The sequence below is a fragment of the Variovorax sp. 278MFTsu5.1 genome (assembly GCF_048305045.1).
Classification (GTDB): Bacteria; Pseudomonadota; Gammaproteobacteria; order Burkholderiales; family Burkholderiaceae_C; genus Variovorax; species Variovorax guangxiensis.
Genome location: NZ_CP157623.1, coordinates 335,003 through 450,345 on the forward strand (window position 1 = coordinate 335,003; position 115,343 = coordinate 450,345).

Genomic DNA, 115,343 nt, shown 5'->3' on the forward strand with positions numbered 1-115,343 from the left:
AGACGTCGGCTTCGTAGCCCGGCAGCGTTTCCGCGATCGCCGGGATGTCCTTGTAGACCGGACTGCGGCGGGTGGATGTCACGCCGATGGCCCGCATCTTGCCCCCCTCCACCAGCTTGGCCACTCCGCCGGCTGTCCCGAACAGCATGTCGACCTGCCCACCGATCAGGTCGGTGTATGCCGGTCCGGCGCCCCGGTAGGGCACATGGACGATGTCGACCCCTGCCGTGGTCTTGAAGAGCTCGCCGGCCAGGTGTACGGCCGAACCATTGCCGGAAGAGGCGTAGCTCAACTTGCCCGGCGCGGCTTTCGCGGCGGCGACGACGTCGGCCACGGATTTCAGCGGGCTGTTCGGCCTGACCACGAGCACATTGGGCCCGCTGCAAATCAAGCCGACTTCGGTGAGATCGTTGCGCGTGCTGTATGGAAGCTTCTTGACCAGGGAGTCGTTGATCGCGACGGCAGAAGTCGTCAGCAGAAGGGTGTAGCCATCCGGCGGCGCTTTCGCCACGATGTCGGTGCCGATCACCGTGCCCGCACCGGGCTTGTTGTCGATGATGAGCGACTGCCCCAGCAGGCTCTGCATGCCCACGATTAGGGCGCGCCCCACCACATCGGTGCCGCCGCCCGGCGTGAAGGGCACCACGACGCGGATAGTTCGCGAGGGAAACGCAGGCTCGGCGCGAACTTTCAGCGGCCCAAAAAATGATGCAAGGGGAACGGATGCACTTGCACCCAGGAGCCGACGACGGCGTGCCGAATAGACGGGCATCATCTTCAGGCTCCTCTCAGAAGTCGATCCGGATGCCCGCATCCTTGACGGCCTTGCCAATCTTGGCGAGGTCGTCCGCGATCAGCTGCTTGAACTGTGCGGGGTTGGACTTCACGGGTACAAATGACAGCTCGGCGAACTTGGCCTTGAGCGAGGGCGCTTCGACGGCCTTGGCAATCTCGCTGTTGAGCCGGTTCGCGATGTCCGCGGGAAGGTCCGCGGGGCCCCAGATGCCGTACCACGACAGCAGCTCGAAACCGGGCATGCCCGCCTCCGACAACGTCGGCACATCCGGCATGGACGGAACACGCACCTTGCTGGTCACCGCGAGCGGACGCAGGCGCCCGCCCTGCACGAAGGGCGCGACGCCGGGCATCGGCGAGATCGCAGCCGAGACGTGGCCTCCGATCACGTCGGTCAGCTGCGGCACGGCGCCCTTGTAGGCGACGATCTCCATCTGCAGGCCCAGCGCGCGGTTGACCATCTCCTCGCTCAGGTGGCTGGTGGTCCCCAGGCCCGAGGTCGCCCACGTGTACTTGTTCGGATTGGCCTTGGCCAGCCGCACGAACTCGCCCATGGTCTTGGCTGGCACGTCGTTGTTCACGGCGACGATCAGCGGCACGTAGCCGATCTGCCCCACCGGCGTGAAGTCGCGCTGCGCGTCGTAGGTCTTCTTCGCGACGACCAGCGGCAGGTAGGCCTGGCTCGACGCGTTGAAGAGCAGCGTGTAGCCGTCGGGCTTGGCCTTCTTGACGTGCATTGCGCCCACGAAGCCGGATGCGCCCGGCGCGTTGTCGATCACGATGGGCTGCCCGAGCTGGCGCTGCAGCTGGTCGGCCACGAGGCGTCCCACCGTGTCGATCGAGCCGCCCGGCGTGTAGGGAATGACCATGCGTATCGGCTTGTTCGGATAGCCCTGCGCATGAGCGAAGGCGCCCACGAGCAGCGCCGCGCCGGCGAACGCCAGCTTCAGAATGGAAATGCTGTACTTCTTGACCATGTTGTCTCCTGGTGTGTTCATGTGATTCGAGCGCCGCCATGCGAGGTGGTGGCCTGATCCGTGCGCCGGGAACCGGCGCCGCATGCCGGTTCGTTGCGCTATGCGCCAGTGCGCGAGCCGTAGACGCGACGCGCAAACGCTGCGATCGCATCGGCCATCGCTCGAGGCTGTTCCGGTGCCATCGCGTGGCCCGCGTCGCGAATCACCTGCACCGTGACCCGGTCGCCCAGGTAGGGCTTCATGACGCCGGGAATCACCACCGCGTCGTGCTCGGCCTGCAGATCGAGGATGGGCACGTGCCGGCCCGCGGAGAAGTAGTCGTCGACCGGCGTCACGCGCCGGGCATGGCTTTGCGCCTCGTGCGTCTCGATGCTCCAGCCGTCCAGCCAGACGCGCGGATCATGGCCCGGGGCGAAGAACGCGCGCCGCAGGCAGTCGATGCGCTCGTCTTCCGAGAGGCCGGGATCGCTGGCGCCGTCGATCGCGTCGCGCAGGCGGCTGTAGGGTTGCTCCTGCGATCCCGGTGGCAGCTTGCCCGCCGACGCGGCCGCCATCACCACGCCGCACACGAGGTCCGGACGATCCGCGGCCAGCGTGCGTGCAGGCTGGCTGCCCCACGCATGGCCCACCACCACGAGCGGGCCGGTACGCTCGTGGTCCAGCACGGCGGCCACGTCGGCGGCGAAATCGTGCATGTCCAGCGACTGCATCGGCCCTTGGCTGCGGCCGATGCCGCGCGGCTCCGGGCGCAGCACGCGAAAGCCCTCATGCGCCAGCATGGCCGCGACCTCGTCGTAGTCGCGCCCGGAACGCGCGAGCGACGGAAGAATGCAGATCGCGGGGCCCTCGCCTTCGTCGGCGTACTCGATGTGGATCGGCGTGCCGTCGCGCGCCGAAGAATAGGTGATCAGCTTGCACGATACGGGGGCGTGCGTCGCGGCCTGTGCGATTGAATCTTTTGTCTCCATGCCCGCAGTCTTTCAGGCAAGCCGGTCAAGGGTAAGCACATGGCTCCTATAGCAGATATGTTTTTCGGCTATCGGCCTGCACGATACGGGGAAGCACCGCGCAAGCACGGAACCGCGGCGGCATGGCCGGCTTCGAAAGGTCCTTGCCGTGCCTTGCCTCGCGGCGCGCTCAGCGCCCCGAGATCGTCGTGGTGGTCAGCTTCGGGTCTGCCTGGATGTCCGACTCCAGGAACCGCCAGTCGATGATCTCGCCGCGCCCGTAGGCCCGCATCTGGTCGGAATAGTGAGGAGACGCCGGATCCGACGACGTGCCGTAGATCAACGTGCCACGGCTGCGTATCGAGGGGCCGAACTCCACGAAATAGACTAGGCCGGTCGCGCCCAGCGCGTTGTATCCGCCTTCGCGCAGCGGCGAGATGGTCATGTAGTTGAAGACGCCGTCGTTGGAGTCGCCGCCTGGCACGGCGATGCGCTCAGTCCCGCGGCTGGTGGTCTGGATGCTGCCCAGCGGGGCATCGAGGGCCACTTTCGCGCGGCCGATGCGGACCACCGCACGCGCCAGCGCACGCAGGACTTCGGGATTGGCGGTATCCAGACGCCGAGGCGTGCTCAGAGGCTGTGCGGGCGCCACTGCATCCGCGAACTTGAGTCCCCCTTCGCGGATGAATTCCCGGAAGATGTGGCCGCCGCGGCTGTCCACCCGGTAACTCCGGTCCCAGCGGGCGAGCACGGCGCAGGCCGGTGCCAGGTCGACGCGCGCGCCATCCCCCGAATCGACCGAGGGTGTGCTGCGGCACGCAGCGAGCAGGTCGTCCAGGACCAGTTCCGCCGCATGCACGCGCGTCCCCATGAACATCGTCTGGATGTTGTCGAGCGTGAATTCGCGCGCGCCGAGTCCGTCCCGTCCACCGTGGCGCTCGTCGATGAGCTGCAGGCCCAGCCGCGCGCGCAGGCTCAGCGCAACGCCGGGCTTGCCGAACACGTCTTCCAGGCTCTCGAGCGGATGATCGGGATTGGCATAGCGCGGCGGGTTGTTGCTGTTGGCCACGTAGGCCTTGCGGTGCACGACCGCCCCCCTGGAGGGGCCGAAGATGCCGGGCCGCGCAGAGTCCGCATCGGTGCCCAGCTCGCATTCGGAACGCGATCCATCGAGCTGCCGCGCCGTACCGCAGCGCGCCAGCAACGCGTTGTCCAGATGCGGGATGTTGCCGACGTCTGCGAAGAGCGTGTTGCCGCGGCGGTCGATCGCGATCGTGTTGGTGTCCTGCACCTGGTAGCGCGACAGCGTGGCGAGTATCTCGTCTGTGGACTTCGCGCGATCCAGCGCAAGCTTGTGCTCTTCGACCTTGAGCCACTCGCGCGCGGTCATCACCGAGCGCAGCGCATACGCCGTCGTGCGGGTCCATGCACGCGCGGCGCTCTGGATGACGGGGCCGAAGTGGGTCCAGTAGACCGATCGGGTCTGCGCCACGATGCGCCCGTCGGCTTGCCGCACGCGCACCGTCACGTCGTAGCGCTGCATCTGGCGCGGCTGGCCATCGTAGAGATAGCGCGTCGGGTCGGCCGGGTCGAGCTTGAGCTGATAGACCACGTCGCGTGGAACGGCCGAAACGGTGTGCGTGCGGGCGACATCCTCGCTGTGTCCGATCTGCTGCACCACGCTGCCCATGCGCGACACACCGATGTGATTGAAGACACCGGGGATCGTCATGTGCGTGAGCATCACGCGCTGCGGCCAGAAGCCGGGCTTGTTGAGGCCCTCCCAAGGCCAGTGCGGGCTGGCGAGCAGCATCGTCGAGCCCGCCTGCGTACGGCTCGGGCCCAGAGCCCAGCCGTTGCTGCCGTCGAGTGCGAGTTCCGCATCGTCGATGGGGCTGTCGAGCGCAGCCGGCGTGTTCCGGACGGCGAACTGCCGCTCGTCCAACGACGACAGCTTGGCGCCGGGAGGCGCCGCGCCCACGATCTCGGACACGTGGTCCAGCGGGCCGCGCCGTCCCGCCGTGCGGCTCATGTAGTAATCGAGTTCCGTGATCGGGCGAACCCAGGGCTGGCCGCGGCAGGCCTCGGGAAGCTGCTGTGGCGGGGTCTCGCGCACGTACTTGTTATAGCCGGCGACGAAGCCGGCAACCATCTCCTTGTAGTCGGCGTCCAGCGCCAGCGTCGGATCGGCCAGCAGGGCCTTCGTCACGCCACTGTCGATGAGCCGCTGCCGGTAGACGTCGCTCTCCAGGTTGCCCTTGTCCGCCCCCCAGAACAACGAGCGCTCCGCCCGCGCGGTGACGTAGACCTCCGCGAGATCGCAGATGCGGTCCTGCGCATGCGCGAAGCCGACGCCATAGCCCAGGTTTCGCCAGTTCGAGGCGAGGACATGTGGAACGCCGAACTCCGTGCGGCGAATCTGGGCGCGCATCTCGCCGGTGTCATCGGCGCGCATTCCACCGCCTGCGCATCCGGCGGCCGCGAAAGCGGCCATCGACAGCGCGAGCACCAGACGGCGCCGCAGAAGGAACGAGCCGGCTGCAGAAGCATCGACGTCGTGGACAGGGGAAGCAATCACGGAGGTCTCCTTGTAGTTTGTTCGATGGCGCGTGCGGGCCGCGCCCGTGCAGGCGCGGCAGGTCGGTGCGCTGCGTACCTGCAGGCGCCGGCCAGGAAAGCGAATGGCGACGAAGCGGTGATCGACGGCTGGCGAGCGCTCAGGCCGCCAGCCCCTGCAGCCCATCGGCCCTGTCGAGCGACCAGATGTTGCGCAGCAGGGCCTGCGCACGCTCGGCGCCGATCACCGGCGCAGCGAGCTCCAGGAATTTGTCGTTGAGCTCCGCGTCCGACAGCGGCAGCTCGGGGTCGCCCTTTCGGTCGGGCTGCAGCCAGGCGTGGCGCTGGCCGTCGTTCGTCTCGATCTCGACGCGGGCCGATCGCCGGCCCGGGAAGACGGCGTCGATCTCCGGGTCGACCACGGCGGTGATGCGCTCCATCATCGCGCGCGTGTCGGCATCCACGAGCCGCTTGGGCGTGTAGGCCGCGAGGCGCACGCTGCCGTGTACCAGCGCGGTCGCCACCACGAAGCGCATGCTGAAGCGGGCCTCGTTCTCGGTGCGCGGATCCTCGTAGCAGGCGATATCCAACGCCGGACCGTAGGTGGCCACGTGGACGCGGCGGATGTCCGCGGCCCGCAGGCCGTGACGGCGCGCCAGCTCCAGGGCCCCGTCTATGGCCGCGAAGGTGTGGCCGCATCCGATGTGGTTCTTGAAAGTCAGCCGCTTGATGTGGAAGTCGCGCCCGAGCGTGTCGCCCACCGCCGACCAGTCGGGGCCGTCGCTCATGGCGCGGCCGAAGCCTGCCTCGCCGTCGAGCACGTCCAGCGAACCCGTCACGCCTTGCGCAGCCAACTGCGCAGCGAGCACCCCGCCTTCGGCCGCGCGCCCTGCATGCAGCGGCTTGGACATCGAATCCATGCGAAAGGCCTGCTGCAGCCCCGCCGCGAAGGTCGCGGCCGTGGCGAGCGCATGGGCGAAGGGCGCGCCGTGCAGCCCCGACAGGCCGGCGGCGGAAGCGGCGGCGCCGAAGGTGCCCACGGTGCCGGTGTTATGCCAGTGGCGATAGTGGGCCCGCCCCATCGCCACGCCGATGCGCGTGGAGACCTCGTAGCCGAGCACCACGCCGCGCAGGAAGTCCAGCCCGCTGGCGCCGCGCTCCTGAGCGATGGCGAGCGCCGCCGCCACGGTGGCCGCGCCCGGATGGTACATGGCGTCGCGGAAGCTGTCGTCCACCTCGGCCGCATGGGCCGCGGTGCCGTTGAGCAGCGCGGCCGCGCGCGCGGGTGCGGGGCGCCCGTCGGGCAGGCGTGCACGGCCACGGCCGATGTCGTCGGCGAGCAGCGCGCGAAGCTGCGGCATGGGCGCGACGTCGAGCCCCGGGAACAGCGCGGCGTGCCAGTCGATCACCGCGCGCTTGGCGTGGTGAAGCACCTCCTCGTCGAGCCGGGCCTGGCGGAATTCGGTGGCGTGGCGGGCGAATACTTCGGTCGCGTGCATGAGGGTGTCCGATCGATGATGAGAAAGCAGCAAGGTGAGGGAAGCCGGGTTGCGAACTACTCGGCGATGATGCCGTTGGCCTTGATCAGCTGGCGCCACTTCGCTTCTTCGGCGCGCTGGATGCGCAGCGCCTCGGCGGCGCCGTCGAGCGTGAGCACCAGGCCTTCGGCCTCGGCCCTGCGCTGGAAGCCTTCTGTGCGGCTGGCCCCGCGCACGGCGGCACCCAGCCTCTCGATGGCCGAGGCGGGCGTGCCGCCGGTCACGAACACGCCGTACAGCACGTCGGCCGAGTAGCCCGCCGCGCCCGACTCGGCGAAGGTGGGCACGTCGGGGAACAGCGGCGAGCGCTTCGCGCCGGTCACGCCGAGGGCGCGGACCTTGCCGCTCTTGATGAAGGGCGCCACGCTCGGCAGGGTGCCGAACATGAGGTCGACCTGCCCCGCGAGCAGATCGGTGATCGCCGGGGTCGCGCCGCGATACGGCACGTGCGTCATCGACAGGCCCGTGCTGCTCTTGAGCAGCTCGGCCGCAAGGTGCGTGGTGGTGCCGTTGCCGGCGGAGGCATAGCTCAGGCGCCCGGGCTCCGCGCGCAGCCGCTTCAGCAGGTCGCTGGCGGAGCGCAGCGGGCTTGCCGCGCGCACCACCGCCACGTTGGGCGCCACGCCCAGCAGCAGCACCGGGACCAGCGCGGTCTCGGCTGCGTAGGGCAGCTTGGGGTAGAGGCTCGGCACGATCGCGATGGCGCTCGTGGTCAGCAGCAGCGTGTGGCCGTCCGGCGCGCTCTTGGCGACCGCGTCGTTGCCGATCACCGTGCCTGCGCCCGCCTTGTTGTCGACGATCACCGGCTGGCCGAGCTCGCGCGACAGGCCTTCGCCGAGGGCCCGCGCGAGCACGTCGGTGCCGCCGCCCGCGGGGAAGGGCACCACGAGCCTGAGCGGCCGGTTCGGAAAGCCCTGCTGGGCGCGCGCCTCGGTGAAAAGGCCCGAGGCCATCAGGCCGGCTGCGGCCGTCCAACGGCCCAGAAGTCTTCGTTGCATCGCGTATCTCCTCGTTCGCCAGGCCCGCAGCGGGCCGCTTCGTCGTTCAGGCGGCCTTCGCCGTCGCGGTGTCCAGGAACATGCGCAGCGCGCGGTTGAAGCGTTCGGGCTGCTCTATGCAGGTCATGTGCGCCGCATCGGCGATCACCGACAGCGTCGAGTCGGGCAGGTGCCGGTGCAGCTCGAGCGCGGCCGCCAGCGGCGTGCCGACGTCGTGCTCGCCCACGATCACCAGCGCCGGGCACTCGATGCGGTGAAGATCGTTCGTGGTGTGCACCGCGGCGATCGCCGCGCAGCAGCCCGCCCATCCGTCGACGCTGGTGGAGGCAATGACGCGGGCAACGCCTTCGACGACGGCGGGCTGCTTCTCCCTGAAGCTCGCCGTGAACCAGCGCCCGATGGCCGGCTGCACCAGCGGCTGCACGCCCTGCTCGCGGGCCACGCGGATGCGTTCGTCCCACACCGACTGCGGCGTGGCGCCGTGCTCGCTGGTGGTGTCGGCCAGCACGAGCGCCTGCACACGCTGCGGGTACTTCAGCGCGAAGGTCTGGCCGATCATCCCGCCCATGGAGAAGCCGATCCATGTGGCCCGCGCGATGCCCAGGTGGTCCATCAGTCCGGCGGCGTCGTCGGCCAGGGTCTCCAGGGTGAAGGGCCCGTCGCCGGCGCCGCTGCGGCCGTGGCCGCGCGTGTCGTACCGCAGCACGCGGTATCCGTCGGCAAGCGCCGGCATCTGCGCGTCCCACATCGAGATGTCGCAGCCCAGCGAGTGCGAAAGCACCAGCCAGGGGCCCTGCGTGCCGTCGACGGCGTAGCGGATGGGGCCGCCCCCGGTGCTTTCGAGCAGGTTCATGGCGTCCCTCACAACGGCGCCATCCCGGCGGCCTTGGCGATGCGCCGGTACTTGGCCACCTCGGCCTCGATCAGCCTGCCGAACTCGGCGGAAGTGCTCGCCGACACGTTCACCCCCATGGCCTCGAGCTGCTTCTTCACCTGGGGCAGGCGGAGGATGCCGGTGATGTCCTTGTTGAGCTGCGCCACGACCGCAGCCGGCGTCTTCGCAGAAGCCAGCAGGCCGTACCAGAAGCTCCATTCGTAGCCGGGAACGCCGGCCTCTGCCGCGGTGGGCACGTCGAGCATCTCGGCGATGCGCCGCGGGCTCGTCACCGCGAGCGCGCGCACCCTGCCCTCCTTGACCATGCCCATCGCCGAGACGTACGGCGCGACGTGGAACTGCACGCGCCCGGCGATGGTCTCGGTCATGGCCTCGCCCACGCTCTTGTACGGGATGTTCACGCCCTCGACCCCGGCCTGCTGGCACAGCAGCGCGGCCGCGAAGTGCGAGCTGCTGCCGACGCCGGCCGAGGAGTAGCTCAGCGAACCGGGGCGAGACCTGGCCTGCGCGAGCATTTCGGCGAGGTTCGCGGCCGGCAGGTTCCTGGGCGCGACGACGAGCGCCGGCCCGTCGCCGATCATGGTGACGGGCGCGAAGTCGCGCAGCGTGTCGTAGCCGGGGTTGGCGAAGACGGCGGGCGCCGTGGCGTGGGCCGGCGACACGCTCAGCAGCGTGCTGCCGTCGGCCGGCGCCGCCAGCACCGCCTTGGCCGCGAGCGTTCCGCCCACGCCGGTCTTGTTCTCCACCATGGCCGGCAGCTTCCAGCGCTCCGACATCGTGGCGGCGATCAGGCGCGCGGCCGCATCGGGCACGCCGCCCGCGCCGAAGCCGACGATGAAGCGATAGCTGGACAGGGCCGGCGCCGGCAGTTCTCCGCCTGCAGCCTGGTTCTGCGCCCAGGACGGAACGGCCGCGCAAGCCGCGCCCGCGGGCAGCCAGCGCAGCAGCGCGCGGCGTGAAGGATCGTGCCTGGAAGGCATATGCATGGATGTCTCCTTTTGTGTTCGCTGCCTCGGGGCAGTCTGGGTTCGGAGGCGGGCTGTCGTCCGCTCCGGTTCGAGGCGACCGGCAGGACGAGCGCCCCGCCGGCTGCACCGCTGCAGCCGCTCAGGCCAGCACGACCACGCCGTCGGCGGCGCGCACGCCCTGCCCCTGCGGCAGCACGAAGACGGGGTTGATCTCGGCCTCGACCAGACGCTCGCCGAGCCGAGCGGCCATCCCCGAGAACGCGACGATCGCGTCGACCAGCGCCCCGACATCGGCCTTCGGCCGGCCGCGGAAGCCGTCGAGCAGCGGCCAGGTCTTGAGATCCTGCGCCATCGACAGCGCCTCGGCGCGGCTCAGCGGCTTCAGGCCCTGTGCATCCTGCGCGAGCAGCCGCATGGTGGTGTCCTTGAAGAGCTCCGCCGTCACGCCGCCCATGCCCAGCAGGATGGCCGTGCCCAGTGCGTCGCGGTGCATCCCCAGGATCAGCTCCGTGCCGCCCGCCACCATCTCCTGCACCAGGAAGCGCTGCACATCCGTGCCGGTGCGGCTCTTCACCTCGCTCGCCATGCGGCCGATGCGCTCGCCGATGGTGTCGGCACCCAGCCCGACCGCGACGCCGCCCACGTCGCTCTTGTGCGTGATCTGCGACGACAGGATCTTGAGTACCACTCGCCCGCCAAGCTCGCGCGCGGCGGCTTCGGCCTCGGCGGGCGACGCGACCACGCGTTCCGCGGCGCAGGGCACGCCGAAACGCGAGAACAGCTGCTTGGCCTGCGCCTCGTCGAGCGAGCCGGATGGCAGGTCGCCGGCCTCGACCAGCGGCGGTGCCGCCTCGTCTTGCGCAGGCGCCACGAAGCGCTGCACGCGCAGCATGCCGGCGAGCGCAGCCGTGCAGCTCTCGGCCGCGGTGAAGGCCGGCACGCCGCGCCGCGTGAGCAGCGCGCCCACTTCAGGCGCATGCGGGCTCACATAGGCCATCACCGGCTTGTCGGAGTTGGGCAGGCATTCCTGGATGGCACCGGCCAGCAGCTCGGGCATTGCGAGGCTGGAGGAGCCGACGATGATCACCAGCGCGTCGTAGCTCGGGCTCGCCAGCAGCGCATTGATGGCACCGCGCAGCAGGTCGGGGCGCAGGCCCGCGAGCGTCACGTCGATGGGGTTTCGGTCGAGCACGGCCTCGCTGCCGGTCTGCAGCGCGCGCAGCGCATCGGCGGTGGCCGCGTCGGGCGCGGGCGTGTCGAAGCCTGCCACGCCCAGGTCGTCGGACACCAGCGTGCCGGCGCCGCCGGTGGAGGTGAGGATCGCGACGCGCGCGCCGCGCAGCTTGCGGCCGGTGCACAGCGCTGCCGGAATGTCGAGCAGGTCGGAGAAGCTCTGCGCGCGGATCACGCCAACCTGCCTGAACAGCGCGTCGTACATGCTGTCGGCGCCGGCCATCGCGCCGGTGTGCGACACGGCGGCCTTCGCGCCGGCCTCGGAGCGGCCGATCTTGAAGGCCACCACCGGCTTGCCCATGCGCGCGGCCTTCAGGCAGGCGGCACGGAAGCTGGCGGGGTTGCGCACGGTCTCGACGTACAGCGCGATCACCTTGGTGGCCGGGTCTTCGGCGAGATGATCGATGAAGTCGGCCAGCTCCAGGTCGACCTCGTTGCTGGTGGAGATCAGCTTCGACAGGCCGATGCCGCGTGCCGCGGCGCGCGACAGCAGCGAGCCCAGGATGCCCCCGCTCTGCGAGACCACGCCGATGCCGCCGGCCTGGAACTCGTCCATCTCCAGCGCACCGGACGGCGACAGCACGATGTTGTCGGTGAGGTTGACGAGCCCGATGGTGTTCGGCCCCAGGATGCGCATCGCACCGGCAGCCTCCACCAGCTGCTGCTGGCGACGCGCGCCCTCCTCGCCGGTCTCGGTGTAGCCGCTGGCCAGCACGATGGCGGCGGCGCAGCCGCGCTGCGAGAGCTCCTTCACGGCCAGGTGGGCGCGCTCGGCGCCCAGCAGCACGACTGCGACGTCGGGCACCTCGGGCAGCGAAGCGATGTCGGGGTAGCACGGCAGCTCGCCGATGCGCTCGACCTTCGGGTTCACCGGCATGATGCGCCCCGCGAAGCCGTGTTTCTGCAGGTAGGCCACCGGCCGGCCCGTGGTCTTCTTCGGATCGGCCGAGGCGCCGATGACGGCGACGCTGCGCGGGGAGAGCAGTTTGGCGATGGCTTCGTTCATGGCCTCACTCCTTCGAAGCCGTCTTGGCCAGGAAGGCCTCCACCGACGCGCGGTGCTCGCTGCTGGTGTAGCAGATGCCCTGGGCCTGGCTGCCCTGCGAGAACACGTCGTGCGAGGAGAGCTCGAAGCTCTGGTTCAGGATGGTCTTCGTCAGCGCCAGCGCGGTGGAAGACGCGGACGACAGCTCGCGCGCCCATGCCTGCGCGTCGGCCAGGAGCGTTTCGGCACTCGCCTTGCGATCGACGATGCCCAGGTCAAGGGCTTCGTCCACCTTGACCTGGCGGCCGGTGAAGATCAGCTCCTTGGCCTTGGGCAGGCCCACGCGGCGCGGCAGGAAGTACATGCCGCCGCCATCGGGAATGATGCCGCGCAACACATAGCTCCAGGTGAAGCTGGCCCACTCGCTGGCGATAACGAAGTCGCACGCCATCGCGGTGTCGGCACCCAGCCCCGAGGCCGCGCCGTTGACGGCCGCGATCACCGGCTTGGGCATGGTGTGCAGCAGGGCCTGCACGTGGTGCACGCGCTGCTGGCGGTGCCAGCCGTTGAAGCCGACCTCCCCCGCCGGCGCGTTCATGCGCTTTTGCATGCCGCTGATGTCGCCGCCCGCGCAGAAGCCCTTGCCCGCCCCGGTCAGCACCATCGCCCGGACGCCCTTGTCGGCGGTCACGCGCTCCAGCACGTCGATGAACTCGGTGCGCATGTCGTCGCTCATGGCGTTGCGCTTGTCCGGGCGGTTGAATGTCACGGTCGCGATGGCGTCCGTCACCTGATAGTCGATGAGGGTGTAGGTCATGTTCTTCTTCCTGGGGGCTGGCCGGTGGCTGCCGTTCAATCGGCCTTGATGCCGTTTTCCTTGATCACGCGCGCCCAGCGTTCTTCCTCGGCCCGCACGTAGGTGTCGAGCTCCGCCGGCGGGCCGGCATTGATGACGAGGCCTTCGTGCTCGATCTTTCGCACGAAGTCGGGCGCGCGCGCCGCCTTGCGGGCCGCGGCGTTGAGCCGGTCGATGACTGCCGCCGGCGTGCCGGCGGGCACGTACAGGCCGTACCAGCTCTCCACCACATAGCCCGGCACGCTGGCGGCGATGGCCGGCACGCCCTTGAACGCGGGTGAAGGCTGCGCCGTGGTCACGCCGAGCGCGCGCAGCTTGCCGCTGTCGACGAAGGTGGACACCGCCGCGGCGGTGGCGAACATCATGTCGACCTGGCCGCCGAGCAGGTCGGTGAGCGCCGGACCGGCGCCGCGGTAGGGAATATGCGAGAGCTTGACCTTCGCGAGGTTGGCGAACATCTCGCCGGCCAGGTGGGCGGAGGTGCCCGCGCCCTGCGACGCGAAGGTCAGCTTGGCCGGATTGGCCTTGGCCGCGGCGACCAGGTCGGCCACCGACTTGTAGGGGCTGTCGGGCCGCACCACCAGCACGTTGGGGCCGCGCCCGATGAGGATGACCGGCGCGAAGGCCTTGTTGCTGCCGTACGGAAGCTTGGGCTGCAGCGCCGGGTTGACGGCATGGGCGAACGAGGCGACCACGACGCTGTAGCCGTCGGGCGCGCTTTTGGCCACGTTGTCGGTGCCGATCAGCGTTCCCGCGCCCGGCTTGTTGTCGACGATCACGGGCTGCCCCAGATCCTTGGACATTTCGACGCCCAGGGTGCGGGCGATGATGTCGGTGCCTCCGCCCGGAGCGAACGGCACGACGAAGCGGATGGGCTTGGCGGGGTAGGCGGCGAATGCCGTGCCGAAGGCGAAGAAAGCAGTGAAGCCGAGGAAGAGAAGGAAGAGCGCGCGCAACCGGCGCAAGCCATGAGCAGCCATGATCTGTTTGTCTCCAGAACCAAGTAGTGAATCCCCGCGATCGCGAACGTTCTTGGCGACGTCGCATGGGGGTGCACTGACTTTAGGAGAAAGTGACCGAACAAGGGGATGCCAATTCCAGTGATTGGAATTTCCCTATGATGATTCGCTACCTGCAAGACCTCCACCCCTGCCATGACCGATCCAGCTCGCTTTTTCCTCGATCACAAACCCGGTCGATCCCCCGCCAACCGTTCGCTGGAACGGGGGATAGAGATCCTTCGCGCGTTTCGTCCCGGTTCTGAGTTGCTGGGCAACGGTGAACTGGCCGAGCGCACGGGCCTGTCCAAGGCCACGGTGAGCAGGCTCACGCAAACCCTGGTCGGCAGTGGCATGCTGCAACTCGACAAGGCCGAGCGCGCCTACCGGTTGGCTCCCGGGGTCCTAAGTCTTTCCCATGCGATGCGAACCGCATCGCGCGTCTTGCAGGCCGCGGCTCCGCACATGCTCGAGCTGGCGCGGCGGCGACATGTCAACGTGGGACTGGCGGCGCCCGACCGCGACGAGATGGTCTACCTCGAATCCATCCGCTACGCAAAGCGCGCTGCGCTTCGCCACGTGGTTTCCGGCCAGCGCGTGCCGATGGAGCTCACCTCGCTCGGACGCGCCTACCTCGCGGCGCTCGCACCGCTGCACCGGTCGCAGCTCATGCAGCTTCTTTCACGGCGTCGCGTGCACTGGAAGAGCATTGAAGCAGAGATCAAACAGGCATGCGCAGATGTGCGCGAAACGGGATTTTGCGCGGCCGCTTGGCAGCCTGAAGTAGTCGCGCTGGCCGCTCCGCTGAAGGTGGCGGGCACTATCTATGCGTTGAACGTCAGCCTTTCGACACAGGAGTCGATCGCCGCCATCGCGTACGAGCTCGGGCCTTCGCTGCTCGACCTGACGCGGGCCGTGGCCTATGACCTGAAGCTGCAAACGGCGAGATCCGATTGAGCCTGGACAACGACCCTGCTCACATGTCGAAGCGAACGAGGAGCTGAGCGTGCGACGTACAAGCTCCTTTCCACTGCTCCGCAGGAGCAAACGGGGTCTAGTGCTACGACGGCCATCCTAAAAAGACGGCCCAGACTCTTCACCTCGTGGGCTTTAAAGCCGTGCATTACTACAGCTGAACTTGGCACAGGTAGCTCGGGTGCAAATAGCCATCAAGGCCATGGACCAAACCTCACGCCGTAGCCGGCTTGTTCTTCTCGAAGGCGCTGCAATCTCATTTGCGAGCAGCCTGGCCATCCGCGGTGCTCAAATCCATGGGGTGTCCAAGTGATCAGTGTGATCGGCTTAAGGATGCCGGGACATCTTCGCGGGTCGCTCGCCCGCGCGTCGATATCTGAGCCAAAACTAAAGACTGCTTTGCGAGCAATCAATCCGGCTCTCACCCAGACAAGGAGACAGCAGTAATGTGACGATCTTCGGCGAGTCGGAGGGCAGTTCGAACGCCGCGGCCCATCGCCTCCGAAGGTTCCGCGGGCCTCTCACAAGGCCATCATTCAAAGCGGTAGTTAGCCATACGCTGGCCAGTCGTCCTAGATGTTTTCGATGGCGCGCAGTAACGCTTCATTAGATTGTTCGCGCGTCTGCGCGCGATCAGCGTCTGGGATCGTTTCGCGAGTGCTGCGAAGCAGGTTCATGGCTCGGCATCCTTCGGGTCTTGTTCCCAGCCATCCAGCCTCAAGGGTTTGCTCAAACTTTGCGGTTCAGCAGGTCAAGATCGCGTCGGCATTCACATGGGACACCTACTTCTCGAAGACGAGTCGCGGCCGCATCTTCCGTCCAATCTTTCGGATATCGCGGCGCATGGCGGCACTCAGGCCGCGAACCACCGGCGACACGATCATCCGGCTGGGCCAATCGATTTTGTTGCGAGTCACAAGCCAGGACTCCGCATCCGTTGCCTGGCGATCGAGCATGAGCCCGGCAAGAGTCCGTCCATTCCTGGCGCCTAGCGGCATGCCGTGACCCCAACATCCATTTGCGTACCCGATCCGATCATCGGCAAACAAGCCCACGTGCGGAATGAAGTCCCGCGTTGTCGAGATCGGCCCCCCCCAACTCTGAACGGTCCTGAGATCAGAGAGAGTGGGAAAAAAGGATGCAAGATGGCGAGGCCCCTCCCTGAGGAAGTCACTGCTGATGTCAGGCGACATTTCATTGCCATGCGGAACCCTCGCGTAATAGCCACCAACGTAGAGCAGCCGGCCATCGCGGGTTGGCGCAAAAGAATAGAACAGCTTCGACATGAGGTTGACGCCCGCTCTGCGCGGCCAGTTCAGGGCCCTCCAGTGCGACTCTGACAGGGGTTCGGTCACGTTGGCGTAGACAAACACCGGTGACTGGGATCGCCGCATTCCCAGATCTTCAAGCCCCGGAAGAAGGTGGGAATATGCATTCGTTGCGACGACCAGCTTCTGGCAGCGCAAGGTGCCGCTTCCGGTATGCAGGCGGATGCAGCTTGCTTCGCGCTCGATGCACACCACAGGACTGTTCTCGTGAACCTGAACTCCCGACCTCTGCGCCACAAGCTTCAGAGCTCGAAGGTACTTCAGCGGATTGAACTGGCCACCGCGCCGATCGAAGACGGCTCGGCCAAAGTATGGACTTTGAAAGGAGCGCGCAACCTCCGCCTCCGGGATCGGCTCGAGGAATGAGTCCTGGCCGACCTTCCGGCAAAACGCGAGGTACTCGTCAAGCGTTCTATTGCCGTCGGCTCTGAGCCCCATCTCGAAGTAGCCAGTCTGCTCATGGTCGCAGTCGATGTCATGCTCCTCGATCAGAGCTTCGATCGTCGAGATGCCTTCCTGGATGTAGGTATACGCCTCCCGCAATTTCGCTGTGCCATAGCGTTTCATCTGAGCCTTGAAGTCGCTCTCGCCGAACGCAACGATCAGCTGCCCCGCATTGCGGCCGCTCGCACCGAACCCCACCACCTCGCTCTCGAGCAAAGCCACCGAGACATGCCGGTCCAGATTCTTCAGGTGATACGCGGTCGAGAGGCCAGTAACACCGCCACCCACCACGCAAACATCCACGTCGAGAACACCCTCCAAGGGTGCACTGGGCGCGTAGGGCTCTGCGGAATGGAACCAATGGGATCGGCTTCGATGTAGCAAGTGCGTCCTCGGTGGAGTCGGGGCGGGTGGTTTCATCCGGATGGCGATCAGAGCGCAGCCCCAGCAAAGATGTGGAGGACTATTCCAGGCCGAGTGCCCGGAGCAAGGCGTCGGGTGACATATGCCGATCACCACCCTTTTCAGCGGCGTGGATCAGTTCGCATATCGCCCTGTTCGTTTCCGCCGCTCTCCCGTGCCGTGCCGCGAGCCGAACCACTTCGCCATTCAAATGGTCGATTTCAGTCGGCCTACCTGCTTCCAGGTCCTCCCACATCGACGACCTCGCCTGGGGATCCATGGCAGAGATCGCCGGGACCAGGGACAGATACTCCTGATCTTCCAGGCGGAGCAGGGCTGGAATCTTGTCGCATGGAAGTCCGCCGACGGTCGCTGGCTTGATCGAAGCAGCATCAAGTGCCATCAATGCCTCCTCGACGAGTGCGGCCAACACGCGTCGGTAGCCACGGATCGAGAGCTGCACGCGCAGCGGCTCGCCCGACAAGGCATTGATCGGGTTATTGAGGTTGAGGAGGAGCTTTCCCCATTGCACCTCCACAAAATCGGTTCTGAGCGTCAAAGGGAGCCGCGCATCCGAGAACAGCGAAAGCCAGGGATGCCATGCCTCGTGGCCTTCCGCCATCAGTTCGCCAAGTGTCGCGCGATGAAAGCGGCCGTCAGGAAGCTGCACGACATTGAAGGGAATCATTGCTCCCAGCACGATGTGGTTCGGCAGCGCGCTTCGAAGCTTCTGAACATTGTCGACTCCGTTCTGGAAGCTCGCCACGATCGAACCCGGCTTCGCGAGACGCCGGATGTCCGGCAGCACGCCTTCCGTGTCGGCGCTCTTCACCGCGACGATCAAGAGATCGCTCGGCGGGATGCCGTCGACGCGATCCGAGAATCGGACGGCGTCGGCAGAAATGGAAGCGTCCCAGCCGTGGAGATCGGAGACATGCAAGCCATGCTTCGAGATCCGTTGCCCCATGGCGCTGCGACCGATGAGACGAACGTCGGCGCCGGCGCTCAGCAATGCTCCGCCGACAAAGGCGCCGATCGAGCCCGCGCCAAGAACGGTGACAGTCGATGCCAAGGTCGCACTCCTTCAGGCAGAGTAGCCTGGATCAAGCCGGTCGAGCTTGCGCAGGAGCGATGGCCAAACGAACTCCCCCGCCTTCCCTCCGGTTTGCACCTTGGTTGCGTGAGCCACTCCCGCGAGGATCTTGGGGTCCACGTGGACGAGTTCACTTCCTCCCGATTGAGCCGCGATCTGGATCTGGCAGGTCGTCTCGAGCGTGTACATCGCGAGGAAGGCATCGGCGATGGTCCTTCCACAGGTCAAAAGACCGTGGTTGCGCAACACGAGAAAGTTCGCGTTCCCCAAGTCCGCCTGCAGACGTGGCTTCTCGTCGTCGTGAATCGCGACGCCTTCGTAGTCGTGATAGGCCAGGGACGAGAGTACGAAGGTCGCCTGCTGGCTGATGGGCAAGATGCCGTTCTTTTGCGCACTGACAGCAATGCCCGAGCGCGTATGTGTGTGAAGGACGCACTGGATGTCCTCACGCACGGCGTGCACCGCGCTGTGAATCACGAAGCCAGCGGGATTCACCGGATACGGCGAGTCGATGATCTTCTTGCAGTTCTGGTCCACCTTGATCAGGTTCGACGCCGTGATCTCCTCGAACATCAGTCCGTAGGGGTTGATCAGGAAATGATGCTCCGGTCCTGGAATGCGTACGCTGATGTGGGTAAAGACCAGATCGCTCCAGCCGTGCAGAGCGACCAGACGATAGCAAGCCGCGAGATCGACTCGGAGTTGCCACTCCTCGGCGGAAACGAGACGTTGCACGTCAGATTGAACAGGCTCGTTCATGGATCATCCTTTATCTTGAGTCACTGATGTGCGTTTGGAGCGGTAGGCAATCCCCGGGGAAGCCGGAGGAGGTCCCGGATCGAGGGCGACGGTCAGGCGAACAAGCGCGGGATACCCCGGTTTTTGGTTGGGGGAATCCGTCAACCCATGTCCAAGAGGCATCACACGTCTGCGGATGCCTTCCGAAGCAGTGCACGAATGGCTTCGAGAGATTCGGGTTCGTCGAGAAGCGGCGGGTGGCCGCGCCCCTTCACTGTCGTGAGCACCGTGTCGGGGTGGCTTTTGATCATGCGCTCGACCGTGTCGGCCGTCAGAAAGTCGGAATGCTCGCCGCGCAGCAGTGCGATGGGCACCCCGCGCGTCGCGAGATACGCGCCCCATGCATCTGGACTCTCCCGACCCATCCGAGCAGCGTCTGCGAGAACGAGCAGATCGAAGTCACGGGCGTACCTCCCGGGAGTCATCTCGCGATAGGCTCGAAGCATCAGCTTGACCCATTGTTCTTCTTCCAGAGCCGGGTACTGGGCACTGAAGTGGTCCTTCACCCGTGCCAATGCGACATCGAAGCTGTAGTCTGCATCTTCCGCGTGTCCGGCAGATCTTTTCACGGATGCCGGACCGATCTCCGCGCCGATGTCATTGAGGACTAGCCCGCGCACTCGCGCAGGAGCCTCTCCCGCCATGTTCAGTCCTATGAGCCCCCCCAATGCAGTGCCGAGAACCGCGACACGGTGGACGCCGAGGTGATCAAGGAGACTCCAGACGTCCTGCACGAGAAGGTCAAAGTGGTACTCCTTGACGTCTGCGTAGCGCGTGGAAAACCCCCTGCCCCGCAGGTCCGGAGCGATCACTCGCACGCCCGATTCAGCAAGCGCGGGCCCCAACTCCACGAAATCGCGTGAGTTGCGCATGAAACCGTGCAGGCACAAGAGCGGAACGGCCCCAGCGCAAGTGCGAGGCACGAAGTCCCTGTAGAAGATGCTCGCCCCAGAGGGCGAGGCAAACCGATCCTCGGCGAGCCGGATCTCATTCTTGGCCATCAGAGAACTCCTGTGAGTGAAAAGTAGGGCGCGCCCGGCGCCACCATCGAAGTGATCCTCGAACGGCGTCACTGTAGCATTTATTCGATGTTAATCAAGTTTGAGTTAGACTGATGTTGCGCGCGGGCGCGCTTCACATTCACCAAGCAAGCAAAGACATGAGCGACACGAACATCGTCATTGGCGCCGGCATCACGGGTCTGACTGCAGCCATCACTCTTCAGAATGCAGGCAAGAAGGTCATCGTCGTCGAAGCGTCAGAACGGCCAGGCGGCAGGCTGGTGAGAATCGAACGAAACGGCGACGCAGCGGAGGCAGGCGGCCAAGGAATTCATTCGAACTACCGGGACATGCTCGGGCTCATCCGCGCCGAAGGCCTCAGTGGTGACCTCATGCCGCAGTTGAACCATCAAGCCGGCCATTTGAATCGACAAGGTGCTCTTTGCTATCCCAAAGGGAATTTGGGCCTGGCCAAATTGATGGGTCCACGAGGCACGCGAGACCTGGCGTGGTTCGTCACACGATATCTCGTGTTGTCGAAGAAGTTCGACCTGTTCGAATCGTCGGTCGATATTCCGGCCTATGACAATGCGACCGCTGCCGAAGCATTCAGTTGGGCGGGCGACGAATTTCGAGACTATGTTTTGCGCCCTTCGGCACATGCCATGTCAAACACGACACCAGAATTCACGAATTTCTATTTTTTGCTGAATTTGATGAAGCTGGTCGCCACCACGAAGGTAATGACGCTGCGCCACGGCAACGTCTCCATTGCAGAGCATCTGGCAAAAAAACTCGATGTTCGATATGGCATTGGCGCAAAGAAAATCCTGACAAACAAGGGCAAGACGGAAGGGGTACTTCTGGAAGATGGGAAAGCGCTAACTGCACGCCATGTCATTTTGACTGCCCCCATGAATCGCGCAGCAGAAATAATTCCCGATGACCTGGCCGCGGAACAAAGATTTTTCTCTGAATTCCCGAACTCCCCTTTTGTTCTGGTCTATTTCTTTCTTGACCGCCCCCTCCCGACCGAGGCATTCGTCTACGTCGGACATGCATTTCGCGATGTTGCCTTCAACATGGCACTCAACCATACGGTGAAGACCCCTCACTTGGTGAGGAGCGGCAAGGCGATCATCTCTGCATGGTCCAGCTTCCCCAAGTCGGGGGAACTGATCGGTAAGCCTGACAGTGAAGTTATCCTGCAGGCATTGAACGAGATCGAAGTCTTCTTTCCAGGGATTTCCCGATGGGTAGAGGAGGCTCGCGTCCAGCGGCACCATTGGGGAATAGCGCGCCTCTCTCCCGGCCAGCACGGTAAGATCCTCGAATTCAAGAGAAACGTCGAAGCACTGAGCGGGATTTCGTTCGCAGGCAACGATTACGACGGCGTTCATATGGAATCCGGCGTACGAGGAGGCTTACGTGCAGCGCAACGTGCTCTGAAGCACAATTAGCCCTCCGCCTAGCGCGTCGACCTCCCGTTATCTCTTCGTGTCACGCGAAAAATAGGATTCCAACGAAATGACCGACGAAATTCCGGACACAAGCACGATGCCATCTGTGCGCCCGAAGGCGTCCCACCGCAAAGGTCGTACCCCCGAAACCAGCAGAACGCCTCGCGTTCCAACGCAGGAGCGGAGCAAGGCGCGCTACCTGGCGATCATCAAGGCTGCAGAGGAGTTGCTGGAAAGATCCAATATCGAGGATCTCAGTCTCTACGATATCGCGAAGCAATCCGGCATCGCACCAGCGTCCGTGCACTATCTTTTCAGCACGATCACGGCAGTGCATCTCGAGTTGCATCGACTGCATAACGACAAGCTCACGGAGCGGGTGATCGAGAGCTCGGCCCCTTTAATTGCTCAAAGGAATCCCAGCTGGCAGGAATGGATATACACGAGCATGAAGGAGGCTCGCGATGCGCTGAACAGCAGCCGGCCCATGTCGGAAGTCATGCTCGGGCCGACCATGCACAGGCAAACCCGTTTGACGAACCTTAAAACCAACTTCTCGCTGGGGCAAAAGGCCGTCGAATACATGCACGCTGTTTTCATAATGCCCGACATCCCGCATCTTGATCGCTACTACGGCTATGCAGCCGAGTTCAGCGATGCATTGTGGTCGGGTGCCTACTCGGCGCACGGGCGAATCGACGATGAGACATTCGCCGAGTCGGTCAGGGCAACAGTTGCATACCTCCGGTGCTTCCTACCCGAGACTTTGCACCTTCGAACATCGAAACCGTAGTCCTCGTTCGAGGCTTGATAAGCCGAAAAACTCGATGTAAGACAAATATCTGAAGCTCTGTGCCGAGGTAATACAAGCCTCCCCTGGGTCTGGCTTTCGGGCACATCTACTTCGCGTCTCCCACGACACCACGCTTCGAAAGCAGGATCCATCGCCGCTCATCGGTGGCCAAAGCCGCAGTCAGCGAGTCACCCGACGGGCGGACAGCGACCGAGAACGTCCGTCCACCGTCGCGGCTCTGAGCTTGCAAGCCATCGAGGCCAACAACCAGGACGTCGTCGCCATGGACCGATATGGCCGTCACCGAGCTTTTGCTTTGAAGATCGATCGACTGCCACTGTTGCGTGGTTTCATTGCGGCGCAGCAAGGTGCCGCGCTGGCCTCCCACGAGCAATGTGCCGTCAGACAGCACAGCGCCTGCCCAAAGCGACCCTTTGTAGCCGGTATCAAGGTAAGTCCACGTATGCCCCTGGTCCATCGACCGCAGAACTTGGCCCCGCTCCGCAGTTGCATAGGTGGCCCCCCGCTTGTCCGCAAACAGGCCCAGTAGATTCAGATCGGCTTTCTTGCCTCCCGGGGGCGGCGCGATGTTCTGGGGCGCCCACGTCTCGCCCCCGTCGTCCGTCGTCAGCACGAGAGACCACAAGCCGACAGCAACGCCATGCGCGGAATCAAAGAAGTGGACGGCGAAAAGGGGCCGATCTTCGTCGGTCGAGAGCCTCTGGATCTTCCAGTTCTCGCCGCCGTCGCCGGTGGAGAGCACAACGCCCCAGTGACCCACAGCCCAACCGTGAGTCGCGTCTGCAAAGCTCACGCTCGTGAGCGTCGAGCTGACCGGTACCTGGTGCGCCTGGCGAAAGGTTGATCCCTGATCATCGGACAGGAGCACAACGCCGTTGGCACCGACCGACACGGCACGCTTTCCGCTCCAGGCGGCCCCCAGCATCATCGCCTGGGTGGCGATCGGCGTCCGCACCGCCGCCACAGGGCGGAGTGCGGGAGCCTCGGTCGCTTGCACGACCACAACGCTGGTTGCAAGGCTGATTGCTGCTGTGGCACGAAAAATACATTTCATATCTGACTCTTTGCTCAATGTGCCAGCGCTCCAACCGCACGCACGGGCCTGCGTCGGGGAAATATCCGCTCCAGCCAGACTGCAAACGCCGGCAGCACCGTGATCGCCATCACCATGTTGACGATGAACATGAAAGCCAGCAGCTTGCCCATGTCGGCCTGGAACTTCAGAGAAGAGAACGACCACGTCACGACACCGGCAGCCAAGGTGATCGCGGTGAAGATCGTGGCAGTACCGACCTCCAGAATTGCGTGTTCGAACGCCTCGACGATTCCGAGTCCGTTCGCAAGGTGCAACTGCAGGCGGTTGTAGATGTAGAACGCGTAATCCACGCCTATACCGACGGCCAGCACCATCACGGGGAGGGTCGCGACGGTCAATCCGATATCGAGCTCCTTCATGAACCAGTAGCCGATAAAGGTGCCGATCGTCAGAGGAAGGCAGCACGCAAGTACCGCACGAAGATCCCGATAGGCAACGAACACGAGCAACACGATCGTCGCGTAGACATACAGCATCATCGGCAGTTCGCTGTGCTCGATCTCGTCATTGATCGCCGCCAACACCCCAGCATTGCCGGACGCGAGACGGATCTTTACGCCATCCATCGGGTATTTCGCGCGGAAATCCTTTACCGCTGCGATGACTCCATTGATAGTGGTCGCCTTGTGGTCGGCCAAGTAGATGTGAGCCGCGGTCATGCTGCAGTCCTTGCGCATGGTTCCGGGAATCCGGCTTATCTCTACGGCGAGTGCAGAGTAGTTCCCTGAATCGATCGGCACCACTGACATCTTCGGGTTCCCTTCGTTGTATCCCTCGTTGTATTGCCGCAGAAGGGAAGAAAACGAAACGACAGAGAGGACACCCGGCACCGGCTGCATCCACCAGGCAAACCGTTCCTGGTAAGCCCCGATCGCGACGTTGTCGCAAGAATCCGGCGGGGCTTCGAAAGCGACGCTGAGCCAGTCCAGCCCGACGTCGTAGCTCGCGCCGATCGATTGCGCATCACGATTGAAGCGCGCGTCCGGCCGCAGTTCCGGAGCTCCCGCTTGCAGCGTTCCTATGACGCGGTCCCTGCTCTCCCAGGCTGAAGCCACCAGAACGACCGCGGCCGAGAGCAGAACCACCAAGGCAACCCGGGGTTCGGCCACGCGGGTGACAAACCGAAGCCAGCGGGCCCGCTCCGCGCCCTTGCGTTCAGCTCCAGCGGCATACGCCTGGTCCACCTGAACCAGGGAGGCGGCGATGGGCAGCATCACCAAGTTCGTGATGATCTTGTAGGCGACGCCAAGCGATGCCGTCACCGCGAGTTCGCGCACCATCGGAATGGGGACCAGTAGCAGCGTGATGAACGACACGAATGCCGTCACCAGGGCGAGCGTCCCCGGTACGAGCAAGCCTCGAAAACTCGACCTCGCCGCCTGTTCGGTTGTCTTGCCTTGCGATATCTCGCGAACGATGAAGTTGATCTGCTGAACACCGTGCGATACGCCGATCGCAAACACGAGGAACGGCACCAGGACGCCAAGCGGGTCAAGGCCATAGCCCAGAAGATGCAGCGTCGCAAACTGCCAGACCAGAGACGTCAGTGAACATGCGATCGGCAGCAGCGTGAGCTTCATCGAGCGGCAGTACCAGTACACTGCGGCCGCGGTCAGAAGGAGAGCCAACCCGCAAAACTCGAGGACAGATGACGCCCCCTCTGCGATGTCACCGATCTGCTTGGCGAAGCCGATGATTTGGATCTCGTAGTTCCGATCTTCGAACTTGGAGCGAAGCTCGGATTCAAGCAGACGGCCGAATGAAACATAGTCGATCCGCTGGCCTTGGGCATCGAACTCGTTGAGGTCGGCGGTGATCATCGCGCTGGTCTGGTCGCGCGACACGAGGCTGCCGATGTAGCCGCCCTGGGCGGTCGACCGTTTGATCGCCTCGACGGCACTGGCATCAAGACGGTCCGGCGTGACGGTCCCTGGAATGATGGGGTCGGCCCGGAACCCGTCCTCGGTGATCTCGTTGACGAACGAATTCGGCGTCCACAGCGATTGCACGCTGCTACGAGAGATGTACGGCAAGAACGTGAGAGCCTGGGTGACGTCGCTGAGCTTCTTTAGCCCTTCGGGCGTCCAGATGGATCCCGCTCTTGCCTTGACCACGATGGTGAGGCGGTTCGCTCCCAGGAAGTCGTTGCGGTAGGCGTTGAAGGTTTGGACATATTCATGTCCCACCGGCAACTGCTTCTCAAAGCCCGCATCCATCCTCAACTTGAGGGCGAAGAAGCCCATGAACACTGTAAAGACGGCCAGCCCGATCAGGACGGCGCGCCGGCGAGCGAACAGGATGGCTTCGATCCTTGCAAGGAACCGCTGCGACGCGGTGGCTCCGCCGGGAGCCATTGCACTTTTCTCTTTCACATCGGACCTAGAAGTTGCGGGACACAACGATGCCGAAGAAATCACGATCGCGTACGGGGTTGTCGAGCAATGTGCGTCCACCCATGAAGCGCGTGTAGTTGGCGCTGACCTGCCAGGTCGCGGGATTCTGAATGAAGTTCACGTAGTAGTTCACCGCTGTGACACCCTTCATGAACTGGGAAGAAATCCCGGGGGTTCGACCGAACAGGCCTCTCCGAATGTAGATACCCGGATTGACCTGCCAGCCCTTGATCAGGGAGCCGTCGTACACCCAGTTGAAATCCACGTTGATCCCGCCCGAATACTTGGTACCTACCGCCGATCCGGGGGTGAACAGAGCGCCGGTCTGGACCACATCATTCAGTTCATTTCCCCACAGCAACCCTCCCGAAGCAATCGGAGAGCCTGCGTAGCTGGACTTGAGATTCGGATAGCCAATGACAACCGTCTCGGTCGTCAGCGTCGCGGTGTCCGCCTTGAGAAGGCTGAGAATCGGACCAGCGTTGCCAGGCTGAAGTGCGAGAAGCGATGTCAGGTGCCACTGATAGCGCTCAGTATCCGCCCAACATTTCCCCCCTTGGGCCACGCACCCGCTTGCGGGATTCAGAGGCACCGCGTCTTTCGGCCGGTACGACAGTTCGGTGCCGATGGCCCAGTCTCCCACCGGAAAGTTCGCACTCAGGCCGAACATGCGGCGACTCTCCGGGTAGCGATAGATGGTCGCGCCTTCAGGACTCAGAGACGTCTGGGGCAGCTTGTCGTGATAGTTCATCACGTAAGCGCCGAGGTTCAGGTCGGTCCCTTTTGGCTGGTAGCGCAGCGCGAGTCCCCATTGACCGGAATCTTTTGCCCGGGTGGTCGTCACGCCGTAGGCGTTGCTTCCGACGCCGACGACGGAGGTCGAAAAGTAGCTGCCCACAGGCGGCAAGTAGCTCTTGTTCCAGCCCACCTGCACATAGCCCTCAACATTCACCCCCCCGCCCAGGCCAGCAGCGACGCTCACCATGGGGGCTGGCAGCACGAACTCTTTGACCTGCGCCCCTGGCTGAGCGGCCCGGTTGACGTCGATTGAGTTGGTGGCGTTGATGCCACCGATCTCATAGAGACTCTCGCCCCAACTGATGACCTGGTTGCCTGCACGAACACGCACCTGCTGCCCCGCCACGTCGAAGGTCTTGCTGACCCAGAAGTCAAGGAGGCGCGCCTTGAACCGCAGGTCTCTGCGCGCATCTGCGGACAGACCACCCTGGATGTTGGGCGGCACAGCAGACACAAAGTCCTGACCGCTCACCGCGCCCGTCGTGTGGGTCGCGGAGAAGTCTCGGGCCCATGCGGCACGCGCCATGAAAGACAAGCCCTCCGAAGGCATCTTGAGCAAAAGCTCATGGGTGCCCTTGAGGTACGTTGTGAACGGCCTGCCCTCCTTGTAGTTGATGTTCCCCTGGTCGCTCAGGCCGCTGAATTGCCCCATGATGCCTCCGCCCGTGCGCGCGAGGGTCGTGCTGTCATACGTAGGAGAGACCAGAGAGTTGCTCGGGGATTCGGTCCGGATCCCGGTTCCGATCGAGACGGTCGAATCGAAGCTGCCCTGGATCGATCCGTCGGCGTTTTTGAAGGTTGCCGCCTGCGCGGCACCCGTTGCCAGGGCAATCGCTGCCAGCTGATAGCGAACGACTCGCGTCGAGCGGCTCGAGGAGCGAAGGATGATGTTGTTCATTGCTTTTACTCCGCTCGAATCAACGCTCACTGCGCGCGCGCAGGCTTTCGGCAGAGTAGTAGTCAGGCTTCATCCGGGGGTTGCCCGTGCCGTCGACGACCCATTTCATGTCGGTGCCGTTGGCGAGGGCGGCCCCATCGATGAGGTAGCGGCCTTCCGCCAAGTTGTGCTGGACGAAAGCAACCGAGTCGCAAGACCCGGTTTCGTAGACAGGGATGACGAATCCCTCTCGAACCTTCCAGGCCTTGCCTTGAGCGTCGTAGTCGACCGCACCCACAAAGGTCCAGCTGTCCTCGTCGATATAGAACTCCCGCTTAGGCGACGAGTGGCGCAATCCTGGTTTGACGGTGGCCTCCACAACCCAGACGCGATGCATCTCATACCGGCGATGCGTGGGGGAGATGAACTCCGGTTTCAAGACATCGTCGGCCTTGGCCTTGAAGTCGTATGGACCGAAGGCGTTGTAAGGAATCACCATTTCCTTCTTTCCAACGAGCTTCCAGTCGAAGCGGTCTAGTGCGCCGTTGAACACATAGGCTTCATCGATGTTGTACTGATTCTCGTAGCCGATTTGAGGGGCGTCGTAGGCATAGGCCGGCATCCGACGCGTGCGCCGCTGGCCAGGAAAATAGTAGAAAGTTTCCGAAGCTTTGTTGGACGGCGCCACGAACACGGCGCCCTGCCCCGCCAACGCCGTCGGCGACTGATAGCTCATGGTGTAGTACGACTCGATCTGCTCGGCCTTGGCGAAGGTCGTACTGTTCTTGTCCGCCCATGGCATGTAGGTGAAGCTGTCGGCTGTCACCTTGATCCACTCGCTGCTGCCCTTGCGAGGAGACACATACACGATCTGGTTCACCATCTCGATGCCCGCGCCGCGGTAGTGCATCTTCGCGTTGATCATCACCTCCGCCCCGCTCTTGGGCATCGGAAATGGAATGCCGGGAACGAATGCATCCGAGAGACTCAGGCCATCCGGATTCAACTTCGCGAAGCCGACGTTCTTCTTTGTATTTTCTGCCACGACACCCGGCGCCCCGCATGTGCGGCGGCTGGGGTAGACATCCATGCTGTAGCCCTTCGTGGACTTGATCAGGGCCACCTGGCCTGCGTTCAGCTTGTCCGCATACTTGTCGACATTGGTGGCATCGATGGTGTAGAGAGGCTTGTCCGACTTGTATTTGAAGAAGTCGGAGCGCAGCGCGCCGAAGGTCCAACCTTGACCCACCGCACCGGGCGGCGTCCATTCAGGGATTCCGCTGGCGGTGCTCGCCTTTTCCGCTCCCATGGGCGTGAGCTCCGTGCCGAGCTTGCCTGCGTCACCGCTCTGGGCAACCGCCATGGTCGCCACACCCGTGAAGGCAAGAGTCAACATCATGGTGCTTGATAGCTTGGCGAACCCCGTGGCGCGAGGAGGAAGAATGCATTTGGACCTCATGAGATATCTCCAGTTGGAAAGTTGACCTCGCCTGCGGCAAGCACTGACCGCTGCTCGCCGGGATCGCTTCAGCAGGCAAATAAACTGACTAATAGCGACTTTTAAGCCAGACAATCGCGGTAAGCAGAAGTCGTGCCCAACGCAGCTCGCGACAAATATCTGACTAAAGTCGATTTTTATCTTCTGGCGGGGCCGAAACAATAGGGTTAACCTCACTGAAACCTGATGCGGCACTCCTAAGTACGAGCGATGCACTTTGGTTGTGCATGGCTGCACCATGTGGGCCTCAGCGGCGGCAGCATTTGTGCAACATCGAATACCAAACGGCCTGAGCCTTTAGGCATGGCTCGCGACGAACGCTTGTAAGTTGCTTAAGATCTATTCATAAACGAGAGTGGCCGAACGAATCGATAGACCTAGCAGCTCAGCCGCAAGCTCGACAGCACGATTGCTCGCCCGTGCAAATCTACCGGCACCTGGCGCGAAAGCGCAGATGTACGCCCTATCAGCCAGCTATCGTGTGAAGGATCGCAAGTTCCTCTGGAGCGAAGCGCATCGACCGGCTCACCCTCGAGATCGCGGTGCTCACTCAACGCACCGTCACTCAGATTGACTTCCACCGAGCCGGCGAGCAGCCTTCAGCATTCGACGATGTTCACGGCCAGACCGCCGCGCGCGGTCTCCTTGTATTTGGTCAGCATGTCGGCCCCCGTCTCTCGCATGGTCTTGATGACCTTGTCCAGGCTCACATGGTGAGCGCCGTCGCCATGCATAGCCATGCGTGCTGCGTTGATCGCCTTGACTGACGCGATAGCGTTTCTCTCGATACAGGGTATCTGCACGAGTCCCCCCACGGGGTCGCAGGTCAAGCCCAAGTGATGCTCCATTCCGATCTCGGCGGCGTTTTCCACCTGCATCGGACTGCCGCCCATGGCAGCGCAAAGCCCTGCGGCCGCCATGGAGCAGGCGACCCCCACTTCGCCTTGGCACCCGACCTCCGCACCGGATATTGAAGCGTTCTCCTTGTAAAGGAGACCGATTGCCGCGGCAGTCAACAGGAAATCAACGACACCTTCGTCAGTCGCGTCCACGACGTGACGCGAGTAGTAGTGCAGAACAGCCGGGATGATGCCCGCCGCGCCGTTTGTTGGGGCCGTGACTACGCGCCCGCCGGCGGCGTTTTCTTCGTTGACTGCGAGAGCGTAGAGGTTGACCCAGTCCATCACCTGAAGCGCGTCGGGTGGTCCCGCGTTGGGCGCGCTCAGGCTCCTGAAAAGTGCTGCCGCTCTCCGTCGGACCTTGAAACCGCCCGGCAGCACGCCTTCCGTACGACATCCCCGCTCGACGCACAGCTGCATCACCCGCCAGATCTCCAGTATTCCGGCTCGCGTCTCGGCGTCGCTGCGCCAGTGGCGCTCATTGCACCTCATGACTTCCGCAATGCTGCATCTGTTTTGTGCAGTAAGCCTTAGAAGGTCTGCGCCACTGTGAAATGGCAGCGGCAGGACGGAGGTGTCCGGTGCGATGGCCTTTTGCTTCGAGCGATCATGAGCCAACTCTTCGGTAACGACGAACCCGCCCCCTACCGAGTAATATTTCTTCTCCGACACGAGCTCGCCACCAGCACCGTAGGCCCTGAACCGCATGCCATTGGCATGAAACGGCAGCGCCTCGCTCCGGTAGAAAAGCAGATCCGACTTTTCGGTGAACGCGATCGCTCGCATGCCGTTCAAAGTGATCACGCGCTGCTTTCGGACGTCGTTCAGCAGCTCCTCTATCTTCTCTACATCGATGGTGTCGGGTGCGTGGCCGAGGAGGCCAAGCACTACCGCCTTGTCGGTCCCGTGGCCTTTTCCAGTCGCGCCAAGGGAACCGTACATTTCTGAGCAGATCCTAGCGACAGAATTAAGCTTCCCCGCATCGACAAGCGAATGCACGAACATCCGGGCCGCACGCATGGGCCCGACCGTATGAGAACTCGAAGGACCGATGCCGACTTTGAACAAGTCGAAAACGCTGACTGCCAAGATTGATTTTCCCTCGTGCCAGGTTATTCACAGCGTGCGCGGCGCAGCCTATCAAGATTGACACTCGACGACTGAAGTCGCCCGTAGCGCCCAAGCCCGCCTTCTGGAGCGATGTCAGGCCCGCTTAGCAAGCGGGGGCGTGCGCCCATACTGCGCCGTTGAACGAGAAGCGGCAAACACTGTGAGGATAGCCAACACAAGGAGGCCAGCTGCCACCCAACCCACCGGACGCACGCCACCGAATCCGAACACAACACTGGCAAGCGCCGGGCCTATCGCCAAGCCGAAATTCGTGACGGACCCCGCCAAAGCGGCGCTTTCTCCTGTTTCGTCCAGCTCAGCAAGAACGCTCAGGAGGTAGGGATTGGCAATGACCACACCCGCATTGATCAGGCCCAGAGCAACAAAGAAGCCCCAGCGGCTCCAGCCCTCGTACATTCCCAGGGCGGTGCCGATGAGGATCGCAAGCCCCCAATAGATCGGCTTGAATGCCCCCGCGCGATTACCCATCCAGTTAGTGAGAACAGCGGCAGGAATCTGAATCAACGCGGCGATCGTGAAGGTCAGGCCGAGCTTCTCATCGTCGATCATCAAAGAATGGCTCGACGGCCCTGCAAAACTGATGGTGACGGACTGGGAAATGAACAGGGCAAACACTGCGATCAACATCCAAACGATGCCGATGCTTCGCGTCGTGGGCTTCTGACTCATGCTCGTTGTCCAAGACAGGCTGGCCACGGGCATCTTCGGCGAGAGAACAAGCCCCAATGCCATCATCGCAAGTTGCACGATCTCCGCGCCGGTGGGGCCGTACCTTCCGATGAGAAGAGGCGCGATATACATGGCAATACCGTAAACCACGGCGATCACGATCGCAGCTTGTGCGAACCATTTCTCCGGATGCTCGTAGTACGAGGCGAGGCCGTAGACACACGCCACGAGAACGCCGGCAGCAACGCCGAAAACGATCTTCAGTGCCGCGTAGATATACAGGTCATGAGCAAAGATCATGGCTGCCGTGGCCCCAAAGCCCAAGAAACAGGCACCCATCGACCAGGTTCTTTTGCTTAGCCGAGAGATCCGCCTGCTCATCAACAGCGCTGTGAGCGACAAGACCAGCAGCTGGGCGGAAGCAAGCCAGCCGACGTGATCTTCGGTCAGGCTGAAACGCTTCATCGCCGTCATCACATCGTAGGGAAGCAGGTAGTTGGGCAACCAGCCGAGGGTCGCGAGATACAGCACTGCGCATTTCTCAAGGCCGACGAGCTTGCTTTTCATGGTGGAGTCCTTGGCAAGGAGATGTGAACGAAGGGAAGTGAGTGCTACGCCGGCCGACCTTTCCCGCTCCTCCGCTCACCACCTCGGCGCACAAGCGAGTCTCGGGAGATGGGTCTCAGTCCATGAAACTGGGGTCCAGCTTCACAAGCTTGCGCACTAGGCCATCCCATGGATCACTCGTGCCATCGCCGTTGACCACGCGCTGCAGTTCGGCCTTGAACATCTCCAGCAACGGTGGTCCGAACTGAATGAGCTCGCCACCCTTGGTCGACGTCGCCATCATCTGGATCCTGCAAGCCTTGCGGATGTTGTAGTGCCGAAGGAAGGCGTGTTTTGCAAAGTAGCCGATCGTGATCAGTCCATGGTTCCGCAACAGCAAGGCGTTGTTGTGGAGCCCCAGGCTGGCCTGCAGGCCAGCAGCGCATTCCGGATGAGTCTCCACCCCTTCATAGGCGTGGTAGCCGATCCCGTCGGCGAGCGCGAAGGCGGCGGACTGGGAGATGGGAAGAAGCCCCTGGGAATTGCAAGCCACCGCGGCGATGATGTCATCGTGCGTGTGGATCACGAAGTTGGCATCGGCCCGAGCTTCGTGAACCGCGCGCATGGGATACCAAGAACAAGGGACAACGCCAAATGGCGTTTCGGAAACCACCCGCTCATCGACTGTGATCTTCACCAGGCTCGACGCCGTAACCTCTTCGAACAATAGACCGTTGGGGCCGACGAGATAGTGCTCACCCACCCGCGCAGAGATCAACTGCATCGAAAGATCATCCCATCCCATCAACGGAATGAGACGGAAGAGCGCTGCGGTGTGGACTCTGATTTCCCATTCTTCGTCCGAGACCTTTCCCTTCAATGACGGGTAGGCGGTATCACCAATTTTCAATTCCATCTCTGCTCCAAAGTAAGTTGCTGAATCCGATGAGTCGCGCAGAGTCCGCCTCAGAATTCGAAGTACGCGGGCCCTGAGCGGTCCCAGGCCGCACTGGCAGCTTTCATCTGGGCGAAGCCGTCTTCCACAGCCGGTGAGGATTGGATCAACTCGATGACGCTGCCTCCATCCAGCTCCGCCTCGAAGAATCTCGTTTCGACACCGATTACTGAAACCCAGCGACTGATCGGTTTCAAACCGCGTTCGACAAATGCAGCCGCATCTGCGTCGATGTCTTTCGACAGGATGCCGAGGTGGTGCGATCCAAAGCCGTGCACCGACTTGAACTCCGTGAGCGAGGACGGCGCATCGTTGTGCTGCTGCATGAGTTCGATCTGGAGATCTCCGGCGTATGCGAACGCAGCACTGATGTCGGCGGAGATGTCTTCGCCGCGATGCGTTTGCACCGCGTACTTCAGATGCCGGCCGACAAAGAAGGGCCCTACGCCCATGGCGGTCCAGCGCGTCACGGCCTTGTCGATGTCCTCCACCAGGTAAGCGACCTGCATGATCGCGCCGACTCCACCGCTCGCCATAAGCAATTCTCCAAAGTAATGCACCGGTTCCGTCACAGCGCCGCTACCGCGCCAGAAAGCCGTTGTTAATCTAATATTAGTTGCTTTCCTGAGGTGATGCAACGGGCCATCAACAGGAAAATCCTCATATTTCCCCGATTACAGTCGCCTCGCGTGCCGCCGCCGATCCAGTTTCAGAGTTTTAATAGTAGACTAACAACAGCTTTTAGCGGCTCTGCTGTGCAATCAGGGGCAGCTACGCGCGGGGCACGCGCCGATGCCTCGAAGGAACTTGAGCGGCTGCTCCGGGCATGCTGCGCCTTCTGCACGGCAACAGCTCTACCGAATGGTTTCGAATCGGAAAGAGTCATGAATCAAACGTTCGACTTCGTCATCGTGGGTGCCGGCTCCGCCGGCTGTGTGCTTGCAAATCGACTGTCTCGAGACCCCAGCGTGCGTGTCCTGCTTCTAGAGGCCGGCGGATGGGATAAGGACCCGATGATCGGCCTTCCCGTCGGCATCAAACCGATGACCGCCAAGAAGCAGTACCGATGGGTGGACACCTCAGACCCCGACGAAGGCCTGAATGGTCGCATCAATGAGGTGCTCCACGGCAAGGTGATCGGGGGAGGCTCATCGATCAACTACATGGCGCATACACGCGGCCATCCCCGCGACTACGAACGCTGGGTCGCCGCTGGCGCTGATGGCTGGGGATTCGAGGATGTTGCCCCCTTCTTCAAGGAATGCGAGGCTTGGGAGCACGGGGAGAACGCCACCCGGGGCGGCGTCGGAGAGATCGGCGCTCAACTGGGACGACTTGATGATCCCGTCTTCGCTGCATGGTTCGATGCGCTTTGTGCCCTTGGCTACGATGGGACTGACGACTACAACGCATCTCACCCCGAAGGCTTTTGTGCGGTGCAGTACTCCATCAGAAACGGGCGCCGCTCTTCGGCCGCGCGGGAGTTTCTTCACCCTGTTCTCCAGCGCCCCAACCTGACCGTCCAAGTCGAATCGATGGCGACAAAGATCCTCTTCGACAAAACGAGGGCCGTCGGTGCCGAATACGTTACCAGGGGCCAAAAACAAGCGGCGCGCGCCGGGCGGGTTGTGCTGAGTCTGGGAGCCATCAATACGCCGCATCTTCTGATGCTCTCGGGCATCGGGCCTGCGGCGCACCTGCGCTCGATGGGCATTTCACCCTTGGTAAACCTTCCTGTGGGGCAAGGCCTGGAAGACCATCTGGGTGTCGAAGTCATGTGGGAGCGGAAGCAGCCGGGGACGTTTCATCAATCGCTCAGATTGGACCGAGCGGTCTTCAGCATGTTTCGGGGGCTGGCGTTTCGCAGCGGCCCGGCTTCGCGTCTGCCAGGCGTCATACTCGGTTTCGCAAAATCAAACTCGGCTTTGCCGCAGCCTGACTTGCAGTACTACCTGCAGACACCTCCGCCCTATGCCGACGTCTGGTTCCCGGGGCTGAAGCGCCCCTATCAAGACACGCTCAGCGTGAAGATGAATTTGCTGAGCCAGCAAAGCAGAGGTGAAATCCTGCTTCGTTCCACAGATCCGACCGAGCGGCCGCGCATTGTCTACAACTCGCTGTCCGAGCCGAGAGACATTGAAACCTTGCGGGAAGGCGTGATGCGCGCTCAAGCCATGCTCGAGTCAGCGGAACTCTCTCCGTTCCGAGGCAACCCTCTCATGCCCGATCGTCCTTTCCGGAACAACGCCGAGGTCGACGCATACATCCGGTCTCATGCGTTCCAACAATATCATCCTGCGTGCACCTGCAAGATGGGCAAGGACGAAACGGACTCTGTTCTGAACCCGGACCTGAGTGTCCGGGGCCTCGATGGACTGAGCGTGGCGGATGCATCGGTCATGCCAAACCTCGTCTCCGCCAACCCCAACATTCCCGTCGTGATGCTCGCTGCCAAGGCGGCAGCGATGTGGTTGGGTTGAGAGTGAGCGCATTGCTCGACTCCACCTTCGCCATCACCACTTTGCGGATGATGGGTTCTAGCAAGTCGCCACGACAAATAGGCCTTCCTCTTCAGGACCTGGAGCCGTTCGAGCAATCATGAAATTCAATGACAAGCAGCGCGATTCTGAATTGGTCGAAAACATTCGAACGCGCAAACCAGTGTTCTGGACGAACCCTGCCCGGGCAGAAAACGGACGCATGGGAAGTACTTGGGGTGGCCGGCCAATTGGCCGTGAAGACGTACGCGCAGCAGAAGACCGGTTTCGAAGATTCAGTCGCGTTCTAACGGACATGTTTCCGGAGTTGCGGGACACGCGCGGTGCAATTGAGTCCGCCGTCCTTCCGGTTCCGGCTCTTCAAAGCCACTTGGGCATCCCCGTGGAATCGGGACGCGTACTCATCAAGGCGGACCATGCGCTGCCGGTCGCGGGCTCCATCAAGGCCCGAGGCGGCATTCACGAGGTGCTGGAATTCGCTGAGAAGCAGTTGCTAAAAAGTTCAGCAGGTACGCTCGACGGCATTGGCGACCTTTCGTTCGAGACGATTCGCGAGAGGCTCGGCAAGTATCGGGTTGCAGTTGGTTCCACGGGCAACCTCGGCCTCAGCATTGGTGTGATCGCATCGGCCTTGGGCCTGGGGGCCACTGTTCACATGTCTGCGGATGCAAAGCGCTGGAAGAAGGATCGACTGCGCAAGCGAGGTGTTCAAGTCGTAGAGCACGAAGGCGACTATGGCGCCGCTGTAGAGGCCGGCCGTACGGCGGCCGCAGCCGATCCCAATTGCCATTTTGTCGATGACGAGGGATCGCTTTCCTTGTTCATGGGCTATAGCACCGCCGCGAGTGAGCTCCGGACTCAATTGAGCGGCCTTGGGATTCGCGTCGACGCGGACCGTCCACTTTTTGTCTATCTTCCCTGTGGCGTCGGGGGAGCACCGGGGGGGATTGCGTTCGGTCTTTCCCATGTATTCGGCCCGCACGTGCATTGCTTCTTTGCAGAGCCAACGGCCTCGCCCTGCTTTCTTCTCTCGCTGCTCGACGAAAGCGGCTCGAACCCGAGCGTCTACGACATCGGCCTGGACAACGCCACGGAAGCTGACGGTCTCGCGGTGCCGCGCGCGTCAGCACGCGCAGTCGAAGTGATGAGATCAGGAATTGGGGGCGTCTTCACGGTGCAAGACGACGCGCTCTTCAAGAACTTGCACGCTGCGGCGATCACGGAGGGGATCCGTGTCGAGCCTTCGGCAACAGCTGCTTTTGAAGGCCCGCGATGGCTGACTTCATCCGGTCCTGGAAACGAGTACCTCGCACGTCACGGACTCACTGGAAGTCTTCCGAAGGCGACACACCTGATCTGGACAACGGGCGGCCTTTTCGTGCCGGATAACGAATACCAGGCGTTCTTCGAGCGCGGCGCCTAGACATTTCGCAGGCAGCGAGCCACATCCCGATCTCGTCGCGCACCAGCCTTTCGACGCTGGAGTCGATCAACACCATCATGCAGGATCTCGGGCCCTCTGAGCTGCTCGGTTTAATCGAAACAGTTTTTCCTAGAAGATGGTGGGTTGCAGTTCTTTGCGGAGTTCGAGTTTGAACTTCGCCGGGGTCAAGTATTGCAGGCTGCTGTGGGGACGTACTTTGTTGTAGTGACTGCGCCAGGCTTCGATCAGGACAGCGGCTTCGCGGCGCGAGCGGAACCACTCGATGGAGAGACACTCGTCGCGGAACTTGCCGTTGAACCTCTCGTCGGTGCCGTTCTGCCAAGGCTTGTCAGGCTCGCTGAGCACGGTGGCGATGCCGGCGTGCGCGATCCACTCCAGGATGGCTTGGCTGACGAACTCGGGCCCGTTGTCCGAGCGCATGAACAGCGGGACCCCGTGCAGGCTCGCCAGGCGCGACAGCACCTCGATCACCCGTTTTGACCGAATGGCCCCGGCCACATCGATGGCCAGGCACTCGCGGGTGTATTCGTCCACCACGGTCAGGCATTTGATCTGCTGACCACTGGCCGTGGTGTCGAAAACGAGGTCATAGGCCCAGACCATGTTGGCCTTGAACGGCGTGTAGATGCGCGGGCGCACCGAGGCGATGCGCTTGCGTGGCACCAGCAGGCCTGCCTGGCGCCATAGGCAATGTGTGCGTGACCAGCGCGGCTTGAAGCCGCTGCGCTGCCCGATGGTCTGCAGGTGTCTCGCACGGCGCTTCACGAATTGGGGGACGAAGAACTGCTTTGTCGAGTACGACCTGTACACCATGCACTTCGGTCCGATCGTCAACGACGACGTGGAGAAATACCTCTTTGGCGTCATCGACGATCAGGGAGCGAAAGCAGTCCAAGCTTTCGTGCTCGGCAATCACGCTGACGTGCATGAGTCGTTTCAGGACTTCTTCGAGCACATGGCAACGCAGAAGCTGTGCACGCCCAAAGGCCTGGACTGGATCCGCTCGTGCTACGGCGCTGGGCCAAGTCGACTTGATGATTGAGATGCAGGCTCTGCGCTCGATGCATTGCGCCATGTGGGGCGAGGGCGTGCGAGAGATCGTCTCGGCGCAAGACTCCGATGCGAAGTTCCCGGTGACGGTCTACAACGCGGCGGCGGATCCGAAGTCCACGCAGTGCGCCTACCCTCAGGGTCCGCCTGTAGCGGCCATGGGCTCTCAGACAGTCTTCGCGCTGGACGCCAATTGCGCATTCTGTGCTTCGAAGTGCGGCCTGTGTCATTGCCCTTCAGCTTGAAGCTGGGCTTCTGGGCGCGCTAGCGCTTTGCGCGCCTCGACCTGCGCACCATCCAGAGCTTGTTCGCAGTGGTGCGCAGCATCGGCGGGATATTGTGATCCCATGCTGAGTATCGAACCACCAAAAACGCGGAAACAGCGGCGCAGTCTGCCGCGGATCCACACATCCAAATAAAAAGGAGAACACCAAGCACTTATCCCATTGTGAAGCCTTGGATCTCACCAAATGGGGTCGGTATTCGGTGGAAATGCAGGGTCAGAGATCGGGGGAATTCAGCACTCCGATGGATGCTCAGCCACCATCTAGTCGTCGTGTAGCTTCGTGCCTGTCGGCTTACCTTGGTCGAGCAATTTCGTCTCGCCCCAGAGCCGTGATGCGAATGATGAGCGCCTGCCTGGGAACATCCGGATAGTCTTCGGAGATCGGGCTGATTGACGCGTCGATCAAACCCGCCGCCTTGAGTACCAAGATGCTCCTGATCGAGGCTCCGCCTTCGATGCGAAGAGGGAAAGGAGAGTCCGCGATGAGGCACAGATATTCAAGCGGCGAGAGGAAGTTGCCCACTGTCCTTCGCGTTGACCTTAGAAGATCACGACTCGTATCGGCCAGCTCCTCCAAACCGTTCTCAGTAATCCTGCGGACTGTTGCGGCCGTGGTTTCTCCGTAGCAGGGTTTTCGGTTTCCCGACGTGTACACCTCGGCCTCAATCAGCCCTGTCGCTTTGAGCAAGGAAACCAGCTTCAACTCGTGCCGGTCTACGACATACGCAGGCAGGCGCATTTGAAGCAGTTCAAGCAGGTAGGCATAGGGTGTGTTGGCCCTTAGTCCCTCGGCCATATTTCCGGATCGGATTTCCGCGTTCATCGCCCCTCCATGGGAAATATTCACATTTGCATGAAGCGAAGGGCGGATATGTAGGACAAAAGATACGAAATATGGAAAGCAACGCCGCGGCGTTTTCCGCTGTCAGGAAAAGCAGATTCCCTAGCATGTAGCGGGCGAATGGATGGCTTCTATCGGGAATGCAAATTTCTCGGTAGCCTCGCCATCCATCAGGGCCGCTAGGACTCGCGGGTTAGCGTCGCAATTGCTTCTACCTTGTTCGTATACGACACTGCTTAATGTGCGCTAGTGTGCTTCTCACTTTTCGACAAACTGACGCAACCTAGGCCGGCACGCAATTACGTGCGCACGCCGTCTCCGGCGACCGCCGTTCCCGCACAGGCAGGCTGTCGATGGTGACGGAAACGCAAGGATGAAACCCGAACTGTGAACTCCCATCCATGAGGCGAAAAACACTTACCGCACGCCAGTTGCGCGCGGCCAGTTACCTCGAGCAGCTCGAGATGCTGTCGCGGCTGCAACTGCCAGCCGTGTGCTCCAAGCGCGAGGAGATCGACTGCATCCTCGCGCTGCGCAGTGCCTCGCTGCTGGAGGCGCTCACCGAGCCGCCGGTGGTTCTGCGCACCGGCGAGCGATTCATTCCACGTGCGATCGTCACCAGCATCACGCCCGAGGGGCGCATGGCGCTGTTGCGCGGGCGTCGCGCCATGCCGCGCGAGATCCCGTTCAATCCCCCTCGCTGAGCGGGCGTCCCGATCGCGAGCCGCCCCGGTGCCAGGCGCATTAGGCGCGCGGAGGAGGCGTGTCCGGGCGTGTCCGCGCTCGCCGGCGCGGTGGCGTTGCCCGGGGCCGCAGTCACACCATCGGTGGATCGGTTTCGCGCTCGAGGTGCCGGTGCATGCCCGCGGCGGCGATGAATGCCCGGCTCGCATCGGCGGCATCCTTCGCCTCGGCGAGGATCAGGCCCGGATCGGGCGAGCCATCGGGCAAGGTCATCGGAATGCTCGCCTCCGCCAGCAGCGCCTGCGAGGCGCCGAAGGCCAGGATGGTCTTGCAGTGCCGGTACTGCTCCTTCACGAACTCCATCGTGTGGCCATCCTGCGTCAGCGACTCCAGGGCCGCGAGGCCGTCCGGCAGCACCAGCGCATCGAAGAGGACATTGGGGCTGTTCTCCATGCTGGCGTCCGCCTCGAAGGCCGTACCGTCCGCCGCCGTGCAGCGGCCCAGGCGCGATCCCACCAGCCGCGGCACGGCCCCCGCGTCCACCAGCGCCGACACCAGCACGGCGATCGGTGCGCCCTCGATCCCGTCGGCGACCAAGATCGCGATCTTGCGCGTGCGGATGCCTCCGTCGCCCGGCCGTGTCAGCAGCGAAAGCGCGGGCGAGCGGTCGACCTCGGGCGCGGTCGGCACGTCCAGCACGCGCGGCAGCGGCGCGGGCAATTCCATGCCGAGCCCTTGCGGGACCTGCTGTGCCCCGACATGAGGCGAGATTTCGCGCGCGGCGGCGGCGCTTCGCGGTAGGACGTCGCGCTCAGCGCAGGCGCGTATGGCCGCACCCGGAAAAAAAGAAGCCCGGCAAGACGCCGGGCCGCAAGCCGATGCAGTTACGCATCAAGCACCCGCTCAGGGAGGAAAAGCGGGGATGGATCGCTCCACCGGGACGAATGGTGAATGCGGGGGCGCAAGCCGCGAACGGGAAGCGCCCCCTCTTCGCTCGTAGGACCCGCCGCACAGCCGTTGCGCCCGCGCCTCAGTCGGACTCGCGCTGGTATTTCTTGAGCTCCTTGTGGCGATCGCAGTGCTCGAAGATCGCGAGAAACACTGGCGCTCTCGGAAGCGGCGTGTGTCACTGCTGAACCTTGCCACTTCCGTTCACGATCGAAAGCTCGACGAACTTCGAGCCGTTGCGCTCGCCGCCGCCGAAGCCGATGAGGTAGTCCCCGAGGTCGTAGTCGCTCATCGCGTTCAGCGTGGCGATCGTTCCCTCGCGCGTGGGCGTGCGGCCTTGGCGCTGCACGGCCTCCACGATCACGCGACCGGCGATGTAGCCCTCCATCATCAAGTAGCTCTTCGGTTCCTTGGGCTTGTGCTGGCTGGCGGCCTCGGTGAACTCGCGCTGCAGCCGACTGGTGCTCTTGTAGGGGTTCGGCGTGACCTGGGAGATCACCACGCCCTTGAGGTGGTCCTCGCCCAGGCGCTGTGACAGCTGCTCGATGTCCGCACCCGAATACGCGAAGAGCTGCGCCGTGCCGCCGCTGACCCGGTAGGCCTCGATGAAGGCCGCGGTCGGTGCGCCATTGGCCACCAGGATGATGGCTTGCGGCGTGGCCTTGGTGAACACCCGCACCGCTTCTGAGATGGACGTGTTCGCGCCCCGGCTGCTGCCGGTGTAGGAAGCACGCGTCACGAAGCGGACCTTGGCCTGCGCCGCTGCCTGGTCGGCCGCCGCGACGATGGCGTCGCTTCCGGGGCCGGCTTCGTAGAGCAGGCCCAGCTTGCTGATGCCCACCGTCGACAGCTGCGAGGTGAGCTTGGCCAGCTCGCTCGGGATGTCGGCGCGCACGTTGAAGAGCTGCGCGTGCGCGGGCGCGATATCGGTGGTGCGGTAGCCCACCAGCGCGACGCGCTGCTGTTCCAGCAGCCGCGTGGCCAGCAGCTCGCGCAGATTCTGGCTGCCGAAGTAGCCGGCCAGTACCAGCGGCCGCTTCTCGATGAGCAGCTTGCGGGTCTGCTCGACGGTGGATTCGGGCCGGCTGCCGTCGTCCTCCGTCGCCAGCGCGAAGGTGTGGCCGTTCACGCCGCCCTTGCGGTTCGCCGCGTCGAAAGCCAGGCGCATGCCGGCCGCATAGCCCTGGCCCTGCTTGGCCTCCAGGCCGCGCATCGGGGCTACCTGAACGACCATCACCTCGATGGCAAAGGCATGGCTCGTTGCCGATGCCGTGATCGCCATGGCTGCCAGCCAACGCGCGAGCTTGCTTCGATTCATGGCCGGCTCCATCTCTTGTCTTAAGGAGTGCTGAGTATGTGCAGCACATTGACACATGATCGGGGGCATTCCCGGATCGCCGCAAGGGGCTGAGGTCGACGGTGTGACATCGTCACGGCGGTTCCTAAATCCAGATCTTGGCCGTCACATAGGTAAGCACGACGCCGACGCCGATCGCCGCAGCACTCAACATGAAGAGGACGGGAGAGAGCTTCAGCAAGTAGATCGCACAGCCAGCGGTGACCGCAAACGCCGCCGCATGGCCCGCGAACTCCGAAGTGAATGTGCTGATGGTGTTGATGTCCTCGTTGAGGATCGCCTGCAGCCGGTGGCTCTTCATGCGCTCGATCGAGGCGACAGGCGCGTGCAGGATTCGGAGCGAGACATCCTTGCGCAGCGCTGCGACGACCCTTTGCCCTGTGAAGCTGTTGACGATGCCCGCCAATGCGTGCCCACCGACCGAGAACAGCCCCAACGCAGCCAATCCCACCGCAGCGGAGCGCTCGATGGCCGCGTTGCCATGCATGGCACTGTTGATCTGCTCCAGCAGCAACGCGGTGGCCATGCCACTCACGCATCCCAACAGCGTCGCCAGGACGATCGCGTAGGCGAAGGGCCTGAGCAAGCGCCGAGTTTCAGCAGAGAAGGTCGAATGTGTGTTCAAAAGCGATGCATTCAGAGATGGCGGCGTCCAGTGCACGATCGCGGACGGCACAGGCTCGCTGCGACTGGAATGGGTGTCGGTGGGAGGCTGAGAGGTTGTGTTCAGCGAGTGCCTGATGTTGTGGTGCTTGGCGTGGATCCCCTCCTCATTCTTTCGTTGTCGCATGAAGGATCGCTCAACGAATTGCCAAGATTTGATCAAGATCCGCGCCGTGCCGAATGGTCGTTGCGCGATGCGGATTCCCATGACAAGAAGGCGGTGTTTAGGAGGCCGAAATCGAACGAAGGCGCCGCATAATGCGCACCCGCCGCGGGCACCCTGTTCCGCCCAGGTCGGGGCGCCATTGCCCTTCAGCGGCGGCGCACATTGAATCCCTTATGGCCGACGAACGTATCCTGATTGTTGAAGACGACCCGCAGATTGCCGAGGTGCTTTCTGCCTACCTGCAGCGTGAAGGGTTCCAAACGGCGCACAGCCGTGACGGTGAGGAGGCGCTGCGGATGTTCGGGCAGTGGCAGCCGGCGCTGGTGCTGTTGGACTACATGTTGCCGCGACTGAGTGGCAGTGAGGTCCTGGCCGCCATGCGCCGCGCGAGCGATGTCCCGGTCATCATGGTGACGGCCATCAATGACGAAGCCGAAAAGCTCGGCGCGCTGCGCTACGGTGCGGACGACTATGTGGTCAAGCCCTTCAACCCGAAGGAGGTCGTCGCACGCGTGCAGGTGGTTCTTCGGCGTTCGCGGGCTTCGTCGTTCGCTGCGAAGTCCCGGCTTTCTCATGGGGCGCTCGAACTCGATCTCGATGCCGTGACGGTGCACGTCGACGGTGATGCCAATCCGCTTGAATTGACCATCACCGAATTCAAGCTGCTGTCGACCATGATGCGGCATCCGCGCAAGGCCTTCACTCGGTTCGAACTGCTGCAAGCCTGCCTGCCCGAAAGCGACGCGCTCGAGCGGGTGGTCGACACGCACGTGCACAACCTGCGGCGCAAGCTGGAGGAGCGCGGTGTCACGGGCATCCCTCTCGCCGTGCGAGGCGTCGGCTATCGCCTGGGCGGTTCGTAGCGATGCGCTCGCGTCGATCACTTTGGGCGTGGCTCACTTGGCGGATGGTCGTCTTGGCCATTGCCGCGACCGCAGCGGTGCAGGCCGGGATGTGGGGGCGCTACAACTACCTGGAAGCAAAGGCTGAGTCCAAACTGCCGCCCGCGGTGGCCGCAGAGATGCGGCGTCTTGAGATTGAGCCGGAAAAGAACGCAAAGCGGTTGCAGGAAATCTATGCCATGTACGGTGAGATTTTCGCGCCGCCGTCCGATACCGAGGATCTGATCGTGCAGGCGCTGTTGAGCCTGGCCATCGTTCCCTTCGTGGTGGCGTTCGGCCTGATTCTGGCGCGCCGCATCGTTCGGCCGGTCTCGCACGTGGTCGCCGCTGCAGAGTCGGTGGCGACGGGACGCTTCTCGGCGCGGGCACCGGTGCTCGAAGCGGCGCCTGCTGAACTCCAGCGCCTCGCGATGCACTTCAACAAGATGGCGCAGCGCTTGGAGGCGTACGACAGGGAGCTCCACGATTCGAGTGCGGCCATCGCGCATGAACTTCGCACGCCTTTGACTGCGGCGATGGGACGACTGCAGGGCATTCTGGATCGGGTGTTCCCGTACGAAGAGGGCCAGATCGCCACGGTCCTGGATCAGTTGGAGCAGATCCAGCGCATCATCGGTGACCTGCAGGTTCTTTCGCTCGCGCAGGGTGGCCGACTGCATCTGGAGATCAGCGAGTTCGCCGCGCGGCAATTCGTCGATGAAAGAATCCATTGGGCCAGCCCCGCCTTGCAGGCGCGCAGCGTGCGGGCCGTCAACCATGTCGAGGCCAGGCAGACGCTGCGCGCGGACAGGACGCGGCTCGGTCAGGCTCTGTCGGCCCTCATCGACAACGCGGTGCGCTACGCAGGTGACGGGGGCATCGTGGAGATTGACCTTGTGGAGCGAGACCTGGGCGTTGAATTGATCGTTCGCGACCGGGGCACAGGTGTTTCATCCGATGACAAGGACTTCTCGCGCTTCTTCGAGCGCTTCTGGCGCAGCGAGCAGTCTCGCTCGCGGCACGCCGGCGGAACCGGCCTGGGCCTGTCGGTCGTGCAGGCGATCTGCAGGGCCCATGGCGGCCACGCGAGCGCTTCAGCACGCGCCGGTGGCGGCGCAGAAGTGCGCATCTGTTTGCCGTACACGGGAGCGGCGATGGATTCAGGCACGTTGGTGGCCTAACGATGCGGTCGGAGGTGTGAACAGAAGGCGCGTGATTTCTTGCAGCACCGCATCCAGCGCAATCTCGCGTGCCGGGGGGACTCCGCCCGCCCGTGCTCAAGACCTCGGCTCGGTGTGCGATTTGCACCGTGCGCTGAGCGGTGAAAGCGATTCGGCATAGCCGCGGTCGAAGGTGAGGGTTTCCTTGCGAGCCGAATTCTTCGGCGGCGAGTTGAAAAGGTTTTTCGTGACGACGGCAGCGGGTTTGCTTTTTCCTGCGGCGACGCGAGGATCTCAATGGGCACTTGCAGTTGGGGAGTGCGACTGTCCCAGATCGCGCGCGTCACCGGTTCCATTTACATCGTGACTGGCAGGCTGCTCGACCCGGACCACGTGTCGCGGATCCTGGGCAAGCGACCGCCCAAGATCTCCATCATCGCGACTGCCAGCGCGCGCAGGGAGGCGAGTGTGATCAAGCGCGGCTTCCCTGATGTGCGCGTCGCACAGCGATTGCGATGCCAAGGTGGTGCTTGTCGAGCCCGACACGGTCTGGGTCTCGAGCGCGCACTGCGGCAGGTCCGCGATGATCGAGTCCACCGTCGGTCCGCATTCGACCCAGCGTTCTCAACAGGGCCCTGGAATCCTTTTTCTGCAAGCTCTGGTCCCAGTCGCGCTCGAGATCCAGTGACCTTGTTCCGACGTCCGCCCTCCCCACTGACAGCCAGATCCCCTGAAACGTTCTTCCTTTCCGGAGGCAGCGCCCTGTCGAGGCGAGGGCGCTGCGGATCGTCCTGCGGCCGTCGCGGGCCACCTGACGGGTGGCGATGCGTGAGCCTCGCGTGTGTCCTAGGACTCGAGCGTTTCCAGCGGGCCGAAGAACTCGTAGCGCAACTGCTGCTTCGGTATGCCAAGCGCCAGCCCGTCGGCATAGACGGCCTTCATGAAGGGCTTGGGTCCGAGAAAATACAGGTCCACGTCGCGGTCGGATGGCAGCAGCTGGGCCAGAAGTTCTCGGTTCACGAAGCCGATTGCATGTGGCCGGTCGGCGGCGCGCGGCGTGTCGTAGACGTACAGCGGCTTCACGTTCGCATGCGTCGCAGCCAGAGCATCCACGCGTGCGCGGAAGGCGTGGGCGCCGCCGTGACGGGCCGCATGCACGAAATGCACCGGCCGACCCGTGTGCGCCATGGATTCCAGCATGCTCATCGCCGGCGTGATGCCCACGCCCCCGGTGACCAGCACCAGCGGACGGGTTTGTTCTCCTGCGGGGTGCAGCACGAAGTCGCCGCACGGCGCTTGGACCTGCAGTCGCGCGCCGACGGTCGCAGTGCTGTGCAGCCAGTTCGAAGCCCGGCCCCCCTCCTCCTTCTTGACGCTGATGCGGTACCACGGCTTGCCTGGCGCGTCGGACAGCGAATAGTTGCGTCGCACCGGCTGGCCGTCGATGTCCAGCACGAGCGTGATGTACTGGCCAGGCGAGAACGCGAGCAGCGCGCCGCCGTCGGTGGGCTCCAGGTAGAACGACGTGATGACATCGCTTTCATCCTCGCGACGCGCGACGCGGAACTCGCGCGTTCCGCGCCAGCCTCCGGGTTGTGCTGCGTTGGTGCTGTAGACCTTTTCCTCGGCGGCAATCAGCAGGTCGGCCAGTGCGCCGTAGGCCTCGCCCCAGGCGGCAATGACTTCATCGGTGGCGGCGGCGCCCAGCACATCCTTGATGGCACGCAGCAGGTAGCTGCCGACGATGGGGTAGTGCTCGGGCAGCACGCCGAGTGCCGCATGCTTCTGGATGATGCGCGGCAGCGCATCGCCAATGGCTTCCAGACGGTCGATGTGTGCTCCATAGGCGACGACCGCACCTGCCAGCGCCCGAGCCTGGCTGCCGGCCGCTTGGTGGGCTTCGTTGAAGAATGCCTTCAGCTGAGGATGCCCCTCGAGCATGAGGCGGTAGAAGTGGCGGGTAATGGCCTCGCCGTGCGCCTGAAGCGCAGGCACGGTGGACTTGACGATGGCGATGGTTTGCGGGTTCATGGCTTTTCCGAATTGATGTTGGCGGTGTCGACATCTCACGATCTGTGCCAGCGACAACCATGAGCCAAGTCCCTGTCGCCATTGGTGATTTTTTTGCAATGGTCAAATTGACAACATCAAGCAGTTGTATTTATGACCACAAATGATGTCAGTTTGACCCATGACCTTCCGCCTTCGGCGGCTGAAGCGAGCAGATACCGATCGCTTCTGGCCGCGGCGCGCGGACTCGTTCAATGCGATGCGGCTGCTCTCTTGCAACTCGAAGGCGATGTTCTCCGGCCGATGGCCGTGGACGGCTTGAGCGACGAGACACTCGGACGCCAGTTCCCGGTGGCTGCCCACCCGCGTTTTGCGCGTCTGCTCGACAGTCCGCGAGGCCTGCGGTTCGCCCATGACTGCGGCTTGCCGGACCCTTACGATGGCCTGATCGTGGGGCAGCCTGGCATCCTGCCGGTGCATGACTGCATGGGCGCACCGCTGCGTCTGCGTGGCATCCCATGGGGCTTGCTCACGCTCGACGCCCTCGAGCCGCACACGTTCAACGCGGTGAGCCCGGCCCAGGTCGAGGCGCTCGTGGCACTCGTGGAAGCGGGCGTGGAGGCCGTCCAGACGATCCGCGAGATGGAAGCTCGCGCCGCGCGCGAGCAGGCCGTGGCTCACGCCCTGCGCGCTGGGCGCGGCGCACCGCGCGAATTGCTGGGCAGCAGCGCGGCCATGAAGCAGCTTTACAGCGAGATCGAGACGGTCGCCGTGTCTGACCTGACGGTGCTGCTGCTGGGCGAGACGGGCGTGGGCAAGGACCTGGTGGCGCAACGCCTGCACGCGCGCTCGCGTCGCAGCGAGCAGCCGCTCGTGCAGGTCAACTGTGCAGCACTGCCCGAGGCGCTGGCGGACAGCGAGCTCTTCGGCCACAAGCGCGGCGCGTTCACGGGCGCCATGCACGACCGCGATGGCAAGTTCGAGATCGCGGACGGTGGCACGCTCTTTCTGGACGAGGTCGGAGAATTGCCGCTGAGCGTGCAAGCCAAGCTGCTGCGCGTGCTGCAAAGCGGTGAAGTGCAGCGCCCGGGGAGCGATCGCACATTGAAGGTCGACGTCCGCGTGATTGCGGCCACCAACCGTGACTTGCCCGCGGCGATCGCGCAGGGACGGTTTCGCGCGGATCTCTACCACCGGCTTTCGGTCTATCCGCTGGTCGTCGCGCCGCTGCGCGAACGGGGACGCGATGTGCTCGCGCTCGCCGGCGGCTTCCTCGAGGAAAACCAGCATCGCTTGGGCGCGCGCAATCTACGGCTCTCGCCGGCGTCGAAGTCTGCCTTGTTGGCGCACGTCTGGCCAGGCAACGTGCGCGAGCTTGAGCATGTGATCAGCCGCGCATCACTGCGGGCCGTCAGGGAGCAGCCCCGCGGGGCACGCTGGACGGCCATCGAACCACGCCACCTGGCGTTGGAGAGCTCCGCAGTTGGCGCTCCGGCTGACCTGAGGAGGAAGGCCGTGTCCTTACCGGCAGAGGGCCAGGTCCCTGCGGTTGCGGTGCGCAGCACATTGCGTGAAGCCACGCTGGCGTTCCAGCGAGCCTGGCTCGATGAGATGTTGACGCGGCATCAGGGTCACCTGGCCAACGCCGCGCGTGAAGCTGGGATGGACCGCAGCAACTTCCACCGGACACTGCGCAAACTCGGCCTGCTGCAAGCCAATGATGCGGACGCCCGCAATCAGTCCGGCGCGAACCTGTGAAGGCCCCGCGCGCCTGCGTTCAGCAAGCAGGGCCTTGCAAAAAGGGCCGGGTGCCGATTCCAGCTGCGCATCCCGAGCTTTGCCTGTCTGTTTCTTCCTCCCAAGCACGCACCGTGGAGAGGGCTAGAGTCCATCCCGCATGCTTGGAAAGAAGTCCCGAATATCCGCGTATTGCGTGTCAGCCTGCGCCATCAGTGCAAAGGCCTTGAGCTTTGTGGCGTCGGCATAGGGAACCTGGGAGCTCCCTCCGCCCGAATGCCGGCACAGCAGATCGTCGTCATCCAGGTTGAGCAAGGTGCGGCATGCCACCGGGCGAGCCTCGTAGACGGTGCAACGGTCTGCACGAAGAAACGGGCAAGGCGTCAGCGGACCCGTTTGCAACTGCCGTTCCATCTCGGACAGGTTTTCGGCCTGCGCGTGGTCTGCGACGCGCAGGCTGCGTCTTGGCACGCTCGGCGCCCTGCCGCTGGCGCGACCCAGCAGACGGGCCTCGATCAGAGAGATCGTCACCGGGATCTGGCAGCAATGACTGCACCCTGCTCGGCAAGCTGAGAGTGCCTCCATCGGTCGAGCCCAGGCCGATGCAGCTCGCTGCAGCTAGATCACCCGCTGTGCCACCGTCTTTGCTTTTTGGGAGGCCTTCAGCAAAGGTGTGGCCTCCCCGGAGGGCGCAAGACAGGCAAGCTTCTCCTGTGCACGCTGCATGGCCAATGGCAGGCGGTCGCGCTGCCGCTGGGCCAAGTCCGCTGCTGCAGCCCCCGCCGCCAAACTCATGAATTCGATCCGACGCAAGTTGTTGATCGACTAGCCTACCACCTGCGTCGGGGTTGCTTGCCCCCCGTTCAGCGCTGAAAGCCTCAGAAGTCCCGTCGCTGAGCACTGGCAGGCGCAGTCGCTGGATTCCTGCCGTGACCGAGGCAACGGGCCGATCTTCCAATCGGTCCTCCAGCATTCAAGTCTGGGTGCTTTGTCGACCGCGCTGAAGCCAAGACGACATACCTCTGCACCGTCCATGCGGCGGGCGTTTTCTCGGCGCATCGCTCGGGACGCATGAGCGGCCGCAGGCGCGAGACGAAGCGGCCGAAGAGCCTGGGTCGACGGCCCGTCCTTGCATCTGGAGGCCGCCGGCGCGTATGAGGCCTTCAACCGTGCAGAAGACATGCTGCCCTAGAGGCGCTCGGCGTCCAGCTCTTGCGGGAGGACCGCGAGGAAGAAACCTGATTTACGACGATCCTGCCGCGGACAAGGTTTTCCGTAGCCCAATAAATAGACTAACGGCAAACAGTTTCCCGCCAGAGGAACACACAAAACCTCCGCCTCCCAGTCATAATCCGTGCCGTTAGTATGTTTTCTCTGCCGATGGCATCCGATTCGACATTGCCCCTTTTCGATGAGTCGCCCGATTCAGGCCATGTGAGCGCTTTCCGCGAAGCCTTCGAAGCTTGGCTTGGCGACCAGCGCGGCTCGGGGTTGTTGCGTCGCGAGGGCTCGGTATCGGTCTACGAAGACATGTGGGAGGCGTTCGCGATGTGGTGTCTCGGGCAATCGCCTGCGGTGACTTTGTCGACCCTTGACCTGGCTGACCTGCAGGCCTTCCAAGCGGCCCGGTTCGGACGCAAGACCTCCGATTTGTCCTTGACGCCGCGCTACGCGTTGCGGCTGATGCGGCTGATCGACCGGGTGCTGCGCCACCATGCATCCCGAGCGGACACCATGGCCAACTCGGCGGCGGCGGACTGGATTGCGGCCAATCCTGAGATTCGCTATGCCGACGCTGCACATGCCGATCCCCTGCCTGACTACCTCTCAGTGAGCGAGGCCCGGCAGCTCATTGCGTTTCTCTCGACCGCACGGCCGCGGCCCGGAAAATCCCGCAATGCCCAAATGCCGCTGACCTGGCAGGAAGTGCGCAATCGCGCCTCGGTGGCTTTGCAGCTCGGCGCCGGCCTCACGCCCGGCGATGTCCGTGCCCTGACGCTGGACTCGCCCGTCTCACAAGGCGGTCGCGTGCGGGAACGGCCGTGGAAGCTCCAGGTACCCGGAAATGGCAATTCGCCACCACGCGAAACGCCCGTGGCGCCATGGGCCGCGGAGTTGCTGCAGCACTGGCTGAGCGTGCGCGCCGAAACTGGCATCGCAGGGGCCTTTCTGTTCCCTTCCACGCGCACCGGTAAACAATGGCAAAAGCCCTCACAGTACGAGTGCGCGAAGCGAGTGCTCGAGGAAGCCGGGGCCGACTCACGCGAAGGAGGGTCCTTCCGCTTGCGACACACGTTCGCTCTTCGGCAGTTGCGACGAGGGACGGCGCCAGAGCAGATTGCGGGATGGCTCGGCATCGAGCCCGCGAAGATGAAGCGCTACGAACGCGTGCTGCCGGGCGTGATCGACGTCGTGTGATTGGCAAGCAACTGTACCGAGGGGCTCATCCTCGGTGCCTCGCGCAGCGAAGTTGCCAACTCCTCTGAACCAAGCCTGCGCCACGGGGCCCCCCCCCGCCTGGGTGCGCTACTTCCGCGCACTTCACTTCGACGCTGCTGCATGGTTCAAGGCAGTGCCGACACCGCACGGCAGTGAGCAAATGGAGGCACGGCTTCGCGCATGCCGGACCTGCCTCGTCGCCACGTGCGATGCCGTCTCGACACGTTCTCCATGAAGACCCCAAGGATTCTGAACAGGTCCGCGCAACATTCACCTCTCGTCGGTGATCTGCGCGGAGCAAGGATTCGATCGGTTTCAAAAGGGGATGAATGAGGTTGGTGTTTCGACGATATGCGCTGCTCGGCCTGCTCCTCGCAGCGGCGGTCACGGGAATCTGGATAGGCGTTGCGGAGCCGAACTCGGGCCCCGAGCTGGCCACGGCGAGCGTGACCGTCGGTGATTTGGAGCAGACGGTACTGGCCGTAGGCCGATTGCACCCCAAGGAACTGGTCGCCGTCGGCGCTCAGGTTTCCGGGCAGGTCAAGCGACTGCATGTGGCGCTGGGACAGCCGGTGAAGACCGGCGATCTCATCGCAGAGGTTGACGACCAGCCGCAGCGGATCTCGATGCGCAACGCGCAGGCCGCAGCGACCTCGCTGCAGGCGCAGCTGGCCGCAAGGCGCGCGGCCCTGGCGCAGGCTGAACTCGCCTTCGAGCGCCAGGAGGCCTTGCTCGCGGCAGAAGCCACGGCCAGGTCCGACCAGGAGGCCGCCAAGGCAGCATTGGAAGCCGCACGCGCCGAGGCCCGCTCGCTGGAGGCCCAGATCGAACAGGCGCACACCCAGATCGAGACCGCACGCATCAACCTTGGATACACCCGCATCTTGGCCCCGATGGATGGCGTCGTCGTGGCCATCGTCACCAAGCAGGGCCAGACGCTCAATTCCTTTCAGACAACGCCCACGATCGTCATGCTCGCCAAGCTGGACGTCATGACGGTGCGCGCCGAAATCGCAGAAGCCGACGTACAGAAGGTCGAGCGTGGCCAGCAGGTAACCTTCACCACCCTGGGTGACAAGCGGGACAAGTACGTCGCGCAGATCGAGCGGGTCGAGATCGCACCCACGTCCATCGTGAACGAGGTGGGCGGCGCAGGTTCAGCCGGCGCAGGGGGCTCATCGGGCACGCCGACCTCCTCGCGCGCGATCTACTACAACGCCGTCTTCGACGTCCCCAATCCGAAGGGCCAGCTGCGCCCCTCCATGACCGCGCAGGTCTCCGTGCTGATCTCCCATCTCAGGCAGACGCTGCTGGTTCCCACCGCCGCGCTGGGCGAGCGCGATGCACATGACGCGTACACGGTGCGCGTGGTCGACCCGCGGGGACGGGTCTCGGTGCGCCAGGTGCGCATTGGCGTGCGGACCAACGCGACTGCACAGGTCCTGTCCGGCCTCCAATCCGGCGACGCCGTGCTGATCGGCGAGACGGTGCCCACCACGGCGCCGGGTGGCGCAGGGCTGCTGGGGTTCTGAGCATGGGCCAGCCGCTGTTGGAGTTGCGCGCGCTGCGCCGGGAATTTCCTTCCGGGGACGGCACCGTGGTGATCCTGAAGGACATCGACCTGAAGATCGACGCGGGAGAGATGGTGGCCATCGTCGGCGCGTCCGGGTCGGGCAAATCGACCCTGATGAACATCCTCGGCTGCCTCGATCGACCCACGGCAGGCAGCTACAGGGTCGCCGGCACGGAAACAGGGGAGCTAGGCCCCGACGAGCTGGCCGCCCTTCGGCGCGAGCACTTCGGCTTCATCTTCCAGCGCTATCAGCTGCTCACGGATCTCTGCGCCGCAGCGAACGTCGAGCTGCCGGCGATCTACACCGGGCTGGCCGCCTCGGCGCGTCAGGCACGCGCGCAGTCGCTGCTCACGCGCCTCGGCCTGCAGGAGCGCATGAACCACCGCCCAAGCCAGCTCTCGGGCGGCCAGCAGCAGCGCGTTTCCATTGCACGCGCGCTGATGAACGGGGGCGCAGTCATCCTGGCCGATGAACCGACGGGCGCACTCGACAGCGCCAGTGGCGAAGAGGTCATGCGCATCCTGCAGGAATTGCACGCCGATGGCCACACGATCATCCTTGTCACCCACGACATGTCGGTCGCATCTCATGCCGCACGGGTGATAGAGATCAGCGATGGTGTCATCGTCGCCGACCGGCAAACCGCAGCCCGCACCGCATCGAAGCCCCCGGGGCTGGCTTCGCCCTCGCCCGCCGCCGCCTTGATGCGAGCGGGCGCGGATCGTTTCGCTCAGGCGTTCCGTATGGCCCTTCGGGCAATGAACGCGCACCGGCTGCGCACCTTCCTCACCATGCTCAGCATCATCATCGGCATCGCGGCGGTCGTCTCCGTGGTGGCGCTCGGCAGGGGCGCGCAGGCACAGGTGATGGCGCAGGTGCGCGAACTGGGGACCAACACGCTCGATGTCTTCCCCGGCAAGGATTTTGGCGACACCCATGCCGCGGCGATCGAGACGTTGGTCGCCGCCGATGCAGAGGCACTTGCCGATCAGCCCTACGTGGACAGTGCCACGCCGAACCTCTCGATCAACGTCACCGCGCTTTATCGCGAGCTCGCGGTCGCCGGCCAGGTCACTGGCGTGGGTGCCGGGCATTTCCGCGTGCGTGGGCTGAAGCTTGCATCGGGCCGCTTCTTCGATGCCCTCGACATCGAACGTCACGGCCAGGTCGCCGTGATCGATCCGAAAGCGGCCACGACCCTGTTCAAGTCCGCGACCCGGGCCATCGGCGAGATCGTGCTGCTGGGCAACATGCCGGTCGAAATCATCGGAGTGCTCCAGCCTGTGCAAAGCAGCTCCAACACTTCCACCCCGACCTTCTACGTACCCTATGCGGCGGTGGCAACGCGCCTGTCCGGACAATCCCATCTCGACAGCATCAGCCTGCGCGTGCGCGACGCCGTCTCCAGCCAGGCCGTGCAGCAGGCAGTGACCGCGATGCTGAGCGAGCGACACGGCCGAAAGGACTTCTTCATCTTCAGCTCCGACCAGATCCGACAGGCCGTCACCCGCACCAGCACCACGCTCACCGTGTTGATCTCAGGCATCGCCATGATCGCGTTGCTTGTCGGTGGCATCGGCGTGATGAACATCATGCTGGTGTCCGTGACCGAGCGCACTCAGGAAATCGGCGTGCGCATGGCGATCGGTGCCCGTCAATCCGACATCCTTCAGCAGTTTCTGATCGAGGCGATGCTGGTATGCCTCATCGGCGGCGTCCTGGGCGTGCTGATTGCGTTGGGCCTGGGCCTGGCGGCCGACTTGATGGGACTCGGCCTCCAGATGTCCTTCTCCATCGCTTCCATCGTGCTGGCTGTCGCCTGCTCCTCCCTGATCGGGATCACCTTTGGTTTCCTGCCGGCGCGCAATGCGGCCCGGCTGGATCCGGTCCAAGCGCTGGCGAGGGACTGATGCGTTTTCCCATCCCATGCCGCGCCAAGAGGAGCATGACTGCCGCGGCGGCGGTGAGCGTCTTGCTGGTCCTTGCAGGTTGCGCGGCCCTCGCCCGCACGCCCTACCAGGAACCGGCCGTGCCCCTGCCGGCGCACTTCGAACACTCGGATATCGCCGCCGGTGTCCCGCGCAATGAGGCATGGTGGCGCTCATTCGACGACCCGCAACTCAACGGATGGATCGATCTGGCGCTCCAGCACAATCCCGACCTGGCAATCGCAGGCGTCCGGGCGCGCCGCGCCTCGCTGGAAGCGCAACTGGCCGGCAATGCCCTGCGGCCGGTGTGGGAAGGTGCCCTTTCGAGCAGCGCAAACCGCGCTTTGTCGGGAGAGAACCGACGCACCAACGAGACCGTCAATGCCCAGATCGGCGTGCGCTGGGAGATCGATCTGTTCGATCGCCTCGGTGCGCAGCGGGATGCGGCCAGCTTCGAGGCACGGGCCAGCGCGCAGGATCGCGAGGCGATCGCCCTGTCCCTCGTCGCGGCAGTCGCGAACCTGTACTGGCAAATCGGATTTGCCAACGAGCGCATCGCGTCCGCAAGGCAGAGCCTGGCGTACAGCCATCGCACACGCGAGCTGATCGACGCGCAGTACCGGGCAGGCTCGGTCTCCCGCCTCGAACTGCGCGAAGCCGAGCAATCGGTGGCTGAGCAGCAAGCCCTGCTGAGCCAGCTCGTACAGACAAGCAACGAACTGCGTCAGGCGCTGATGGTCTTGTTCGACGGGTCGCTGCCGCCCGGTCCGGAACCCCTGCATTTGCCAGACGCAATGCCCGCGCCTGTCGGTGCAGGCCTCCCCGCAGAGTTGCTCGGACGGCGCCCCGACCTGCGCGCAGCCGAGCTCCGCCTGCGCGCCTCGCTGGCCAGCCGCGATGCCACAGCCGCGCGCTTTTATCCGACGTTCTCGCTCACGGGCAGCCTGGGAACGTCCAGCGCGTCGCTGCTGGAAGTGCTGCGCAATCCGGTCGCCACCTTGGGTTCCGAGATGGCGCTGCCCTTCCTCAACGTGCGCGGGATGCAACTGAGCAATGCCGTCGCCCGGACACGCCACGAGGAAGCGATCCTGAGTTTCAGGAAATCGCTCTACGCGGCGCTCGCAGAAGTCGAGCGGGCGCTTTCAGCGCGCACGCAGCTGTCACTGCAGGCGCTCGCGCGCCGGCGCGCCCGCGACGAAGCAACCGAGAGCGAGATGCTCTACGAAGTTCGATATCGCAAGGGGCAGGTTGCCCTGCGCGCCTGGCTCGATGCGCAGGAGCGCAGGCGCGTGGCAGAAGTGGCTCATGCGTCGATTCGCCTGGCCTTGCTGCAGAACCATATGACGCTGAATCAGGTGCTGGGCGGCGCCGTTCCTCCCATGGACAAGATCGGGGAAATGCCGAGTGACGGGGGCCTGAATCGCGTGACGCGATCGCCCTGAAGAACCTCTCGCTTGCAACCTCGGCCCTCCCCGCGCCCCCCTCGGAGCCTGAGCCCAATTCCGTGCGACTGCTCCACCCTACCCGAAGTCTTCGCATGCACGTGTTCATGGCCCGAACCAGAAGACAAGCCACAGGGCAACCGCCCCGAGCGTGGCGAGCAGCAGGAGCGTTTCGGCTTTTCGGCGCAGCCAGCCAGAGCATTTCGCCTTCCAACGCCCGATCGCGGTCTTGCCTCGCGCGAAGACCCCCGACGGACCGAGCCGACGCGCTATGCCGTTCTCACGGCGGGTTCTACGCGGCGGCGCGAAATGGCCCATGGCGGCAAGCGGCACCGTCGGTCAAGGGCAAGGCGGCTCGTGAAGCGCGGCGCGACAATGACGCAGCAATGCGCTTCGAGCGGGTAGCTGTCGCCATCCTGGAGATGCCTTCAATCATCGGCACTCAAGGCATTCGCTCGGCCAGCGTTGCGCCAAGGCCTGACATCGGCGCGACGCGGACACCCACAGTCCGCAGCAAGTCGGGCAAGCCAGGATCAGCCCACACCATGAATTCGACGCCGCGTCCGTGGCGAATGAGGTCACCCATTCTTGGCGTGCCCGGATGACACATCAGAAGGTCACCGTTTCGGGCGTGCCTGAGCCAATGCCGCAGCAACGAACCGTATCCACTCTCGGTGGCCTTGAAGTCGTAGACGCCAAGCAGGCGGCGATTCGCGAGAAAGCCGAGCGAGCGCGCACGGCGGCGGAAATCCTCCGCCCCCACCAGGCGATCGATAAGCCACGCCTTGCGGCCGTCGGGACGCCGCACCGAATCCATCAGGGACGAGGTCGGCGCGGCACTCACACGCACCCACGGCAGGGAACTTCCGTAGCGTCGCATCAGTACATCGAGCACGATGTCGCGTATTTCCGGCAAGTGGTGCACGTGCTCGTGACTGTCGAGGTGGGCCGGTGCGCGGAACATTTCCTCCTCGAAGGCATCGAGCTGATCCAGCAAGGCTTCGCGTATGCGCCGCAGAGGCAGCAGCCGCAGATGGGCGGCCGCGATGAGCGTTCGCACCGACCCCAGCGCTGGCGCGCCATTGAACGGCAGGGTCAAATTGAAATGCAGGCCGATGTCGACGTGGTGGACGTCGAGGTAGCGCGCACGCGCGGCGCCCTCCTCCCAGTCCGGCGCCTGCGTCATGGCGCTCAAGGCGCTCACGCGCCGCATCTCGGCCAACTGCAATGCCGCCGCGTTGACACCTTGGTTCAGGCCGAAGTCGTCCACGCAAACAGCAATGCTTCGTTGCTCGGGGCGGGACAGCCCATCGTCGACGGAGGGCGGCCTTGCAGCGGCATGCCCGGACAGGCCACTGGATGCCGACGGACCGTTGCGTGCAGCTTGGTGGCTCATCCGGCAACCTTTCTGATCAAGACCTGTTGCCGACCCTGCGGCGGCAGTGAGGCAGGTCGAGCGCCTGGCCTCTGCTGGGCGCGGGTGACGTACTGGCGCACCGAGGTCGCCCCGGGTCCAGGGATGCAGAGCCGGCTCGGCTTCAGCACGGGCATCCTCATGGCTGGCGCTCCCTCGAGGCGGCTTCACGGGATCGCTTGACGAGATAGAGAGGCCGTCCCTTCACTTCATCGAACACCCGCGCCAGGTACTCGCCGATCACACCGAGCGAGATCAGTTGCACGCCGGCCAGCAGCAGCATGGCAACAACGATCGTGGTCCAGCCCGATACTTCGTTGCCCCAGAGCATGTACGACACGGCCAATCCAACGCCGTAGCCGAACGAGACAAGTGCAAGCGCGCCTCCCACCACGCTCGCGGCACGCAACGGCCAGCTGGTGAACATGGTGATGCCGGTCAAGGACAGGCTGCACAGTGCACGCAAGCTGTAGTGGCTGCGCCCATGAGGTCGGGGCGGCGGAACATAGACGATCTGTTCCACGCGGAAGCCGACCCAGGCGAACAGACCCTTCATGAACCGACTGCGCTCGGGAAGCGCACGCAAGGCTTCAACCACCTGGCGGTCCAGCAGACGAAAGTCGCCCGCGCCCGCCGGAACCCGATAGCGCCGGTCCCGGTCGATGAGGCCATAGAACAGGCGGGTGCCAAAGCGCTTCATCCAGCTTTCGGTCTTCCGGTCGGTGCGCACCATGCAGACCATGTCGGCCCCCTGAGCCCAGCGCGCGACCATGTCGGGAATCAACTCGGGCGGATGCTGGCCGTCACCGTCCATCAGGACAACGAGATCTCCCCGCGCCACGTCCAGCCCGGCGCTCAGTGCAGCTTCCTTGCCGAAGTTGCGGGAGAGTTCCAGCGACCGAACGCCATGGTCCCGCCAGCGCAGCGCCACCTCAGCGGTGGCATCCGTGCTTCCGTCGTCGACGACGACGATCTCCCACTCGCGAGCGAGGCTCGAGAGCACGACCACGAGTTGCGGCAAGAGCAACGCAAGATTCCTCGCTTCGTTGCGGCAGGGAATGACGCAACTGAGAAAGGCCACGCGTGCTCTGGAAGTCCGCTCGGCAAGCGAGTCCTGCGCAAGGTTGCCGGCGCACGCGCGCGGCATGAGGGTCGGGGACATGGTGTCGGAGGCTTCCGTGTCGCGCTTTCTCGGGCGCACCGCGCGTGAATCAATGGGTGACATTGGGCTGTCCAGTGCACCGTGCCGAGATGGAAGCCGGCGCGATCACGCGCCAGTGCAAGCCCGGAAAGTTGTCCCCCACCGGGCGATAGCCGACGTCCGGAACTGCAGCCCTGCTGAGTTCCAGAACGCCGCATTCATCGGCCAATTTCTTGTCCACCCATGGACTGATGTCGAAGCGACCGTGGATCAGGACCAAGGGTTGCTCGGGAAGTCGCAATGCCAGCGCACCGGCTTCGGCCGGCGGCCCCGCCACCACGTGGATCGGACCTCCGAGTTCGATGCGAGCCGCTGGCGCTACCGCGTCAGCCAGCCCCTGCGCGTCGAAGTTGCGCCAATGATGCCGCTGCCATCGCACCTCGCCATTGGCGGAGATCATTTGCCCCCAGAGCAGCAGCAGCAACTGAACCAGGCCAAAGGCCTTGAGGGCGGACCTCAGCGAGATGGCGGACCACAACCGCCTCCAGCGGCCCAGTTCCATGGCCGCCGGGACGGCCAGCAGAAGGAACGGCGCGCCCCAATGCAGTTGGAGGTCCGCGCCGACGAAGAGTCCCAGCGCACAGGTGAAGACCAGCGGCGTGGCGCCGAAGCACAGCAGCAGGCATCGGCTCATGCCTGCATCGACCACCACAGCCGTGGGTTGGTGCGCGGGATCCGGCCGCGCTGCGCGCTCGAACGCCCACAGCGCCAGCAGCAGAAAGAGCCATGCGGGAAGCGCACGGTTCAGAAGCTGGTCCACCAACCAGCGTGCGCTGCCGCTCCATCGACTCGCGCCCTGCAGGTCGAGCCCCAGCGACGACTCCATGGCATAGCGGATGGGCCCCAGGCCGTTGTACCAGAGCCAGTACAGATGCGGAGACACCAGTGCCAGGGCGGTCACCATCGCCAGCAGCAAGCCACGCCGATGGCTCGTGTCTCGCCAACCACGCTGCCAACCCCAGAACACGATGATTGCCAGGGCCATCACCGCGATGTGGTACTTGGCAAGGGCGCCCAGACCCAGGCACACACCCAGGGCAAGCCACCAGCGCGATTGCCGTGTACAAAACGCCTTCCAGGTGAACGCGGCGCTGGCGACCGCAAAGGGCATCAGCACCACTTCGTGGTTGTAGTAATAGAGGCGCCCGTTGTAGTAAGTGATGCAAAGTGCCGCGAGGACAGCGATGGTCGCGTGCACGGGTCCCCGCAGAGCCGCAAGGAACCGCCAGAGCACGCCCATGGCTGCCAGCGCGAATATCGCGCCCAGAACATAGGTGGTGGCGCCCGATAGCCCCAGGGCCTGCACCGGCAGCCAAAGCACCCAGGTGGGCAGCGGCGGGTGCTTGTAGTAGCCCCATTCGAGACTGCGTACCCAGGTGAGCTGCTCGATGTTGTCCGTGGGTGGCACGAGGCTCGAATGAGCCAGATGCGGCAGCCAGACGGCGGCAAACAGGACCAGCAACAAGGTGAGCCAGACGCCGTCGGGGCGAGGCGAGCACGCCGCCATCGCATGGCGCAGGACGGCTGCCAGGTGGGCGCCGTCGGGACGCGCCGCGCCGATGCGAGACACCGGGACCGAGGGATCCGCAGCTTCTGACAGGGATGGAGTTGAAGCGGTGTCTGCAGGCGGGGAATGCATTCGGGGCGCGCAAGCTGGAAGGAGCTTCATGGGTGGACGAAGGCGCCATGCTCGTTCGCCATCGTTCAGAAGTGCTGCAATTTCCATCAACATTCGATCAAGCGACGTACGAATCCCTGCCATTGGTGCAGATTGATATGCGCTGTCGTCGCCCGGCTGGCCGCATATCGCAGCCATGAGCGATGGCGCGGCCCTCCTGGGTGGCGCCCCGTTGAGGAAGAGCGCGCCTTCAGCATCTCCATCAGATCTGGATCAAGCGCAAGCCCGTTCTCCACGGGTTTTCACAAGAATCGTCGTCAGGCCACTGGCTTGGCAGGTTCTCGATGCAGCAGCTTCTCTCGCCTCAGCGATGACCGCCCCGAGGGTGCTGCATGCGTTCACCCTCGAGCGCGCGGCCCGTTCGAGTCCACGCAAATCCAACTGGCCGGTTTGCTCGCCCATTCCGAGGCATGCACTCCCGCCTCCTTTTTTCCAGCCCTGCACGTCGTCAATTGATGAAGAAAACCGAATCCGTTCTCCTCCCCCGAGAGGATGCGCACCTTCACCCACCAGGGGCAATTTCGCCTGGCCCGTCCAACGGATGGAGCGCGCAGCTGATGCGCCTGCGGGGCGCAGCCATCGCCTGTCGAACAGCCCTCATCTGGGCATGCGAAGACTTCGCCACGGCGCAACGCCTGATGCTGGTACGCATCGATCGGCAGTCGCCTGCGTCGCAGCCTGCGTGATGACGCGTCTCGTTGAGCGCGACGCCCGCACGCGCGAGCCCTACTCCGGTGGATCACACCTCTGGTGCCTCACGCATCGATGTGATTGCCTGCAAGGCGCAGCAGACCTCTCGGGTCGCGCTGCTCGCCGCCACATGTTGGCTGTGCTCGCTGCCGCATGCTGCTGGCTGGCCGGTGCATCGACAGTTGCTGCGCAGGACATCGCCGCACGGCCTCTGGACTCGAACGAGATGAAATGGGAGTGGATGTTCTCGCCCTACGCCCATCATTTCCGCCGCAGCAGTGAACACCGCAACGTATACCTCATCGGCGTGGAGCGGTATCAGACCGAAAACTGGCTGGTGGGCGCGGGCGTGTTCAGCAACTCGTTCGGCCAACCCTCCGCCTATGCCTACGGCGGCTACCAGTGGAGTGGGCTGTTCGGTCAACCGAGGCTCTACCTCAAGCTGACAGCCGGCGTCATGTACGGCTATGTCGGAGAGCACAAGGACAAGGTGCCGTTCAACCGCAACGGATGGTCACCCCTGGTGGTGCCTGCCATCGGCTACAGGCTCGACTCCCGAAATAGCCTCCAGGTATCGGCCCTCGGGACCGCAGGCCTGCTGTTCTCCTACCACTACCGTCCGTGACGCCAGTGGTTCGCTGCGGTGCAGCGCTTCATCTTCACAGTACCTGGACATTCAGTGAAGAGTTTCTCCACGAACAAGCAAGACCATCGCGCGGATCTGCACGGCCTCAACGGATTGAGATAGATCCGGCGCCGCAGATCATCAACGGAGAGAGGGAAAATCATGAAGCCACGCGCGCGCTGGCCCAGCGCCCCGCACCTGCGTCCCTATCTGCGCCTTTATCTGCGCCGATGGGTTGGCGCCGTGTCCACGGTGTTGCTGTCGATAGCGACACAGACCAACGCGCAGGCCCAGGTGGAAGGGCCGCGGGCGCCATCGACACCGCCCAACGCCATCGAATCCATCACCGGCTCGACCCGTGCCGACGTGGACTTGTTGCGCATCGACTTCACCCGCCCGCTCGCTGCGCTGCCCGCGGGTTTCGTGGTGCAATCCCCCGCGCGCATCGCGCTCGACTTCCCAGGGATCACCAGCGCCGTGGGGCGATCGGCCATCGCCTTCAATCTGGGCCATCTTCGCGCCGCCAATGTGGTCCAGGCGGAAGAGCGCACCCGCGTGGTGCTGAGCCTGCGGCATGCGGCCACCTACCAGGCCGAGATCCAGGGGCGATCGCTGCTGGTCTCGCTGCAATCGAGCACGGGCCAGCCGCCGCGCACGCCGCCATATGGCGATTTTGCAGAGAACCGTGTCCGCAGCATCACGCCGCTGCAGGAGATCGACTTTCGGCGTGGCGAGGACGGTGCCGGCCGCATCATCGTGGCCATGGGCAGCCGCCAGATGGGGGTGGATGTGCGCCGCCAGGGCGCGACGCTGGTGGCCGATTTCATGCGGGCGTCGCTGCCCGAGGGATTGCGACGCCGGCTGGACGTGTCGGACTTCGGGACCACCGTCGACACAGTGCAGCCGCAGCAACTGGCGGACCGGGTCCGCCTCTCCATCGGCGCACACGGCGACTGGGAGCAGAGCGCCTACCAGACGGACGAGCAATTCGTCATCGAGGTGCGTCCGCGCAAGGCCGATCCGGGCAAGCTCACACCCGGCGCGGGCTATGCGGGCGAGAAACTCACACTCAACTTCCAGAACGTCGACATGCGGGCGCTGCTGCAGGTGATCGCGGACTTCACCGGCTTCAACGTGGTGACCTCGGATACCGTCTCCGGCACCCTCACCCTGCGGCTCAAGGACGTACCGTGGGACCAGGCGCTGGATGTCATCCTGCAGGCCAAGAACCTGGGCATGCGCAAGAATGGAAACGTTCTCTGGATCGCGCCGCTCGAGGAGATCAACGCCAGGGAAAAGTCCGACCTCGAGGCCCAGGCCTTGCTGGAGAACGTGACGACACTGCAGACGCAGTCGTTCCAGCTCAACTACGCAAAGGCCGCGACGGTGGTACAGAACCTCAGGGGTGGCGGCGGAACTTCCGGCAGTGGCGGCAGCTCGGTCACGCGGCTGTTGAGTGCGCGCGGCAGCGCGATGTCCGAGGCCCGCACCAACCAACTCTTTGTCACCGACACCCCCGCACGCCTGACCGAGGTGAGCGAACTCATTCGCAAGCTCGACGTGCCGGTGCGGCAGGTGCTGATCGAGGCGAAGATCGTCGAGGCGTCGGATACCTTCGGCAAGTCATTGGGTGCCAGGCTGGGCGGCGGGATTGTCGATGGGAACAGCTCTGTCGGCACCACTCCTGCAGGCAGCAGTCGCGCCTTTGCGCCTTACACCAACCGCAACTTCGTGAATCTGCCAGCCGGGAGTGCCGGTAGAGGGAGTGCCCCGGGGGTGTTTGCGGTCTCCCTGTTCAGCGCAGGGTACACGCGCATGTTGAACCTGGAAATCTCGGCACTCGAGGCCGAAGGCAGGGGCAAGCTCGTATCCAGCCCTCGCGTGGTCACCGCCGACCAGACCAAGGCCTTGATCGAGCAAGGCGAACAGATCCCGTATCAGCAGGCCACATCCAGCGGCGCCACCTCCGTCTCGTTTCGCAAGGCCGTGCTGAAGTTGGAAGTGACACCGCAGATCACTCCCGAGGGCAACATCATCCTCGCACTGGACGTGAGCAAGGACGCGCGCGGAGTGAATACATCTGCCGGTCCGGCGATCAATACCAAGCACGTAAAGACTGACGTACTGGTCGAAAACGGTGGCACCGTCGTCATCGGCGGCATCTTCGAGGTGACCGAGATCAACGACGAGTCGCGCGTGCCGGTATTGGGCGAGGTCCCCTATTTGGGCGCACTGTTTCGCAAGCGCACACGCACCTTGAACAAGGTCGAGATGCTGGTGTTTATCACCCCCAAGATGATGGGGTGACCTGCGTCAAGGCTTGATGGCGAACGCTCCCTGTTGGGACCTGTCCCGCGTGGAGTGGTCGTGCTGACGCGTCGCGTTCTACTGGCGCGTGACGCTCCCGATCCTGAAGCGGGTCGTGGAGGAGAGCCACGAAGATTGAAGGCGCAGCGAACCATCCCGATGCCAGGCGCCGGCACCAAGCGCTCAGCGCCCCTGGAACCGCGCACTGGCCAGTTGGGACAGCGTCGTCGCGGTCAGTGCGCGAACACCCACGCGCATGGCGGATTCGTCGATCTGAAACAGCGGCGAGTGATTCACCGGTGCGTCCTTGTCGCCCAGCGGCGAAGCATTCAGCATCCAGAACACGACGGGCACTCCGGTCGAACCAAAGGCACCGAAGTCTTCCGAGCCCATGGAAGCAGGCATCTGGCTCACCTTCGCGGCACCGCCAGCGGCAGCATCGAAGGCCCCCACCATCGAAAGCGTGGCGTCGCGGTCGTTGACCAGCACCTCGTAGCCGTCTCCGCTGTCGATCGTCACCTCCGCCTGCACCCCGTAGCTCGCCGCGATACCCGTGGCCCGGCGGCGGATCTCCTCCTGGGCGATCTTCTGGTTGGTCGTCGAGAGCGCGCGGATCGTACCGGCGATCTCGGCCGTCTCGGGAAGCACGTTGAAGCGATTCCCGCTTTGCAGCATGCCGGTGGTCACGATCGTCGGCCCGCCGTCAATGGTCGGGTTGAGCCGATGACTGACGATGTTCTGCAGGCCCAGCACGGTCTCGGCCGCAGCCAGCATGGGCGTGTTGGAGACCCACGGTGCCGCGCCATGGCCGCCCGTGCCCTTGAACAGGATCCGGAACACGTCGATGCTCGCGAGCATCGGGCCCGGCCTGTAGCGGATCGCGCCGGAAGGCGCCTGGTTGCTGATGTGCTGGCCGAGCACCACGTCGACCTTGGGGTTGTCGAGCACGCCCTCGCGCACCATGGCCATGGCGCCGCTGGACTTGCCCAGGCCCGGGCCGATCTCCTCGGCCGGCTGGAAGATGAAGACCACCGTGCCCCCCAGTTGCTCGCGCAGCGAGGACAGCACCTTGGCCGCCCCCAGCAGCATGGCGATGTGCGCGTCATGTCCGCAGACGTGCGAGACCGCGACCGGCTTGCCGAGCCAGTCGGCCTTGGCCACGGACTTGAAGGCCAGGTCGTTGCGCTCTTCCACGGGCAAGGCATCCATGTCCGCGCGCAGCGCCACCACGGGGCCGGGCCGTCCACCGCGAAGCACGGCCTTGATGCCGGTGCCGGCGATGCCGGTGCGCACCTGCAGACCCGGCATGCCAGCCAGGGCCTGGGCGATGTACTTCGCCGTGCCGACCTCCTGGTAGGCCAGTTCGGGGTTCTGGTGGATGTGCCGGCGCCATTCGACCACCTGAGGCTGCGCGCCATCGGACAGGGCCAGAGCCTGCGAGAGCAGAGAGGCTGCCGTGGCGGGCGCGACACCCTGCGCGTGCGCCCCCATGAAAGAAGCTCCGAGAAGGAAAGCGCAAAGATGGCGTCGAAGGTTCATGGTGATCGCAAGAGTTGCAGAAGAAAGGAGTTGAATGAAGCGTGCGTTGTCGCACTCTATTGCCCGGCAGTGCGCTGCCTCGCGGCAAGCGCCTTGCAGAGTCACCGTCGCGACGCAGCGGATTCGTCGCGGTGAATGTCCTCTAGCAATCGATAGACCAGGTCGTCCGGCGCCGCGCGGCCATTCGGCTGCCGCGACCCGAACAGGGCCGCGTCGTCCTGCGCAAGCTCGGGTCGCGCGCGCTCCTCGATCCAGTCGTAGACCACGGTGCGCGCAGCCACACGCCACTGCCCTGCCCGGCGCTCGAAGCGGTCGACATAGCGCCCGCAGAGAAAAGTCTGCCGTTGCGGCAGCGCGGCCGTGGACTGCAACGCGAAGAAGCTGCTCTCCACCGCGGCCGTGTCGCCATGCAACTCGATCAGCACGTTGGTGATCTGGTGGACGCGTCGCCCGCCCCGGCGCAGCTTGTCCAGGGCTTGGGCGATGAAACCCTCGGCGCTGCCGTTCCAGGCGCCGTGGCAGTCGGTGGCATCCTCCCAATAGGCCGAGCGCAGGGCGGCCTCGTCGCAGCGGTCGATGCCGCGGCAGTACCGGTACAGGCAGTCCCGGATCGCTTCGCGATCCAGCAGTGCCTGCAACGATGCCTGGCCGCTCATGTGGCGGCAGGCGGTGACCGCCGGAACAACTGCACGATGTTGCCCTCGGGGTCGCGCAACGACAGCACCATGCCGTGGCCGCCCATGTCGCGCATGCCGAGCACCTCGCCGCCCGCGTCGGCGATCCGCTCCTGCGCACCGTCGAAATCATCGACCTCGAACACCATCACCAGGCCAGAGGCAGCGGGTGCCGCCTCCTCGAGGCAGGCCAGCGAAACGTTGGTGTTGCCCACGCCATACTGGAACCAGCGGTCCCCGTCGTTGAACTTCAAAGGCAGGCCGAGCGCCGATGCGTAGAAGGCGTGCAGTTGCCGCGGCTGCTTCGCGGCGACATAGACGTTCTGCAGTCGTCGCGGGGCCGCCGGCTGTGCGGCGCTCACAGCGAGGTCTCCGAGGCGCCGCCGTCCAGGCGCAGCACTTCCGCGTTGAGGAAGCGCGCCGCATCGCCCGCCAGGAAGCAGATGGCATCGGCGATCTCCTCCACCGTGCCCAGGCGCCGCAGCGGCGTGCGCGCGATGCGCCTGGCATCGAGCTCCGCATTGCGGTGCTTGGCCGTTCCCTCGGTGGGTACTGCACCCGGCGCAACCGCATTCACCCGGATGTTGCGTCCACCGAGGTCGGCGGCCGCCGCGCGCGTGATGCCCAGCACCCCCGCCTTGATGCCGCTGTAGACCACCGAGCGCATCGGTGACTTGAAGCCCGCGATGGACGCCACATTGACGATGGTCCCCCCGCGCTCGGCATCCATTGCCTCGGCCGCGGCCTGGATGCCCCAGATCACCGACTTGAAGCCGATTTCCACCATCCGGTCCATGACCTCGGGCGTGATCTCGGCCAGGGGCTGGTAGCGCACCCAGGCAGCATTGTTGACCATGATGTCGAGCCGCCCCGCCTCGCGCGCCAGTTGCATGACGGCCTCGCGCATGCCCTCGCGGCTGGACACGTCGCGCGGCAGCGCAATGGCCTTGCCGCCGAGCGCTCGGATCTGTGCGCAGGCCTCCTCGACGAACTCCTGTTTGAGGTCGTTGACGCCGACGGTGGCGCCCAGCCGGGCCATCGCCAGCGCGGTCGCCCGGCCGATGCCATGGCCGGCACCGCTGATGAAGGCCACGCGGCCCTCGAGGGATGCATTCATTGCTTGCCTTTCTCTGCCTGTTCGGGAATGAGCAGCGCGTCGAGCGCGAAGGCGCCCTTTCCCGCCTCCAGCACCGCCAGCGGATTGATGTCGATCTCGGCCACTTCGCCGGCATGCCGCGCGGCAAAGCACGACAGCGCTGCAACGGCACGTGCGGCCGCCTGCACGTCGGCCTTCGGCCGACCGCGCGCACCGTCGAGCAGCGGGAATGCCTTGAGCGAACGCAGCATCGCCGCGGCCTGCGCCTCGTCGACCGGCGCGCCCTGCAGCGCCACGTCCTTGAGGACCTCGGCAAAGATGCCGCCCAGCCCCACCATGACCATCGGGCCGAACACCGGATCCTTCCGGGTCCCGAGGATCAGCTCGACGCCGCCTTGCGCCATCTGCGCCACCAGCACGCCGGCGACGCGGGCCTGGGGCACCTTGTGCGCCACGCGGGCGAGCAGGCTCTCGTAAGCCTCGATCAGCTGACCTTCGGAGCGCACATCCACCACCACGCCACCGACCTCGGTCTTGTGCGCGATGTCGGGCGAGACGATCTTGAGCACCAGCGGAAAGCCGATGTCGCGCGCGGCGGCCAGTGCCTCGTCGCGGCTGGCCGCGATGGCCTCCTTGAGCACCGGCAGCCCGGCACGGGCGAGCGCTGCCTTGGCGCTGGCTTCGGTCGCGAAGGCCTCCGCAGGCAGGGTTTCCCGCTCGATGGCCGCGCCCGCGGGGGCCGGTTCGGCGCGCACACCGAAGTGCACCAGTGCCGCGAGCGTCGCGCAGGCCGCATCGATGCCCTCCACCACCGGGAAACCCATCGCATTGAGCTGCGCGCGCACCTCCTGCGGCGCGCGTGCGCACAGGACGATCAGGCGCGACGGGTGTTCCTTGCGCACCTGCGCGAGGGCCGTCAGGAACACTTCTCGCAGCCGAGGTACATGGAAGGCATTGGCCGACTGGAGCACCAGCGCATCGCAGCTGTCGTCCTCGGCCACGGCGGCCAGCACCTTGGCCAACACCTCCGGGCGGCTGGACACCTGCGCCGTCATGTCCACCGGATTCGACGGTGATGCGAAGGGCACCACCTGCAGGATCCGCTCGCGGGTCTGCGCAGCCAGCTTGGGCAGCGCCAGGCCCTGCGCACTGGCGGCATCCGCCAGCAGCACGCCGAAACCACCAGAGGCCGTGAGCACCGCCACCTTGTTGCCACGGGGCAAGCGATCCGGCCCGAGCACGGCGAGCGCATGGCCCACCTCCAGGAGCTGTTCGATGCTCGGCACGCGGATCGCGCCGCCATTGCGCAGCACCACGTCGAACACGGCGTCCGAGCCGGCGAGCGCGCCCGTGTGAGAAGCGGCGGCGGCGCTGCCCGCTTCGGACACACCCACCTTCAGAACCACCAGCGGCTTGCCCGCCTTGCGGGCCATTGCCATGGCTTTGTGCAGCCTGGCGCCATCGCGGCAGGTCTCCATGCAGCAAAGGATGACCGAGGTGCCCGGATCCGTTGCCAGCGAGGCGATCGCATCGGCGATGTCGACATCGCACTCGTTGCCGGTGGTCAGCATCCGGCTGATGCCAAGGCCCCGCTCGGATGCGAGGCGCAGCGTGTAGCTGCCGAGATTGCCGCTCTGGGAAACGATGCCCACGGGGCCCGCGGCGGGGAAGGTATCTTCCAGCGCCACCGAAAAGGTCGCGATGCTCCTGTCCGGCACGCCGATCGCGCCGAGGCAGTTCGGCCCAACGATGCGCATCCCGCTGCGCCTGGCCACCTGTGCGATCCGGGCCTGCAGCCTGCCGCCCTCCTCGCCCATCTCGGAGAAGCCGGCGGAGAGCACCACCGCCGCGCGCACGCCGCGCCCGGCGCAGTCCTCCACGGCGTCGAGCACACCCTCCGGCGGCACGGCGATCACGGCGAGCTCGGGCGCCTCCGGCAGGTCGGCGACGCTCGCATGAGCCTGCAGCGTCTGCACGACGCCGGCCTTGCGATTGACGGGGTAGATCCGGCCCGCATAGCCATACTTGCGAAGGAACTGCAGCGGGCGTCCGCCGATCTTGGTGACATCGTCAGAGGCACCGAGTATCGCGATCGAGCGCGGACTGAACAGCGCCTCGAGGTCGCGTCCCACTTCCACCAGCGCCTGCATCTCAGCGCCCCTTGTAGACCGGCGAGCGCTTCTCGAGGAAGGCGCGGCGCGCTTCCTGCGCATCCTCGGTCTTCGACAGCGCCATGGTGAAGTTCTGCTCGAAGCGGTAGCCATCGCGCTGCGGCATCAGATCCATCATGTTGGCCGCCTGCTTGGCATAGGCCATGGCCAGCGGCGCCTTCGCCGCGATCTCCTGCGCGAGCTGCAAGGCCACCGGCATCAGCTGGTCGGCCGGCACCACCTCGTCGAGCACGCCGCGGCGATACAGCTCTGCTGCCGACGCGCGCATGCCGGTGAAGAACAGGCGGCGTGTGAAGGAACGGCCAAACATGGTGCGCAGCATCGAGACGCCGCCGGCCAGGCCCACGTTGATCTCCGGCATGGCGAAGGTCGCGTCCTCGCTGGCCAGGAAGATGTCGCAGGCGGCCATGAGCCCGAAGCCGGCGCCGAGCGCCGGACCGTTGATGGCAGCGATCACCGGCTTGGCGCACTCGCGGATCGCATTGCCGGTCTCGCGCGTCAGGCGGTTGTGGCCGAGGAAGTCGCCGGCCTTGCCAGGGTCAGGCCGGTCCTTGAGGTCGGCACCGGCGCAGAAGTGCTTGCCGGTCCCGGTGAGGATCGCAACCCGGATGTCGGTGCGCTCGGAGATTTCGTCGAAGGCTTCGATGAGGCCGCGACGCGTCTCGCGATCGAGCGCATTGACCGGCGGCTTGTCCAGGCGGACGACGGCGACGTATTCGGAAACTTCAAGGCTGACGCTCATTGCGCACTCCTGGCGAGGTTGGAAAGGGATGAGGGACCGGCATCGCCCTGCGATGCCTTCAGGTGGGCGGCATGCAAGAGGCGGTCGCCGTAGCGGAACTCGGAGGCGATCAGTCGCTGCGCGAGGCGCGTGGCGAGCACCTCTTCGCTCAGGCCCATGCCGCCATGCATCTGGATCGCGGCTTCGGCGCAGCCGCGCGCCGTCTCGGCGAGCGACACCTTGGCCAGTCGCAGGCTCCGGCGCAGGTCGCAGACCTTCTGTTCGTGCGCATGGAAGCAGTGGATCGTCAGCCCCTTGGCGCCGAGGTACTTCACGTACATGTCGGCCACGCGGTGGCGCAGCACCTGGAAAGTGGAAAGCGCCACACCGAACTGCCGCCGCTCCTTGAGGTGGCCGAGCGTCTGCTGGGTCAGCGCGGCAAGCGCGGCCACGGTATCGACGGCAGTGAGCAGCAGCGCGGCATCGCTGGCGGCAGCCAGTGCATTGCGGGCCTGGCCGCCGCGCGCGATGCAGCTGCCCTGCGGCACGGTGAGCCGGGCGAGTGCAAAGTCGGCACCGCGTCGGCCTTCCATCGTGCGGTAGCGCGCCATGGGCACACCGACGCGCTCGGCGTCGACGAGAAAGATCGCCGCCTCGCCATCCACCTCGGCTGGAACGAGCCAGTGCGTCGCGGGCAGCGAGACATCGACACCCTGCACGAAGCCATTCAACTCGTAGCCGATGTCGAGGTGACGCGCCCGTAGCGCCATCTCCTCAGGCATGGCGGACAGGGCGATCAGCGGCGCGAGCTGCGCCGAGCCCTCGGCCACGGCCCCGAGCCAGCGGTTTCCGACCTCGGGCGCGGCCGCCTGCAGCAGCAGAGGCACGACCGCGCAGGTCTCGACCACCGGAAGTTGCATGCCATGCGTGGCGAGTCCTTCGACGATCGATGCCAGGTCGGCCAGGCTGCCGCCCACGCCGCCGGCTTCCTCGGGCACCAGGGTGGCGGTCCAGCCCAGCTCGCGCACCGGGTCGCCGGGCAGTTCCGGCACGGCGGCGTGGTCCTGCGCATAGCGGCTCGCCGCGTCGAGCAGCATGCCCGGAAAGAGGGACGGGAAAGAGGTGGACATGCTTGTCAGGCTCCCAGAAGTTCGTTGGCGATCACGTTGCGCTGCACTTCGGAAGTGCCGCCGGCGATCGTGCGGGCCCGCGTGAACATGTAGTTCTGGATCCAGGTGGCGGCGGGCACCTCGGGATCCGCATCGGCGAGGAAGCGATGCGCGGCCTCGGGCCCGACGGCATCGAGCGCGATCGTGGTCAGCCGCTGGGCGACATCGGCGCACGTCATCTTGATCGCGGACGGCTGCACGCCCAGCGCACGCTGGTGGATCAGATCGTCGGTCGCCTGCGCCATCATCACGCGCGCGCCCTTCGCTTCGGCTTCGCACAGCAGCAGCTTGTGGTGCAGGCCGCTGAAATCGCGTCGCCCGCGCGCGGCCGTTGCGGCCTCCTCGACCAGCCGCACCACCTGGCGACGCAGCAGCTCCAGACGGGCCACATTGGCCGGCGGCAGGCGCTCACGCTCCAGCAGGTACTTCGCGCAGGTCCAGCCCTTGCCCACCTCGCCGACCAGGTTGTCGGCGCGCACGCGCACCTCTTCGAAGAAGACCTCGTTGAGGTGGTGCCATCCGTCGATGGTGCGGATCGGGCGCACGGTGACGCCCGGCGCATCCATCGGCACCAGGATCAGCGAGATGCCTTCCTGTTTCTTCGCCTCCCTGGAGGTGCGCACCAGCATGTAGATCATGCTGGCCTCGTGCGCATGCGAGGTCCAGATCTTCTGGCCATTGATGACCCACTCGCCCCCATCCAGGCGCGCACTGGTGGACAGCGAAGCCAGGTCCGAGCCCGAGCCTGGCTCGGAATAGCCCTGGCACCACCAGTCGGAGCCGTCCAGGATGCGCGGGAGAAAGCGCGCCTTCTGCTCAGGCGTGCCGAAGCGGATGATGACCGGCCCGATGTGACCCAGGCCATGGTGGTACAGCGGCGGGCAGTCGTTGTCGGCCATCACCTCCTCGAAGATCAGGCGCTGGCGGATGTCCCAGCCGGTGCCGCCGACCTCGGCGGGCCAGCTCGGCGCGCCCCAGCCCTGGGCGTTGAGGATCTTCTGCCACGCCTGGTATTCGCGCTTGGTGATCTTCTGGCCCGCGGCGACGACGGCACGGATCTCGGAAGGGCAGGACTTGCGGGCGAACTCCTCCAGTTCGCGCCGAAAGCCGGCGTAGTCGATGGACATTCTCGTTGTCTCCAGGGATTCGATTCGATGGGGTTTCTTCAGCCCTTGCGCAGCTGGGCAATCAGCTCGTCGAGCGCCGCGACGGCGGCGTCGGCATCGCGCCGGCGCAGGCCGCGCGCGACGTTGCGGCGCAGGGGAAAAAGGTCCGGGCGCGCGCGCACCGGCAGCACGTGCGTCATGCGCTCGCGCAGCACGCCGGTCATGGTCTGTGCCATCAGCATCAGCGCCTGGTTATGGCCCGCGGCGGCAATGGCGCGGAAGAAGCGGCTGGCCGATTCGATGCGGTCCTGGCGCGAGGCGTCGCCGGGGTGGGCCTCGATGGCGTCCACGGCGTCCTCCACCGCTGCCAGTTCGGCGTCGTCGGCACGCTCGCAGGCCAGGCGCAGCAAGGTGCCGTAGAGCGTGCGGTAGGCCTCGTCGACGTCCGCGTCGCCCAGCTGGCCTTGCACCACCAGCTTGCGCAGCGACTCGGCCAGCATCATGTAGGCGCCCTTGTAGAAGACCAGCGCATGGTCGCCACCGCCGGCCGCCATGTGCCGCACCTCGCCGATGAAGACGGTGTGATCGCCCGCCTCGTGGCGGGCGAACACGCTGCACTCGAAGCTCGCCAGGCAATCGTCGATCAGCGGCATGCCCAGCAAGCCGGGCTGCCAGCCCACGCCTTCGAACTTGTCTTCGATCTTGCTGGAGGCGAAACGTCCCGACAGCGCGTCCTGGCGCTCGGCCAGGATGTTGATGGCGAAGCTCTCGACCCCCAGGAAGGTCTCGCGCAGCCGGCTGGCGTTGCGCAGGCTGAACAGCACCAGCGGCGGTTCGAGCGACACCGAGCTGAACGAGTTGCAGGTCAGCCCCGCGGGCCGCCCGTCGGGCGTGCGCGTCGTGATGACCGCCACGCCGGTCGGAAAGCAACCCAGCAGCTGGCGAAACAGCGCGGGTTCGACGACGGGGCGGGTGCGTTCTTCGGCGACCTCGGACATGGGCGTTCTCCTTCGCTGCGGCGCCTCAGGCGGCAACGACCTCGCGCTCGGCTGTGCTGGCGTGCGGCGGGTCGTTGGCGATCTCCTGCTGCACCGCAGGAATGATCACCTTCGACCAGGTCTGCAGCTGGCGCAGCATGGTGGGATGGTCGAAATCGCCCATCTGCGTCTGGAAGCAGTAGTGCACCGGCTTCAGGGCGCGGATCTCCCTGACCACGCGTTCGATCACGGTGTCGATGCTGCCCACGGGCAGCAGCGCGCGCATCTCCTCGAGCGTGGGCTCGCCCTCGACGATGCCCTCTTCGACCTGGTAGTCGTCGGCGATCTGCGCGGTGCGGCGCTTCAGGCTCAAGGCCACGCGGCGCTGGTAGCGGGCGCAGTCCAGGTAGGCGTCGACCTCGGCCTTGTCATTGCTGGCATAGGCCGCGCGCAGCAGGCCCACCTTCACGCCGGCCGGATCCTTGCCTTCGGCTCTCGCCACCTTGTCGATCAGCACGCGATGGGCATGCATCTTCTCCACGCCGCCATCGCCGCCGGAGACGAACACGTGGTGGTCCGACTTCACCGCGCGCGAGACGAAGGCCGGGTCCACGCTGGTGATCCACATCGGCGGCATCGGCTGCTGGACCGCGCGCTGGCTGATCGCGCTCATGGGCTGGCGGTAGTACTCGCCCTCGTAGCTGAACTTGGGCTGCTTCAGGCCCAGCTCGAGCATGTCGAGCATCTCGAAGGTGCGGGCCTTGGCCGACTCCAGCGAGACGCCGAAGCGCTCGAACTCGAAGTGCTGGTAGCCCGAGCCGATGCCCAAGTTGAGGCGGCCGTTGGACAATTGGTCCACCATGGCCACGTCGGCGATCAGCCGCGCGGGCGTGTACAGCGGTGCGACGACAATGCCGGTACCCAGCCGGATCCTGCGGGTGGCTGCGGCGCAGTGCGCGATCATGGTCAGCGGCGACGAGCACATGCCGTAGTTGCTGAAATGATGCTCCGCGAACCATGCCGCGCCGAACCCCAGCTCGTCCGCCAGGCGCGTCTGCTCCACGGCGTCGCGCAGGATCTGGTGGGAGGTTTTGTGCTTGTTTCGCTGCTGCATCAGAATGAAGATTCCGAAATCCATTGCCGGTGCTCCTGTGTGGTTGGTGCCTATGTGCACGAATCGTAGGAACGGGAGCCGCCTGCGGATCGCCAACGTGCGCACAGCTTGTTTGCATCTTTTGAAATGAAGGCCCTCGATTCGCTGCGCATCTTCGTCACCACCCAGAGGAAGGGCAGCCTCTCGGCCGCGGCGCGCAGCCTGAGCCTGTCGCCTGCGACGATTTCGCGGCGCATCAGTGCGCTCGAAGAGGAGCTGGGCGTGCAGCTGGTGGACCGCACCAGCCGCAACCTCCGCATGACCGAGGCGGGACAGGCCTTCCTGGAACGCGCCGAGGTCGTGCTCGAGTCCATGGCGGAGGCGGAGCAGGCCGCACGCGACGCCCGCCAGCGGCCCGAAGGTCGTTTGCGGGTGCATTCGCGCACCCACATCGGGCTGCGGGTGGTGGCGCCGCTGCTGCCGCGCTTCGCCCAGCTCTATCCGGACATCCACGTGGAAGTCGAGCTGTCGGAGCATCCGGTCAACCTCGTGGAGCACGACTTCGACGTCGACATCCGCACCGGCGAGTCGAACGACTCCGGCTTCGTGATCAAGCGGCTGCTGTCCAGCGACGAGGTGCTGGTGGCCAGCCCCACCTTCGTGAAGACCTACTCGCGCATCAAGCACCCCACCGACTTGCCGCAGGTGCGCTGCCTGACCTACAAGCGCGAGCGCGAGGCCACCATCTGGAAGTACATCGACGAGGCCGGCGAGCAGCAGGAGTTGGCCATCCAGGGCGTGCTCAGCGCCAACAACGGCGAACTGCTGCGGCTGGCGGCCATCGGGGGCATGGGCATCGCGCTGCTGTCGGAGGCCACCGTGCGCGGCGACCTGCGCTCGGGCACGCTGGTGCGGCTGCTGCCGGACTACCGCTTCGCGGTGCGGGCGTACTCCAACGGCATCTTCGCCGTCTTCCGCCAGAATCGCACCCTGCCGCTGAAAGTCCGCGCCTTCGTCGATTTCGTGGCCGAAGCGCTGAAGGACGAGGATCAGCGCTAGAGCCTGCCGGCCGGGTCTCTAGCCTCGGGCGAAGCGATGCGGCAGGCGTCCTGAGGCGGGCAGGCCTTCGATCACGAACAGCCCGCCGTCGTGCGGCTTCGGGCCTTCGAGGCGGGGGCTGCGCGATATCGACGTCAGGTAAATCCGGTCGAGGCGCGCGCCCCCGAAGCACAGGCTGGTCGGGTAGGTCGCAGGCAGCGCCACGAGGCGCTCGAGCTCGCCGTCCGGTGCAAAGCGCGCGAGTTGGCCCGCGCGGGTCAGCACCGTCCAGAAAAAGCCCTGCGCGTCCACCGTCGCGCCGTCCGGTCCGGACTCGAAGCGTCCGGTGTCCACGAACTTGCGCTTGTGGCGCAGCGGCCCGCACGGGTCGTAGTCGTAGGCCCAGATCGTGCGCTCCAGGCTGTCGGCCAGATAGAGCGTGTGGCCGTCGGGACTGAAGCAGGGGCCGTTGGCGAAGCCGGTGTCGTCGGCCAGTTGCTCCACCCGCGCGTCGGGTCGCAGCCGGTACAGCCCGCCCAGGACAGCCTCGCCGGGTTGGCGCTCCATGTGCATCGTCCCGGCAATGAAGTTGCCGGCTGGATCGCACTTGCCGTCGTTGAAGCGCACGCGGGGATGATCCACCGTGATGTGCGCCAGGATCTCCAGTGCGCGCGTGGCGAAGTCGTAGACGGCGAAGCTGTTGCGCAGCGCGACCACGACGGCGTCGCCGCGGCATGGCGCGATGGCCCCCACGGGCGCCGGGAGGCTGTGCTGCTCGAGCACGCCGGACTGCGGACGCAGGCGCCAGAGGATGCCTGCCAGCGCGTCGATCCAGCATACGGCCTGTGCATCGGCATCCCAGCAGGGGCTTTCTCCAAGCCGGTCCCTGGTTTTTCCGATTCGGCGAATCCGTGCGTCCATGGATGAAGTGTGCCGACCGGTCCTAGCCGGTCGCGACGCGGCGTGCAAAGCATCTTTTCACTCCCTGCAGCACCGGCCCGACGGCGGCCATCTAGACTGATTCGCGAATCCGATTCCGGATCAGAACAAGGAGACAACGTGAGCTTTCGCAACACCATCGTCGGGCTGGTGATCGGCGCGTGCGCCCTCGGCAGCGCCTTCGCGCAGCAGGTCACGCGCATCGTCGTGCCGTTCGCCGCCGGCGGCGGCACCGACCAGTACTGCCGCATCCTCGCGCAGGAGCTCAACAAGCACGGGCTGAACGTCATCATCGAGAACAAGCCCGGCGCCAGCGGCATCCTCGCGGCCGACCACGTCGCCCGCGCGAAGCCCGACGGGCAGACCGTGCTCGTGTCCTCTCTGGGCACGCTGGCGAACAACAGCGTGCTCTACGATAAATTGCCCTACGACGCGGCGAAGGATTTTGCGCCGGTCACGCAGATCGCCTACCAGCCGGCCATCATCGTGGGACGCACCGACCTGCCGTACAAGAACATCAAGGAATTGGTCGCCTACGCCAAGCAGCATCCGGGCAAGATCAACCGGGCCTCGCCGGGTGCGGCGATCCTCACCAACCTGGCACCGATCGCCTTCGAGAAGGCCCAGGGTTTCAGCACCACCCACATCCCGTTCAACGGTGACGCGCCGGCCTTGCAGGCGTTGCTCGGCAGCCAGATCGATATCCACGGTACATCCATCACCGGGGCGCTGCCCTACGTCAAGGCAGGCAAGCTGCGCGTGCTGGGCGTGATGGATTCGCGGCGCCTGCCGCAAGTGCCCGACGCGCCGACCTTCAAGGAGCAAGGCTTCGACATGGAAGCCACGCTGTGGTATTCGCTGTCGGTGCCGGCCGGCACACCCAAGCCCGCGATCGAGCGCCTCAACAAGGCCGTCAACCAGGTGATCGCCGATCCCGACTTCGTGGCGCGGGCCCGCGCCATCGGCATGGAGCCGCGCGGCGGTAGCCCCGAGGACCTCGACAGGTTCATCAAGGCCGAGTCGGACCGCTGGCTGCCGGTGCTGCAAAGCCTGAACCTGCCCAAGCAGTCGCAATGAAAGAAGGCCCGGCCCCGCACATGAACCATCCCAACCCGCTGCCCCTGTCCGGTGTTCGCGTCCTGGACCTGTCCCGGGTCATGGCAGGGCCACTGTGCGCGATGGCGCTGGCGGACCTCGGCGCCGAGGTCATCAAGGTGGAGCATCCCGAGCGCGGCGACGACACGCGGGACTGGGGCGTTCGCATCGGCAGCCACAACACCTCCTACTTCAACAGCTGCAACCGCAACAAGCGCTCCATCTGCGTGGACCTGCAGGCCGAGGAAGGCCGCGACGTCGTGCGCGATCTGGCCACGCGCTGCGACGTGGTGATCCAGAACTTCAAGTACGGCGGCGCGCAGAAGATGGGCCTGGGCTATGAGGACCTGAAGAAGGTCAACCCCGGTATCGTGTACTGCTCGATCTCCGGCTATCCGGTCCTCGGGCCCGAGAAGGCCCGCCCCGGCTACGACCTTGTGGTCCAGGGCGAGACCGGGCTGATGGCGATGAACGGCGAGGAAGGCCAGGGACCGCTGAAGTTCGGCGTCGCCGCGGTCGACATGTTCACCGGCATGTACGCGGCGCAGGCAATCCTGGCCGTGCTGTACGCGCGCACGCGCACCGGCGAGGGACGCCATGTCCAGATGTCGCTGTACGACAGCGGCATGATGATCACCTCCTACTATGGCCTGACCGCCTGGCTGAACAAGGGCGACCCCGCCAAGTTCGGCAACTCGCATCCCTCGATCGTCCCCTACGGCGTGTTCGACGCCGCGGACGGACCGGTGGTGATCGCGGTGGGCAACAACAGCCAGTTCCGCAAGTTCTGCGAGGAAGTCATCTTCTGCGCCGAGCTTGCGCGCGACCCGCGCTTCGAGAAGAACACCGAGCGCTCGAAGAACCGCGGCGAGCTGCTGCCCATCCTGCTTGCGCAGATCCGGCAGCACACGCGGGCCGAGCTCATCGAACGCATGGACCGCGCAGGCATTCCCTGCGGCGAGGTGCTGGGGCTGTACGAAGCCCTGCAGTCGCAGCGCACGCAGCAGGCGCAGGTATGGCACCGCTTCGAGGATGCCGAGGCGGGCCCGCAGGCCGTGCATGCGCCGCCCTACGTCATCGATGGCACGCGCACGGGCGTGCGCCACCCCCCGCCGCACCTGGGCGAGCATACGGCCGAGGTGCTGGGCGAGCTGCTCGGGCTGCCGCAGGAGCGGCTGCAGGCCCTCGGCGAGAAGCACGTCATCCGGTAGCGCGGTACCGCCTCGTCCCGCGCACCGGCACACGCGAACGAACGCAGGCTTGCGATACCCGCCTCAGTCGTCCAGCCGGTAGCCCGCCGCGGCGATGGTGCGCTTGGCGATGTTGAGCTGGTGGATCTGGCTGGTGCCCTCGTAGAGGCGGAACAACCGGACGTCCCGGTAGAAGCGCTCGATCGCATGGCCCTGGATGAATCCCGTGCCGCCCAGCATCTGCACGCAGCGGTCGGCCACGCGCCCGCACATCTCGGAGGCGAAGTACTTGCAGATCGAGGCCTGCATCGCCACCTCCTCGCCGTCGTCGCGCTGGCGCGCGGTCTGCAGGATCAGCGCGCGGGCGGCCTGGATCTCGGTCTGGCAATCGGCGATCAGCGCCTGCACCAGCTGGAAGCCGGCCACCGGCTGACCGAACTGGCGCCGCTGGCAGGTCCATGCGACCGCTTCGTCCAGCATGCGGATGGCCGGGCCGGTGCACAGCGCCGCCAGATGGATGCGCTGCTTGTTCAGCACCTTCATCGCGGTCTTGAAGCCCATGCCCTCGCGCCCGCCGATGAGGTTGTCGGCCGGCACACGGCAGTTCCGCAAGTGCACTTCCGACACCGGCGAGCCGGACTGCCCCATCTTGCGGTAGGGCTCGCCGGTGGACAGCCCCGGCGTGCCGCGCTCGACCAGGAAGGCGCTGATGCCGCGCGCGGTGGGGTCGGCGGGATCGGTGCGCGCCATCACAGTGAACAGGCCGGCGATGGGCGCGTTGGTGATGAAGCACTTGGTGCCATCCAGGACGTAATGGTCGCCGTCGCGCACCGCCCGGGTCTGCAAGGCGGTGGCGTCGGAGCCGGCCTGCGGCTCGGTCAGTGCGAAGGCGCCGGTCAGTTCGCCGCGCGCCAGCCGCGGCAGGAAGCGCTCTTTCTGCCGCGGCGTGCCGTCGGCCACCAGCGCTTCCGAGCCAATGCCGGTGTTGGTGCCGACGCGCGCACGAAAAGCCACCGAAGCCTGCGACAGTTCCATGGCCGCCAGCACCAGTTCCTCGGTGCTCATCCCGGCGCCACCCCAGGCTTCGGGGATGGACCAGCCGAAAAAGCCCCGGGCGGCCATGTCCTCGACCAGGTCGGCGGGCACCTCGTCGTCGCGCTCGACCTCGGCCTCGCGCGGGATCAGGCATTCACGCACATGGCGCCGCAGGTCGGCCAGGGTCTGCGGGAAGGAGGAAGGGTCTCGGATCATCGCGGCAGTCTAGGTGTGAAGACGCCGGGCGTTCCGCCCAGGGCGTGCAAAGGTGCTTTGTATGCCGTGTGGTTTGCTCCGGCCGCGGATGCGGCGGAGGCGGCGGATGGTCGCTGGTCGGACTTCGCCCCTCGGGTTTCCCCCGGGACCGCTCGCGTCGTGGCGCTCCATCAAAGTTGCGGGCACCAGGATCAAATCATCGGCGCGGATAGGAGCCGAGGACGCGCAGTTCGCGGTGCTCCTCCAGAAAGGCGGCCAGGGCTCCCTGCTTGGCATGTCCTTCGACTTCCACCAGATAGCGATGCGTGTCCAATGTCTTCTTGCTCGGGCGCTCGTAGATCGTCAGGATCCGCACGCCTGCCGCGCCGAACTCGGCCAAGGTGCTCGACAGGGTGGCATCCGAGACAGCGACCAGCAAGGATGTCTTGTCGTCGCCGGTGGGCGCCGGCATCTGCCGGCCGAGCACCCACCAGCGGGTGACGTTGTGCGGGCCTTCCTCGATGCCGTCGACCAGCGACACGAGTGGATAGATGTCTGCCCCGACCTTCGGCCCGAACGACGCCGCATCGGGCGTCGCGCTGCGCGCGACCGCCTGTGCGGCCGCGCCCGCGCTGGCTGCGTCGATGCGACGCACGCGGGGCATCTCCCGCTCGAGCCACGGTCGCACCTCTTCGAAGGCCACCGGATGCGCGTGGACCGCCACGATGTCTCCTCGCTTCGTCCCCGGTTTGGTCAACAGGCTGTATCCAAGCATCTTCGGGTACTCGGCGACGATGCGCACGTCGGGCAGGTCGATCACCGCGTCGAGGTAAGGCGTCGCGCCAACTGCGGAGGTCGTGGCGGGGACGCAGGCGCGCTCGATCTTTCCGTCGGCATAGGCCCTGAACAACTCGTCGCGCGACAACGGCACGAGATCCCTGGCACCGAACAGGTCCAGGCAAGCCTGGTGCGTCCAGCTCCCTGCCGGCCCCAGGTAGCCGATGGAGCCGGCAACGGCAAGGTCCGGGGAGTTTCCAAAGAGCGCCAGAACACAGGCAACAGCATTGATGGCTCTGAACTTCAGCATGGCGGCAGACAGAAAGTTGGCGGATGCAACGTGGTTCGTTGATGTGCTCGGGCTGGGAAAGTGTTTCGCATGTCAAGGGGCTGCCGCAACACCTTCGTCGTGTGCAATTCGAGGACCCTCGCGTATGCCCACACCCCGACCGGGGCGGCAGGCCGCTGTTGCGCGACATGCAATGGCAGGCCTTACCAGCACGGCACGGCACGGCACCGGAGCATCCGGACCTTCGTCTTCCAGTTCTGCGTAGCTACTCCCGGGGCTTCTCAGCGCAACGCGCCGACTCCATCCACCGCGCAACCCCCTTGCACTTTGCGCCAACACGAAGATCGAATTGATCTCGGCCTTGATCAGCCGTCACCCCATTGCGCGGCCATGCGCGAGAAGGCGGCGATCGCGTCGACCAGCCCTTGCATCGGCCTTGGGCTGGCCGCGAACCCCATCGAGCAAGGGTCATGTCCTGAGCTCGTGCACCACGGCCAGCGCTCGCTCCTCGGGAAGCCACCTGCCGCAGGCAACAGGCGCATCGTGGTGTCTTTGAAGAGTCCTGCCGTCACGCCTCCCGTGCCCAGCATGGATGGCCGACCAAGGGCATCGCGTACATGGCGAGGATCAGTTCGGTTTCGCCGTACAGCTCTCCGCTGCAACGAGGGCCGGCACGCCAAGCTGAGCAGAGTTGCGGCCTCGGGCGCATGCGAACTGAGATAGGCCAAGACCGGTTTGTGGGACAGCCGCAGGCAGTCTTCGATCGCGCCGGCCAACAGTTCGGGCCGACTGACGCCTGACGCCTGACGCCTGACGAACCAACGATGACCAGGACATCGTAGGTTGCGCTTGCCAGGAGGGCCGGGATCACCCCGCGCCGTAGATCCGGCCGCAGGCCCGCCAGGGCAACGTCGATCGGATTGCGATCGAGCGAGGTATGGTCGCCGCTTTGCAAGGCACGCAGCGCAACTGCCGCGAGCTCGTCGGCGCCGGGGCCTCGAATCCGCAGATCCCCCTGTCGGACACAAGCGTGCCGGCGCCCCCGTCGACGTGAAGAGGCGATCCGCCGGCCCCGCAGAACGCGCCTTGTTGCGAGTGCGGCCGAAATGTCCAGAAGGTCGCCAAAAGTTTGGGCGCGGATCACACCTGTCCTGCGGAACAGGTCGTCGTACATGCGGTCCGTGCCGGCCATCGCACCGGTGTGCGAGACGGCCACCTTGGCGCCCGCTCAGAGCACCTGACCTTGAAGGCACGACGGGCTTGCCTGCCATCGCCGCCTTGAGCGCAGCAGCCTGGAGCGCAACAGCCCGGAATTTCTCGGGACGCCGGATCGCTTCGATGTCAGCGCGATGACCCGCGTCACCGGATCGGCGAGTCAACGAGTTCAGCGAGACTGAGGCCGCGCCTCAACCAGCAGGAAGAAGGCTCTGTTGCGGCTTCTGCACCACCATCGATGCGCGCGGTCGCGCTAGTGGCCTAGTCGCTCGGCAATTTCCGGACGGCCAAGGCTTCGCACGGCAGCGAGGTTTTCGAGCTGGGCAGCCCGGGGGCGAGCTTTGCCTTGCTCCCAGTGGTAGATCGTCTGACCCGAGACACCGACAAGCGTCCCGTAATCGGCGGCGGACAAGCCCAGTTTGGCGCGGTGCGCCGCTACACGCGACGCGCTGAAACGTCGACGTGGACCGCCTTCTTCGTCGGACGGCGCCGCTTCTGCCGTCGACATCTTGCGCGAATCGAGCTTGGAGAGTTGCCGCACTGCTTTTTGCAAAGCAGCAATTTCACGCCTAAGTGCCGCAATTGCGCTGCGGTGTTGAACGCTTTGCTTCTTCAACGTTTCGATCTCCGCGCGCACCTCCTTGCGGGCTACGCGTGCGATCTCTTCCTTCAGTGCTGATGCGATATTTGGCATGGCCGCATTGTGCCTTCTGGGAGAGTTATATGACGCCGATTGATGGCAGAGTTCGGAGAACCTCTGAAAAATGATAGGTTCTGGGCATCAATGCAGTACGACCAGAAGGTTGGACTGAATCGCCCCGGGTTTTCTAGACACCTCTGAGCCTCAAACCTGAGGCCCAATAGGAGGTGCCATGAGTAAGCAGAGATATCCCGAAGAGTTCAAGGCCGAGGCGGTCAAGCAGATCACCGAGCGCGGTCACAAGGTGGCCGATGTGTCGGCCCGGCTGGGCGTGAGTCAGCACAGTCTTTATCAATGGATCAAGGTCCAGCGCATGCCCGCCGGTGATCGGCAGGCGCAGGTGTCGCAGACAGACGAACTGCGGCGGCTGAAGGCCGAGCTCAAGCGTGTGACCGAGGAGCGCGACATCCTAAAAAAGGCCGCAGCGTACTTTGCCAGGCAGTCCGGGTGAAGTACGCATTCATCGAGCGCCATGAAGGCGAGCACAGCGTTCGCAGCCTGTGCAAGGTCATGGCCGTTCACCCCAGCGGCTACTACGCCTGGAAGGTCGAGCCGACGAGTCCTCGTGGCAAGGACGATCAACGTCTGCTGGGCCTTCTCAAGCATGCCTGGCTGGAGAGTGGCTGCGTCTATGGCTACCGCAAGTTGACCATGGACATGCGCGATCTGGGCGAGACATGCGGCAAGCATCGCGTGGCTCGCCTGCTCAAGCTCGAGGGGCTGCGCTCCCAGACGGGCTACCGCCGACGGCCTGCAAGTCGTGGTGGCAAGCCTGCCGTGGTCGCCCCCAATCACCTGCAGCGACGCTTCATCGTCAGCGAGCCCAACCAGTCCTGGGTCACGGACATCACCTACATCCGTACCCACGAGGGTTGGCTGTATCTGAGCGTGGTGATCGACTTGTTCTCGCGCCATGTCATCGGCTGGTCTATGGGGCACCGTATCGATACCGAATTGGCCCTCAATGCTTTGTTGATGGCTTTGTGGCGGCGCCAACCCAAAGCGACGGTCACCGTGCATTCCGACCAAGGCAGCCAGTTCACCAGCCATGACTGGCAAGGCTTCCTGCGCGATCACAACCTGGTGAGCAGCATGAGCCGGCGCGGCAACTGCCATGACAACGCAGTCGCAGAGAGCTTCTTCCAATTGCTCAAGCGAGAGCGCATTCGCCGAAAGATCTATTTGACGCGCGATGAGGCCAGGGCTGATGTCTTCAACTACATCGAGATGTTCTATAACCCCAGGCGTCGCCACAACACCGCTGGCGACTTGTCGCCCGTAGAGTTCGAGCGACGCCATTTCCAACGGCTCAAAGGTGTCTAGAAAACCCGGGGCGATTCAGTCCGGCGCGCTGGATCCACGCCTGTACAGCCTCTCGGGTTCCAGGCGTGAGCTCGAACTACACCGGGCGCCGGGTCTTGTGCTCCATCACCGTCGCCCGTGGCGCATCCTGGCCCCCGTGACGGACATCTCTGACTTTCAGGCTGACAAGATCGCAGCCCCGCAGCTTGCTATCCAGGCCCAAGTTGAAGAGAGCGAGTTCGCGCGCTCGCCCCTCCAGTTGCACCCGCACCCGCAGCGCCCAGATTTCCTTAAGCTTGAACGGTGCCTTCTGGCCGACGATCTTGCCTTTGTTCCAGGGTACACGGCTGATTGCAGTGTTTGCTGATCCCATGATGGTCTCCCATCGAGTTGAGGGAGCCTCAGCATGCGCGGACGGACTGTAGCTGTCCTTTAACGCCGCGCCCACGCAGTGCTTGCCTTCGTTGCGCTAGGCATCGGCCTTCACGGCCACATTTGACCTCTGCAAGGAGCACAATCGGCTCAAAAGCCGACCAGCAGACTCCTCGAGACAAGCGCAGGAAAGCCTTGTTCAACGCCGTGCGCATTTCGTCACCGATACTGCGGTGCACTCCGCCACCCCAGCACGCTCGGCGCTAACTCAAATCAACTCATCAGTCAGACGCGCGGCTTGCGCATTCTTCGCGTGCAGCCGTCAGATCTCGCCAGTCATGTCATGGGGTTCGCGCCCGCAGTCCAAGTGGCCAGCTCGAACTACAAAAACGGTGTCAACCTCAGGTCGGTCAACACCGGCGACCTTTTTCGAAGATGCCAACACTTCTGATTTGATTGGGATCGTGAGCGCCCTTCAGATTCGAAATGCGTCATAGCGCCGTCCGATACACGCCAACGTCTATTTCATATCGGAGATATTGGAATGTCTGCAATATAGGCGAGATGCCGACAGGCTTGCGACTGCAAAAATACCGACGGAGCCTGCTGGACTATTTTTCTACCCATCAAGCTGCGAAAGCATGTCCAGCGAATAGTAATTTCTATTTAATTCCAAATCGAAATCGCGCTGCGAATTTTTGTTGCGAGTCAGGTTGCGGTCAGATATCTTCGTCGAACGGCGAGAGCGGCAAAAATTAAGCCCAACAACTGCCATGTGAAGTCCTGCGCTCTTTCGAGCGCAGGGGAGTCTTGCCGCATCATAAAACCTTTAAAGGCGACTCATGCTCGCAAAAATATTTCTTCGAATTTTCTCGGTCTCTGTTCTGACTGCAGCAGCAATTCCACTCGATGCGAGAGCCCAGGAGATCATAAATCCTTGTCGCATCGAAAATGGAACAAGCGATTATCCACCAAATCTTCAGAGATACGAACTCGGCCACTTCAGGATCTTCTACACGACTACTGGCGATCACGCCGTAATTGATACCGCCGACATCAACGCAAATGGAGTGCCGGATTATGTGGAAAACCTTGCCAGACAAGCCGACTTCACACATAAAGCATTGACTTTCCTTGGATTCCGTAGCCCGCTGGAAAGCGCACGCTACAGAGCAGTCAAGTTCATCGATATTGGGGTCAAAGACCTTGGAGGCTATAACGGACTTTCATATGACGAGCCGTGGCGATACCCGAATATTCCCCTCAAGACCAACGACTGCACTGCGCTCATCGACATCCATCGGAACCTGGTTGGATTCCCCGGGAATTGGGCCATCGTGTCGCACGAGCTTTTTCATCTTTTCGGAAATAGCTACACGATGTTCAAGGCCAGCTGGGTCAGCGAAGCTGCATCGAAGTGGGCGGAATATATTGTGCGTGCAGGCTGGAGTACCGGACCAAGCGTGACACCATTGCCATCCACCATGGCCCAGATGGAGACGCTTGTTTTTCCCGAGCACTATCCCATGGAGTTCTGGAATCGACTGCTCCAATTCATGGACGCATCCCCCAATAATTCAGTCTATCTCCCGGCCCACCTTACGTCCGCAACCTATGTGGATGGCACATACATCATGAAGGACAGCTACTGGCGTGGAATGGCATTTTTCCTGGCCTTTTATCAGGCCTTAGACGCTGAAGACGACATCGTCAGTGCTGTCAATGGTTGGGGCCAATACAACTGGCTGGAATCAGATCAGAAGAACGTGGCGCATAACCAGCGGATCCTCAAAGTCCTTCAGCGAGTGGTTCGAAGGACCGGTATCAGTGATCCAGAGATCAACGCCTTCCTCGCCATCCCCTGAGCGCATACATCCGTGAAAGAGGTGCGGCGGGCCACGCCTCTTTCAGGAAGAGTACTTACAAAGCATTCGTCTGATGCATTTGCGGGCAATCTAATTTTGTTGTAAGTCAGGCTCTGGTCAGCTATCTTTCGCTCACCTGAAATAGCTGGAAAGTAGCCTTGAATGGCATACCTGAACGTGCCGGCAGTTGCCAAATCGACGGAGACCGCAGCAAAGATCGAGGCGACGAACTCCCTTCTGAGTCGCGTACGCCCTCAAGTCGACGCGCTGTGGAAAGAGGTCAAGTCCAGCGCGACGGCACTGCCCACGTGCACTCTTTTTTTCTCGATCACTACGGGGCATGAGCGTGCTCACATGACGAGGCTCAGTGCCAATGACCTCGATGAAGCCTGGCATGAGGGCATCAAGGAAATGCAGGCTTGGTCAGCCAAACAATCGCTTGAGCCTCGTTGGCTGCGTATCGATGTGGTCGAACAGATGCATGCCACCCATTGGCAGGCGCTGCAGGCATTGCTGCGCACCGTCAAGCGCAACTACTTCCGCTCAGGCATCGCATTCGATGCAGAGCTCACCGTGGCCATGCTGGAGCAGGAGATCGGCGCAAACGCACTGTTGTACGACAACGAGGTCGAACACGCCGTGCCCAATGCCGCAACCCTCAAGACCTTCAGTAAACATCGTTTTGGGCGCGAACTGGCGTGGCCGTCCCGACCGGACGAGCCCGTATGGCTCTTCAGCACGCGCGCCGTGTTCACCGATGACAATGAGGTCCACGTACTCGAGCATCAGGGCCGCAACGCCGGCTATCGAATGCTTCCGCATTGGGGGGCGAGCAGTGTGCGCGCCGTCATCGACAGCAGCACGAGCTATCTGTCTCGGCAGGTGCGACCGTCCGGGGCCTACCACTACGGCTGGCTCCCCTGCTTTGACCGCCCCATTCCCACCTACAACTCATTGCGCCATGCGAGTTCGACCTACGCGTTGCTCGAAGGCTGGGAACTGACCCGCCGCCCCGAAGAGCGCGAAGCCATCGACCGCGCCTTGGCTTACCTGGCCAGCGACGCCATCCGCGAGGTGAAACTTTCATCGGGCGAACCAGCGGCTTTCCTGGTCGACCTGGGCGACGAAATCAAGCTCGGCGGCAATGCCGTCTGCCTGTTGGCTTTCGTGAAGTACACCGAGCTCACGAGCGACACGCGCTACGTGCCGCTGCTGGAACGGCTGGCCCGCGGCATCCTGAAAATGCAAAACCCGGCCACCGGGCAATTCGTACACGTGCTCGCCTACCCCGATCTGCGCGTCGTGCAGGAGAGCCGCACCATCTACTACGACGGCGAGGCGGCCTTCGGCCTGATGCGCCTGTACGGACTCACGAAGAACCCCATCTACCTCGCCGCGGTGGAAAAGGCCTTCGACCACTTCATCGAGACGAAACACTGGCAAGCACACGACCATTGGCTGAGCTATTGCGTCAACGAAATGACGCTCTACAAGGGCGACGAACGGTATTACCGCTTCGGACTGGACAACGTGCGCGGGCATCTGGACTTCGTGCTGGAGCGCATCACCACCTTTCCGACCCTGCTCGAGCTGATGATGGCGGCGCAGAAGATGATCGTGCGGCTGCAGGACGACCCCGCGAATGTGCATCTGCTGCAGGGCTTCGATCTCGACAAGTTCCACCGCGCACTGGAGTTCCGCGCGCGCTATCTGCTCAACGGCCATTTCTGGCCGGAGCTCGCAATGTTCTTCAAGAATCCGGCGCGGATCGTGGGCAGCTTCTTCATCCGCCACCATAGCTATCGCGTGCGCATCGACGACGTGGAGCACTACCTGTCGGGCTATGTGGCCTACCTCAAGTATCTCGAAGGCTCGCCGCGACTGGAACGCAAGGGGCCCGTGGTGCTCTGGGGCGGCGACGTGAACCTGGGTCGGCGCCAGCACTACATGGCCGCCCGGCTGGGCATGCAGCGTGTCCTCGCGCCGGTGCGGGCGATCGCACAGGCCGACCTCAGCATCGTGAACCTCGAGTGCGTGGTGGCCACCGGGGGCAAGCGCTGCATTCCCAAGGGCGAAGGCGGGCCCTACTATTTCCGGGCCCGCCCTGAGATGCTCGAAGTGCTGACGGCTGCCGGGGTCGACATGGTGACGACCGCGAACAACCATTCCGGCGACTACGGCCCCGACGCGTTGCGGGAGCACCTGCGATGGCTACGCGCCACTGGCCTCGCCCAGGCCGGCAGCGGCGGCAACCTTGAAGCAGCCCTGACGCCGGCCGTGCTTCCCGCTGGGCCGTACAACGTGGCCGTCTTCTCGCTCGACACGACCCAGCCGCGCTTCGCCGCCAGCATCGACACCCCTGGCAGTGCACATTTGTCCCTGGACGACCCCGCGCAGTGGACCGCCTGCCTTGCTCCGCGCATCGCCCAAGCCCGAGTGCGGGCCCAGGTCGTGCTGGTCGCAGTGCACTGGGGCGAGAACCGTGCGACTCAACCGGATGCCAGGCAATCGGCTGTTGGGCGTGCCCTCATCGATGCCGGCGCGGATGCGGTGCTCGGCGCTTCCGCGCACGTGCTGCATGGCGTCGAGTTGCATCGCGGGCGTCCCATCATCCACGATGCCGGCGATCTCCTGTTCGATGCTCGCCGCAGCGATGGGGGCGAAGGTGGCGTGTTCGAGCTGGAACTCGGTGCACACGGGGTCGATCGACTGGTGTTCGTGCCAGTGAACGTGGGCTTCGGGCAAAGCATCCAGCTGGAGGGGGCACCGGCGATGGCGGCAGCTCAGCGCTACGCAGCGCGCTGCGCCGAGCTCGGTGTTCAATTGGAATGCCGTGCCGATGGAACGGCCGCGATCGACCTGACTCCCGCACCGAGGGAACAGTCCCGTCTTCCTGCGCAGCTGCAGACGAAGAAAGCGGCACCGGTGCACTATGACCTGCGCGCCATACAGCGGCCACGCCCCGTGCCCGCAAGCTGCACGCGGGCTGAAGTGCCGCTTGAAGCTGCTCTGTCCGAGCCCCTTCGCATCGGTCCGCTGACACTGCTCGGGGTCGTCGCGCGCCCGCAAGAAGCCATCACCAGCCGTCGCAACATCTGGATAGAGACTTTCTGGCGCTGCGACGAACCTGTGACGCGCGATCACCGCATCGACCTTCGTGCCAAGCCCCTGGACAATTCGCCAATGCCTCCGTGGGGCTTCGGCATGGACCATGATCCGTGCGACTGGTTGATGCCCACGTCCCAATGGCAACCCGGCGCGATCTATCGGGACTACTGCCCGCTACGACCTCCTGAGCAGAAAGACTTGGTCAATGGGCGGCTGCAGTTGGAGGTGGCTCTGGTGCTGCGGCGCGAGCGGCAGCACGTGCACGCGCTGAACGTGTTTTTCGACCTGGCGGTTCCGGGCAAAGATGCCAAGCCGGAAGCCGATGCGCCGCCGGAATACCGCACCGAGTTTGACGTGGAACTGCTGACCAGCACGGATGACCAGACCTGGAATGCGGCGCAACTGGCGGCCATCACAGGGGGCACATGGACCGTCGAACCACCGCCTGGATGGTCAGTGCGCTCGGTGGTTTCCGGCGCCAAGCACATCCCGATGCGACATGCGCCAGTTCTCTATGCTGCGCACGACACACTCGACCGAGCTCGGCACGAGCAGAGCACCGCAACCGGGCAGCGCAACGTCGACCGCCATCGGCTGCTGCCGGAACTCGCCCCCAGCCTGGCAGGCGCCATCGTCAAGAAGCCGGTCAAGGGCCTGCCGCCGAACTTTCCGCTGCTGCAGGTGCACGACCCCATTCAGGCCATCATGGAACTCGGATTCGCTGCTCGGGCGCGCTACACTGGTGAGGTGATCGCTGTCACCGGCACTGTGGGCAAGTCGACCACTCTGGGGCTCCTGACGCAAGCGCTCGGGGGATCGCAGCGGGTTCTGTGCAGCGTGGACAACTACAACTCTCGCGTAGGTGCCCCGTCCACCTTGGCAAGTCTTTCCCCAGCGCACGAAGCCGCTGTCGTCGAAGTGGCACAAAGCGCGCTTTGGATGAAGCGAGGGCCCATCACGAGGCTCTTACGACCGACCATCGCGCTGGTGACGGCCATCGGTTTCTCGCAGACCAACTCCATGGTCAACTCGATCGACGATGTGGTGCGCTGGAAATCCCGCGTGTTCGATGGATTGAGCGGCCAGGCGACGGCTGTCGTCGGCGAGCACCTGGTGCATTTCGACCGGGTCCTGCAAGAAGCACGCAAGCATGCCAAGCGCTGCCTCGTCTTCGGACGCAGCGAGGCGGCGGACATCCGGCTGCTCAGCGTTCGCGGCAACGCCTATGGCTCCTGGGTCGAAGTCGAGACGCCGTCGGGAACAGTCGGGTTCTATGTGCCATTACCCGGCGAGGGCATGGTGAACAATGCCCTTTCGGTCGTGGCCGTCCTTCATGCGATGGGACACGATCTGGAATCGGGCATGGCGCGCATTGCCGGCTTCGAGCCTGAGGAAGGCCGGCTGCAATGGCACACGCTGTCCTGGGACGGCGTTCGCACCGAAGTGCTCGACGACAGCTGGAACGCCGAGGTCGAATCGATGCGCAACGCGTTCTCGGTGCTGGCGATCGACAAGCGCCGGCGCCATGGGCGCAAGGTCGCGGTACTCGGGCGCATTGTGCATCTCGGGGACATGGCCCGCCCGCTTCACGAGAGTCTGGCCGACCCGCTGGTGGCGTCCGGTGCCGAACTGGTGCTGACGCACGGCGACGAAATGCAATACTTGCGAGCGGTCATGCCCTCGGCCCTGCTGGGCCCTCACTTCGCATCCGCTGACGACCTTGCGCGCTACCTGCGCCGGGAACTGCGCGACGGTGACACGGTGCTGCTCAAGGGGTCGCGGCGCAATTCAGATTTCGGAGAGACATTTCCCAAGCTGCGGGCGCTGTCGGGCTCCAGCCTTGGGACAGGACGTTCCGGTTGGACACAATGAAGGCTTCATGAAGCCTTCGTCTTCTGGGGGCCGCCGCTGGCTGGCAGCCGGCGCGTTGTGCGCGCTGGCTTTCGCCGCCCATGGCCTACAGCCCACAAATGCGCCTCTGCCATGGGGACAGCCGGCGAACCGGCAGGCCTGCCCAGACGAAGACGGCTACTTGTGGCTGTCATCGGGCTCCGGTGACGCCTGTCTGCGTTACTTCGGACCCGACGGCCTGAACCGGGCGCCCACGCTGGTCGTCTACATGACGGGCGACCGCGATGCCATGCTCACCAAGCCGTGGGATCAGATCGAAGACAACACCTCGCAAGCGCTGACTGCACGGTATACGCAGCTTTCGCGTCGCATAGGCAATCCGATCGTGATGCTGGCGCGCCCTGGCACCTACGGCTCGTCGGGCGATCACCACCAGCGCCGGCGCATGACCGAGGAGTTCGCTCCACTGAACGCGGGACTCGATGCGCTCAAGCGCCGCTACGGGGTGGAGCGCTTTGTACTTTGGGGCCACAGCGGCGGCGCCACGGCTGCCGCTGCTGTGCTGACAATGGGCCGCACCGACGTGCGCTGTGCGGTCATGACCTCATCGACCTTCGCCTACCTGGAGCGCTGGCGCATTCAGCGGGGTGATGGCCCCCAAGGCCCCTCGCCAGCACGCGAAGTACAACTGGCCGCCAAGATGTACGACCCGCTGGACCATATCAATGGCATCGTGCGCGACGACAGTCGCACGGTGTACGTAATCGGAGACCCCCAGGACAGCGTGACGCCGTTCGTCCTACAAGCTCGCTTCGCCGATGCGCTGAAGCGCGCAGGGCATCGTGCGGTGCTGCGCGAGGCGGAAGGCGTGCCCCGAAGCCATCACAACCTGCGGGCGGATGCGGGACTTGTTGCAGTGCGGGAATGCGCGACCGGAAAGTAGAGGAAAAACCAACGCCGAGAATCTCATCTGGTCTGGGGCGTCGACTCGCAGCGTGGTTGTCTAAGCATGGACTGCCAGGTGCACTGCCACGGATAAAGAAATGAAATCGGGTCACACGAAACCCTCGAAGCGTTTCGTGTCACATTCAAGCTATGACCGTTTGACAGCTAAGGTCTGAGAGGCTTGCCGCAGAGAGCAGCCGAAAGTGTGAAATTTCTCGTGAAATGGCTGAAGGCCAGCTAAGGGGCGCCAAGACCTTCAGCTTTGGGCCGATGCCTCGGCACAATTACCGGACCAGAATGCCGAATCCGGCCAGAACCCGACGTTCGCTGACTGGTCCAGTTCGCTCCGAAGCCGACCTTCGCAGCGCGCATACGGCAACCTCTGGTGGTCGATTGAGCGCCCGCACTTGAAGTGCGTGCGCACAAACTGACCTCTCATAAACAATAGGCACCTATGTCCCGTCTCGCTGCCTTCCTTCTTTTCTTCGTTCACATGGCCACCTACGCAGGCAGCTTCTTTCCGCCCGAATACAAGCAATTCGCCTTCAAGGAGGGCGATGTGCTAGCGAGCAATCGAAGCGACGGCAAGTTTGCAGTCAATAAAATCCTCAAAGTGGACCGCTTCGATTTCAAGAAAGGCACCGCAATCAGCATCCAGGGCAAGCCCTTCGTCGCCACGGAAGATGACTACTTGTTGGTCGTGAGCTGCGCGCTCGGTGAAGCGGAGTTCAAGTCACTTGATGAAGCCCGCCAGGCTGCGAAGGCGGGGCGCTGGACGATTAAGCTCGGGCACGTTCCCAATCGGCCGCCCGGGGCGGCAGCCGGACAAATTCTTGTAGGCAGCGCGCCGGTTTCTGAGGCTGAGCTCACAGGCTACCGTCAGTGGAAAGCAGCCTTCGAAAGAGGAGAGGCAGGTATTTTTTAACGCCCGGGGCCCAACGACGGTGGGGCAACAATGAAGACTGGTTTGGGCCTGCCACAGCCGGTCCGCATGCGGCGGAATCCGGCCAGAACCGGTCGCTCACACTGCTAGGCAGGTCGCCATAATTTGGGCGCGCACGACGGTCGAGCCTGCAGCCAGCAAACAAGAAATTATGAAAAAAATCTATCTAATCGCCATTTCAATCGCAGTTCTGAGCGGATGCTCTACAGGTATCCGCGGCACTCAGTATGAATTGAAAGAAGATGCCAGCTCACCTCTACCGGGTTTCGGCATCGTGTTCGGCCGAATCTGTGAGGGAAATGGGCTGGGGTTCAGATCCCTATCGGATCAATCCAAGGAACTGCTGCACATCGGCGGGAAGACGTCTTTTGCGCTACAACTGCCCGAGGGCAAGTACGTGCTGTATCAACTGGGCTCGCCAACTGGTCGCATGATCTCTGACCAACCATTCGAGTTTTCTGTCGTAAGTGGTGGGATTCAATACATTGGGTCCCTCATCCCGCGATGGAACAATGCAGGCCGTTCGCGGTTTCCCGGTTCATGCAATGAGGAAGAGGCTCACGTTGTAAAAACAGTCTTCTGGTCAAACAAAGGCATGGCGGGCACGAGTCAGCCCGTCTTCGCGATCGCCCTCGCAAATTACCTGGAGGGTGCTATCACTGATGCTAAGCGGTACTACCCTAAGATCAACTTTGACCGATCGTCCGTATCGCTTTTGAAGTAGCTGGCGCTCAACCTTGCAGGCAAGACGAAGAAGATACGCAAAGAAATCTTCCTCGTTGATATGAGCTCGGTAGAGCCCTGTATGGCGCTACTCAATTTCATCGAGCCGCACTACCTGAGTTTCCTGACCGACCGCAATACAGAAGTTCGCCCAGGCCGGCACAACCCGGCCAGAACCAGCCACTCAGCCATCCCTGCAAACCACTTCGGAAAAGAACATGATCTTCCTAGCAATTACGCCCGGCGGCCTGAAGGACGCACTGCGTGAGGCGGCAAGATCTGGTGCCACAGTTTGGTGCGGTGCAGATGCTGTCTCAGAAGAAGACTTCGACGCTTTGAAAGTTGGAGGCCTGACGCGCTTCGACTACCAGTTGGAGTCGCGCGATCCGCTCGTATTGGCTGACGCGCTCGATACCGTCCACCAGCACCACCCGGGTGAGGTCGTCTGGGTCGAAGCTGCTGCAGCCAAACGCTGACGCCATCTGGCCACAACCAGTCATTCGCTGCAAGGGCACAATCCGGGCAGGAGCGGGCGCCATCCTGCGGACCTTCTGGTGGGATCTTGAAGACAACGAATGGCACATGACTTTTGACTCTGAAGTGACGTTCCGATTTCGCCAGAGCGACGGCCAATTTGTTGGCGATACCAATGGTTTGGATGCGGTGACTGCCTTTCGCATAGCCAGAAATCATGCCCTGCGAGAAGAGGTGCGATGGGGCCCTGCTTTTTCTATCAGCCGAAAGACTGGCGAATGGCACGTCGGTGCTCGGCAATCAAAACTCGGCGGCCAGATATCCATCGTCGTTGGCGATGATGGCTCTATAAAGTCGATGTCTGTCAATCCCAAATAGGAGCAGTTGGCGGCCAGAAGCGGCTGATGCCCCCGAGATGGACCGGTTCCCTACAACACGTTGAAACGTCTATTCATGTTTGAGCCATCGCTTCGCTGGGTTAGTGGCATTGATCCTCATCGCTTAGCCCTAATGCCGCGTCCACGTGGTGGTGAATGGCTCCGTGAAGAGGTCGAAGCATGGCGCGGCGCAAAAGTCGGATGGGTCGTCTCTCTGCTCGAGTCTCATGAGGTTCGCGAACTGGAGCTCAAGTCGGAAGCCTCCCTGTGTTCCCAATACGGCATTGAGTTCCGGTCCTTCCCCATTGCCGACCGCGGCACACCGGCGTCGACACGCGAGCTATCCGTCTTGCTTAGTCAATTGCACTCCGAGCTTGTGCAAGGCAAAGCAGTCGCCATCCATTGCCGCGCAGGTATCGGTCGCACTGGATTGGTAGCTGGCTGTCTGCTTCACTTGCTTGGCGTACCTGGCAAGGACATTTTTCACGTGCTCAGCCGCTCTCGCGGCGTGGCCGTTCCTGACACTGTGGAGCAGGCCGAGTGGGTTGAGCGGTTCGCGCGTGCACATCCCAAAGCGATTTAGCCGTATAGCTGGCCGGCTGATTTCCTCCGCGACGAACTTCCGCTTTGGAGAAAGCCGTACAGCCGCTTCGGGCCCATTCGAGACGTTGCCGCTACTCCAGAGCAGCCATTCAGGATGTAGGTGGGGCAGAACGCAGCAGGATTTCCTGGATGGCGGCTTTCGCAGATAGCTTCACGTCCCTCTTGCTCGATTCAAGGCCGGCTTCAAGCGCAGGAATCGATTTCAGCGTTCCGATTCGGTTCAATACGGAATGGCAGTAGACCCTGTCGTAAGGGTCGGTTGATTCCACAAGGACTGCCAGCAACCGGTCTTCGGTTTCCGGAGCCGTTGATGTCCGTAATGCCTGGATGGCACGATGCCGCACGAGCCAGCGTGTCTCGCGCAACAGTTCATAGACCGGCTCAAGGTCTGTGCCGATGGCTATGGGGACTTTGGCAATGCCGTCCAGCAGCGTTGCGAGAGCCTGCTTGTCTGTTTCGGACGGGATATACGAAATCAGCGTGGACGCACACCTTGATTCTTCGAGGTTCTTCCCGATGGCGCCGATCATGAAGTAGGCAGCGGAACGCTCAGCCTTCGACGGCCCTCCGCGAAGGAAGGTGTCCAGTTCTTGGATCGCGGAGAGTTCTTGGAGCGATTCAGCCTCTCTGTAGGCGTGCCATGAAACCGACTCTTCGGAGTTCATGACCTTCTCTCGTACCGTCATGCGCGAAATGAGGTCCTGTAGGTGGGTTTGCATCTTTTTGGGGCCACTGCCGCTACGTGCTTTAGGTGTCTGCGAATCGCGATGGTCTCCCGATCCTTCGCACGACCCTCAACCAAGGCAAGGCGCCTGCGCCGGCTTCCGGGGCTGGCGACACCGGCGCATCCTCTGAGATCGCTTCGCCTTGCGCCGTTTGTGCCGAACGTGAGCGAAGATTAGCATTCCTAGACACGCCATCTAACGTCGGGCATGTTTTGTCCGGGTAATAGGCGACAGCGGGCGAACGGGCTCCCCGGCGAACACCGGGTCACCTGTGAAAAAGTGCCTAAGGTTGCGACAGGGAGTGCGAGGGAGCGGTCAGCCCGCGTACGATAATTTGACTAGGCCGATTTAACATTCTTCATAGTCGAATAGTCTGTGCCGCACCATGCGATTGCATTCTGCTTCTATGTCAGAGTTGCACTCTTTCGTCGTAGCGGTACGGACGGGAAGCTTCTCCCGTGCGGCGGTGGAACTGTGCGTGACCCAAGGAGCCATCAGCAGAGCCGTGGCTCGATTGGAAACGCACTACGGAAAGCCGCTGCTGCAGCGAAATTCGCGTCAACTCAAGCTGACTGAAGCTGGACAGCAGTTCTTCGACAGCATTTGGGAGCCGTTAGCTGCCATCGAATCGGCCAGTACCCTCTTGCGGCAAGGTGCCGGCGGCGATTCGCAAATGTCGATCTCAGTGGTGACATCATTGGCGGGCCCCTGGCTCATTCCCCGCTTATCGGACTTCTGGCAGAAGCACCCAACGGTACAACTCAAGTTTGTTCCTTACCGAATGAGCGAGGAGTTTGATGCTCCCGCACCAGATTGCTGCATCCACTTCGGTCTTGGTCCCGAGCAATGGCCCGAATGGTCTTGCGACTATGTAATAGGACGCGAATTGGTCGTGATCTGTAGCCCGTTGCGCGCCGAGGCCCGCTATGCACAGGGGCGATGGAAAGACCTCAGAGAGCTCGCGGACGAACCTCTTTTGTTTCACACCTCCGCGCCAGATCGATGGCGGCTCTGGCTACACGAAGTGTGCGGCGGACTCAGTACAGTCAACCTCACCCAGGGATACGACTTGGTTGCCACCTTGGTTCAGGCGGCCATCGCTGATTACGGCGTTGCCATAGTGCCGCGCTGCATTGTTCAGTGGGAATTGACCTCAGGCAGGCTTGTGGCCCCCTTCGATGTACCGGTAATGGTTGCGCGCGGCTACTTCCTGTGCGCGCCGATGAACAGAGTACGCCTCCCCGCCTTCGTGGCGTTTCGGTCCTGGCTGTTGGATATCGCAGCGGCAGACCGGGCGACCTATCCCGTCTGAACGCCTGTCCGCGTCACCCAGCAGCAGATCTCCGTTCGCGATAGTAATACTTGTATGCCAGTTTGTCGTTTGTGAGCGATGACCAAAGACAGGAGACTTCTCGCGTCTCCATGTCCTTTGACGACGTATGTCCGCTTCATCTGCTCCAAGCTACATCCTCTTCAGGCCTTCCGCATCCGAGATCCCGCTGGTGTGCGAGTCGCCCTACAGCGGCACCAGGTATCCGGATGACTTCGGACATGCTGTCTCACGAGCGCTGCTTCGAAGCGCGGAGGACAAGCATGTTGAAAGTTTATGGAGTGAACTGATCCGCGTTGGTGGAACTCTGGTTGCCACGACCTTCCCTCGTAGCTATATCGATCCCAATCGCAAGTTGGACGACATTGATCCGTTGATGCTGGCAAGCCCGTGGCCCTATGCCATCAACCCGAGCGAGAAGTCGCAGACTGGTCGCGGTCTCCTTTGGAGCGCCGTTGGCAAAGGCGCCTCAATATACGATCGGAAATTGTCCGTCGCCGAGGTCAAACATCGTATCGACACTTGCTATCGCCCGTATCACACAGCCGTGGTAACCGCAGTCAAATGCACCTGTGCGCGCTTCGGTGTCGCGTGGCACTTGAATCTGCATTCGATGCCCAGCGATGCTTATGAACGTCTGCGCTTGAATCGCAGCCACAAGTTCGTTGACTTCGTATTGAGTGACCACTACGGAGCGACGTGTGAGCCTCAGTTTGTCGATATTGTGAAGAGCGAGCTCCGGCGCAAGGGCTACAGCGTCGTTCGCAACGATACGTTCAAGGGTGCCGAACTTGCGCGCCAATTCCGAAAGGAGCGCATGCGGTCCAACAGCCTACAGATAGTAGTTCGCCGTTCGCTATACATGGATGAGCGGTCACTCAAGCGCATCGAGGGATTCAAAGCCCTGCAAATGGACCTTGGCTCAGTAGCACGAAGCATCGCCGAATACCTGCGCGATCATGCATTGTGCAGTCCTGAGCGAAGGGTTCTTCGTTGCTGATGAACAGTTTCGCCGAAGACTAATGGACCCTCGGCGACGACACGCCAGAACACGTGCCATTGTCGACTCGCGCCCGCGCGGGTAAGCCCGCCTGCTGCCCGACGAACAGGTGCGCCGGAAATCTTCAAGCTAACGCGGCCTTGCCATCACCAAGGCGCTGGAATTTCCGAGGCTCACCAACAGCGCCGATTTGGCGAAATATCCACCATATCTTGTGCCCTAGCGACGAAGAAATTCCTATTTTTTCGCCACCGGTAACAGCGTGACTTAAATCTGATGATCTCTCTGCCGACTATTAATTGATAGCAAAACTCGGAAATTGGGGAAGATTTCAATCGTAGATATGGAAGAACTACTTCTAGACCGGCATATTCAAACATCGGAGTCGGAAGCGACGGAATCGTTGTTTTCGCCTCCAGCGGGCTTACGTGTCGCGCTGGTCGGTGGCAACAAGAGTTTCAGATCGAGGCTTCGATACGAACTCGATCAAATGATGCTCGCGACCGTGCAGCCGGCTTCCATAGAGAAGCTCAAATCGCTCGTCTCCGGCGCGTGCGTCGACTTGGTGGTGTACTCGCCTCGAGGCCAGGAGTGCTGGCATGCGATGTGCGACATGGTCGACCAGGTACCAATCTTGCTGGCGATAGAGCACGCAAGTTATGCGCGCCTCCTTGACAGCATCGGCGCCTCATTTCTCAGGAGCCCACTCGTCGAGTTGGTCGAGTGCTCGTCGTTCAACATCGGGGACTTGAGGTGGCGCATTTACTCCCTCCTCGCCCGCTCAAGCGTCAACAAGCCGCGTGAGGCCACCGCCTGCGTCGGGAAGGTGACCTGCAACGAGATCGCTTGGAAGAACTATCAGTTTGCAGGCGCTTCAATGGTCTTCTGGAAGGGTAGTGAAATTCACCTTCCTCCTCGTCAGTACGAACTCGCAATACTGATGTTCGCAAACATCGGAAATCTGCTGGAGCGGACTTGGCTGATATCCAGGCTGTGGCCACACAAGCAGGGCTCGCGCTCGCTGGACGTTTGCGTCGCGCAGGTTCGAAAAAAGCTCGGCCTAGATGGACGCGACGGCCTTTGGCTCGAGACGCTCTACGGGCGCGGGTATCGCCTGTCCTCCAATCTCGCCGCAGGCAAGCGACAGCCTCCTCCGCACCGCGCTTAGACCAAGTTCCAGGATCGATTCCATTTCTCCGCACATTGTGATTTTCATGCCAATGACTTCTATATTCTTCTTTCAGATTCAGACAATGCTCTCAGCGGCCCTGCGTCGTTTGCACTTGCAGGGCATCCTGCCCACCGGCGCTTTGCTTATTCTTTCCGCCTGCGGAGGCGGTGGTTCTGCCGCGGGGTTTGGTCCTGAGGCTGCGTCCTTAGCGCTCGTTGCATCAAGCAGTCAGTCCGAACCGGCACAGCCCGAATCTCCCGCTGTGCACCAACCCGTGCCCGGGAAAAAGCCCGCGAGCCATGCCGTCGGAGGAACCATCGTCGATCTCAAGTCCGACGGACTGGTGCTTCAGAACATGGGAGGGGACGACCTCAAGATCCCGCCCGAGGCGACCTCATTCAGTTTTTCCACCCCCGTGGCCGAGCACGGCGCTTTCTCTGTCTCCATCAGATCTCAGCCTGCGGGATGGAAGCAGGCCTGCAGAGTCGACAGTCCTGCGGGCGTCATCGAAGATCACGATGTGACGACGGTACGGGTCATTTGCACCGAAGCGCACACCAAAACTACTTTCCTGGCCGGCGGAGCGGAACAGCCCGGGTCATCGAACGGCGTCGGCACGCAGGCTTCATTTGACACCCCGCAAGGCATCGCGATCGACAGCAAGGGCAATCTGTACGTTGTGGATCAGGGAAACGCCATGATTCGCAAGGTTACGCCCCAAGGGGAGGTCAGCACCGTTGCCGGATCTCTGACGCGCGGGCATTCCAATGGCGTAGGTGTGGCTGCCACATTCAACGACCCGCGAGCCATCGCGATCGATCGTCACGACAACCTCTACGTGGCCGACGACAACAGCGTGCGCAAGATCACGCCGCAGAACGAGGTCACCACCCTGGCGGGCTCCTCAGATGGGGACTGGAAAGACGCAGCCGGGACCGATGCACGCTTCTGGAACGTTTATGGCATCGCCGTGGATGGCAACGACGATATCTATGTGGTGGACCAAGGTAATGCGGCGATCCGCAAGATCACACCGAACGGCGTCGTGACGACGATGACCGGCCGGCTCAGCACCGGCACCTCCATCGACGGCCCCGTCGAGCAGGCAACGTTCGTCAAGCCAGAATGGATCGCGATAGGTCCCTCAGGCACGCTCTATGTGACGGAGGAGGACAGGATTCGGAAAATCAGCAATGGCTCGGTCTCCACCGTCACGGCACCGGATGGAAGCACGCTCAGCATCTATGCTTCGGCCATCGCTGCAGGAAGGGACGGAACCGTCTATGTGGCCCAGGCCTGGTCACCCCCCTCGGACCTCCGCATCAAGATCCTCGAGCTCTCGCCGACCGGTGCAATCTCGACACTCAATGACTTCGCGGGCGGGCCGGTCCGCCCCACCTTGTATTACCCCTTCTGCGCCAGCCTGGCGATAGACGCGCGCGATGCGCTCTATGTGGGTATTTGCAAGAACGGCTCGATTCAGAAGCTCGAGCCGGTGGCCTCGCCCTCAAGCCCGTCGTGACGTTCAGGCGCAGTGCGAGATACCGGGGCGGCGAAGCGAACATGCGATGCGCCTTACTGGCGCGGGCCGGCTCGTCTGCATCAAACGATCACATTCGTCCCATGGTCTGCGCCGCGTAGCTACGAAACCGACCAAGCGAGCAACGGGCCGGCCGCCATCGCTTCAACGCCGGGTCCAACTCAGCTGCATCGTTCCTCCAGGACGTCCCCAACTGTTCTTCGGGCCAGATGGCCCGGGAGGAAGTGGCGCTGCCGCGCCTCCTAAGGGCGATATCGGCTCGGCTCTCCGGCTGCGACTTGGCACACGTTGACCTCATTTCTCTCTCGGTCTGCTTGCAGCAGGCCATTTGGATTATCAAGGAGCGCACATGAACACATTGCTGGACTCCCTCGGTGTCGATCTGCAGGAATTTATCGACTTACGAAGAGATCTGCACAGATACCCCGAACTGAGCTTTCGGGAACACCGCACCAGCGACATCGTCGCCCAGCGACTCCTCGAATGGGGATACAAGGTCGAACGGGGCTTGGGCGGCACGGGGGTCGTCGGACAAATCGCCCGCGGCGACGGCGAACGGCATATCGGTATCCGCGCCGACATGGACGCCCTGCCCATTGAGGAGGACAGCGGCTACGCCTGGGTTAGCAAGGCAAGGGGCGTAATGCACGCTTGCGGCCACGACGGCCACATTGCAATGCTGCTCGCAGCTGCGAAGGCCTTGGCCTGCGATATGTCCTGGACAGGTACGCTGACGCTAATCTTCCAACCGGCAGAGGAAGAAGGCAGCAGCCGAAGCGGTGCAGCACGCATGATCGAGGACGGACTGTTCGAGAAGTATCCGGTCGACGCCATCTACGCGATGCACAACGCCCCGGGCATGCCTCAAGGAACGCTGTTGTTCCGCGATGGTCCGGCGATGGCCTCGAGCGACAAGGCCATCATTCGCATCATCGGCAGGGGAGGACACGCGGCCAGGCCCGACCAGACGGCCGATCCCACGGTGGCGGCCGCAAGCTTGGTGATGGCGCTACAGACCGTCGTCTCTCGCAACATCGCCCCGACCCAGACCGCCGTCATTAGCGTGGGCCTGCTGAATGCGGGGAGGGCCTACAACGTGATCCCGCAGGAAGCCACCGTGGGTCTGAGCATCCGGGCGCTGGAGCCGGCCGTGCGCGAGCTATTGGAGCGGCGCATCTGCGCGATCGCACAAGATCAAGCGCGCAGCTATGGCTGCGAGGCCGAGGTCGAGTACGGGCATGGCTACTCGGCGCTCGTGAATACGCTGCCGGAAACCGACTTCGCGCGCTCGGTGGCCCTGGAGATGCTGGGCCCGGAACAGGTCGTGACCCAGCGCTCCGCAGCCACAGGCAGTGAAGATTTCGCGTTCATGCTCGAGTGCAAGCCGGGCTGCTATCTCTTCATTGGCAACGGCGCGCCGGGTACGCCGGGCAGCTGCACGCTGCACAACCGCAGCTATGACTTCAACGACGAAAACATCGTCATTGGCGCAGCCTACTGGCATCTACTGGCCCGGCGCTACCTCGCACCCGATTGAGAGTGGGCGTTGCGATTTTCTTTTCTCCGAAACACCTCCCAAGAAACCTGAAAGTCTCTCTCATGCCACAAGACCTTTCCCTGACTGCGTCCGATGACGCGCTCTACCGGAAGCTGACCCTGCGCATCGTGCCGCTGCTTTTCGTCTGTTACATGGTGGCTTATCTCGATCGAATGAACGTCGGCTTCGCCAAGCTTCAAATGAAGGACGCACTGGGATTCAGCGACGCCGTCTTCGGTCTTGGCGCGGGCATCCTGTTCGTCGGGTACGGCCTGCTCGAAGTCCCCAGCAACCTGCTGATGGCGCGCATCGGTGCGCGCAAGACCTTCTTTCGCATCATGGTGCTGTGGGGCCTGACGGCAGCGGCGACCGCTTTTGTGCGCACGCCGATACAGTTCTACGTGGTGCGCTTCTTCCTCGGCGTGTTCGAGGCCGGGTTCTTCCCCGGTGTGATCCTGTATCTGAGCTACTGGTTTCCTGCGTCGCGGCGCGGCCGCGCGGTGGCGCTGTTTTGTTCGGCATCGTCTTTCATCGGCATCCTCTCGGGTCCCCTGAACGGTGCCACGATGAAGTATTTCCATCACGTCGCTGGCCTGGAGGGATGGCAATGGTTGTATCTGACGCAAGGGCTCCCCGCCGTCGTGCTTGGCGTCGTCGTCTTCCTGTTGCTAAAGGACAGGCCGACACCCGGTGGATGGCTGAGCGAAGAAGAGTGCAAGAGAATTCAGCACAACCTTGCCACTGACGCATCCGACCAGAGCCTATACACGGCGATGAGGGAAATCAGGCAGCTGCTGCGCACACCTATTGTGTGGGCCCTGGCGTGCGCAAGCTTCCTGGACATGGGTGCGATCTACTCCTGGTTTTTCTGGCTGCCGACATTCATTAGAAATCTGGGCATCAGTGACCTGTTGCTGATTGGCATGGTGACCTCCGTCTCGAGCCTCATCGGCGTCATCGGGGCCATTGCGATGGGATGGCACTCGGACTTGAGAAAGGACAGGCGCTGGCATTACCTGATGCTCAACATCCTCAGTGCGACCGGTCTGCTGGCAAGCACGCTGACGGCCAGCCATCTGGTGCCGTCCCTGGTGGCAGTGGTCGTGGTTGGACTGGGCATGGCCGCCTCCTGGCCCTTGCTGGCGGTGGCGATGACCGAATGCCTGCCTCGGAAGATCGCCTCAGCGGGCATTGCGCTTGTCAGCTCCCTCGGCATTCTTGGGGGCGCGGTGTTTCCTGCCGCGTTCGGCTATCTGAACACGCGCACCGGGGGCACGAACGCCGGGGTCTACCTTGTAGCGGTATTGCTGCTGGGCTCCAGTCTCATCCTGTTTGCTGCGCTGTCCAGACGACCCGAAGGACGGCGACAGATCGAGCCAGAGGCGGCCCGTTGTCCGAACGCATGAACAGCGGCGCACCATGCAAGCTCACAAAGCGCGCGAGCACCTCGATTACCCGCTTGGAACGGATGGCCCCGGCCACATCGATAGCCAGGCACTCGCGGGTGTATTAGCCCACGACAGTCAGGCACTTGATCTGCTGACCGCTGGCCGTGGTGTCGAAGACGAAGTCGTAGGCCCAGACCATGTTGGCCTTGAACGGCGTGGGATGCGCGGGCGCAGCGAGGCGATGCGCTTGCGCGGCCATTTCCGGGGCATCAGCAGACCCGTCTGATGCCACAGCCTGTTCGTGCGAGACCAACTCAGCTCGAAGCCCTTGCGACGCAGGATAACGCGAATGCGGCGGTAGCCGTAGCGCGGATACTGGGCCGAGAGTTCCTTCATGTCCATCGATGAAATCGCGTGTGCCAGTATTCCCCCCGAAGGCCGTCCAGTTGCTCATCGCTCACGGTGCACAAACCCAGGTTGTACTCCGTCGCCTTCCTTCAGATTGGGAGATCGATCTGAATGTCCGCAGTTGGCCGACTGTGGCCGGTCGCATTGCCGTCGCGAAAAGGCCCCCAAAAGAAGTTGGGCTGATCATCCAGCGCCCCGGCGGAGCGACACTTGGCCGCCGATGCTCTCAAGGGAATGACACATAAGGAAGCGGTGACTTCATCCCACCGCTGTGAGTTGACAAGCCTTCCGGCATGCCCATCGCGATGGCGATCAGTGCGCAGCCAATGAAGAACAAGATTCCTTTCATCGCCGGAGCAATCCGGTATCGGAGCACCAGTTGTCTTTCACATCTTTGGCGTTGTTATAGGAATCGATTGCTCGGATCGAAGAGGAGCTTAAATGCGGAATCTCTGCCCGCCAACATACAGCGACACCCGTGAGGTGCATGGACGGCGGGGCGCACAGGGAGGTAAAAGTCCTTTGAGCTCTTGATGTCATGGGGCCTCAAAGTGGATCCGCTCGGCTTCTAGACGGTGGCGTCTTTACTGCAACTCCGATACTGTCCACGGCTCTGTATCCGTATCAACAACGACTTTGATGAACTTGCGCCCATCACCAGTGTTGGCCCAGTAGGTGAAAAACGACTTTGCACCTGTCATTCGAAAACCGGTAAGCATCGCTCCATCGATCGACTTGTACTTGGTCTGCATGGCTGGGGCGGCCATCAGGTACTCACGCGCCAGCGCCGCCTCACGCGAGGTTGCCGCCGCATGCCAAGCAAACGCAAAGCCTCCAACGCCCAGCAACACCATGGCGAGCATTGGCCATTTCACTCGTCCCTTCATCTGCGTCCACTCGATTGATAGATGGAGCCTTGAATACCGATGGAGCCCCCGACCGACGCTCCTGTGCGACCACCTGGCTCATAGCCAATGTTGCCCTTCAAACTTGGATCGTTGTACTGTGAACCTCTACCAAAATCATATCCACGGCTGCCGTCGGCCTGCCCGCTGATGCCTGCCCCTGCGATGCCCAAGGTGCCACCCGCTGTGGCCGATATCCCAAGCGTCGCACCGCCTGGCCCAGGAGCGGCCTTTGTACCGCCCGGGCGTCCGGCGAGCGGATCGTACGCAACACCGCCGCCCAAGCCAACGCCCCATTTGCAGCTCAGGAAGCCTTGGCCTGTATTGGGATCTCGACCAAATGAAAGGCCGCCGCCGAGGCCGCGATAGAACTCGATGGACACCTCCCAAAGCCCGAGCGGATCGCTGAGGCTCAGCGGATTGGCATCCACATACCCGAACCGGTTCCACCCGCCGTCCAGTCCGATCGGGTCCGGCTGGCTATAGCGCCCCGTCCTCGCGTCATAGCTGCGGAAGTAGTTGTAGAACAGTCCCGACTCCTCGTCCGCATACTGTCCCGGATACCGCAGGTTGAACTTCACTTCCGAAATGCTGGTCGTGCCCGGATTCGGCGTCACGTCAAGATTGGCGAACCGGTTCTTCGCCAGCGTCGGCTTGTCTTCGCCGAACGCGCTGTAGCCCCATTGCCAGACCGCCTGGCCATCGGCGTTGCTGAGCCTTCTGGGCGTGTTCAGGTGATCACTGTGCACTGCATAGGTGGCGCCATTGATCACCGCCGCGACCGGCATCGGTCCGTTGGCCGTCGGCAGGTAGATGTAGCGCGCTTCACCGGTGCTGTGCGTGCCGCCGCTGCCGAGTTCGGCAATCAGGCTGCCCTGCTCGTCGTAGAGGTAGGCGTAGCCGAGCTGTTCGGCCGGCGTCGTGGCCGGACTCCACAGCTTGGTAAAAAAAGCCACGAGGCTGTTCCAGAAGCCCGGATCTGTTTCGTCGCCCTGGGTCGGCGGATACAGCGGCTCGGTCTTGAACACACGCTGGCCGAGCGCATTGTGCGCATAGCGCGTCGTCGGACTGATATCCGTCGCACCCGTGGTGGCGGTGGCCAACCGGCCTTCCGCGTCGTAGCCGTAGCTCCTGAGACCGTCACTCGTCAGATCGCCATTGGCGTTGTAGCCATAGGCGACGCTCGTGTTGCTCGCGCCGTTGATGGTCTGGCTGAAGCCGGCCAGGCGGTTCGAGCCGGGCTGCAGGGTATAGCCGCGGCTCGTGGTCTGACCCGCCAGGACGCGCGTGCTGGCCGTGCGGTTGCCATTGGCGTCGTAGCTGAAGCTCGCGCTGTCGCTGGCACCCGTTGCTGCAGCGGCGAAGCTGGTGATGCGGCCCGTCGTGCTGTAGCCCACATTCCAGGTCGTGTCGGTCGCGACGACGGTGCTGTTGCCGGGGTTGCTATCGGCGGGTCCCCACAGGTTCTGGGTGAGGCTGCCGATGCGCCCGGCGGCGTCGTAGACGTAGCTGCTGAACTCGGTCTGGGTCAGGCGCGCCGCGCTGTCGTAGCTGCGGCTGGCCGCAAGCGCCGGGCTGGTGCTGGTGAACGCCCAGTTCCACCCAGTGGGCTGGCCCAGCGCATTCCATGTGATGCCGGAGACCAACGGGGTACCGTTCCAGCTCAGGCCGGTGAGGCGGCCTGTGGTGTCGTAGGTGTGGCTCAACGTACCGCCGTTGGGGTAGCCGATGCTCGCCAGTGTGCCATTGGGGTTGTAGGCATAGCTGACCTGTTGGACGCTTCCGTTGACCAGGGTCTGCTTCTTGAGGGTGACGCGGCCCTGGCTGTCGCGGGTGTACTCGGTGATGCCGGCGCGGTCGACGATCTCGCTCAGGTAGCCCTTGCTGTTGGCGCTCAGGTCATAGCGCAGGGTCGTGGTCTTCCCGTCGGCGAAGACAAGGCCGGTCGGGCGCCCCAGCGCATCGCGGGTGATGCTGGTGGCCTGGCCGAGCGCGTCGGTGATCTGGCTGGGCAGGCCCAGCGCATCGAACTGGCCGCTGCGGGGGCCGCTGTCGGCGCTGGCCTCCGAGGTGGCATTCCCCAGGGCGTCGCGGCTGTAGCTGGTGGCGATTGCATTGAAATCGCTGGCCTGCGTGATGGCGTCCAGGGCGTTGTAGCCCAGGCCGGCACTGGCATTGGCTGCATCGGTGACGGTCTTGACGCGCGCCAGCGCATCCAGCGTCCAGCTCGTGGTCTGGTTCAACCCGTTCGTCTGGGCGATGCGGTCACCGCTGGCGTCGTAGCCGAAGCTCTGGTTCTGGTTGGCCCCTTGAGTCTCGGTGGCGACGCGGTTGAGCTTGTTGATGGTGCGTGCCGCAGTCCATGCGACCGAGCCGGAGGTGTTGAGCGTCTGCTCGGTCAGCCGGTTGCCGGCGGCGTCGAGCGTGTAGGTGCCGCTCTCGCCGCGGTTGTTGCTCCAGCCCGTCAAGCGCTGTGCAGCGTCGTAGGCGTAGCTGGTGACCAGTCCGCTGGGTAGCGACACCGTGGCGACCGTGCCGGTGGGGTGGTAGGTCAGCGTCGTGGTTTGGCCAGGGCTGCTGCCCACGGTGCGCGACAGCATCCGGTCGAATGCATCCCAGGTGAAAGTCGTGACCAGTCCGTTCGGATCGGTCTGGCTCGTGAGGCGGTTGGCGGTGTCGTAGGTGTAGGCCGTGACATGGCCCAGCGCATTGGTCGCACTCAACACGTTGCCGCGGGTGTCGTACGCATAAGTAGTGACAGCGCCGTTGGGCTCCGTGTACGTGTGCAGCAGGCCTTCGGTGTTGTAGGTCTGTTGACTCGTGCGCGCGGCGCCCGCCGTGCCACCGGTGTCGGTGATCGTCTTGGTGAGCAGTCGCCCGCTCGTGTTGTAGGCGTACGCGGTGTCCCGGCCCGTCTGGCTGACCAGTGTGGGCACCGGCAGTGTCGTGTCCCAGGTCGTGGCGACGGTCCTCTGCTCGGGCGCGCCGAGCGCTTCCGTGCGCGAGGCTTCCAGGCCCCGGGTGTTGTAGGTGAAGCTGGTGACGCTGCCGGTCGCGTTGGTCTGGCTCGCCAGCAGGCCCCTCGCGTCGTAGGTGAACGACGAGTTGCTGGCCGGGCACCCAGGTGCCGGCTCTCCCTGAATCTGCGAGATGCGCTTGACGCCGTTGACGACGGTGTAGTGGTACGTGGTGGCTCGTCCCACCGAATCAGTCACGGTCGTCGTGCCGTTGGCGTTGTAAGCGACCTGCGTGAGCCCGGCGTTGCCCGCGTGCGTGGTGCTCGTCGCACGGCCCAGCGAGTCATAGGCGTAGGTCGCGAAGCGCACACCGAGCTCGTCGGTGATGCCCGTCAGGAAGCGCGGGTTGGCAGTGTTCTCGTAGTGGTAGGTGCGGCTCGTCACGGCCGAGCCAGCGGTCTTCGTGACGGAGGTGAGCCGGTTGGCGGTGTCGTAGTTGTAGGCAACGCTGAAGTTGGGCGTGGTCAGCGTGCGCGGCTGGAAGTGCGCGTCCTCCGTGTAGCCGATGCTGTTGCCGAATCCGTCGGTCACGGTCACGGCACCGTTGGTGCCGTAGGACAGGCTGTGATACCAGCCGTCAGGATGCGTCTGTTTGGTCAGGCGTCCGGTCGTGTTGAACTCGTAGCGGATGTTGTCCGCATCGACATAGAGCCAGCCTGTGCCGGTCTGAGTGAGCGCGCCGAGCTCGTCCGCATCGGCGGTAATGGTGGAGCCGCTGCGCGCAAACGGAGACTCGCGGCCATTGGCATGCAGCAGTACCACCTCGGCAGTGCTGATCCTCAGGCGCATGGCGTAGGAATAGCGCCAGTAGCCGTCGGCGCTGTTGAAGATGCGCGAGAACTTCAGCGGATAGTGCGCAGAGGCGCTACGGTAGTCCTCTTCTTCCTGCACCTTGTTGCCCATCGCGAAGTTGATGGGGTTGCCGGTGCATGACTGCGGACCGTTGCGCTCGGTGCCATCGCCCTTGTTCTTGCGGGGGATGACGTCGGAGGTGTCGTAGTACACCGTCATGTAGTCCGATGCACTGCATCCGCCGACACTGCCCGAGACGGCCAGGTAGTTCGGACCCGGGCGCAGCGTGACGGGAACACCGCGTCCCTCGAGGAACGAGACGACCGCGGTGAACGAGCCCGAGTAGTTGAAGAACGGCGATCCATTGAGGGTGGCGGTCACCGTGCCGGCGTCGCCGGTGTTGGCATCGCCGCCGCCGGTGCCGTACACCGTGATGTTGGGCGAGGTGACCTTCGCGCCCTTGCTGGGCGATGTGAAGTTCAACGAGCAGGCGGCCTGGACCCCGGCAGAGATGCCCAGCAGCGTGAGTGCCGTGGCGCCTTGCAGGGCGAGTCGCTTCATCAGGCGATGGCTGAAGCAGCCATGCCCGGCGGTTGCGTCGGAATGCATGTGTGACCCTCGTTCGTTCTTTTGAATTTGGATGCATTGCGCTGTGCGGCAATGATGGGAACGAGCGTAACGACATGTTCAATGAAGCAATCCAATGGCCTTTTCTGGTTTCTGTGATTGCCCATCGAAAGGATTACTTTGACGGCGCGAGAGTCTCGGCGAGGACTTGGAGGTCGCAATCCGCGGGACGGTGGGTATCGCCTCGCGCGACTCCCGCACAGACTTCACCTGGGCTTCGATCACATCGAGCACACTGCATTCCGACAGCGGTTCGGCGGTGGTAGAGGCCAGGGAGAAGAATGCTTGGGGGAATCGCCTCGATGCCGGCCGCTGTCGCTTTTTCGGGTTCGAGACGGCCTTGAGCAACAGCGGTATCAGGTGACAAAACTACCTCGACGAACGCGTCGAGATCACATGGCCTTGATGATCACCGTATGCCCGCTGCGGCAAGCGCTCGCACTCTCGTGCATCAGGCCCATACCTCGACCTCAGGCATCGGTGGCCGGCGAGAGTTCGGCCAGGGTGTGCAGCAGCGTCTGCGCGCGCACGGGCTTGAACAGCACAGGCACGCCTGAGGCGCGCACACGTTGCAGGCGTTCAGGAGAGGTTTCGCCTGTGACGATCAGCAATTGAGCCGCGGGCGCAAAACGCTCGCGCAGCCGTTGTCCTACATCCAGGCCATTTTCTCCAGCCAGTCGATAGTCACACATGAGCAGGACGACAGGATCCCGTGCCCGGCGCCGTACGAGCGCAGCGCGAGCCTCGGCCTCGCTGGCCACCGCTTCCACCACGATGCCGTGCGCACCTAGCAGTTGCACTACACCGTTGCGTACTTCGGCTTCGTCATCAACCAGCAGCACCCCACCGTGCAGTACTGGCGCCGAACGCAATTCCGGTGGCGTTTCCAGCTTCGGCGGCTCGCTAGTCCCCGCAGGCTCGGCTCGTTGCAGTACCAATCGAAAAAAAGTACCGCGTCCTAGACGTGAATGCACGTGCACTGTGTGTCCTAGCAGCCTCGCCAACCGCTGCACGATCGAAAGTCCGATGCCCAGCCCGCGCGCACGGTCGCGCCCCGGATTGTCGATCTGATAGAACTCCTCGAAGATGTGTTGGAACTGCTGGGACGCAATGCCGATGCCCGTGTCGCGCACCTCCAGCCAGACCTGCTCACCACGTGGGCGCGCGATGATCGTGACGCCGCCTTGTTTGGTGTACTTCAGCGCGTTGTCCAGCAAGTTCGATAGCATTCGGTAAAGCAGACTGGGGTCGCTGTGTACCCACAGGCTGCTTGCGCGCACGCGCAGCTGTAGGGACTTTTGCTCCGCCTGGGGCAGGAATACCTGGTTGAGAGAAAGCAGCAGGGTGTCAAGTTGCACGGCGTGCGGCGATGCACTGACCGCGCCGGCATCCAGGCGTGATACATCGAGCATGGCGTCGAGCGAGGCACCCAAAGCGTCGACTGCGCGCATCAACCGCTCGGCGTTGCGGCCTTCCGGGTGATCGCGAAGCGTGCGTTCCATCGCAGCACCGAACAGAGCGATGGCATGCATCGGCTGGCGCAGGTCGTGGCTGGCGGTGGCAAGGAAGCGCGTCTTCTCGGCACTGGCCTGTTCAATGACGGCGATCCGCTGGTCGAGTGCCTCCGCATTGCCGCGGCTGAAAAAGAAGTACGAGATGGCCACTGTCGCGATGAGCGAGACGCAGATCAGCGAAGTGAACCGTATTGGGGATGATGACCACAGGTTCCAGATGGATTTCTCGCCGAGGTACACATCGCCGATTGCATATCCGCCGACAAAGCCCACACCGCTGCCTACAAGCACCAGCGCACAGACTCGCCAACGGTGCGTCCAGAACTTGCTGTCGCGTCGTGCAAGCAGCGACCAGACGCCACTGATAAACGCAAAGCTCGTCCACCCGATCGCCAGCGAATAGACGAGTTGCACCGTCCATGCACCTCGACCACTGAGCGCGAGAGCAGTCGCGATCAGGCAACAGAATGCCGTCACAGTCACTGTGTCGCGAACCGGGCGCAGAAGGTCAGAGCGAAGCGGGGAAGCATTCAATGAAATCATGACTTAAGTGATCCTTCGTTGAGATGCAGGGCTCCGGCGATGAGCCAGATGCTGGACGTTACGACGACTCCCAATCCCTTCTTCTCTCACGTCCGCCGCTTGGCGCCGCGCCTCCTCATTGCGATAGATCGGGCTTCTTCGAACTGACTGAGCGGTTCTTCGATGTCTGTAGCCTGCGAGAGACCCGTGGCATTGGGCGGCCCTACGGAATTTCACCCTTGACGGGGCATGGATAGCGTTGGCGCATGTGCAGACGAAATGCCTTGTCCATCGACATCGAGCGCTGCTCGGGCGACAGGCGCAGCAGAAAGGGAACCAGCGTATCGGTGGTCATCTTCACGCCACCGACCGGGCAGCTGTCGAGCGTCTTGCCCGCATTCTTGGCGCTCTCGTAGTCCACCCGATAGGACTCACCGATACGGGTCAAGCCGTGAAGGGCCGAGACATAGTCCGGGTCTTGCTCCGCACGCACGGGCCCGATCCTGCTCAGCACCTCCATGCCGCGCAGGAAGTCCGCGACCGTCAGGGTCGCGCTCTTGTCCGGCGCGATGGCCTGCGGCAGGTCCCGCGAAGCAGCAAGAACTGGTGTGGTTGCGAGCACAGCGCCAAGAAGCGCCGATCCGAGAAAGGGTCGAAGCAAGACCCGCCTCACGATTGCGATCCTCGCCAGAACCGCCACCGCCGCTGCGTTGCCGCACGCAGATCGAGCGGGCGCAGATCCAGGATGTCGTAGTTCGTGCTGGAACCACCGTAGCGCCGGCGCATCTCCCTTTCCAGCTCGTGCGCGATACCGCGCGCGTGGAGCTCACCTCGCAGCGCTCTCCTGCGCCATTGATTCGCCTGGGCCTCCAGTTCCTCGTCGGACAACGTCTCCTTCATGGTCATGCGAGTGATTGTGCCGTGTTCAGTGCGTCGTTTTTCGACAGCAGTGACGGCCGTCTCTCGATCGACTCTGGCAGCAATCCTTAGAGAATCCGCTCATGAGCATCAAACATCAATTTGCCGCGGCCATCTTCGCCGCAGCCGCCTTCGCGACCTCGACGGCGGCGAACGCGATCAATCCTGGAGACGAGGTCGTGGTGGGCGTCGGGACGTATGACGATAGCTGCGAATCGTGGATCGCCGCGAGAGTCGCGCCGCAAGGCCATGCGCGCAAGGCCGATCAATACCTGATCACCAGCTGGGTACAAGGCTACCTGTCAGGTGCGAACATGGAAAGCATGTTCATTGACCTGAAGAAGGCGACAGCGTTGCCATCGGTGGCCGGGATTTCAGCCTGGCTGGACAAGACGTGCCAGAGCGAACCTCATATCCCGATCGTCTTGCTCATGGACAAATTGCTGAAGGATGTTCGGAGCGCTGCTGTACGGTGACTTGTGCCGCTGGAGCCTTATGGCGCACCGCTCGAAGCTCGGCCTGTCCGCAGCAAGCTATGGACAGCTGCTGGGTGTCTCCGGGCAGACGATCTACCACTGGGAAGAACAAGGCAAGGCTCGCCCGCGATCGGCGCAACTCGAACGCCTTGCAGCGGTGCGAGGTCTTGGTGCGCGTGAGATTGCGGAGCGCCTCGCTGCATAGAGCTGCTTTTCCGCATTTTCTGGCCATCGCTTTGGGGAGGTGGTTCCGACTCAACCGCGAGTGTTCGGGGATCTATGCGCTGAACTCGACGTATGTGTGATCCTCACCAGCCAGTTCCTCATCGAGGATGGGGTGAATGATCTCCCAGTCACCGCCGGCCAGGCCAGCTCCGATCTTCGGGTAGCCGATCCGCTTCCCAGAAAAACGGGACTTCACCGCACGCATGACCTTGCGGATCGCGTCGTAGTCGGCTTTGACGCCGGTCCCCCGCCAGTGGAACTGGGTGTATGCATTGACGACGTGGAAAGACCCCGGTCCACGGATGATCTCCGCTTCGGAAAACGTGTTGTTTACCGTCGAAAATTGACCCTCTAACTGCAGTAAGGGGGTGCGGACGAAAACTTGGACTACCAGGAGGTAGTTCGTGTATTCCTACGAAGATCGGATTCGAGCCGTTGGGCTCTACATCAAGCTTGGCAAACGCGTCAGACCCACCATCCGCCAGCTGGGTTATCCAACAAAGAATTCTCTGAAAGGCTGGTACAGCGAATACCAGCAGAAGCTCGACTTGCCAGCGGGCTATGCGGGCCGGAGACCCAAGTTCTCGCAGGAGCAAAAAGCGGCAGCTATCGAGCACTACCTCACTCACGACCGCTGCATTGCGGCCACCATGAGGGCATTGGGCTACCCAGGCCGGGGAACGCTGACTGCCTGGATTCGCGAGGCCCTTCCTGAGGCCAGAAGGGCTGTCGTCGGCAGTACGGGCCGACGAAGGTATTCCGGGGAGCTGATGCAAGCGGGAGTCATGGAGCTTTGCACGCGTGAGGCAAGTGCGCAAGCTGTAGCCGACAAGTTCGGCGTGTGCCGGCCAACGCTGTACAACTGGAAGAACCAACTTCTGGGACGTGAGGCACCCGCATCCATGAAACGCACCAATCCATCTTCGCCTTCGCAAGAGCGCGATGAGCTCGAGCGCCAGGTCGAGGCGCTGCGCCGCGAAGTCAGGCAACTTCGCCTTGAGCAGGACCTCTTGAACAAGGCCAATGAACTGTTAAAAAAAGGCCTGGGCGTCGACCTGCAGCTCCTGTCCAACCGGGAGAAGACACTGCTGATTGACGCCCTCAGGGAGCACTATGGCCTGCCAGAGCTTCTTGCACAGTTGGATCTGGCGCGTAGTTCGTACTTCTACCATCGCGCCCGTGCAGCGTTGGGCGACAAGTATGTTCAGGTGCGGCAATCGATCACCGAGATCTTCGAATCGAACCACCGCTGCTATGGCTACCGCAGGCTGCAGGCTTCGCTCACCAGACAGGACGTCGCGATCTCGGAGAAGGTCGTGCAGCGATTGATGAAGCAGGAAAGCCTGGTCGTTCCAAAGCCCAGGAAGCGCAAGTACGCGTCATACCTTGGCGAGATCAGTCCAGCACCTGAGAACGTCATCAACCGCGACTTCCAGGCCGCGGTCCCCAACGAGAAATGGCTCACGGACATCACGGAGTTCCAGATCCCGGCTGGCAAGGTGTACCTCTCGCCGATCATCGACTGCTTCGATGGAATGGTCGTCAGCTGGACCATCGGGACCAGCCCGGACGCTGAGTTGGTCAACACGATGCTGGACGCAGCCATCGAGACAGTGGCGAACACGGCCGATCGGCCCGTGGTCCACTCCGATCGGGGCGGCCACTACCGTTGGCCAGGTTGGCTATCAAGAATGAGCGACGCGAACTTCACCCGCTCGAT

Annotated in this window: 89 protein-coding genes and 4 pseudogenes (2 of these 93 running past the window's edge); 37 read left to right on the forward strand and 56 right to left on the reverse strand. The window is 63.6% G+C overall.

Annotated features, from left to right (window positions below):
* From ABL844_RS33735 to ABL844_RS33785, 11 genes are all read right to left on the reverse strand, one after another.
* Positions 1–772 carry the 5' portion of a tripartite tricarboxylate transporter substrate binding protein gene (locus ABL844_RS33735; protein WP_418132303.1) on the reverse strand. The gene continues 221 nt to the left of window position 1, outside the view, so 772 of the gene's 993 nt are visible here — the first part of the coding sequence; its start codon is at positions 770–772; the stop codon falls past the left edge of the window.
* A 16-nt stretch (positions 773–788) separates the two neighbouring features.
* Positions 789–1,772 carry a Bug family tripartite tricarboxylate transporter substrate binding protein gene (locus ABL844_RS33740; RefSeq protein ID WP_418132042.1) on the reverse strand — a complete coding sequence of 328 codons (984 nt, stop codon included), beginning with the start codon at positions 1,770–1,772 and terminating at the stop codon, positions 789–791.
* A gap of 98 nt (positions 1,773–1,870) precedes the next feature.
* The gene (locus ABL844_RS33745; RefSeq protein ID WP_418132043.1) at positions 1,871–2,740 is read right to left on the reverse strand and encodes an alpha/beta fold hydrolase; all 870 of its coding nucleotides are present in this window, start codon (positions 2,738–2,740) and stop codon (positions 1,871–1,873) included.
* A gap of 169 nt (positions 2,741–2,909) precedes the next feature.
* The gene (locus ABL844_RS33750) at positions 2,910–5,297 is read right to left on the reverse strand and encodes a penicillin acylase family protein (RefSeq protein WP_418132044.1); all 2,388 of its coding nucleotides are present in this window, start codon (positions 5,295–5,297) and stop codon (positions 2,910–2,912) included.
* A 139-nt stretch (positions 5,298–5,436) separates the two neighbouring features.
* A complete protein-coding gene (locus ABL844_RS33755) occupies positions 5,437–6,774 on the reverse strand; it encodes an MmgE/PrpD family protein (protein ID WP_418132045.1) in 1,338 nt (445 codons plus the stop codon).
* A gap of 56 nt (positions 6,775–6,830) precedes the next feature.
* Positions 6,831–7,811 carry a tripartite tricarboxylate transporter substrate binding protein gene (locus ABL844_RS33760; protein ID WP_418132046.1) on the reverse strand — a complete coding sequence of 327 codons (981 nt, stop codon included), beginning with the start codon at positions 7,809–7,811 and terminating at the stop codon, positions 6,831–6,833.
* Between the two features lie 46 nt (positions 7,812–7,857).
* Positions 7,858–8,664 carry a 3-oxoadipate enol-lactonase gene (pcaD, locus tag ABL844_RS33765; protein ID WP_418132048.1) on the reverse strand — a complete coding sequence of 269 codons (807 nt, stop codon included), beginning with the start codon at positions 8,662–8,664 and terminating at the stop codon, positions 7,858–7,860.
* 8 nt (positions 8,665–8,672) lie between these two features.
* A complete protein-coding gene (locus tag ABL844_RS33770) occupies positions 8,673–9,692 on the reverse strand; it encodes a tripartite tricarboxylate transporter substrate-binding protein (protein ID WP_418132049.1) in 1,020 nt (339 codons plus the stop codon).
* Between the two features lie 121 nt (positions 9,693–9,813).
* Positions 9,814–11,913, reverse strand: a complete 2,100-nt coding sequence (locus tag ABL844_RS33775) for an acetate--CoA ligase family protein (protein ID WP_418132050.1) — start codon at positions 11,911–11,913, stop codon at positions 9,814–9,816.
* Between the two features lie 4 nt (positions 11,914–11,917).
* A complete protein-coding gene (locus tag ABL844_RS33780; protein ID WP_418131045.1) occupies positions 11,918–12,709 on the reverse strand; it encodes an enoyl-CoA hydratase/isomerase family protein in 792 nt (263 codons plus the stop codon).
* Between the two features lie 35 nt (positions 12,710–12,744).
* Entirely contained in the window at positions 12,745–13,728 is a 984-nt protein-coding gene (locus ABL844_RS33785; protein WP_418132051.1) for a tripartite tricarboxylate transporter substrate binding protein, read from the reverse strand.
* Positions 13,729–13,902: 174 nt separating this feature from the next.
* Between ABL844_RS33785 and ABL844_RS33790 the strand changes: the two genes are divergently transcribed.
* The gene (locus tag ABL844_RS33790) at positions 13,903–14,703 is read left to right on the forward strand and encodes an IclR family transcriptional regulator (RefSeq protein WP_418132052.1); all 801 of its coding nucleotides are present in this window, start codon (positions 13,903–13,905) and stop codon (positions 14,701–14,703) included.
* An 800-nt stretch (positions 14,704–15,503) separates the two neighbouring features.
* Here the strand turns inward: ABL844_RS33790 and ABL844_RS33795 are convergent.
* From ABL844_RS33795 to ABL844_RS33810, 4 genes are all read right to left on the reverse strand, one after another.
* A complete protein-coding gene (locus ABL844_RS33795; protein ID WP_418132053.1) occupies positions 15,504–16,814 on the reverse strand; it encodes an NAD(P)/FAD-dependent oxidoreductase in 1,311 nt (436 codons plus the stop codon).
* Positions 16,815–16,956: 142 nt separating this feature from the next.
* Positions 16,957–17,967 (reverse strand): 2-dehydropantoate 2-reductase, encoded by a 1,011-nt coding sequence (locus ABL844_RS33800; RefSeq protein ID WP_418132054.1) that lies wholly within the window; start codon positions 17,965–17,967, stop codon positions 16,957–16,959.
* Between the two features lie 12 nt (positions 17,968–17,979).
* Positions 17,980–18,747, reverse strand: coding sequence for a class II aldolase/adducin family protein (locus ABL844_RS33805; RefSeq protein ID WP_418125991.1), 768 nt, complete (start codon positions 18,745–18,747; stop codon positions 17,980–17,982).
* A gap of 161 nt (positions 18,748–18,908) precedes the next feature.
* The gene (locus ABL844_RS33810; protein ID WP_418132055.1) at positions 18,909–19,787 is read right to left on the reverse strand and encodes an alpha/beta fold hydrolase; all 879 of its coding nucleotides are present in this window, start codon (positions 19,785–19,787) and stop codon (positions 18,909–18,911) included.
* A gap of 158 nt (positions 19,788–19,945) precedes the next feature.
* On the opposite strand from ABL844_RS33810, the gene ABL844_RS33815 reads away from it, so the two are divergent.
* Both ABL844_RS33815 and ABL844_RS33820 read left to right on the forward strand, forming a co-directional pair.
* A complete protein-coding gene (locus tag ABL844_RS33815; RefSeq protein WP_418132056.1) occupies positions 19,946–21,247 on the forward strand; it encodes a protoporphyrinogen/coproporphyrinogen oxidase in 1,302 nt (433 codons plus the stop codon).
* 67 nt (positions 21,248–21,314) lie between these two features.
* On the forward strand, positions 21,315–22,040 hold the full coding sequence (locus ABL844_RS33820) for a TetR/AcrR family transcriptional regulator (RefSeq protein WP_418125995.1): 726 nt from the start codon (positions 21,315–21,317) through the stop codon (positions 22,038–22,040).
* 106 nt (positions 22,041–22,146) lie between these two features.
* On the opposite strand, the gene ABL844_RS33825 is transcribed toward ABL844_RS33820, so the two are convergent.
* The 8 genes from ABL844_RS33825 to ABL844_RS33860 form a co-directional block, all read right to left on the reverse strand.
* A complete protein-coding gene (locus ABL844_RS33825) occupies positions 22,147–23,115 on the reverse strand; it encodes a WD40/YVTN/BNR-like repeat-containing protein (protein WP_418132304.1) in 969 nt (322 codons plus the stop codon).
* A 14-nt stretch (positions 23,116–23,129) separates the two neighbouring features.
* Positions 23,130–25,511: an efflux RND transporter permease subunit gene (locus ABL844_RS33830; RefSeq protein ID WP_418132057.1), complete on the reverse strand. Its 2,382-nt coding sequence runs from the start codon at positions 25,509–25,511 to the stop codon at positions 23,130–23,132.
* Positions 25,512–25,536: 25 nt separating this feature from the next.
* Positions 25,537–27,246 carry a DUF1302 domain-containing protein gene (locus tag ABL844_RS33835; RefSeq protein ID WP_418132058.1) on the reverse strand — a complete coding sequence of 570 codons (1,710 nt, stop codon included), beginning with the start codon at positions 27,244–27,246 and terminating at the stop codon, positions 25,537–25,539.
* 19 nt (positions 27,247–27,265) lie between these two features.
* On the reverse strand, positions 27,266–28,621 hold the full coding sequence (locus ABL844_RS33840) for a DUF1329 domain-containing protein (protein ID WP_418126555.1): 1,356 nt from the start codon (positions 28,619–28,621) through the stop codon (positions 27,266–27,268).
* 701 nt (positions 28,622–29,322) lie between these two features.
* On the reverse strand, positions 29,323–30,711 hold the full coding sequence (locus ABL844_RS33845) for an L-serine ammonia-lyase (protein WP_418132059.1): 1,389 nt from the start codon (positions 30,709–30,711) through the stop codon (positions 29,323–29,325).
* A gap of 114 nt (positions 30,712–30,825) precedes the next feature.
* Positions 30,826–31,989, reverse strand: coding sequence for an MFS transporter (locus ABL844_RS33850; protein WP_418132060.1), 1,164 nt, complete (start codon positions 31,987–31,989; stop codon positions 30,826–30,828).
* Between the two features lie 115 nt (positions 31,990–32,104).
* Positions 32,105–32,884: a class II aldolase/adducin family protein gene (locus tag ABL844_RS33855; RefSeq protein WP_418126000.1), complete on the reverse strand. Its 780-nt coding sequence runs from the start codon at positions 32,882–32,884 to the stop codon at positions 32,105–32,107.
* A 50-nt stretch (positions 32,885–32,934) separates the two neighbouring features.
* On the reverse strand, positions 32,935–33,432 hold the full coding sequence (locus ABL844_RS33860) for a VOC family protein (RefSeq protein ID WP_418132062.1): 498 nt from the start codon (positions 33,430–33,432) through the stop codon (positions 32,935–32,937).
* Between the two features lie 375 nt (positions 33,433–33,807).
* On the opposite strand from ABL844_RS33860, the gene ABL844_RS33865 reads away from it, so the two are divergent.
* Together ABL844_RS33865 and ABL844_RS33870 are read left to right on the forward strand one after the other, a co-directional pair.
* Entirely contained in the window at positions 33,808–35,403 is a 1,596-nt protein-coding gene (locus ABL844_RS33865; protein WP_418132063.1) for a GMC family oxidoreductase, read from the forward strand.
* Positions 35,404–35,521: 118 nt separating this feature from the next.
* Complete coding sequence (locus ABL844_RS33870) at positions 35,522–36,844, forward strand: D-serine ammonia-lyase (protein ID WP_418132064.1); 1,323 nt, start codon at positions 35,522–35,524, stop codon at positions 36,842–36,844.
* Positions 36,845–36,973: 129 nt separating this feature from the next.
* On the opposite strand, the pseudogene ABL844_RS33875 reads toward ABL844_RS33870, so the two are convergent.
* Positions 36,974–37,615, reverse strand: a pseudogene (locus ABL844_RS33875) (integrase core domain-containing protein); the annotation flags it as partial.
* A gap of 61 nt (positions 37,616–37,676) precedes the next feature.
* Here ABL844_RS33875 and ABL844_RS33880 point away from each other — a divergent pair.
* The gene (locus ABL844_RS33880; RefSeq protein ID WP_418132065.1) at positions 37,677–37,907 is read left to right on the forward strand and encodes a hypothetical protein; all 231 of its coding nucleotides are present in this window, start codon (positions 37,677–37,679) and stop codon (positions 37,905–37,907) included.
* Positions 37,908–38,493: 586 nt separating this feature from the next.
* On the opposite strand, the gene ABL844_RS33885 is transcribed toward ABL844_RS33880, so the two are convergent.
* The gene (locus tag ABL844_RS33885) at positions 38,494–39,024 is read right to left on the reverse strand and encodes a hypothetical protein (RefSeq protein ID WP_418132066.1); all 531 of its coding nucleotides are present in this window, start codon (positions 39,022–39,024) and stop codon (positions 38,494–38,496) included.
* 419 nt (positions 39,025–39,443) lie between these two features.
* Between ABL844_RS33885 and ABL844_RS33890 the strand changes: the two genes are divergently transcribed.
* Positions 39,444–39,746 carry a hypothetical protein gene (locus tag ABL844_RS33890; protein ID WP_418126007.1) on the forward strand — a complete coding sequence of 101 codons (303 nt, stop codon included), beginning with the start codon at positions 39,444–39,446 and terminating at the stop codon, positions 39,744–39,746.
* Positions 39,747–39,858: 112 nt separating this feature from the next.
* On the opposite strand, the gene ABL844_RS33895 is transcribed toward ABL844_RS33890, so the two are convergent.
* The 3 genes from ABL844_RS33895 to ABL844_RS33905 all read right to left on the reverse strand — a co-directional run bounded on the left by ABL844_RS33895 (position 39,859) and on the right by ABL844_RS33905 (position 42,902).
* Positions 39,859–40,452 carry a DJ-1/PfpI family protein gene (locus ABL844_RS33895; RefSeq protein ID WP_418132067.1) on the reverse strand — a complete coding sequence of 198 codons (594 nt, stop codon included), beginning with the start codon at positions 40,450–40,452 and terminating at the stop codon, positions 39,859–39,861.
* Between the two features lie 400 nt (positions 40,453–40,852).
* Positions 40,853–41,992: an ABC transporter substrate-binding protein gene (locus ABL844_RS33900; RefSeq protein ID WP_418132068.1), complete on the reverse strand. Its 1,140-nt coding sequence runs from the start codon at positions 41,990–41,992 to the stop codon at positions 40,853–40,855.
* A 124-nt stretch (positions 41,993–42,116) separates the two neighbouring features.
* Positions 42,117–42,902 carry an ABC transporter transmembrane domain-containing protein gene (locus ABL844_RS33905; protein ID WP_418132069.1) on the reverse strand — a complete coding sequence of 262 codons (786 nt, stop codon included), beginning with the start codon at positions 42,900–42,902 and terminating at the stop codon, positions 42,117–42,119.
* A 131-nt stretch (positions 42,903–43,033) separates the two neighbouring features.
* Here ABL844_RS33905 and ABL844_RS33910 point away from each other — a divergent pair, with 131 nt between their 5' ends.
* Both ABL844_RS33910 and ABL844_RS33915 read left to right on the forward strand, forming a co-directional pair.
* Positions 43,034–43,723, forward strand: coding sequence for a response regulator (locus ABL844_RS33910; protein ID WP_418132070.1), 690 nt, complete (start codon positions 43,034–43,036; stop codon positions 43,721–43,723).
* 53 nt (positions 43,724–43,776) lie between these two features.
* Positions 43,777–44,922: an ATP-binding protein gene (locus ABL844_RS33915; protein WP_418132071.1), complete on the forward strand. Its 1,146-nt coding sequence runs from the start codon at positions 43,777–43,779 to the stop codon at positions 44,920–44,922.
* Positions 44,923–45,747: 825 nt separating this feature from the next.
* Here the strand turns inward: ABL844_RS33915 and hmpA are convergent.
* A complete protein-coding gene (gene hmpA, locus ABL844_RS33920) occupies positions 45,748–46,932 on the reverse strand; it encodes an NO-inducible flavohemoprotein (protein ID WP_418132072.1) in 1,185 nt (394 codons plus the stop codon).
* A gap of 132 nt (positions 46,933–47,064) precedes the next feature.
* Between hmpA and norR the strand changes: the two genes are divergently transcribed.
* Positions 47,065–48,669, forward strand: a complete 1,605-nt coding sequence (gene norR, locus ABL844_RS33925) for a nitric oxide reductase transcriptional regulator NorR (RefSeq protein ID WP_418132073.1) — start codon at positions 47,065–47,067, stop codon at positions 48,667–48,669.
* A gap of 123 nt (positions 48,670–48,792) precedes the next feature.
* Here norR and ABL844_RS33930 read toward each other — a convergent pair whose 3' ends face one another.
* The gene (locus tag ABL844_RS33930; RefSeq protein WP_418132074.1) at positions 48,793–49,179 is read right to left on the reverse strand and encodes a YkgJ family cysteine cluster protein; all 387 of its coding nucleotides are present in this window, start codon (positions 49,177–49,179) and stop codon (positions 48,793–48,795) included.
* A gap of 849 nt (positions 49,180–50,028) precedes the next feature.
* Here ABL844_RS33930 and ABL844_RS33935 point away from each other — a divergent pair.
* From ABL844_RS33935 to ABL844_RS33950, 4 genes are all read left to right on the forward strand, one after another.
* Entirely contained in the window at positions 50,029–51,066 is a 1,038-nt protein-coding gene (locus tag ABL844_RS33935) for a tyrosine-type recombinase/integrase (protein ID WP_418132075.1), read from the forward strand.
* A 350-nt stretch (positions 51,067–51,416) separates the two neighbouring features.
* Positions 51,417–52,619: an efflux RND transporter periplasmic adaptor subunit gene (locus ABL844_RS33940; RefSeq protein WP_418132076.1), complete on the forward strand. Its 1,203-nt coding sequence runs from the start codon at positions 51,417–51,419 to the stop codon at positions 52,617–52,619.
* A gap of 2 nt (positions 52,620–52,621) precedes the next feature.
* Positions 52,622–54,571 (forward strand): MacB family efflux pump subunit, encoded by a 1,950-nt coding sequence (locus ABL844_RS33945; protein ID WP_418132077.1) that lies wholly within the window; start codon positions 52,622–52,624, stop codon positions 54,569–54,571.
* A 35-nt stretch (positions 54,572–54,606) separates the two neighbouring features.
* On the forward strand, positions 54,607–56,031 hold the full coding sequence (locus ABL844_RS33950) for an efflux transporter outer membrane subunit (RefSeq protein WP_418132078.1): 1,425 nt from the start codon (positions 54,607–54,609) through the stop codon (positions 56,029–56,031).
* 442 nt (positions 56,032–56,473) lie between these two features.
* Here the strand turns inward: ABL844_RS33950 and ABL844_RS33955 are convergent, their stop codons facing one another.
* The 3 genes from ABL844_RS33955 to ABL844_RS33965 all read right to left on the reverse strand — a co-directional run bounded on the left by ABL844_RS33955 (position 56,474) and on the right by ABL844_RS33965 (position 60,216).
* The gene (locus ABL844_RS33955) at positions 56,474–57,427 is read right to left on the reverse strand and encodes a ChbG/HpnK family deacetylase (RefSeq protein WP_418132080.1); all 954 of its coding nucleotides are present in this window, start codon (positions 57,425–57,427) and stop codon (positions 56,474–56,476) included.
* Between the two features lie 157 nt (positions 57,428–57,584).
* A complete protein-coding gene (locus ABL844_RS33960) occupies positions 57,585–58,607 on the reverse strand; it encodes a glycosyltransferase family 2 protein (protein ID WP_418132081.1) in 1,023 nt (340 codons plus the stop codon).
* 49 nt (positions 58,608–58,656) lie between these two features.
* Positions 58,657–60,216, reverse strand: a complete 1,560-nt coding sequence (locus tag ABL844_RS33965) for a glycosyltransferase family 39 protein (protein ID WP_418132082.1) — start codon at positions 60,214–60,216, stop codon at positions 58,657–58,659.
* A gap of 928 nt (positions 60,217–61,144) precedes the next feature.
* Between ABL844_RS33965 and ABL844_RS33970 the strand changes: the two genes are divergently transcribed.
* On the forward strand, positions 61,145–61,639 hold the full coding sequence (locus tag ABL844_RS33970; RefSeq protein ID WP_184642364.1) for an ABC transporter ATP-binding protein: 495 nt from the start codon (positions 61,145–61,147) through the stop codon (positions 61,637–61,639).
* Positions 61,640–61,801: 162 nt separating this feature from the next.
* Positions 61,802–63,946, forward strand: coding sequence for a type IV pilus secretin PilQ (gene pilQ / locus ABL844_RS33975; RefSeq protein ID WP_418132083.1), 2,145 nt, complete (start codon positions 61,802–61,804; stop codon positions 63,944–63,946).
* Between the two features lie 183 nt (positions 63,947–64,129).
* Here the strand turns inward: pilQ and ABL844_RS33980 are convergent, their stop codons facing one another.
* From ABL844_RS33980 to ABL844_RS34025, 10 genes are all read right to left on the reverse strand, one after another.
* A complete protein-coding gene (locus ABL844_RS33980; protein WP_418132084.1) occupies positions 64,130–65,437 on the reverse strand; it encodes a M20 metallopeptidase family protein in 1,308 nt (435 codons plus the stop codon).
* A gap of 149 nt (positions 65,438–65,586) precedes the next feature.
* The gene (locus tag ABL844_RS33985) at positions 65,587–66,141 is read right to left on the reverse strand and encodes a nuclear transport factor 2 family protein (RefSeq protein WP_418132085.1); all 555 of its coding nucleotides are present in this window, start codon (positions 66,139–66,141) and stop codon (positions 65,587–65,589) included.
* Positions 66,138–66,521: a VOC family protein gene (locus ABL844_RS33990; RefSeq protein ID WP_418132086.1), complete on the reverse strand. Its 384-nt coding sequence runs from the start codon at positions 66,519–66,521 to the stop codon at positions 66,138–66,140. The genes ABL844_RS33985 and ABL844_RS33990 overlap by 4 nt, the downstream gene beginning before the upstream one ends.
* On the reverse strand, positions 66,518–67,276 hold the full coding sequence (locus ABL844_RS33995; RefSeq protein WP_418126028.1) for an SDR family NAD(P)-dependent oxidoreductase: 759 nt from the start codon (positions 67,274–67,276) through the stop codon (positions 66,518–66,520). The genes ABL844_RS33990 and ABL844_RS33995 overlap by 4 nt, the downstream gene beginning before the upstream one ends.
* Entirely contained in the window at positions 67,273–69,405 is a 2,133-nt protein-coding gene (locus ABL844_RS34000) for an acetate--CoA ligase family protein (protein WP_418132087.1), read from the reverse strand. The genes ABL844_RS33995 and ABL844_RS34000 overlap by 4 nt, the downstream gene beginning before the upstream one ends.
* A gap of 1 nt (position 69,406) precedes the next feature.
* Positions 69,407–70,168 carry an enoyl-CoA hydratase/isomerase family protein gene (locus ABL844_RS34005; protein WP_184642370.1) on the reverse strand — a complete coding sequence of 254 codons (762 nt, stop codon included), beginning with the start codon at positions 70,166–70,168 and terminating at the stop codon, positions 69,407–69,409.
* Positions 70,165–71,277, reverse strand: a complete 1,113-nt coding sequence (locus ABL844_RS34010; protein ID WP_418132088.1) for an acyl-CoA dehydrogenase family protein — start codon at positions 71,275–71,277, stop codon at positions 70,165–70,167. Before ABL844_RS34010 ends, ABL844_RS34005 begins: the two co-directional genes overlap by 4 nt.
* Positions 71,278–71,282: 5 nt before the next feature.
* Positions 71,283–72,443, reverse strand: a complete 1,161-nt coding sequence (locus ABL844_RS34015) for an acyl-CoA dehydrogenase family protein (RefSeq protein WP_184642372.1) — start codon at positions 72,441–72,443, stop codon at positions 71,283–71,285.
* Between the two features lie 38 nt (positions 72,444–72,481).
* Complete coding sequence (locus ABL844_RS34020) at positions 72,482–73,420, reverse strand: flavin reductase (protein WP_418132089.1); 939 nt, start codon at positions 73,418–73,420, stop codon at positions 72,482–72,484.
* A gap of 25 nt (positions 73,421–73,445) precedes the next feature.
* Positions 73,446–74,537, reverse strand: a complete 1,092-nt coding sequence (locus ABL844_RS34025) for an LLM class flavin-dependent oxidoreductase (RefSeq protein WP_418132090.1) — start codon at positions 74,535–74,537, stop codon at positions 73,446–73,448.
* A 102-nt stretch (positions 74,538–74,639) separates the two neighbouring features.
* On the opposite strand from ABL844_RS34025, the gene ABL844_RS34030 reads away from it, so the two are divergent.
* Complete coding sequence (locus tag ABL844_RS34030; protein ID WP_369662677.1) at positions 74,640–75,551, forward strand: LysR family transcriptional regulator; 912 nt, start codon at positions 74,640–74,642, stop codon at positions 75,549–75,551.
* A gap of 18 nt (positions 75,552–75,569) precedes the next feature.
* Here the strand turns inward: ABL844_RS34030 and ABL844_RS34035 are convergent, their stop codons facing one another.
* A complete protein-coding gene (locus ABL844_RS34035) occupies positions 75,570–76,451 on the reverse strand; it encodes an SMP-30/gluconolactonase/LRE family protein (protein ID WP_418132092.1) in 882 nt (293 codons plus the stop codon).
* 138 nt (positions 76,452–76,589) lie between these two features.
* Here ABL844_RS34035 and ABL844_RS34040 point away from each other — a divergent pair, with 138 nt between their 5' ends.
* Both ABL844_RS34040 and ABL844_RS34045 read left to right on the forward strand, forming a co-directional pair.
* Positions 76,590–77,546, forward strand: a complete 957-nt coding sequence (locus ABL844_RS34040) for a Bug family tripartite tricarboxylate transporter substrate binding protein (RefSeq protein ID WP_418132093.1) — start codon at positions 76,590–76,592, stop codon at positions 77,544–77,546.
* A 20-nt stretch (positions 77,547–77,566) separates the two neighbouring features.
* A complete protein-coding gene (locus ABL844_RS34045; protein WP_418132094.1) occupies positions 77,567–78,775 on the forward strand; it encodes a CaiB/BaiF CoA transferase family protein in 1,209 nt (402 codons plus the stop codon).
* A 63-nt stretch (positions 78,776–78,838) separates the two neighbouring features.
* Here ABL844_RS34045 and ABL844_RS34050 read toward each other — a convergent pair whose 3' ends face one another.
* The 4 genes and pseudogenes from ABL844_RS34050 to ABL844_RS34065 form a co-directional block, all read right to left on the reverse strand.
* Positions 78,839–80,005 (reverse strand): acyl-CoA dehydrogenase family protein, encoded by a 1,167-nt coding sequence (locus ABL844_RS34050; RefSeq protein WP_418132095.1) that lies wholly within the window; start codon positions 80,003–80,005, stop codon positions 78,839–78,841.
* 196 nt (positions 80,006–80,201) lie between these two features.
* The gene (locus tag ABL844_RS34055; RefSeq protein WP_418132305.1) at positions 80,202–81,068 is read right to left on the reverse strand and encodes a prephenate dehydratase; all 867 of its coding nucleotides are present in this window, start codon (positions 81,066–81,068) and stop codon (positions 80,202–80,204) included.
* 263 nt (positions 81,069–81,331) lie between these two features.
* Positions 81,332–82,419 (reverse strand): annotated as a pseudogene (locus ABL844_RS34060) (acetate--CoA ligase family protein); the annotation flags it as partial.
* Between the two features lie 99 nt (positions 82,420–82,518).
* Positions 82,519–82,959 carry a helix-turn-helix domain-containing protein gene (locus tag ABL844_RS34065; protein ID WP_418132096.1) on the reverse strand — a complete coding sequence of 147 codons (441 nt, stop codon included), beginning with the start codon at positions 82,957–82,959 and terminating at the stop codon, positions 82,519–82,521.
* Positions 82,960–83,137: 178 nt separating this feature from the next.
* Between ABL844_RS34065 and ABL844_RS34070 the strand changes: the two genes are divergently transcribed.
* A protein-coding gene (locus ABL844_RS34070; RefSeq protein ID WP_418132097.1) for an IS3 family transposase occupies positions 83,138–84,288 on the forward strand; the annotation gives its coding sequence in 2 pieces (ribosomal slippage) (positions 83,138–83,384 and positions 83,384–84,288; 1,152 coding nt in all).
* Position 84,289: 1 nt separating this feature from the next.
* On the opposite strand, the pseudogene ABL844_RS34075 reads toward ABL844_RS34070, so the two are convergent.
* Positions 84,290–84,640 (reverse strand): annotated as a pseudogene (locus ABL844_RS34075) (integrase); the annotation flags it as partial.
* An 841-nt stretch (positions 84,641–85,481) separates the two neighbouring features.
* On the opposite strand from ABL844_RS34075, the gene ABL844_RS34080 reads away from it, so the two are divergent.
* The 8 genes from ABL844_RS34080 (at position 85,482) to ABL844_RS34115 (ending at position 95,508) form a co-directional block, all read left to right on the forward strand.
* Positions 85,482–86,504: a hypothetical protein gene (locus ABL844_RS34080; RefSeq protein WP_418132098.1), complete on the forward strand. Its 1,023-nt coding sequence runs from the start codon at positions 85,482–85,484 to the stop codon at positions 86,502–86,504.
* A 162-nt stretch (positions 86,505–86,666) separates the two neighbouring features.
* Positions 86,667–91,484, forward strand: coding sequence for a CapA family protein (locus ABL844_RS34085; protein WP_418132099.1), 4,818 nt, complete (start codon positions 86,667–86,669; stop codon positions 91,482–91,484).
* Positions 91,485–91,491: 7 nt separating this feature from the next.
* Entirely contained in the window at positions 91,492–92,406 is a 915-nt protein-coding gene (locus tag ABL844_RS34090; RefSeq protein WP_418132100.1) for an alpha/beta hydrolase family protein, read from the forward strand.
* Positions 92,407–92,862: 456 nt separating this feature from the next.
* Complete coding sequence (locus tag ABL844_RS34095) at positions 92,863–93,333, forward strand: hypothetical protein (RefSeq protein ID WP_418132101.1); 471 nt, start codon at positions 92,863–92,865, stop codon at positions 93,331–93,333.
* Between the two features lie 169 nt (positions 93,334–93,502).
* Complete coding sequence (locus ABL844_RS34100; protein ID WP_418132102.1) at positions 93,503–94,075, forward strand: hypothetical protein; 573 nt, start codon at positions 93,503–93,505, stop codon at positions 94,073–94,075.
* A gap of 217 nt (positions 94,076–94,292) precedes the next feature.
* Positions 94,293–94,550 carry a hypothetical protein gene (locus ABL844_RS34105; RefSeq protein WP_418132103.1) on the forward strand — a complete coding sequence of 86 codons (258 nt, stop codon included), beginning with the start codon at positions 94,293–94,295 and terminating at the stop codon, positions 94,548–94,550.
* 106 nt (positions 94,551–94,656) lie between these two features.
* Entirely contained in the window at positions 94,657–94,926 is a 270-nt protein-coding gene (locus ABL844_RS34110) for a hypothetical protein (protein ID WP_418132104.1), read from the forward strand.
* 132 nt (positions 94,927–95,058) lie between these two features.
* Complete coding sequence (locus tag ABL844_RS34115; RefSeq protein WP_418132306.1) at positions 95,059–95,508, forward strand: tyrosine-protein phosphatase; 450 nt, start codon at positions 95,059–95,061, stop codon at positions 95,506–95,508.
* Between the two features lie 109 nt (positions 95,509–95,617).
* On the opposite strand, the gene ABL844_RS34120 is transcribed toward ABL844_RS34115, so the two are convergent.
* Positions 95,618–96,193 (reverse strand): HEAT repeat domain-containing protein, encoded by a 576-nt coding sequence (locus ABL844_RS34120; protein WP_418132105.1) that lies wholly within the window; start codon positions 96,191–96,193, stop codon positions 95,618–95,620.
* Between the two features lie 466 nt (positions 96,194–96,659).
* On the opposite strand from ABL844_RS34120, the gene ABL844_RS34125 reads away from it, so the two are divergent.
* The 6 genes from ABL844_RS34125 (at position 96,660) to ABL844_RS34150 (ending at position 104,237) form a co-directional block, all read left to right on the forward strand.
* Positions 96,660–97,565, forward strand: coding sequence for a LysR substrate-binding domain-containing protein (locus ABL844_RS34125; protein WP_418132307.1), 906 nt, complete (start codon positions 96,660–96,662; stop codon positions 97,563–97,565).
* Between the two features lie 127 nt (positions 97,566–97,692).
* The gene (locus tag ABL844_RS34130; RefSeq protein WP_418132106.1) at positions 97,693–98,583 is read left to right on the forward strand and encodes an N-formylglutamate amidohydrolase; all 891 of its coding nucleotides are present in this window, start codon (positions 97,693–97,695) and stop codon (positions 98,581–98,583) included.
* Between the two features lie 490 nt (positions 98,584–99,073).
* A complete protein-coding gene (locus ABL844_RS34135) occupies positions 99,074–99,751 on the forward strand; it encodes a winged helix-turn-helix domain-containing protein (protein ID WP_418132107.1) in 678 nt (225 codons plus the stop codon).
* Positions 99,752–99,836: 85 nt separating this feature from the next.
* Complete coding sequence (locus ABL844_RS34140; protein WP_418132108.1) at positions 99,837–101,276, forward strand: hypothetical protein; 1,440 nt, start codon at positions 99,837–99,839, stop codon at positions 101,274–101,276.
* 367 nt (positions 101,277–101,643) lie between these two features.
* Positions 101,644–102,831 carry a M20 aminoacylase family protein gene (locus ABL844_RS34145; protein WP_418132109.1) on the forward strand — a complete coding sequence of 396 codons (1,188 nt, stop codon included), beginning with the start codon at positions 101,644–101,646 and terminating at the stop codon, positions 102,829–102,831.
* A 62-nt stretch (positions 102,832–102,893) separates the two neighbouring features.
* Positions 102,894–104,237, forward strand: a complete 1,344-nt coding sequence (locus ABL844_RS34150; RefSeq protein WP_418132110.1) for an MFS transporter — start codon at positions 102,894–102,896, stop codon at positions 104,235–104,237.
* Here ABL844_RS34150 and ABL844_RS34155 read toward each other — a convergent pair.
* The 6 genes and pseudogenes from ABL844_RS34155 to ABL844_RS34180 all read right to left on the reverse strand — a co-directional run.
* Positions 104,167–104,615: pseudogene (locus ABL844_RS34155) on the reverse strand (DDE-type integrase/transposase/recombinase); the annotation flags it as partial. The gene ABL844_RS34150 and the pseudogene ABL844_RS34155 sit on opposite strands and share 71 nt — an antisense overlap.
* Before the next feature lie 596 nt (positions 104,616–105,211).
* Positions 105,212–105,490: a hypothetical protein gene (locus tag ABL844_RS34160; RefSeq protein WP_418132111.1), complete on the reverse strand. Its 279-nt coding sequence runs from the start codon at positions 105,488–105,490 to the stop codon at positions 105,212–105,214.
* Between the two features lie 20 nt (positions 105,491–105,510).
* The gene (locus tag ABL844_RS34165; RefSeq protein WP_418132112.1) at positions 105,511–109,950 is read right to left on the reverse strand and encodes an RHS repeat-associated core domain-containing protein; all 4,440 of its coding nucleotides are present in this window, start codon (positions 109,948–109,950) and stop codon (positions 105,511–105,513) included.
* A 488-nt stretch (positions 109,951–110,438) separates the two neighbouring features.
* The gene (locus tag ABL844_RS34170) at positions 110,439–112,025 is read right to left on the reverse strand and encodes an ATP-binding protein (RefSeq protein ID WP_418132113.1); all 1,587 of its coding nucleotides are present in this window, start codon (positions 112,023–112,025) and stop codon (positions 110,439–110,441) included.
* Positions 112,026–112,227: 202 nt separating this feature from the next.
* Positions 112,228–112,626 carry a hypothetical protein gene (locus ABL844_RS34175; protein ID WP_418132114.1) on the reverse strand — a complete coding sequence of 133 codons (399 nt, stop codon included), beginning with the start codon at positions 112,624–112,626 and terminating at the stop codon, positions 112,228–112,230.
* Positions 112,627–112,673: 47 nt separating this feature from the next.
* The gene (locus tag ABL844_RS34180) at positions 112,674–112,910 is read right to left on the reverse strand and encodes a hypothetical protein (RefSeq protein ID WP_418132115.1); all 237 of its coding nucleotides are present in this window, start codon (positions 112,908–112,910) and stop codon (positions 112,674–112,676) included.
* Between the two features lie 95 nt (positions 112,911–113,005).
* Between ABL844_RS34180 and ABL844_RS34185 the strand changes: the two genes are divergently transcribed.
* The 3 genes from ABL844_RS34185 to ABL844_RS34195 all read left to right on the forward strand — a co-directional run.
* On the forward strand, positions 113,006–113,398 hold the full coding sequence (locus ABL844_RS34185; RefSeq protein WP_418132117.1) for a hypothetical protein: 393 nt from the start codon (positions 113,006–113,008) through the stop codon (positions 113,396–113,398).
* Between the two features lie 19 nt (positions 113,399–113,417).
* Positions 113,418–113,603: a helix-turn-helix domain-containing protein gene (locus ABL844_RS34190; protein WP_418132308.1), complete on the forward strand. Its 186-nt coding sequence runs from the start codon at positions 113,418–113,420 to the stop codon at positions 113,601–113,603.
* Positions 113,604–114,027: 424 nt separating this feature from the next.
* Positions 114,028–115,343, forward strand: the 5' portion of a protein-coding gene (locus ABL844_RS34195; protein WP_418132118.1) for an IS3 family transposase. The gene runs 223 nt beyond the window's last position; 1,316 of the gene's 1,539 nt are visible here — the first part of the coding sequence; the start codon lies at positions 114,028–114,030; its stop codon lies off the right edge, out of view.

Excerpts from the sequence above, each read along its gene's own strand:
- ABL844_RS33740 (WP_418132042.1), bottom strand. The coding sequence starts at position 1,772 with ATGGTCAAGAAGTACAGCATTTCCATTCTGAAGCTGGCGTTCGCCGGC.
- ABL844_RS33745 (WP_418132043.1), bottom strand. The coding sequence starts at position 2,740 with ATGGAGACAAAAGATTCAATCGCACAGGCCGCGACGCACGCCCCCGTA.
- ABL844_RS33755 (WP_418132045.1), bottom strand. The coding sequence starts at position 6,774 with ATGCACGCGACCGAAGTATTCGCCCGCCACGCCACCGAATTCCGCCAG.
- ABL844_RS33760 (WP_418132046.1), bottom strand. The coding sequence starts at position 7,811 with ATGCAACGAAGACTTCTGGGCCGTTGGACGGCCGCAGCCGGCCTGATG.
- pcaD (WP_418132048.1), bottom strand. The coding sequence starts at position 8,664 with ATGAACCTGCTCGAAAGCACCGGGGGCGGCCCCATCCGCTACGCCGTC.
- ABL844_RS33770 (WP_418132049.1), bottom strand. The coding sequence starts at position 9,692 with ATGCATATGCCTTCCAGGCACGATCCTTCACGCCGCGCGCTGCTGCGC.
- ABL844_RS33775 (WP_418132050.1), bottom strand. The coding sequence starts at position 11,913 with ATGAACGAAGCCATCGCCAAACTGCTCTCCCCGCGCAGCGTCGCCGTC.
- ABL844_RS33780 (WP_418131045.1), bottom strand. The coding sequence starts at position 12,709 with ATGACCTACACCCTCATCGACTATCAGGTGACGGACGCCATCGCGACC.
- ABL844_RS33785 (WP_418132051.1), bottom strand. The coding sequence starts at position 13,728 with ATGGCTGCTCATGGCTTGCGCCGGTTGCGCGCGCTCTTCCTTCTCTTC.
- ABL844_RS33790 (WP_418132052.1), top strand. The coding sequence starts at position 13,903 with ATGACCGATCCAGCTCGCTTTTTCCTCGATCACAAACCCGGTCGATCC.
- ABL844_RS33805 (WP_418125991.1), bottom strand. The coding sequence starts at position 18,747 with ATGAACGAGCCTGTTCAATCTGACGTGCAACGTCTCGTTTCCGCCGAG.
- ABL844_RS33810 (WP_418132055.1), bottom strand. The coding sequence starts at position 19,787 with ATGGCCAAGAATGAGATCCGGCTCGCCGAGGATCGGTTTGCCTCGCCC.
- ABL844_RS33815 (WP_418132056.1), top strand. The coding sequence starts at position 19,946 with ATGAGCGACACGAACATCGTCATTGGCGCCGGCATCACGGGTCTGACT.
- ABL844_RS33820 (WP_418125995.1), top strand. The coding sequence starts at position 21,315 with ATGACCGACGAAATTCCGGACACAAGCACGATGCCATCTGTGCGCCCG.
- ABL844_RS33825 (WP_418132304.1), bottom strand. The coding sequence starts at position 23,115 with ATGAAATGTATTTTTCGTGCCACAGCAGCAATCAGCCTTGCAACCAGC.
- ABL844_RS33830 (WP_418132057.1), bottom strand. The coding sequence starts at position 25,511 with ATGGCTCCCGGCGGAGCCACCGCGTCGCAGCGGTTCCTTGCAAGGATC.
- ABL844_RS33835 (WP_418132058.1), bottom strand. The coding sequence starts at position 27,246 with ATGAACAACATCATCCTTCGCTCCTCGAGCCGCTCGACGCGAGTCGTT.
- ABL844_RS33840 (WP_418126555.1), bottom strand. The coding sequence starts at position 28,621 with ATGTTGACTCTTGCCTTCACGGGTGTGGCGACCATGGCGGTTGCCCAG.
- ABL844_RS33850 (WP_418132060.1), bottom strand. The coding sequence starts at position 31,989 with ATGAAAAGCAAGCTCGTCGGCCTTGAGAAATGCGCAGTGCTGTATCTC.
- ABL844_RS33855 (WP_418126000.1), bottom strand. The coding sequence starts at position 32,884 with ATGGAATTGAAAATTGGTGATACCGCCTACCCGTCATTGAAGGGAAAG.
- ABL844_RS33860 (WP_418132062.1), bottom strand. The coding sequence starts at position 33,432 with ATGCAGGTCGCTTACCTGGTGGAGGACATCGACAAGGCCGTGACGCGC.
- ABL844_RS33865 (WP_418132063.1), top strand. The coding sequence starts at position 33,808 with ATGAATCAAACGTTCGACTTCGTCATCGTGGGTGCCGGCTCCGCCGGC.
- ABL844_RS33870 (WP_418132064.1), top strand. The coding sequence starts at position 35,522 with ATGAAATTCAATGACAAGCAGCGCGATTCTGAATTGGTCGAAAACATT.
- ABL844_RS33880 (WP_418132065.1), top strand. The coding sequence starts at position 37,677 with ATGCACTTCGGTCCGATCGTCAACGACGACGTGGAGAAATACCTCTTT.
- ABL844_RS33885 (WP_418132066.1), bottom strand. The coding sequence starts at position 39,024 with ATGAACGCGGAAATCCGATCCGGAAATATGGCCGAGGGACTAAGGGCC.
- ABL844_RS33890 (WP_418126007.1), top strand. The coding sequence starts at position 39,444 with ATGAGGCGAAAAACACTTACCGCACGCCAGTTGCGCGCGGCCAGTTAC.
- ABL844_RS33895 (WP_418132067.1), bottom strand. The coding sequence starts at position 40,452 with ATGGAATTGCCCGCGCCGCTGCCGCGCGTGCTGGACGTGCCGACCGCG.
- ABL844_RS33900 (WP_418132068.1), bottom strand. The coding sequence starts at position 41,992 with ATGAATCGAAGCAAGCTCGCGCGTTGGCTGGCAGCCATGGCGATCACG.
- ABL844_RS33905 (WP_418132069.1), bottom strand. The coding sequence starts at position 42,902 with ATGGGAATCCGCATCGCGCAACGACCATTCGGCACGGCGCGGATCTTG.
- ABL844_RS33910 (WP_418132070.1), top strand. The coding sequence starts at position 43,034 with ATGGCCGACGAACGTATCCTGATTGTTGAAGACGACCCGCAGATTGCC.
- hmpA (WP_418132072.1), bottom strand. The coding sequence starts at position 46,932 with ATGAACCCGCAAACCATCGCCATCGTCAAGTCCACCGTGCCTGCGCTT.
- norR (WP_418132073.1), top strand. The coding sequence starts at position 47,065 with ATGACCACAAATGATGTCAGTTTGACCCATGACCTTCCGCCTTCGGCG.
- ABL844_RS33935 (WP_418132075.1), top strand. The coding sequence starts at position 50,029 with ATGGCATCCGATTCGACATTGCCCCTTTTCGATGAGTCGCCCGATTCA.
- ABL844_RS33940 (WP_418132076.1), top strand. The coding sequence starts at position 51,417 with ATGAGGTTGGTGTTTCGACGATATGCGCTGCTCGGCCTGCTCCTCGCA.
- ABL844_RS33945 (WP_418132077.1), top strand. The coding sequence starts at position 52,622 with ATGGGCCAGCCGCTGTTGGAGTTGCGCGCGCTGCGCCGGGAATTTCCT.
- ABL844_RS33950 (WP_418132078.1), top strand. The coding sequence starts at position 54,607 with ATGACTGCCGCGGCGGCGGTGAGCGTCTTGCTGGTCCTTGCAGGTTGC.
- ABL844_RS33955 (WP_418132080.1), bottom strand. The coding sequence starts at position 57,427 with ATGAGCCACCAAGCTGCACGCAACGGTCCGTCGGCATCCAGTGGCCTG.
- ABL844_RS33960 (WP_418132081.1), bottom strand. The coding sequence starts at position 58,607 with ATGTCCCCGACCCTCATGCCGCGCGCGTGCGCCGGCAACCTTGCGCAG.
- ABL844_RS33970 (WP_184642364.1), top strand. The coding sequence starts at position 61,145 with ATGTTGGCTGTGCTCGCTGCCGCATGCTGCTGGCTGGCCGGTGCATCG.
- pilQ (WP_418132083.1), top strand. The coding sequence starts at position 61,802 with ATGAAGCCACGCGCGCGCTGGCCCAGCGCCCCGCACCTGCGTCCCTAT.
- ABL844_RS33980 (WP_418132084.1), bottom strand. The coding sequence starts at position 65,437 with ATGGGGGCGCACGCGCAGGGTGTCGCGCCCGCCACGGCAGCCTCTCTG.
- ABL844_RS33985 (WP_418132085.1), bottom strand. The coding sequence starts at position 66,141 with ATGAGCGGCCAGGCATCGTTGCAGGCACTGCTGGATCGCGAAGCGATC.
- ABL844_RS33995 (WP_418126028.1), bottom strand. The coding sequence starts at position 67,276 with ATGAATGCATCCCTCGAGGGCCGCGTGGCCTTCATCAGCGGTGCCGGC.
- ABL844_RS34000 (WP_418132087.1), bottom strand. The coding sequence starts at position 69,405 with ATGCAGGCGCTGGTGGAAGTGGGACGCGACCTCGAGGCGCTGTTCAGT.
- ABL844_RS34005 (WP_184642370.1), bottom strand. The coding sequence starts at position 70,168 with ATGAGCGTCAGCCTTGAAGTTTCCGAATACGTCGCCGTCGTCCGCCTG.
- ABL844_RS34010 (WP_418132088.1), bottom strand. The coding sequence starts at position 71,277 with ATGTCCACCTCTTTCCCGTCCCTCTTTCCGGGCATGCTGCTCGACGCG.
- ABL844_RS34015 (WP_184642372.1), bottom strand. The coding sequence starts at position 72,443 with ATGTCCATCGACTACGCCGGCTTTCGGCGCGAACTGGAGGAGTTCGCC.
- ABL844_RS34020 (WP_418132089.1), bottom strand. The coding sequence starts at position 73,420 with ATGTCCGAGGTCGCCGAAGAACGCACCCGCCCCGTCGTCGAACCCGCG.
- ABL844_RS34025 (WP_418132090.1), bottom strand. The coding sequence starts at position 74,537 with ATGGATTTCGGAATCTTCATTCTGATGCAGCAGCGAAACAAGCACAAA.
- ABL844_RS34030 (WP_369662677.1), top strand. The coding sequence starts at position 74,640 with ATGAAGGCCCTCGATTCGCTGCGCATCTTCGTCACCACCCAGAGGAAG.
- ABL844_RS34035 (WP_418132092.1), bottom strand. The coding sequence starts at position 76,451 with ATGGACGCACGGATTCGCCGAATCGGAAAAACCAGGGACCGGCTTGGA.
- ABL844_RS34045 (WP_418132094.1), top strand. The coding sequence starts at position 77,567 with ATGAACCATCCCAACCCGCTGCCCCTGTCCGGTGTTCGCGTCCTGGAC.
- ABL844_RS34050 (WP_418132095.1), bottom strand. The coding sequence starts at position 80,005 with ATGATCCGAGACCCTTCCTCCTTCCCGCAGACCCTGGCCGACCTGCGG.
- ABL844_RS34065 (WP_418132096.1), bottom strand. The coding sequence starts at position 82,959 with ATGCCAAATATCGCATCAGCACTGAAGGAAGAGATCGCACGCGTAGCC.
- ABL844_RS34080 (WP_418132098.1), top strand. The coding sequence starts at position 85,482 with ATGCTCGCAAAAATATTTCTTCGAATTTTCTCGGTCTCTGTTCTGACT.
- ABL844_RS34085 (WP_418132099.1), top strand. The coding sequence starts at position 86,667 with ATGGCATACCTGAACGTGCCGGCAGTTGCCAAATCGACGGAGACCGCA.
- ABL844_RS34090 (WP_418132100.1), top strand. The coding sequence starts at position 91,492 with ATGAAGCCTTCGTCTTCTGGGGGCCGCCGCTGGCTGGCAGCCGGCGCG.
- ABL844_RS34095 (WP_418132101.1), top strand. The coding sequence starts at position 92,863 with ATGTCCCGTCTCGCTGCCTTCCTTCTTTTCTTCGTTCACATGGCCACC.
- ABL844_RS34100 (WP_418132102.1), top strand. The coding sequence starts at position 93,503 with ATGAAAAAAATCTATCTAATCGCCATTTCAATCGCAGTTCTGAGCGGA.
- ABL844_RS34105 (WP_418132103.1), top strand. The coding sequence starts at position 94,293 with ATGATCTTCCTAGCAATTACGCCCGGCGGCCTGAAGGACGCACTGCGT.
- ABL844_RS34110 (WP_418132104.1), top strand. The coding sequence starts at position 94,657 with ATGACTTTTGACTCTGAAGTGACGTTCCGATTTCGCCAGAGCGACGGC.
- ABL844_RS34115 (WP_418132306.1), top strand. The coding sequence starts at position 95,059 with ATGCCGCGTCCACGTGGTGGTGAATGGCTCCGTGAAGAGGTCGAAGCA.
- ABL844_RS34120 (WP_418132105.1), bottom strand. The coding sequence starts at position 96,193 with ATGAACTCCGAAGAGTCGGTTTCATGGCACGCCTACAGAGAGGCTGAA.
- ABL844_RS34125 (WP_418132307.1), top strand. The coding sequence starts at position 96,660 with ATGTCAGAGTTGCACTCTTTCGTCGTAGCGGTACGGACGGGAAGCTTC.
- ABL844_RS34130 (WP_418132106.1), top strand. The coding sequence starts at position 97,693 with ATGTCCGCTTCATCTGCTCCAAGCTACATCCTCTTCAGGCCTTCCGCA.
- ABL844_RS34135 (WP_418132107.1), top strand. The coding sequence starts at position 99,074 with ATGATGCTCGCGACCGTGCAGCCGGCTTCCATAGAGAAGCTCAAATCG.
- ABL844_RS34140 (WP_418132108.1), top strand. The coding sequence starts at position 99,837 with ATGCTCTCAGCGGCCCTGCGTCGTTTGCACTTGCAGGGCATCCTGCCC.
- ABL844_RS34145 (WP_418132109.1), top strand. The coding sequence starts at position 101,644 with ATGAACACATTGCTGGACTCCCTCGGTGTCGATCTGCAGGAATTTATC.
- ABL844_RS34150 (WP_418132110.1), top strand. The coding sequence starts at position 102,894 with ATGCCACAAGACCTTTCCCTGACTGCGTCCGATGACGCGCTCTACCGG.
- ABL844_RS34160 (WP_418132111.1), bottom strand. The coding sequence starts at position 105,490 with ATGCTCGCCATGGTGTTGCTGGGCGTTGGAGGCTTTGCGTTTGCTTGG.
- ABL844_RS34165 (WP_418132112.1), bottom strand. The coding sequence starts at position 109,950 with ATGCATTCCGACGCAACCGCCGGGCATGGCTGCTTCAGCCATCGCCTG.
- ABL844_RS34170 (WP_418132113.1), bottom strand. The coding sequence starts at position 112,025 with ATGATTTCATTGAATGCTTCCCCGCTTCGCTCTGACCTTCTGCGCCCG.
- ABL844_RS34180 (WP_418132115.1), bottom strand. The coding sequence starts at position 112,910 with ATGACCATGAAGGAGACGTTGTCCGACGAGGAACTGGAGGCCCAGGCG.
- ABL844_RS34185 (WP_418132117.1), top strand. The coding sequence starts at position 113,006 with ATGAGCATCAAACATCAATTTGCCGCGGCCATCTTCGCCGCAGCCGCC.
- ABL844_RS34190 (WP_418132308.1), top strand. The coding sequence starts at position 113,418 with ATGGCGCACCGCTCGAAGCTCGGCCTGTCCGCAGCAAGCTATGGACAG.